This is a genomic window from Microbacterium sp. AK009, from assembly GCF_013410955.1.
Lineage (GTDB): Bacteria > Actinomycetota > Actinomycetes > Actinomycetales > Microbacteriaceae > Microbacterium.
Genome location: NZ_JACCCG010000005.1, coordinates 1 through 112527 on the forward strand (window position 1 = coordinate 1; position 112527 = coordinate 112527).

General features: G+C 70.1%; 112 protein-coding genes and 4 tRNA genes (1 of these 116 only partly in view). 57 read left to right on the top strand and 59 right to left on the bottom strand.

Features of this window, described 5'->3' with window-relative positions:
• The 3 genes from HDC37_RS11450 to galU form a co-directional block, all read right to left on the bottom strand.
• The coding region (locus HDC37_RS11450) for a DUF222 domain-containing protein (RefSeq protein WP_179560549.1) at positions 1-484 on the bottom strand (484 nt) is incomplete at its 3' end.
• 230 nt (positions 485-714) lie between these two features.
• Complete coding sequence (locus tag HDC37_RS11455; RefSeq protein ID WP_179560550.1) at positions 715-1344, bottom strand: GNAT family N-acetyltransferase; 630 nt, start codon at positions 1342-1344, stop codon at positions 715-717.
• Positions 1345-1380: 36 nt separating this feature from the next.
• Entirely contained in the window at positions 1381-2268 is an 888-nt protein-coding gene (gene galU, locus HDC37_RS11460; protein ID WP_179560551.1) for a UTP--glucose-1-phosphate uridylyltransferase GalU, read from the bottom strand.
• Between the two features lie 91 nt (positions 2269-2359).
• Between galU and HDC37_RS11465 the strand changes: the two genes are divergently transcribed.
• Genes HDC37_RS11465 through mscL form a run of 3 tightly spaced genes read left to right on the top strand, consistent with a single transcriptional unit; the run spans position 2360 to position 3768 of the window.
• On the top strand, positions 2360-2956 hold the full coding sequence (locus HDC37_RS11465; protein ID WP_179560552.1) for a 5-formyltetrahydrofolate cyclo-ligase: 597 nt from the start codon (positions 2360-2362) through the stop codon (positions 2954-2956).
• Between the two features lie 30 nt (positions 2957-2986).
• On the top strand, positions 2987-3295 hold the full coding sequence (locus tag HDC37_RS11470; RefSeq protein WP_179560553.1) for an FmdB family zinc ribbon protein: 309 nt from the start codon (positions 2987-2989) through the stop codon (positions 3293-3295).
• 35 nt (positions 3296-3330) lie between these two features.
• Positions 3331-3768, top strand: coding sequence for a large conductance mechanosensitive channel protein MscL (mscL, locus tag HDC37_RS11475; protein ID WP_179560554.1), 438 nt, complete (start codon positions 3331-3333; stop codon positions 3766-3768).
• Here the strand turns inward: mscL and HDC37_RS11480 are convergent.
• Positions 3762-3956, bottom strand: a complete 195-nt coding sequence (locus tag HDC37_RS11480) for a hypothetical protein (RefSeq protein WP_179560555.1) — start codon at positions 3954-3956, stop codon at positions 3762-3764. The two genes, mscL and HDC37_RS11480, sit on opposite strands and share 7 nt — an antisense overlap.
• Before the next feature lie 4 nt (positions 3957-3960).
• Positions 3961-7659 (bottom strand): AAA family ATPase, encoded by a 3699-nt coding sequence (locus tag HDC37_RS11485; RefSeq protein ID WP_179560897.1) that lies wholly within the window; start codon positions 7657-7659, stop codon positions 3961-3963.
• Between the two features lie 199 nt (positions 7660-7858).
• Here HDC37_RS11485 and HDC37_RS11490 point away from each other — a divergent pair, with 199 nt between their 5' ends.
• Positions 7859-8380, top strand: a complete 522-nt coding sequence (locus HDC37_RS11490; RefSeq protein WP_179560556.1) for a methylated-DNA--[protein]-cysteine S-methyltransferase — start codon at positions 7859-7861, stop codon at positions 8378-8380.
• Positions 8381-8459: 79 nt separating this feature from the next.
• Here HDC37_RS11490 and HDC37_RS11495 read toward each other — a convergent pair whose 3' ends face one another.
• Together HDC37_RS11495 and HDC37_RS11500 are read right to left on the bottom strand one after the other, a co-directional pair.
• Positions 8460-10091, bottom strand: a complete 1632-nt coding sequence (locus HDC37_RS11495; protein WP_179560557.1) for a cation acetate symporter — start codon at positions 10089-10091, stop codon at positions 8460-8462.
• Positions 10088-10441: a DUF485 domain-containing protein gene (locus HDC37_RS11500; protein WP_179560558.1), complete on the bottom strand. Its 354-nt coding sequence runs from the start codon at positions 10439-10441 to the stop codon at positions 10088-10090. Before HDC37_RS11500 ends, HDC37_RS11495 begins: the two co-directional genes overlap by 4 nt.
• A gap of 171 nt (positions 10442-10612) precedes the next feature.
• On the opposite strand from HDC37_RS11500, the gene HDC37_RS17545 reads away from it, so the two are divergent.
• From HDC37_RS17545 to HDC37_RS11520, 4 genes are all read left to right on the top strand, one after another.
• The gene (locus HDC37_RS17545; protein ID WP_308472190.1) at positions 10613-11440 is read left to right on the top strand and encodes a LuxR C-terminal-related transcriptional regulator; all 828 of its coding nucleotides are present in this window, start codon (positions 10613-10615) and stop codon (positions 11438-11440) included.
• Between the two features lie 59 nt (positions 11441-11499).
• A complete protein-coding gene (locus HDC37_RS11510) occupies positions 11500-11847 on the top strand; it encodes an Lsr2 family protein (protein ID WP_179560560.1) in 348 nt (115 codons plus the stop codon).
• Positions 11848-11988: 141 nt separating this feature from the next.
• Positions 11989-12273, top strand: a complete 285-nt coding sequence (locus tag HDC37_RS11515; RefSeq protein WP_179560561.1) for a Fe-S cluster assembly protein HesB — start codon at positions 11989-11991, stop codon at positions 12271-12273.
• 76 nt (positions 12274-12349) lie between these two features.
• Positions 12350-12421: transfer RNA gene (locus HDC37_RS11520), tRNA-Arg, on the top strand.
• Between the two features lie 23 nt (positions 12422-12444).
• Here the strand turns inward: HDC37_RS11520 and HDC37_RS11525 are convergent.
• Positions 12445-12960 carry a general stress protein gene (locus HDC37_RS11525; RefSeq protein WP_308472191.1) on the bottom strand — a complete coding sequence of 172 codons (516 nt, stop codon included), beginning with the start codon at positions 12958-12960 and terminating at the stop codon, positions 12445-12447.
• Positions 12961-13137: 177 nt separating this feature from the next.
• Between HDC37_RS11525 and HDC37_RS11530 the strand changes: the two genes are divergently transcribed.
• The 7 genes from HDC37_RS11530 to HDC37_RS11560 all read left to right on the top strand — a co-directional run bounded on the left by HDC37_RS11530 (position 13138) and on the right by HDC37_RS11560 (position 18928).
• The gene (locus HDC37_RS11530; RefSeq protein WP_179560563.1) at positions 13138-14523 is read left to right on the top strand and encodes an LLM class flavin-dependent oxidoreductase; all 1386 of its coding nucleotides are present in this window, start codon (positions 13138-13140) and stop codon (positions 14521-14523) included.
• 132 nt (positions 14524-14655) lie between these two features.
• Positions 14656-16224, top strand: a complete 1569-nt coding sequence (locus HDC37_RS11535) for a sulfatase (protein ID WP_179560564.1) — start codon at positions 14656-14658, stop codon at positions 16222-16224.
• Between the two features lie 43 nt (positions 16225-16267).
• The gene (locus tag HDC37_RS11540) at positions 16268-17050 is read left to right on the top strand and encodes an isocitrate lyase/phosphoenolpyruvate mutase family protein (RefSeq protein WP_179560565.1); all 783 of its coding nucleotides are present in this window, start codon (positions 16268-16270) and stop codon (positions 17048-17050) included.
• Between the two features lie 13 nt (positions 17051-17063).
• On the top strand, positions 17064-17495 hold the full coding sequence (locus HDC37_RS11545) for an SRPBCC family protein (RefSeq protein WP_179560566.1): 432 nt from the start codon (positions 17064-17066) through the stop codon (positions 17493-17495).
• A 76-nt stretch (positions 17496-17571) separates the two neighbouring features.
• Positions 17572-17742 carry a hypothetical protein gene (locus HDC37_RS11550; protein ID WP_179560567.1) on the top strand — a complete coding sequence of 57 codons (171 nt, stop codon included), beginning with the start codon at positions 17572-17574 and terminating at the stop codon, positions 17740-17742.
• Between the two features lie 46 nt (positions 17743-17788).
• Positions 17789-18514, top strand: a complete 726-nt coding sequence (locus tag HDC37_RS11555; RefSeq protein WP_179560568.1) for a VIT family protein — start codon at positions 17789-17791, stop codon at positions 18512-18514.
• A gap of 105 nt (positions 18515-18619) precedes the next feature.
• A complete protein-coding gene (locus HDC37_RS11560; protein ID WP_179560569.1) occupies positions 18620-18928 on the top strand; it encodes a hypothetical protein in 309 nt (102 codons plus the stop codon).
• A gap of 36 nt (positions 18929-18964) precedes the next feature.
• On the opposite strand, the gene HDC37_RS11565 is transcribed toward HDC37_RS11560, so the two are convergent.
• The 7 genes from HDC37_RS11565 to HDC37_RS11595 all read right to left on the bottom strand — a co-directional run bounded on the left by HDC37_RS11565 (position 18965) and on the right by HDC37_RS11595 (position 28788).
• The gene (locus tag HDC37_RS11565) at positions 18965-22375 is read right to left on the bottom strand and encodes an error-prone DNA polymerase (RefSeq protein ID WP_179560898.1); all 3411 of its coding nucleotides are present in this window, start codon (positions 22373-22375) and stop codon (positions 18965-18967) included.
• A gap of 21 nt (positions 22376-22396) precedes the next feature.
• Positions 22397-23965, bottom strand: a complete 1569-nt coding sequence (locus tag HDC37_RS11570) for a DNA polymerase Y family protein (RefSeq protein ID WP_179560570.1) — start codon at positions 23963-23965, stop codon at positions 22397-22399.
• The gene (locus HDC37_RS11575; protein WP_308472192.1) at positions 23965-24681 is read right to left on the bottom strand and encodes a hypothetical protein; all 717 of its coding nucleotides are present in this window, start codon (positions 24679-24681) and stop codon (positions 23965-23967) included. Before HDC37_RS11575 ends, HDC37_RS11570 begins: the two co-directional genes overlap by 1 nt.
• Positions 24682-24789: 108 nt before the next feature.
• Positions 24790-26052: an endo-1,4-beta-xylanase gene (locus tag HDC37_RS11580; protein ID WP_179560571.1), complete on the bottom strand. Its 1263-nt coding sequence runs from the start codon at positions 26050-26052 to the stop codon at positions 24790-24792.
• 75 nt (positions 26053-26127) lie between these two features.
• Positions 26128-26625 carry an HNH endonuclease gene (locus tag HDC37_RS11585; RefSeq protein ID WP_179560572.1) on the bottom strand — a complete coding sequence of 166 codons (498 nt, stop codon included), beginning with the start codon at positions 26623-26625 and terminating at the stop codon, positions 26128-26130.
• A 358-nt stretch (positions 26626-26983) separates the two neighbouring features.
• The gene (locus tag HDC37_RS11590; protein ID WP_179560573.1) at positions 26984-27898 is read right to left on the bottom strand and encodes a M23 family metallopeptidase; all 915 of its coding nucleotides are present in this window, start codon (positions 27896-27898) and stop codon (positions 26984-26986) included.
• 173 nt (positions 27899-28071) lie between these two features.
• A complete protein-coding gene (locus HDC37_RS11595; RefSeq protein WP_179560574.1) occupies positions 28072-28788 on the bottom strand; it encodes a metal-dependent transcriptional regulator in 717 nt (238 codons plus the stop codon).
• Positions 28789-28917: 129 nt separating this feature from the next.
• Between HDC37_RS11595 and serC the strand changes: the two genes are divergently transcribed.
• Positions 28918-30030 carry a phosphoserine transaminase gene (serC, locus tag HDC37_RS11600; RefSeq protein WP_179560575.1) on the top strand — a complete coding sequence of 371 codons (1113 nt, stop codon included), beginning with the start codon at positions 28918-28920 and terminating at the stop codon, positions 30028-30030.
• 24 nt (positions 30031-30054) lie between these two features.
• Here serC and HDC37_RS11605 read toward each other — a convergent pair whose 3' ends face one another.
• Entirely contained in the window at positions 30055-30633 is a 579-nt protein-coding gene (locus tag HDC37_RS11605; protein WP_179560576.1) for a DUF3027 domain-containing protein, read from the bottom strand.
• Positions 30617-31000 carry a cold-shock protein gene (locus tag HDC37_RS11610; protein ID WP_179560577.1) on the bottom strand — a complete coding sequence of 128 codons (384 nt, stop codon included), beginning with the start codon at positions 30998-31000 and terminating at the stop codon, positions 30617-30619. The genes HDC37_RS11605 and HDC37_RS11610 overlap by 17 nt, the downstream gene beginning before the upstream one ends.
• Before the next feature lie 153 nt (positions 31001-31153).
• Here HDC37_RS11610 and HDC37_RS11615 point away from each other — a divergent pair, with 153 nt between their 5' ends.
• The 9 genes from HDC37_RS11615 (at position 31154) to HDC37_RS11655 (ending at position 42378) form a co-directional block, all read left to right on the top strand.
• A complete protein-coding gene (locus tag HDC37_RS11615; protein WP_179560578.1) occupies positions 31154-31420 on the top strand; it encodes a multidrug ABC transporter ATPase in 267 nt (88 codons plus the stop codon).
• Positions 31420-33153: a helicase-associated domain-containing protein gene (locus tag HDC37_RS11620; protein ID WP_179560579.1), complete on the top strand. Its 1734-nt coding sequence runs from the start codon at positions 31420-31422 to the stop codon at positions 33151-33153. Before HDC37_RS11615 ends, HDC37_RS11620 begins: the two co-directional genes overlap by 1 nt.
• A 57-nt stretch (positions 33154-33210) precedes the next feature.
• Complete coding sequence (locus HDC37_RS11625) at positions 33211-34854, top strand: DNA repair helicase XPB (protein ID WP_179560580.1); 1644 nt, start codon at positions 33211-33213, stop codon at positions 34852-34854.
• Between the two features lie 21 nt (positions 34855-34875).
• Positions 34876-36090: a trans-acting enoyl reductase family protein gene (locus HDC37_RS11630; protein ID WP_179560581.1), complete on the top strand. Its 1215-nt coding sequence runs from the start codon at positions 34876-34878 to the stop codon at positions 36088-36090.
• A gap of 532 nt (positions 36091-36622) precedes the next feature.
• A complete protein-coding gene (locus tag HDC37_RS11635; protein ID WP_179560582.1) occupies positions 36623-37315 on the top strand; it encodes a response regulator transcription factor in 693 nt (230 codons plus the stop codon).
• Between the two features lie 122 nt (positions 37316-37437).
• Positions 37438-39129, top strand: coding sequence for a HAMP domain-containing sensor histidine kinase (locus HDC37_RS11640; RefSeq protein WP_308472193.1), 1692 nt, complete (start codon positions 37438-37440; stop codon positions 39127-39129).
• A gap of 126 nt (positions 39130-39255) precedes the next feature.
• The gene (locus HDC37_RS11645; RefSeq protein ID WP_179560583.1) at positions 39256-39543 is read left to right on the top strand and encodes a WXG100 family type VII secretion target; all 288 of its coding nucleotides are present in this window, start codon (positions 39256-39258) and stop codon (positions 39541-39543) included.
• 145 nt (positions 39544-39688) lie between these two features.
• Positions 39689-41416 (top strand): AMP-binding protein, encoded by a 1728-nt coding sequence (locus tag HDC37_RS11650; protein ID WP_179560584.1) that lies wholly within the window; start codon positions 39689-39691, stop codon positions 41414-41416.
• Positions 41413-42378 carry a bile acid:sodium symporter family protein gene (locus HDC37_RS11655; protein WP_179560585.1) on the top strand — a complete coding sequence of 322 codons (966 nt, stop codon included), beginning with the start codon at positions 41413-41415 and terminating at the stop codon, positions 42376-42378. The genes HDC37_RS11650 and HDC37_RS11655 overlap by 4 nt, the downstream gene beginning before the upstream one ends.
• Before the next feature lie 10 nt (positions 42379-42388).
• On the opposite strand, the gene HDC37_RS11660 is transcribed toward HDC37_RS11655, so the two are convergent.
• The 6 genes from HDC37_RS11660 to HDC37_RS11685 form a co-directional block, all read right to left on the bottom strand.
• Positions 42389-43057, bottom strand: coding sequence for a DUF2461 domain-containing protein (locus tag HDC37_RS11660; protein WP_179560586.1), 669 nt, complete (start codon positions 43055-43057; stop codon positions 42389-42391).
• A gap of 199 nt (positions 43058-43256) precedes the next feature.
• Entirely contained in the window at positions 43257-44876 is a 1620-nt protein-coding gene (gene groL / locus HDC37_RS11665; protein WP_179560587.1) for a chaperonin GroEL, read from the bottom strand.
• A 156-nt stretch (positions 44877-45032) separates the two neighbouring features.
• The gene (locus tag HDC37_RS11670) at positions 45033-45233 is read right to left on the bottom strand and encodes a cold-shock protein (RefSeq protein WP_124293776.1); all 201 of its coding nucleotides are present in this window, start codon (positions 45231-45233) and stop codon (positions 45033-45035) included.
• Between the two features lie 130 nt (positions 45234-45363).
• Positions 45364-45966 (bottom strand): LytR C-terminal domain-containing protein, encoded by a 603-nt coding sequence (locus HDC37_RS11675; RefSeq protein ID WP_179560588.1) that lies wholly within the window; start codon positions 45964-45966, stop codon positions 45364-45366.
• 80 nt (positions 45967-46046) lie between these two features.
• Complete coding sequence (locus HDC37_RS11680; protein WP_179560589.1) at positions 46047-46298, bottom strand: DUF3263 domain-containing protein; 252 nt, start codon at positions 46296-46298, stop codon at positions 46047-46049.
• A 9-nt stretch (positions 46299-46307) separates the two neighbouring features.
• The gene (locus HDC37_RS11685; protein WP_308472194.1) at positions 46308-47333 is read right to left on the bottom strand and encodes a DUF2332 domain-containing protein; all 1026 of its coding nucleotides are present in this window, start codon (positions 47331-47333) and stop codon (positions 46308-46310) included.
• Between the two features lie 122 nt (positions 47334-47455).
• Here HDC37_RS11685 and msrB point away from each other — a divergent pair, with 122 nt between their 5' ends.
• Complete coding sequence (gene msrB / locus HDC37_RS11690; RefSeq protein ID WP_179560591.1) at positions 47456-47863, top strand: peptide-methionine (R)-S-oxide reductase MsrB; 408 nt, start codon at positions 47456-47458, stop codon at positions 47861-47863.
• A complete protein-coding gene (locus HDC37_RS11695) occupies positions 47860-48429 on the top strand; it encodes a nitroreductase family protein (RefSeq protein ID WP_179560592.1) in 570 nt (189 codons plus the stop codon). The genes msrB and HDC37_RS11695 overlap by 4 nt, the downstream gene beginning before the upstream one ends.
• A gap of 19 nt (positions 48430-48448) precedes the next feature.
• Here the strand turns inward: HDC37_RS11695 and HDC37_RS11700 are convergent, their stop codons facing one another.
• Positions 48449-49396 (bottom strand): DMT family transporter, encoded by a 948-nt coding sequence (locus tag HDC37_RS11700; RefSeq protein ID WP_179560593.1) that lies wholly within the window; start codon positions 49394-49396, stop codon positions 48449-48451.
• A gap of 74 nt (positions 49397-49470) precedes the next feature.
• Between HDC37_RS11700 and HDC37_RS11705 the strand changes: the two genes are divergently transcribed.
• Entirely contained in the window at positions 49471-50133 is a 663-nt protein-coding gene (locus HDC37_RS11705; protein WP_179560594.1) for a hypothetical protein, read from the top strand.
• 39 nt (positions 50134-50172) lie between these two features.
• On the opposite strand, the gene HDC37_RS11710 is transcribed toward HDC37_RS11705, so the two are convergent.
• The 3 genes from HDC37_RS11710 to HDC37_RS11720 all read right to left on the bottom strand — a co-directional run bounded on the left by HDC37_RS11710 (position 50173) and on the right by HDC37_RS11720 (position 52210).
• Positions 50173-50248: transfer RNA gene (locus HDC37_RS11710), tRNA-Thr, on the bottom strand.
• A 76-nt stretch (positions 50249-50324) separates the two neighbouring features.
• Positions 50325-51413 (bottom strand): site-specific integrase, encoded by a 1089-nt coding sequence (locus HDC37_RS11715; RefSeq protein ID WP_179560595.1) that lies wholly within the window; start codon positions 51411-51413, stop codon positions 50325-50327.
• Positions 51413-52210, bottom strand: a complete 798-nt coding sequence (locus HDC37_RS11720; RefSeq protein ID WP_179560596.1) for a helix-turn-helix domain-containing protein — start codon at positions 52208-52210, stop codon at positions 51413-51415. The genes HDC37_RS11715 and HDC37_RS11720 overlap by 1 nt, the downstream gene beginning before the upstream one ends.
• A 118-nt stretch (positions 52211-52328) precedes the next feature.
• Between HDC37_RS11720 and HDC37_RS11725 the strand changes: the two genes are divergently transcribed.
• The 4 genes from HDC37_RS11725 (at position 52329) to HDC37_RS11735 (ending at position 53446) form a co-directional block, all read left to right on the top strand.
• Positions 52329-52532 (top strand): AlpA family transcriptional regulator, encoded by a 204-nt coding sequence (locus HDC37_RS11725; RefSeq protein WP_257021472.1) that lies wholly within the window; start codon positions 52329-52331, stop codon positions 52530-52532.
• Positions 52532-52825 carry a hypothetical protein gene (locus HDC37_RS11730; protein WP_179560597.1) on the top strand — a complete coding sequence of 98 codons (294 nt, stop codon included), beginning with the start codon at positions 52532-52534 and terminating at the stop codon, positions 52823-52825. Before HDC37_RS11725 ends, HDC37_RS11730 begins: the two co-directional genes overlap by 1 nt.
• Entirely contained in the window at positions 52822-52956 is a 135-nt protein-coding gene (locus HDC37_RS17240) for a hypothetical protein (RefSeq protein WP_257021473.1), read from the top strand. The genes HDC37_RS11730 and HDC37_RS17240 overlap by 4 nt, the downstream gene beginning before the upstream one ends.
• Before the next feature lie 91 nt (positions 52957-53047).
• A complete protein-coding gene (locus HDC37_RS11735; RefSeq protein WP_179560598.1) occupies positions 53048-53446 on the top strand; it encodes a hypothetical protein in 399 nt (132 codons plus the stop codon).
• Positions 53447-53669: 223 nt separating this feature from the next.
• Here the strand turns inward: HDC37_RS11735 and HDC37_RS11740 are convergent, their stop codons facing one another.
• Positions 53670-54632: a thioredoxin domain-containing protein gene (locus HDC37_RS11740; RefSeq protein WP_179560599.1), complete on the bottom strand. Its 963-nt coding sequence runs from the start codon at positions 54630-54632 to the stop codon at positions 53670-53672.
• Positions 54633-54879: 247 nt separating this feature from the next.
• On the opposite strand from HDC37_RS11740, the gene HDC37_RS11745 reads away from it, so the two are divergent.
• Positions 54880-55986: an ABC transporter ATP-binding protein gene (locus HDC37_RS11745; RefSeq protein ID WP_179560600.1), complete on the top strand. Its 1107-nt coding sequence runs from the start codon at positions 54880-54882 to the stop codon at positions 55984-55986.
• A gap of 68 nt (positions 55987-56054) precedes the next feature.
• Positions 56055-57362 (top strand): DUF4032 domain-containing protein, encoded by a 1308-nt coding sequence (locus HDC37_RS11750; protein WP_179560601.1) that lies wholly within the window; start codon positions 56055-56057, stop codon positions 57360-57362.
• Between the two features lie 14 nt (positions 57363-57376).
• Here the strand turns inward: HDC37_RS11750 and HDC37_RS11755 are convergent, their stop codons facing one another.
• Genes HDC37_RS11755 through HDC37_RS11765 form a run of 3 tightly spaced genes read right to left on the bottom strand, consistent with a single transcriptional unit; the run spans position 57377 to position 61640 of the window.
• A complete protein-coding gene (locus HDC37_RS11755; protein WP_179560602.1) occupies positions 57377-58018 on the bottom strand; it encodes an NAD(P)-dependent oxidoreductase in 642 nt (213 codons plus the stop codon).
• A 59-nt stretch (positions 58019-58077) separates the two neighbouring features.
• Complete coding sequence (locus HDC37_RS11760) at positions 58078-59451, bottom strand: dihydrolipoamide acetyltransferase family protein (RefSeq protein WP_179560603.1); 1374 nt, start codon at positions 59449-59451, stop codon at positions 58078-58080.
• Positions 59451-61640 carry a thiamine pyrophosphate-dependent enzyme gene (locus HDC37_RS11765; protein WP_179560604.1) on the bottom strand — a complete coding sequence of 730 codons (2190 nt, stop codon included), beginning with the start codon at positions 61638-61640 and terminating at the stop codon, positions 59451-59453. Before HDC37_RS11765 ends, HDC37_RS11760 begins: the two co-directional genes overlap by 1 nt.
• A 146-nt stretch (positions 61641-61786) precedes the next feature.
• On the opposite strand from HDC37_RS11765, the gene HDC37_RS11770 reads away from it, so the two are divergent.
• Both HDC37_RS11770 and HDC37_RS11775 read left to right on the top strand, forming a co-directional pair.
• Positions 61787-62317 (top strand): VOC family protein, encoded by a 531-nt coding sequence (locus tag HDC37_RS11770; protein WP_257021474.1) that lies wholly within the window; start codon positions 61787-61789, stop codon positions 62315-62317.
• On the top strand, positions 62314-62997 hold the full coding sequence (locus HDC37_RS11775; RefSeq protein ID WP_179560605.1) for a GntR family transcriptional regulator: 684 nt from the start codon (positions 62314-62316) through the stop codon (positions 62995-62997). Before HDC37_RS11770 ends, HDC37_RS11775 begins: the two co-directional genes overlap by 4 nt.
• On the opposite strand, the gene HDC37_RS11780 is transcribed toward HDC37_RS11775, so the two are convergent.
• Positions 62990-64015 carry a ketopantoate reductase family protein gene (locus HDC37_RS11780; RefSeq protein ID WP_179560606.1) on the bottom strand — a complete coding sequence of 342 codons (1026 nt, stop codon included), beginning with the start codon at positions 64013-64015 and terminating at the stop codon, positions 62990-62992. The genes HDC37_RS11775 and HDC37_RS11780 overlap by 8 nt on opposite strands.
• A 125-nt stretch (positions 64016-64140) precedes the next feature.
• On the opposite strand from HDC37_RS11780, the gene HDC37_RS11785 reads away from it, so the two are divergent.
• Positions 64141-64497, top strand: coding sequence for a Dabb family protein (locus HDC37_RS11785; RefSeq protein WP_218869725.1), 357 nt, complete (start codon positions 64141-64143; stop codon positions 64495-64497).
• A 5-nt stretch (positions 64498-64502) separates the two neighbouring features.
• Entirely contained in the window at positions 64503-65621 is a 1119-nt protein-coding gene (locus tag HDC37_RS11790) for a zinc-binding dehydrogenase (RefSeq protein WP_257021484.1), read from the top strand.
• Here the strand turns inward: HDC37_RS11790 and HDC37_RS11795 are convergent.
• Positions 65543-66253 (bottom strand): cupin domain-containing protein, encoded by a 711-nt coding sequence (locus tag HDC37_RS11795; RefSeq protein WP_179560608.1) that lies wholly within the window; start codon positions 66251-66253, stop codon positions 65543-65545. The genes HDC37_RS11790 and HDC37_RS11795 overlap by 79 nt on opposite strands.
• Before the next feature lie 17 nt (positions 66254-66270).
• A complete protein-coding gene (locus HDC37_RS11800) occupies positions 66271-66978 on the bottom strand; it encodes an SDR family NAD(P)-dependent oxidoreductase (RefSeq protein ID WP_179560609.1) in 708 nt (235 codons plus the stop codon).
• 148 nt (positions 66979-67126) lie between these two features.
• Here HDC37_RS11800 and HDC37_RS11805 point away from each other — a divergent pair, with 148 nt between their 5' ends.
• The 3 genes from HDC37_RS11805 (at position 67127) to HDC37_RS11815 (ending at position 70869) form a co-directional block, all read left to right on the top strand.
• Positions 67127-68509 carry a Xaa-Pro peptidase family protein gene (locus HDC37_RS11805; RefSeq protein WP_179560610.1) on the top strand — a complete coding sequence of 461 codons (1383 nt, stop codon included), beginning with the start codon at positions 67127-67129 and terminating at the stop codon, positions 68507-68509.
• Positions 68506-69375 (top strand): NAD(P)-dependent oxidoreductase, encoded by an 870-nt coding sequence (locus HDC37_RS11810; RefSeq protein WP_179560611.1) that lies wholly within the window; start codon positions 68506-68508, stop codon positions 69373-69375. The genes HDC37_RS11805 and HDC37_RS11810 overlap by 4 nt, the downstream gene beginning before the upstream one ends.
• A 66-nt stretch (positions 69376-69441) precedes the next feature.
• Positions 69442-70869: an amidohydrolase family protein gene (locus HDC37_RS11815; RefSeq protein ID WP_179560612.1), complete on the top strand. Its 1428-nt coding sequence runs from the start codon at positions 69442-69444 to the stop codon at positions 70867-70869.
• A gap of 63 nt (positions 70870-70932) precedes the next feature.
• On the opposite strand, the gene rlmB is transcribed toward HDC37_RS11815, so the two are convergent.
• Positions 70933-71931, bottom strand: coding sequence for a 23S rRNA (guanosine(2251)-2'-O)-methyltransferase RlmB (gene rlmB / locus HDC37_RS11820; RefSeq protein ID WP_179560613.1), 999 nt, complete (start codon positions 71929-71931; stop codon positions 70933-70935).
• On the bottom strand, positions 71924-73330 hold the full coding sequence (gene cysS / locus HDC37_RS11825) for a cysteine--tRNA ligase (protein ID WP_179560614.1): 1407 nt from the start codon (positions 73328-73330) through the stop codon (positions 71924-71926). The genes rlmB and cysS overlap by 8 nt, the downstream gene beginning before the upstream one ends.
• An 85-nt stretch (positions 73331-73415) precedes the next feature.
• On the opposite strand from cysS, the gene HDC37_RS17550 reads away from it, so the two are divergent.
• Complete coding sequence (locus HDC37_RS17550; RefSeq protein ID WP_308472195.1) at positions 73416-74345, top strand: EamA family transporter; 930 nt, start codon at positions 73416-73418, stop codon at positions 74343-74345.
• Positions 74345-74809 carry a GNAT family N-acetyltransferase gene (locus tag HDC37_RS11835; RefSeq protein WP_179560616.1) on the top strand — a complete coding sequence of 155 codons (465 nt, stop codon included), beginning with the start codon at positions 74345-74347 and terminating at the stop codon, positions 74807-74809. The genes HDC37_RS17550 and HDC37_RS11835 overlap by 1 nt, the downstream gene beginning before the upstream one ends.
• 43 nt (positions 74810-74852) lie before the next feature.
• Here HDC37_RS11835 and ispD read toward each other — a convergent pair whose 3' ends face one another.
• Both ispD and HDC37_RS11845 read right to left on the bottom strand, forming a co-directional pair.
• Entirely contained in the window at positions 74853-76055 is a 1203-nt protein-coding gene (gene ispD / locus HDC37_RS11840; RefSeq protein ID WP_179560617.1) for a 2-C-methyl-D-erythritol 4-phosphate cytidylyltransferase, read from the bottom strand.
• 16 nt (positions 76056-76071) lie between these two features.
• A complete protein-coding gene (locus HDC37_RS11845) occupies positions 76072-76554 on the bottom strand; it encodes a CarD family transcriptional regulator (RefSeq protein ID WP_124293803.1) in 483 nt (160 codons plus the stop codon).
• A 171-nt stretch (positions 76555-76725) separates the two neighbouring features.
• On the opposite strand from HDC37_RS11845, the gene HDC37_RS11850 reads away from it, so the two are divergent.
• Positions 76726-77241 carry a DNA modification methylase gene (locus HDC37_RS11850; RefSeq protein ID WP_257021475.1) on the top strand — a complete coding sequence of 172 codons (516 nt, stop codon included), beginning with the start codon at positions 76726-76728 and terminating at the stop codon, positions 77239-77241.
• A gap of 266 nt (positions 77242-77507) precedes the next feature.
• Here HDC37_RS11850 and HDC37_RS11855 read toward each other — a convergent pair whose 3' ends face one another.
• Complete coding sequence (locus HDC37_RS11855; RefSeq protein WP_179560618.1) at positions 77508-78191, bottom strand: response regulator transcription factor; 684 nt, start codon at positions 78189-78191, stop codon at positions 77508-77510.
• Positions 78188-79423, bottom strand: coding sequence for a cell wall metabolism sensor histidine kinase WalK (locus HDC37_RS11860; protein WP_179560619.1), 1236 nt, complete (start codon positions 79421-79423; stop codon positions 78188-78190). Before HDC37_RS11860 ends, HDC37_RS11855 begins: the two co-directional genes overlap by 4 nt.
• 174 nt (positions 79424-79597) lie before the next feature.
• Between HDC37_RS11860 and phoU the strand changes: the two genes are divergently transcribed.
• A complete protein-coding gene (gene phoU / locus HDC37_RS11865) occupies positions 79598-80281 on the top strand; it encodes a phosphate signaling complex protein PhoU (protein WP_179560620.1) in 684 nt (227 codons plus the stop codon).
• 64 nt (positions 80282-80345) lie between these two features.
• Here the strand turns inward: phoU and HDC37_RS11870 are convergent, their stop codons facing one another.
• Entirely contained in the window at positions 80346-81098 is a 753-nt protein-coding gene (locus HDC37_RS11870) for a phosphoglyceromutase (RefSeq protein WP_179560621.1), read from the bottom strand.
• A gap of 56 nt (positions 81099-81154) precedes the next feature.
• Here HDC37_RS11870 and HDC37_RS11875 point away from each other — a divergent pair, with 56 nt between their 5' ends.
• Positions 81155-81979 carry a class I SAM-dependent methyltransferase gene (locus tag HDC37_RS11875; protein ID WP_179560622.1) on the top strand — a complete coding sequence of 275 codons (825 nt, stop codon included), beginning with the start codon at positions 81155-81157 and terminating at the stop codon, positions 81977-81979.
• 27 nt (positions 81980-82006) lie between these two features.
• Here HDC37_RS11875 and HDC37_RS11880 read toward each other — a convergent pair whose 3' ends face one another.
• The 3 genes from HDC37_RS11880 to HDC37_RS11890 all read right to left on the bottom strand — a co-directional run bounded on the left by HDC37_RS11880 (position 82007) and on the right by HDC37_RS11890 (position 84168).
• The gene (locus HDC37_RS11880) at positions 82007-83113 is read right to left on the bottom strand and encodes a folate-binding protein YgfZ (RefSeq protein WP_179560623.1); all 1107 of its coding nucleotides are present in this window, start codon (positions 83111-83113) and stop codon (positions 82007-82009) included.
• 1 nt (position 83114) lies between these two features.
• On the bottom strand, positions 83115-83723 hold the full coding sequence (locus HDC37_RS11885; RefSeq protein ID WP_179560624.1) for an FABP family protein: 609 nt from the start codon (positions 83721-83723) through the stop codon (positions 83115-83117).
• A 154-nt stretch (positions 83724-83877) separates the two neighbouring features.
• The gene (locus tag HDC37_RS11890) at positions 83878-84168 is read right to left on the bottom strand and encodes a hypothetical protein (RefSeq protein WP_179560625.1); all 291 of its coding nucleotides are present in this window, start codon (positions 84166-84168) and stop codon (positions 83878-83880) included.
• 147 nt (positions 84169-84315) lie between these two features.
• On the opposite strand from HDC37_RS11890, the gene HDC37_RS11895 reads away from it, so the two are divergent.
• The 4 genes from HDC37_RS11895 to HDC37_RS11910 all read left to right on the top strand — a co-directional run bounded on the left by HDC37_RS11895 (position 84316) and on the right by HDC37_RS11910 (position 88822).
• Positions 84316-85032, top strand: a complete 717-nt coding sequence (locus HDC37_RS11895) for a winged helix-turn-helix domain-containing protein (protein WP_179560626.1) — start codon at positions 84316-84318, stop codon at positions 85030-85032.
• Positions 85033-85114: 82 nt separating this feature from the next.
• A complete protein-coding gene (locus HDC37_RS11900) occupies positions 85115-87280 on the top strand; it encodes an RNA degradosome polyphosphate kinase (RefSeq protein WP_179560627.1) in 2166 nt (721 codons plus the stop codon).
• Positions 87277-88212 carry an NUDIX domain-containing protein gene (locus HDC37_RS11905; RefSeq protein ID WP_179560628.1) on the top strand — a complete coding sequence of 312 codons (936 nt, stop codon included), beginning with the start codon at positions 87277-87279 and terminating at the stop codon, positions 88210-88212. The genes HDC37_RS11900 and HDC37_RS11905 overlap by 4 nt, the downstream gene beginning before the upstream one ends.
• Positions 88213-88228: 16 nt before the next feature.
• A complete protein-coding gene (locus HDC37_RS11910) occupies positions 88229-88822 on the top strand; it encodes a chemotaxis protein CheY (protein ID WP_308472196.1) in 594 nt (197 codons plus the stop codon).
• Here the strand turns inward: HDC37_RS11910 and HDC37_RS11915 are convergent.
• Both HDC37_RS11915 and HDC37_RS11920 read right to left on the bottom strand, forming a co-directional pair.
• Positions 88780-90066, bottom strand: a complete 1287-nt coding sequence (locus HDC37_RS11915) for a M1 family metallopeptidase (protein ID WP_179560629.1) — start codon at positions 90064-90066, stop codon at positions 88780-88782. The two genes, HDC37_RS11910 and HDC37_RS11915, sit on opposite strands and share 43 nt — an antisense overlap.
• A complete protein-coding gene (locus HDC37_RS11920; RefSeq protein ID WP_179560630.1) occupies positions 90063-94025 on the bottom strand; it encodes a Pls/PosA family non-ribosomal peptide synthetase in 3963 nt (1320 codons plus the stop codon). Before HDC37_RS11920 ends, HDC37_RS11915 begins: the two co-directional genes overlap by 4 nt.
• Positions 94026-94188: 163 nt before the next feature.
• Between HDC37_RS11920 and pstS the strand changes: the two genes are divergently transcribed.
• From pstS to pstB, 4 genes are all read left to right on the top strand, one after another.
• On the top strand, positions 94189-95295 hold the full coding sequence (pstS, locus tag HDC37_RS11925; RefSeq protein WP_179560631.1) for a phosphate ABC transporter substrate-binding protein PstS: 1107 nt from the start codon (positions 94189-94191) through the stop codon (positions 95293-95295).
• A gap of 90 nt (positions 95296-95385) precedes the next feature.
• Entirely contained in the window at positions 95386-96339 is a 954-nt protein-coding gene (pstC, locus tag HDC37_RS11930) for a phosphate ABC transporter permease subunit PstC (RefSeq protein WP_179560632.1), read from the top strand.
• Position 96340: 1 nt separating this feature from the next.
• The gene (pstA, locus tag HDC37_RS11935) at positions 96341-97450 is read left to right on the top strand and encodes a phosphate ABC transporter permease PstA (protein ID WP_179560633.1); all 1110 of its coding nucleotides are present in this window, start codon (positions 96341-96343) and stop codon (positions 97448-97450) included.
• Between the two features lie 29 nt (positions 97451-97479).
• Positions 97480-98259 carry a phosphate ABC transporter ATP-binding protein PstB gene (gene pstB, locus HDC37_RS11940; protein WP_179560634.1) on the top strand — a complete coding sequence of 260 codons (780 nt, stop codon included), beginning with the start codon at positions 97480-97482 and terminating at the stop codon, positions 98257-98259.
• A 128-nt stretch (positions 98260-98387) separates the two neighbouring features.
• Here the strand turns inward: pstB and HDC37_RS11945 are convergent, their stop codons facing one another.
• The 4 genes from HDC37_RS11945 to sigK all read right to left on the bottom strand — a co-directional run bounded on the left by HDC37_RS11945 (position 98388) and on the right by sigK (position 101557).
• Positions 98388-99272, bottom strand: coding sequence for an aminotransferase class IV (locus HDC37_RS11945; RefSeq protein WP_179560635.1), 885 nt, complete (start codon positions 99270-99272; stop codon positions 98388-98390).
• A 164-nt stretch (positions 99273-99436) separates the two neighbouring features.
• Complete coding sequence (locus tag HDC37_RS11950) at positions 99437-100075, bottom strand: DNA-directed RNA polymerase subunit beta (protein WP_179560636.1); 639 nt, start codon at positions 100073-100075, stop codon at positions 99437-99439.
• A 40-nt stretch (positions 100076-100115) separates the two neighbouring features.
• Positions 100116-100961: an anti-sigma factor gene (locus HDC37_RS11955; RefSeq protein ID WP_179560637.1), complete on the bottom strand. Its 846-nt coding sequence runs from the start codon at positions 100959-100961 to the stop codon at positions 100116-100118.
• Positions 100958-101557: an ECF RNA polymerase sigma factor SigK gene (sigK, locus tag HDC37_RS11960; RefSeq protein ID WP_179560638.1), complete on the bottom strand. Its 600-nt coding sequence runs from the start codon at positions 101555-101557 to the stop codon at positions 100958-100960. Before sigK ends, HDC37_RS11955 begins: the two co-directional genes overlap by 4 nt.
• A gap of 206 nt (positions 101558-101763) precedes the next feature.
• On the opposite strand from sigK, the gene HDC37_RS11965 reads away from it, so the two are divergent.
• From HDC37_RS11965 to HDC37_RS11975, 3 genes are all read left to right on the top strand, one after another.
• Positions 101764-102435 (top strand): fasciclin domain-containing protein, encoded by a 672-nt coding sequence (locus HDC37_RS11965; protein ID WP_179560639.1) that lies wholly within the window; start codon positions 101764-101766, stop codon positions 102433-102435.
• 141 nt (positions 102436-102576) lie between these two features.
• Positions 102577-102649 (top strand) — tRNA-Lys (locus HDC37_RS11970).
• 75 nt (positions 102650-102724) lie between these two features.
• Positions 102725-104314: a serine/threonine-protein kinase gene (locus tag HDC37_RS11975; protein ID WP_218869727.1), complete on the top strand. Its 1590-nt coding sequence runs from the start codon at positions 102725-102727 to the stop codon at positions 104312-104314.
• 1 nt (position 104315) lies between these two features.
• Here the strand turns inward: HDC37_RS11975 and HDC37_RS11980 are convergent, their stop codons facing one another.
• The 9 genes from HDC37_RS11980 to HDC37_RS12020 form a co-directional block, all read right to left on the bottom strand.
• Positions 104316-104894, bottom strand: a complete 579-nt coding sequence (locus HDC37_RS11980) for an isochorismatase family protein (protein WP_179560641.1) — start codon at positions 104892-104894, stop codon at positions 104316-104318.
• Between the two features lie 50 nt (positions 104895-104944).
• Entirely contained in the window at positions 104945-105355 is a 411-nt protein-coding gene (locus tag HDC37_RS11985) for a hypothetical protein (protein ID WP_179560642.1), read from the bottom strand.
• A 59-nt stretch (positions 105356-105414) separates the two neighbouring features.
• Positions 105415-105490: transfer RNA gene (locus tag HDC37_RS11990), tRNA-Thr, on the bottom strand.
• A gap of 71 nt (positions 105491-105561) precedes the next feature.
• Positions 105562-107121, bottom strand: coding sequence for an alpha/beta hydrolase (locus HDC37_RS11995; protein ID WP_179560643.1), 1560 nt, complete (start codon positions 107119-107121; stop codon positions 105562-105564).
• Complete coding sequence (locus HDC37_RS12000; protein WP_179560644.1) at positions 107118-108284, bottom strand: DNA polymerase III subunit delta'; 1167 nt, start codon at positions 108282-108284, stop codon at positions 107118-107120. The genes HDC37_RS11995 and HDC37_RS12000 overlap by 4 nt, the downstream gene beginning before the upstream one ends.
• A 47-nt stretch (positions 108285-108331) precedes the next feature.
• Positions 108332-108967 (bottom strand): dTMP kinase, encoded by a 636-nt coding sequence (gene tmk / locus HDC37_RS12005; protein ID WP_179560906.1) that lies wholly within the window; start codon positions 108965-108967, stop codon positions 108332-108334.
• A 143-nt stretch (positions 108968-109110) separates the two neighbouring features.
• Entirely contained in the window at positions 109111-111882 is a 2772-nt protein-coding gene (gene topA, locus HDC37_RS12010; protein WP_179560907.1) for a type I DNA topoisomerase, read from the bottom strand.
• A 102-nt stretch (positions 111883-111984) separates the two neighbouring features.
• Complete coding sequence (locus HDC37_RS12015) at positions 111985-112302, bottom strand: Rv3654c family TadE-like protein (protein ID WP_179560645.1); 318 nt, start codon at positions 112300-112302, stop codon at positions 111985-111987.
• Between the two features lie 4 nt (positions 112303-112306).
• Positions 112307-112527: the 3' portion of a TadE family type IV pilus minor pilin gene (locus HDC37_RS12020; protein WP_179560646.1), read on the bottom strand. 121 nt of this gene lie beyond the right edge of the window; 221 of the gene's 342 nt are visible here — the last part of the coding sequence; its start codon lies beyond the right edge, outside the window — the gene reads right to left on this strand; it ends in the stop codon at positions 112307-112309.

The following is a 112527-nucleotide window of genomic DNA, read 5'->3' on the forward strand; positions in this document are numbered from 1 at the left end:
TGCGCTCCGCAAGAATCTCCAACTCCGCCCGCGCACGACCCGGCGTCTCGTCCAGGCAGATCTCCGCCGCCAGCTGATCGAACTCCCCCTTCAGCTCCACGGGCAGCCGCCTAACGATGTCCTCCACCACTGCGACATGCGCCCGGGTGAGCAGCCCCTTCTCCAGACAGTGCACCGTCGCGGGATAGTCGTTCACCAGCGTGTACGCCGAATCGATCTGGCGCTGCACCGCACGGTCGGACACCCGCACCGCGGCCGCGATCTCGGCCGCGACACCGCGGAGTGCCATGTCCCGGTCCCGCACCACCGCGGAGGATCCCTCCGCCAGCCGCGCCGCGAACGCACCCGCTTTCGCCAGCGCGCGGGCCTGCGCCGCCTCCGCCTGAGCCAACACCTGCTGCGCTTGCTCGGCCTCCGCCACGATTCCCGTCAACTCCACACGGTCCTCGTCGCTGAGGAGAGTGAGTCGCGGGTTCGAACGCATGTATGAAGCATCCCACCACCCTCCGACATCCACACCCGAAACCCTCAACCACAACGTGAAGGCAATATCGCGGCAGGTTGGCAGCGGGCAGCCCGACCGCTCGGGGACGCAGGGTGTCCATCCCGAACCCGTCGCAACGCTGGGGCGGGCGCGGAGGCAGCTCACACCCCGAACTCCGGAACGCTCAGGCGTGCAGACGATCCACCCGGGAAAAACCAGGCGACCAACCCTTACGCGTGCAGCCGATCCGCGGGAGGGATCGTCGCAGCATCCTGCGGCACCCGCCCCTCGAGCCACCGGGCGAGCACTCCCCCGGGCACGTCCTCGCGCACCAGCGCGAAGCAGTAGTGGTCGCGCCAGTCACCGTCGATGTGGATGTACCGGCGCCGGAGCCCCTCGTAGCGGAACCCGAGCTTCTCCACGACCCGCAGACTCGCCCGATTCTCGGGCCGGATGCAGATCTCCATCCGGTGCAGCCGCGCCTCGGTGAAGCACACGTCGGTCGCGAGCGCGACGGAGGTGGGCGTGATCCCGCGACCCGCGAACCGTTCGCTCACCCAGTAGCCGATGGTGGCGGTCGCGAGAGACCCCCGCGCGATCCCCCACACATTGAGCTGACCGGCGATCTCGCCGTTGTACTCCATGACGAAGGGGATGCCGGCGCCGTCACGATACTGCTGCAGCAGACGCCGGATGCCCGCGCGCATGTCGAACGACACGGGCCCGTCGGGGCTGGTGGCCTCCCACGGGCGCAGCCACGACCGATTGCTCAACAGCTCGTTCTGCACGGTCCGGGCGTCCCGCTGGCGGATGAGCCTGATCGAGATCGGACCGTGCTGACGGGGGGATGACAGGTCCACACGCCCCCCTTGCTACGGCGGTGACGCCGTGTCAGGTCACAGCTTCGCCGCGAACTCCTTGAACCAGGGACGCAGCTCCGGGCCGAGGTCTTCTCGGTCGGCGGCGAGCTGCACGATGGCCTTGATGTAGTCCACTCTATCGCCGGTGTCGTAGCGACGGCCGCGGAACACCACGCCGTAGACCCCCGGTCCGTCGGGGTCGGCGGCCATCTCCTGGAGGGCGTCGGTCAGCTGGATCTCGCCGCCCTTGCCGGGCTCGGTGCGCTCGAGGATCTCGAACACCGACGGCGAGAGGACGTAGCGCCCGATGATCGCGAGGTTCGACGGCGCATCCTCCTTCGCGGGCTTCTCGACCAGGCCCGTGACCTTCACCACGCCATCGCTGTCGGTGGCTTCGACCGCGGCCGCGCCGTAGAGGTGGATGGAGTCGGGGTCGACCTCCATGAGGGCCACGATCGCCGCGCCGCGCTTCGTGTGCTCCTCGAGCATGGTCGTCAGCAGCGGGTCGCGCTCGTCGATGAGGTCGTCGCCCAGGAGCACGGCGAACGGGTGGTCGCCGACGTGGGCGCGGGCACGCAGCACCGCGTGACCGAGTCCCTTCGGCTCACCCTGGCGCACGAAGTGGATGTCGGCGAGGTCGCTGGAGTGCTGCACCTTCGCGAGCTTGGAGTGATCGCCCTTGCGCTCGAGCGTGGACTCCAGCTCGGGAACCGAGTCGAAGTGGTTCGACAGGTTGTTCTTGTTCCGCCCGATGATGATGAGCACGTCGTCGATGCCGGCCGCGGTGGCCTCCTCGACGACGTACTGGATCGCCGGCTTGTCGACGACGGGGAGCATCTCCTTCGGCATCGCCTTGGTGGCGGGGAGGAAACGCGTTCCGAGTCCGGCGGCGGGAATCACGGCTTTGAAAGAGCTACGAGGCACGCCCACGATTGTAGGGGGTGGATTCCTCGGGAAAGGACTTGCCGCCCCTGAGCACCGTGAGCGGCGCGAGCCGTCCGCCTAAGATCGACGCATGTCAGACGCGATCGCCGATGCCAAACGGGCGCTCCGCGCCGACCTGCGCGAGCGCCGCAACCTGATTTCGCCGGCAGCCCGCGAAACCGCGGAAGACGGCATCGCCGCGCAGCTGAACGCGCTGGTCGAACGCCTGGGCGTCCGCTCGATGTCGTGCTTCCTCTCCACGACGACAGAGCCCGGCACCCGGCGCTTCGTCACCGAGGCGGTGCGCCGCGGCATCCGGGTGCTTCTTCCGATCACCCGCACCGACGGCCTCCTCGACTGGTCGGTCGCCACGCCCGACCTCGACATCACCGAGGGGATGTTCGGCCTGCCCGAGCCGGTCGGCGAGGTGCTCGGGCCCATCGCGGTGAACGACGTCGATCTGCTCGTCATCCCCGCCGCCGCCGTCGGACAGGACGGAACGCGCCTCGGCTGGGGGCGAGGCTTCTTCGACAAGACGCTCGGGTCGATGGAGCGGTGCCCCCCGGTCTACGCCGTCATCTACGATACCGAGCTGCTCGACGCGGTGCCCCGCGACCTGCACGACCAGCCGGTGTCGGGCGTGGTCACCCCGACGCGTACGATCGATCTCGCGCCCGCCCGACGCTGACCCGGCGCACCCCCGACGAAAGACACCGCCATGCCCACCTACGCCTACGCCTGCAAGCAGTGCGGGCACCGTTTCGACGCCGTGCAGTCCTTCGCCGATCCGGCCCTGACGACCTGCCCCGAGTGCGAGGGTCCGCTGCGCAAGGAGTACGGCTCGATCGGTGTCACATTCAACGGCTCCGGCTTCTACCGCACCGACTCGCGTTCCGGTGGCGAGGGCTCCAAGGGCGAGAACAAGAAGAGTGAGAGCGCACCGGCGAGTTCCGGTGGCGAATCGTCCGGGTCTTCGACATCATCGAAGTCCGAGGCGAAGGCCTCCCCCGCGTCCAGCGGTTCGTAGCCCGGCGGCAGCCGGCGACGTCGGAAGGCACATCGATGATCAAGGGCTTCAAGGAGTTCATCCTCCGCGGGAATGTGATCGACCTGGCCGTCGCGGTCGTGATCGGCGCCGCGTTCACCGGCATCGTCAACATCCTGGTGTCGGCCTTCATCAATCCGCTCATCGGGCTGGTCTTCCAGACCGGTAATCTCAACGACGCGCTCGTTCTGCGGGTCCCGACGTTGTTCGGCGGCGAGTCGGTTTTCGCGTTCGGTTCGATCATCGCCGCGGTCATCAACTTCCTCGCCGTCGCGACGGTGGTCTACTTCGTCTTCGTCATGCCGATGAACCACTGGAAGAAGCGCCAGGAGGCCCGCGCCGGTGCGACGACCGAGCCGGCGGCCGACCCGGTGCCCACCGAGCAGGAGCTGCTCATGCAGATCCGCGACCTGCTTGCGACTCAGGGCCGCGCCGAGGGACAGCCGCGTCAGTAGTGGGGCGGTTTCTCGCGCCGCATCCGTTCATCATTCGGTCCGGAAAGACCATCGGATGCCGCCGGCGCGGCGTCTTCGCGGTCGTCGACGGCTGAGGGCTCGGCCACCGTGTCGGGCGCGGGGGTCAGCCGGGCACGCCGTGACCCCGGGACCCGTTCGACGCGCTGTCGGGGCTTGTCCTCGGGCATCGAACTACTCGATGAAGTCGACCGGCTGCGTGTCGGGGTCGGCGGTGATCGTCGGCGCCCCGAGCAGCTCGGCGATCCGCGCGGCGACGCCTGCCGGGTCGCTGTACAGGTCGAAGGAGTGCACGCGCACGTAGTGCCAGCCGAGGCGCCGGAGGATCTGCGGCCGAAGCCGCAGGGCTTCGCGCAGCGACTCGCCCCGGGTCTCGGGATCGGTCTCGGCGACGACGGCCTTGCCGTTGTACTGGGCGACCAGCGGCAGCAGCCCCCGATACTGCACGTCGACCGAGACGCCGAGGCGGCGAAGCTCGCGCGCGAGTGACCGGGTGAGCGGGTCGGCGAGGTCTTCCAGGCGGGCTTCGCGCGCGCGGGCGGCGATACCGCCGAGGATGCCCATGAGGGTCGCGGCACCGTGCTCGAGGCGTCCCTCGTCGAACGCCGACGGACGGATCGACGACACGATCACCATCGACCGGCGGGCACGGGTCATACCGACCGTCAGCAGACGCTCGCCGTCAGGGGTCGACAGGTCGCCGAAGTCGCTCAGCACCCGGCCGTGCTTGGTGAGGCCAAACCCGAGCGAGAAGATGACGCGGTCGCGGCTCTCGGCGACCGACTCCTCGAGGCTGAGGACGGCGAACGGCTCGGCGGTGTCGCGACCGACGAAGTCGGCCACGTCGGTCCGTCCGGCGAAGGCGGCGCCGACGGCGGCGCGGATGCGTTCGGCGTGCTTCCGCGACGCGGTGACGACCATCAGCGACTCCGATGCCCGGTTCACCGCGTGCTCGACCACCAGGGTGACCACGCGGGCCACCTCGGCGTCAGGGCTTTCGACGGCGCCGCTGATCGGGTCGGGCGCGCCCGTGCCGCCCTCGACGTAGTCGACGCTGAGGCTCCCGCGACCGAGGTACGACCCCGCCCAGGGGAGCGAGACGATCTCGCCGCCGTAGAAGGCGTCGTTGACGAGCGCGGCGAGGTCTTCTCCCCCGGCACGGTAGCTGCGGGTGAGGGTCTCGACGGGGAACAGCTCGGAGAGACGCACGAACACGCTCTCCTCGTCGAACGGCTCGTCCGGCGCGTCGGGGTCGTCGGTCGGGATGGCAGAGGCCACCCGGAACGGGGTGGGCTTCTGCGTCACCGGGTCACCGAACACGACGAGCTGACCGCCGCGCCGCAGAGCGGGTGCCGCCTCGGCGAGGCAGAGCGCCCCGGCATCCGCGATGATGACGACGTCGAAGCGCAGGGTGTCGGGAATGAGCGGCACGTCGTAGGGCGAGGCGAGCCACACCGGAGCGAGGGTGCGCGAGAGCGTGGGAGCTGCCTCGAGGAACTGCTCGGGGCTGATGTCGCCCGACTTCAGGGCGGTCCGCAGACCCGCGGCCTCATCGGCCTCATCGACGATGCCGATGCGCCACTGCGTGGCCAGCTGTGAGGCCAGCAGCGGGCCGGAGGCGCCGGTGTGCGCTTCGTCGACGAGGCGGAAGTCGCGTTCGAGACGGTCGACGACGGCGGTGTTGGCGCCGAGGAGCGCGCGGTCGGTGCGCAGCAGGTACTCCAGCGCCGACTGCCACCAGGCCCACTCAAGCTCGGCGCCCACCTGCTGCTCGGGGACGTGACGCACCGAGAGCTCGGTGAGGAGGGGTTCGAGGCCGAGCCCTGCCAGCTCGGAGCGCAGGGTCGCCCGCTCGACGAGGTTGTCGAAGACATCCGACTCCGCAGCGAGTTCGGCGAGCGTCCGCACCAGCTGCGACACCGGGATGGAGCCGAGCGCGTCGGCGCCCGAGCGCCCGAGGACCTCGTCGAGCTCGGCGAGGTCGGCGTCGACGCGCTGCCACGCGACCTGCACGTCGGCGAGACCGAACGGCACCTCGGGGATGACACCGGCCTCGACGTAGCGGTGCCATTCGGTGCGCTGCTGCTGCACCCGCAGGAGTGCCTCGTGCATGTCGACGATGTGCACGCCGGGGCGGATGTACTCGCGGGAGAGGCGCTTCAGCCGGCGCCGGTTCGACGCGTTCATCGACGGCGAGTCGCGACGCGGACCGTGCGCCTGGATGAGCTCGCCGAGCGGCCGCTCGAACACGGTCGGGCTGAACCGGTCGAGCGAATCGCGGATGCCCGAGAGCAGCCGCAGCTGCACGCCGAGCTCGGCGACGCTCTGGAACGGCCGCATGTGGGTCTGGCCCACCATCGCGTAGCCGCGCTCCAGCAGGGCGGGAACGTCGGCGCGGTGCAGGCGGGCGGCGAGGCCGTGCGCACGACGGGCGTCGGAGGTGGTGGCGAACGAGACGCCGAACCACGGCGAGTCGTGGGGGCCGAAGCGGAACTCCCCCAGCCGTGCCGCGGTCGCGAGCTTCGCCGCGGCCTCGCGCCGCTTGCCGGCGAGGCGGATGAGCGTGCTGACGTCGAACCGCGCGGCGGTCGTCGGGGCGGGATCGAGGGCCGACAGCTCGGCGAGGCGCCGCAGCACGTCGAGGGTGCAGACGCCGAGGTCGGAATGCTTCGTGGTGAGCGCGTGGCGGTAGTCGCGGAGCACGGTGCGCAGGCGCACGAGGGCGTCGTCGACTTCGGCGACGGCGGGCTTCTCGGCCTTCTCGTTGCGCCCGATCGCACGGATGAGATCACGGCGCACGTGCCGGGGCGAGACGGTGAGGCCCGGGAGACCCACTCCCGCGAGACGGTGGCGGACGCCTTCGAGTGTGGCACGGCGAGCGCTCACGACGAGGACCCGTCGCCCTTCGCGCACGAGCGAACCGACCGCGTTGATGACGGTCTGGGTGCCGCCGGTGCCGGGGAGCGTGTGCACGACGAGGGACTGGCCCGACGCGATCCGCGCGAGCACCCCCTCCTGCTCGGCGTCGGCGTCGAGCAGCAGCGCATCGGCGGCCGGGGGTCGCTCGTCGGCGGGGAGGATCGAGGGAATCTCCCGGCGGTGCATCACCCGTTCGCGATCGGCAGGATGCCCCGCCAGGGCGTTCAGCACAGGGTGGTCGAGGTGGGCCGCGTCGCGCGACATCACCGAGGCGACGTCGGCGAAGGTCGAGACCACCAGTCGCGGCTGCACCGCGACGTTCGGCAGCGACGCGGTGAGCGCCCGCAGGTGGTCGATCACCGGCTGCGGTTTGAACACGCCGCCGTCGTAGGCGAGAGCGGCGAGCGCCCGCGCGTCGACGGTGATGCCGAAGTGGGTTTTCAGCGCCCGGATGAGTTCGGGGTTGACCTGGAAGGTGCCGAGCAGCTTCAGCTCGAAGTCGGAGTGGTGCCGCCGGATCGCGAGCGGACGCAGGAGCACGGGCGCGGTGCAGGCGAGGCCGCCCAGGCGCCAGGAGGCGAGACCGACGGCGAGGTGGACGGCGTCTATCCCTCGCGCGGTGCGCAGCTCGACGTTCTTCGCGGTGATGCGCTCAGCGGCGAGGCGCGCGTTCCGCAGCGCCACTTCGTCGCGGAAGAGGCCCGACAGCAGCGTCGAGCGTCCGGTGATGAACTGCGGAAGGCTCCCCGGGTGGGCACCGGTGATCTCGATGCCCTCTTCGCGGGAGTCGCTGTAGTGCAGCAGCGTCGAGCGTCCGCCCAGTTGCGACGCCTGGCGTCGCAGGCGCTCCCGCGCGGGGTCGGCGATATGCGCAACCGTGACACCCGGTTCCGAAAGACCGAGGTCTCCGGGGTTCACGGCCGCACCGGGCACGGTATTTCCCCGGTTCACCATGACATCGGACTCGACTCGCCACACGTCAGCCACACTAAGCGCCCGCCTGGTCCCGCGCCGTTAGGCGGGGCGGGTTTTCGCGGTATTGGCGACACGCCGAGTGATCGGCCTTTCCTGCACAGGCTGCCCCGACGACCGATCACTCACAGATGCCGTGACAGCACCCGCGAGACAGCGGACGACGGGCGAGGATGTCGTCATGATCGCCGCCCTCGCTCCCCGGTTCCTCCTGCACCCCTCCCCCGTCGGCGAGGTGCTCATCGTTGCTTCGGATGAGGCCCTTCTCACCGTCCACCCGATCCACGGACCGGTCGAGCCGGAGCTCGAAGGACTCGCCCGCCGGTACGGCGATGTGGAGCCCGGTCCCGCGCACCCGCCCGCCCGCCGCGCCGCCGACCAGCTGGACGAGTACTTCGCCCGCGAGCGCCGCGCGTTCGACCTTCCGCTCGACCTCGGCGCGACGACCGGCTTCACCCGGCTCGCCCTGGAGGCGATCCGGCAGATCCCCTACGGCGAGACCGCCGGCTACGGCGAGGTGGCGATCGCCGCGGGCAGCCCCGGCGCGGCGCGCGCGGTCGGCACCGCCTGCGCGACCACCCCGTTCTCGATCGTCATCCCCGTGCACCGTGTGGTGCGCGCCGACGGGTCGCTCGGGGAGTACGGCGGCCACCCCGAGGTGAAGCGATTCCTTGTCGACCTCGAGCGCGCGGCGGGCGTGTAGGCCGCCCGTCACGCGCGGCCCCGCGGGAGTCTCCTCTCCGCGGGGCCGCCGATCCGTGGCATCCGGATCAGAGATGTGCCTAGTGGTTCGTCGCCTTCTCGGCACCGAAGCCGGTGAGCGAGCGCACCTCCATCTCCGCTGCCTTGGTGCGGCTCTCGCCGCCCCGGGAGGTGACCGATCCGAGCCAGCCGAGGAAGAACCCGACCGGGATCGAGACGATCCCCGGGTTGTTCAGCGGCCAGATCGCGGTGCCCACCTTGAACACGCTGGTCTCCGACCCCCAGAAGACGGGCGAGAGCACGATGAGGATGATCGCCGCGGCGAGTCCTCCGTACATGCTCCACACCGCCCCGCGGGTGGTGAAGTTCCGCCAGAAGAGCGAGTACAGGATGGTCGGGAGGTTGGCCGATGCCGCCACCGCGAACGCGAGCGCCACGAGGAACGCGACGTTCTGACCCTGCACCGCGATGCCGCCGAGGATGGCGAGGATGCCGATCACGATGACGGTGCGCCGGGCGACCTTCACCTCTCCGTCGGGCGGGACGTTGCCCTTCTTCACCACGTTGGCGTAGATGTCGTGCGCGAACGACGCCGCCGCCGTGATGGTCAGGCCCGCGACCACCGCGAGGATCGTCGCGAACGCCACCGCGCTGATGAATCCGAGCAGCAGCGGTCCGCCGAGCTCGAGCGCGAGGAGCGGCGCGGCGGAGTTGACCCCGCCGGGCGCCGAGGCGATCCGTTCCGGGCCGACGAGCGCCGCAGCGCCGTAGCCCAGCACGAGGGTCAGCAGGTAGAACAGGCCAATCAGCCAGATCGCCCACACCACCGAGCGACGTGCCTCCTTGGCGGTCGGCACCGTGTAGAAGCGCATCAGCACGTGCGGGAGGCCCGCGGTGCCGAGCACGAGCGCGATCGCGAGGGAGATGAAGTCCCACGGGTTGCCGCCGTACTGCAGGCCCGGGCCGAGGATCGCATCCGCCGGCTCGGTGACCGACGCCGCCACGGCGTTCTCGAGGAGCGTGTTCAGGCTGAAGCCGTTGATCGCCAGCACCCAGATGGTCATGACCAGCGCGCCGCCGATGAGCAGGAACGCCTTGACGATCTGCACCCAGGTGGTGCCCTTCATGCCGCCGACGAGGACGTAGACGATCATGATGACGCCGACGACGGCGACGACCACCGACTGCCCCACGGTCTCGGTGATGCCGAGGAGCAGCGCGACGAGTCCCCCGGCCCCCGCCATCTGCGCCAGCAGATAGAAGAAGCACACCGCGAGCGTGGTGATCGCCGCGGCCATGCGCACGGGGCGCTCCTTCAGGCGGAAGGAGAGCACGTCGGCCATTGTGAACTTGCCGGTGTTGCGCATCAGCTCTGCCACGAGCAGCAGGGCGACGAGCCACGCGACGAGGAACCCGATGGAGTAGAGGAAGCCGTCGTACCCGTTGATGGCGATCGCGCCGCAGATGCCGAGGAAGGACGCTGCGGAGAGATAGTCGCCCGAAATGGCGAACCCGTTCTGCGGCCCGGTGAAAGAGCGTCCGGCGGCGTAATAGTCCGCGGCGGTCTTGTTGTTCCTACTGGCACGGATGACGATGAACAGGGTCACCGCGACGAATGCGCCGAAGATCGAGATGTTCAGTATCGGATTGTTCTCGGCGGTGTCGACCGCGGCGCTGACCGCCGACCCGACGGAGGCGAAGAATTCGTTCATGCGCCGGCCGCCTCTCGCTGCTCGAGTTCCTCACGGATCTCTTCGGCGATCGGGTCGAGTTTCCGGTTCGCGAACCAGACATAGAGCATCGTGATGCCGAAGGTGGTGACGAATTGTCCGAGGCCGAACAGCAGGCCGACGGTGATGTCACCCCACACGCGCTGCGACATGAAGTCCACTGCGAAAGACGACAGCAGAACGTAGGCGAAGTACCAGACGAGGAACGCGATGGCGAAGGGGAAGATGAAACTGCGTTGCCGCCTCTTCAATTCACCGAAACGCGGCGATTCCTCCACCGCGATGTAGTCGATTCCGCCCGGCGGGGCGGACTCGGTACGTCGATCGGACATGTGGCCTCCTTGCACACAATCCCTGGGCGCTTTTCGCGCCGGTCCCGAACTGAAGACGCCCAACATCGACGGAGAGCGCCTGCTAGGGTCGACGCTACGAAAGGCGGCGACGCAGCCGTCACCCCCGGAAGTAGGTAGTTCGTGGTCGGTTCGCCGAACGCTCCGAGCGACGTGCAACTCGTTTCCCGTGCCGTGGGAGATCTCACCCGCCGCACCGGCTTCCCCGTCGCGTTCGGCGGCCTCTCCCGCGACGACGCGATCCACGTCTCCGCGATCTCCGGTGCCCGCACCCGGTACCTCGAGGGACTCGTCGTGCACCCGATGCGGGGTCTCGGCGGTCGCGCCTACGTCGAGAAGCGACCGCGGCTCGCGCTGGACTACCGCACCGCCCGCAGCATCACACACGACTACGACCGCGCCATCCTCGGCGAGGGCATCGCCACCCTCTTCGCGGTGCCGGTCCTGGTGTCGGGGAAGCCGCGCGGCGTCATCTATTGCGGATCGTGGGGCGAGCGCCGCGTCGGCGACGTCATCGCCCGCCCCGCCTTCCAGGTCGCCGAGGAGCTCGCGACCGAGCTCCGCGTCCGAGACGAGGTGGCCCGGCGGCTGGAGACCTTCACCCCGTCGCAGCTGCCCGCGGCCGCGATGCCCGCCGCCGCGCGCGAGGAGCTGCGGGAGAGCTACGCCGAACTGCGCAGCATCGCCGCGGGAGTGGATGACGACGGGCTCCGCCAACGCTTGGCGCGCGTCGAACAGCGGCTGGCCGCGCTCACCCACGACGAGGCGAACCCGGCCAACACCGACATCCACCTCTCCCCCAGAGAGATCGACGTCCTCGCCCGCGCGGCACTCGGTGAGACCAATAGCGAAATCGGCGAGACCCTCGGGCTTCGCGAAGCGACGGTGAAGTCGTATTTGAAATCGGCCATGGCGAAACTGGACGTCTCGACCCGCCATGCCGCGGTGATGCAAGCGCGTCGCGCGGGTCTTCTCCCCTGAATTGCGCCATTTCGATGTTGACGGTGCGATTTCGTTGTCGCACCCCATAATGTGTGACCATGGCCCGAAAAATTGTGCACCAGCTCGTCGATGATCTGGACGGAACCGTCCTCGAAGTCGGCGAAGGCGAAACAGTCCTCTTCTCTCTCGACGGCGTCGCATATGAGATCGACCTCACCGTCGACAATGCCACTGAATTCCGCGACACCTTGTCCCGATATGTAGACGCCGCCCGAACGGTGTCGACCGGCCGGGCGGCCGAATCCGCAGCATCCCGCAAGCGCCGCCGCACGGGACAGGCCGATTACACCGCCGTTCGCCAGTGGGCGAAAGAGCGCGGAATGTCCGTGTCGGAGCGAGGGCGCATTCCTGCCTCGGTGATGGAGGCGTACGAAGCCGCGCACTAGGCGCATCAGGTCGACGGGATTCGCGGCTCTTTCCGTGTTTCGTGGGTATCGGGTTGGAGAACGCTGGGTATCGGCGCCCTCGCTTGCAATGGCGCTCGATTCTCGGAAGCGTGGCTGACTCCACCACGGAAGGAGAAGCACATGCTCACTCTCACCGAGAACGCCGCCACCGCTGTCAAGGCTGTGGTTGCGGGCACCCCCGACGTCCAGGCCGCCGGAATCCGCATCCGCGGAGCCGAGGCACCCACCGCCGGCTTCGAACTGACCCTAGCTCCGCAGCCCGAGCCTGCGGACGCCGTTGTCGAAGCGGATGGCGCGCGCGTCTTCCTTGACAGCACCGCGCAGGCGGCGCTGGACGACCAGATCCTCGACGCGCAGATGAACGATGACGGCTCGGTGCGCTTCGCCCTCGCGGCGCAGGCGTAACGACTGAAGTAGTAAGACGGGCCTCGGTGCAGACGCACCGGGGCCTTCGTCGTCGGCGGATAGACTCGATTCGCCAGCCTCTGTAGCTCAATGGAAGAGCAGTTGCGTCCTAAGCAAACGGTTGGGGGTTCGAGTCCCTCTAGGGGCATAGGAGCACGAGAGGCTTGTGCTTCACGCTCGCGGGGCGGCGGTATCTCCCGAAGGCTGAGCCCCCGGCGCACCCTGCGCGGTGTTCGCCAAAAGGCTCTGAGCCCGGAGCAGCTCGTCGGACCTGACGGTCACGTCCCACCTCTCCGCAAGGAACTGCTTGACGGAGCTGAAGTCGCGGCGGCCCCGGGTGGCCAGGTGTCCGACGAAGCCGAACACCGCCCCCCAGAGCGCACCGAGGCCGAGGCCGAGGAGCAGCAGCAGGATCCACGCGGCGACGTTGTCGGCTAGTAGCCCGAAGAGCAGCCCGATGAGAAGGCCGAACCAGGCGCCAGAGGCCGCGCCGTAGCCGGCAGCCGTCCAGTTCGTCATCCGGCCGGTCACCTGCTCCTCGATCCGAACGTTGTAGCCGATAATCGCGACGTGCTCGACGGGGAACTGCTGATCAGACAGCCTGTCGACCGCCGCCTGCGCGTCGGCGTACTCGGTGAAGCTCGCCAGCACGGAGCGTGCCTGGCTAGAAGCTGCTGCGTCGGTCACGGTCACTCCCCCGATTTCCTGCGGTATCGACCCCTCGCCAGATCCCCCGGCTGGTCCTCCGCCCATGGTGCGACACGGCGCCGACGACGTCAACGGCCTCCGAAACACCCGGCCCGCTGTGTGACGCCCGATGACAACCCGTTCGACCTCCCTCCGCGGCATCCCGATGCTGGAGGCATGAGCAAGCAGATCCGGTTCAACGCCTTCGACATGAACTGCGTCGCGCACCAGTCATCCGGCATGTGGCGGCATCCCGATGACCAGTCCGCCCGGTACAATGACCTCTCCTACTGGACCGACCTCGCTCGCCTCCTCGAACAGGGCACCTTCGACGGCATCTTCATCGCCGACGTGCTCGGCACCTACGACGTGTACGGCAACTCCAACGAGGCCGCGATCCGCCACGGCGCCCAAGTGCCGGTCAACGACCCGATCCTGCTCGTGTCGGCGATGGCTGCCGTCACCGAGAACCTCGGGTTCGGGGTGACCGCGGGCACCGCGTACGAGCACCCCTACCCGTTCGCCCGGCGCATGTCGACGCTCGACCACCTCACCAAGGGGCGGGTCGGCTGGAACGTCGTCACCGGGTACCTGCCGAGCGCCGCGCGCAACATGGGGCACGACGACCAGCTCGAGCACGACCAGCGCTACGACGTCGCCGACGAGTACCTCGAGGTGCTCTACAAGCTGTGGGAGGGGTCTTGGGAGGATGACGCGGTCATCCGCGACCGCGAGAGCGGCGTCTTCACCGACCCGAGCAAGGTGCACGAGATCGGCCACTACGGCACGCACTACACCGTGCCCGGCATTCACCTGTGCGAGCCGTCGCCGCAGCGGACACCCGTGATCTACCAAGCGGGGGCCTCCCCGCGCGGCATCGCGTTCGCCGCCGGAAACGCCGAGGCGATCTTCGTCGCCGCGCCCACCAAGCACGTGCTGAAGGCGACGGTCGCGCGCATCCGCGACGCCCTCGAGGCGGCGGGGCGACCGCGCGATGCCGCGAAGATCTACACCCTGCTGACGATCATCACCGACGAGACCCCCGAGAAGGCGCGGGCAAAGCACGCCGACTTCCTCCAATACGCCAGCCCCGAGGGTGCGCTCGTGTTCATGTCGGGATGGATGGGCGTCGACCTGTCGGAGTACGACCTCGACGACCCGATCGGCAACGTGCAGAGCAACGCCATCCAGTCGACGGTGTCGAACTTCCAGGCCGCGAACGACGACGGCGAGGAATGGGTCGTGCGCGACATCGGCCGGCACAGCGCGATCGGCGGGCTCGGCCCCCTCATCGTGGGTGGACCCGAGGAGATCGCCGACGAGCTGCAGGCGTGGGTCGACGAGACGGATGTCGACGGCTTCAACCTCGCCTACGCGATCACCCCCGGCACGTTCGAAGACATCGTGAAATGGGTCATTCCCGAGCTGCGGCGCCGGGGCGTCTACCCCGAGGCGTACGAGCCCGGCACCCTGCGGCAGAAGCTGCACGGGCGGGGCGACCGCCTGCCGGAAGACCACCACGGATCGCGCTACACCGTCGGGCAGGCCCTCACCGTCGGGTAGCGTCGCGGTATCGGACTGGATGACACGGCGACCCCCGGGCGCCCGCAGAATCGTCACCTCGGTGGCGGCCTTGGGGTTGCGCCGCGGCCGCCGGCGAGCTGGCGGGCGACAATCGTCACGGCTCTCGCCTGGGTGGCGGTCTTCGGCGCCCCGCTCATCGCGGGAGCGCTCGATCCCGGCACGGGCCTGGCGCTGCGCCTGCCGGTGGAGACGATCCTCGTCCTGCTGATCGCCGTCGCCGTTCCCGACGGGGTGATCCGACGGGTCGTCGCCTACGCGTTCGGGGCCGTCACCGTCGCTGCGGCCCTCGTCGCACTGCTCGACCTGTCGTTCCGGGGAACGATCGACCGCGGTTTCGCCGCCACCGAAGACTGGCGCGCCGTCATCAACGCCTACAAGGTCGTCCAAGACGTGGTGGGGCCGATCACCGCCGCCCTCGCGGCCGTCGTCGTCATCGCGCTCGCGGTCGCTGCGGTGGCCGTTGTGGGTCGGTGCGTGCTGCGGTGCGCGCGGACGGTGTCGCGCGTCGGCGCACGGGGGCGGATGGCGGTCGCCGCCGCGGCGACCGCGTGGGTGATCCTGTCGGTCGTCGGGGCGCAGCATCCCTCGGGAACTTCTGTCGCCTCGGCGGATGTCACGACGACCCTGGTCGGTGAAGCCGTGCAGGCGGCGGAGAGCATTCCCGAGCAGGAGGCCTTCGAGCAGGCGCTCCAGGACGACACTCTTGCGGGCGCACCTTCGGGCGAGCTGCTCGCGGGGCTGCGCGGCAAGGATGTCGTCATCGCGTTCGTCGAGAGCTACGGGGAGGTCGCGGTGTCGGGCGCCGAGCCGATGGCGGGCATCACCCAGGTGATCGACGACAGCGCCGCGCGGCTGACGGCGGAGGCCTACCTCGCCCAGAGCGCGTTCCTCACCTCCCCCACCTTCGGCGGTGTCAGCTGGCTCGCCCACGGCACGCTGCAGAGCGGCGCGTGGGTGGACACGCAGCAGAAGTACGACGCGCTGATTTCGAGCGAGCGGATGACGCTGAGCCGCCTGTTCGGCGAGAGGGGCTGGCGCACGGTCACGGTCAACCCCGCCCACACCGAGCCGTGGCCGGAGGGTGAGGCGTTCTACGGTTTCGATCGGATGCTCGACGAGCAGCAACTGGCGTTCGATGGCCCCGCCTTCGGTTTCGCGCGCGTGCCCGATCAGTTCACCTGGCAGCGCTTCGTCGACGAGGAGCTGAGCCGCGACGACGCGGCGATCATGGCCGAGGTCTCTCTCGTGTCGTCGCACACGCCGTGGACGCCGACGCCCCGGCTCGTGCCGTGGTCTGACCTCGGCGACGGCAGCGTCTTCGCCGATCAGCTGGACGACGCCGCCGCGGCGAGCTTCTGGCCGGACGAGCAGCGCATCCGCGCCGACTACGCCGACGCCATGCAGTACTCCCTCGGCGCGACGCTGTCGTTCGTCGAGGCCTACGACCCCGCCGATCTCGTGCTCGTGCTGGTGGGCGACCACCAGCCCTCCCGCGTCGTCAGCGGGCCCGACGCCGACAACGACGTGCCCATCACGATCATGTCGAAAGACCCCGCCGTGTTCGAGCGGATCGAAGCGTGGGGGTGGGATGCCGGGTTCCGGCCGTCAGCCGACGCGCCGGCGTGGCGCATGGATGCCTTCCGCGATCGGTTCGTCGACGCGTTCAGCGGAGCGGGCTGAGCGCGGCAGCCGCCGGGCCCTCACCGTCGGGTAGCGTCGCGGTATGACCTCCGAGACCAGCACGCAGGACAAGGCACGCACGCTGCAGGCGCTTCATGAGGCGCCGGAGATTCTGCAGGTGGTGAACGTCTGGGACGCGATCAGCGCGAAGGTGATCGCCGACCTCCCCCAGACGCGAGCTCTTGCCACCGCCGGGCACTCGATCGCGGCGAGCCTCGGCTACCCCGACGGCGGGATGCCGCTCGACACCGCCCTGGACGCGGCGGGCCTCATCGCCCGGTCGGTCGACCTGCCCGTCAGCGCCGATCTCGACGACGGATACGACGACCCGGCGGAGACCGTGCGGCGCGCGATCGGCCTCGGCATCGTCGGCGCCAACATCGAAGACCGCATGCGCCCCTTCGACGAGGCGGTCGCGCGCGTCCACGCCGCGGTGCGTGCCGCGGAGGCCGAGGGTGTCACCTTCCAGCTGAACGCACGCACCGACGCCCTCATCCGCGGCGGCGACGCGCCCATCGAAGAGCGCATCGACGAGGCCATCCGACGCGGCCGGGCGTTCCTCGACGAAGGCGCGGCCCTGGTGTTCGTCCCCGGCGCGCTCCAGCGACCGCATGTCGAGCGCATCGTCGACGCGCTCGGGCCGCTGAAGCTGTCGGTCATCGGCCTGCCCGGAGCACTGCCGGCGACCGACTACGAGCAGCTCGGCGTCGCGCGCATCTCCTACGGTCCGCTCACCCAGCGCGTCGCGCTCCGGGCCCTCCGCGATCTCGGCGAAGAGCTGTACGCCGGTGGGGTCATCCCCGCAGACACTCCCGCGCTGAACTGACGCCGCTGACGCCATGTTCACCGTCACCGAGATCGTCCTGATCGCGCGTTCACGCGCCGACGTCTTCGCCTACCTCACCGACGCCGGCCGGCGCCCCGAGTGGGACGAGACCGTCATCTCCGAAAGGTTGACCTCGCCCCCGCCGGTCGGGGTGGGGAGCACGATCCACAGCCGGATGCGCGTCATGGGCCGCGAGGTCGATTTCCACTGGCAGGTCACCGAGTACCTGCCGCCCGGACGGATGGCCATCGTCAGCACGAAGGGCACGTTCCCGACATCCCTCCTGTTCGAGCTCGCCGACGAGGCCGCGGGAACCCGCGTGAGCGCCACCATCGACGGCGAGCCCTCGGGCATGCTGCGGCTGGTGGAGCCGATGATCGAAGACTCGATCCGCTCGACCCTGGCGACCGGACTCGGCCGGGTCGTCCGCATCCTGGAGGCGTGAGCAAGGCCGTCGCGATCAGGCCTGTCGTCGAGAGATCATTCCGCCCCGGATGGCGCGGATGCACCATCATGGAAGGGTGACCTCTCGCCTTCCCCTCCTGGTGTCCTTGGCCTCGCTCGGCATCCTGTTCCTGTCGATCATCTTCGTCTTCCTCCTGGTGATCGGCAGCTACTTCGGGATCGTCCCGTTCACCGAGAACCACGAGTCCACCGAGGCACTCGCGCACGCGCTCGCTCTCGTCGCCTGACCGGTCCGCTCTTCTCGCCGCCCCTCGGCGGCGGTAACGTCGGGCCGTGACCGAGGATCGCGTCTCGACAGGGCACCCCGGTGAGCCGCACCGGCCCGGGCTCGCCCAGCGGCTGAACGGACTGCGCGCCGGTGTGCTCGGTGCCAACGACGGCATCGTCTCCACCGCAGCAGTGGTCGTCGGTGTGGCGGGCGCGACGGCGGAGGTCGGTCCGGTTCTGCTCGCGGGCGCCGCGGCCCTCGTCGGCGGCGCGGTCTCCATGGCCCTCGGTGAGTACGTGTCGGTGTCGAGCCAGCGCGACAGCGAGCACGCGCTGATCGAGAAGGAGCGCCGCGAGCTCGCCACCGACCCCGAGGGCGAGTTCGCTGAACTCGTCGACCTCTACCGCGCACAGGGGCTCAGCGAGCAGACGGCGACCGCGGTGGCGAAGGAGCTGACCGAGAGCGACGCCCTCGCCGCGCACCTCTCCATCGAGCTGAACATCGATCAGAGCGATGTCGTCAGCCCCTGGTCGGCCGCCATCGCCTCGGCGGTCGCCTTCACGATCGGCGCCCTGCTCCCCCTCGCGACGATCCTCCTCGTCCCCCACCCCGCCCGCATCTGGCTCACCTTCGTGAGCGTCCTCATCGCCCTCGCCGTCACCGGATACGTCGCCGCGTGGATCGGCGGCGCCCGGCGCCTCCGCGCCGTCATCCGCACGGTCGTCGGCGGAGCACTCGCGCTCGGCGCGACCTACCTCATCGGCACGCTGCTCGGCACCGGAGTGGCCTGACCGCCGCGGAGGGATTCTGCCACACCAGCGCGAGAAGCGAAAGGGAGCAGTCAGCACGCTGGAAGTGGAGTTCACTGGTGTCCCAGGCAGAAGGACGAGGACGCCATGCTGACCGAGTCACCCCGCGCATCCAGGGAGCCGTTCGACAGGAAGCCGCTCGGCACCGAGCAGCTCAAGACGGGGCCGCTCCACACGGACCAGTTCGAACTCGTGCGGCTTGCGGCCGGGGGCTGGGTCATCACCGATCTCGCTCTGCCGCATGACGATCCGGCCTGTCTCCTCGCCTACGTGCAGGACGATGGATCGCGGTTCGAGGTCGTCTGGGTTCAGCCGCCGGTGCGGACCGGATGGTTCGACTCCCTCGACGAGATCCTCGATGAGGCTCGCGCGCGCCGGCACCGGCGCGCGGCCTGAGCGTCGCGTCACCGTCGGCTCGAGGCATCCACGCGGTCAGCGGAAGTCGCGCGAGCGGTGACCCACCCCCACCCGCAGGTCTTCGAACCGGTCGGCGACGAGGTTCGTCACCCCTTCCGCTGAGCGCTCCAGCATTCCCCGCACGATGAGGGCCGGCGAATCCCGAGCCACCCGTCGATAGCGGTTCCAGACCCCGACCGAGCAGATGACGTTGACGACGCCGTGCTCGTCTTCGAGGTTGAGGAAGGTGATGCCCGACGCTGTGGCGGGCCGCTGGCGGTGGGTGACGAGGCCCGCCACCTCGACGCGCCGGTCCGGGTCGTGCGTCCGCAGCTCTCGTGAGGTCAACACGCCCCGCGCATCCAGCCCCGAGCGGAAATGCGTCAGCGGGTGGTCGTCGGTGGAGATCCCGGTCGCCCACAGGTCTGCGGCGAGGATGTCGTAGCTGGACTGATCCGGGAAGAGCGGTGGCTGCACCGCGACCATCGATTCGGGGAGGAACTCCGCACGGTCCTGTGCGGCGGACCCGGCGATCCAGAGCGCCTCGCGCCGGGTGATCCCGAAGCACTCGAACGCTCCCGCCGTGGCGAGCGCCTCCAGCTGGGCCGCGGTGGCCCCGGTCCGGCGGACGAGATCCCGCATGTCGCGGTAGTCGCCCCGCTGCCGTCGCTCGGTCACGATTTTCGCGGCGAGCGCGTCGCCGATCCCCTTGATCGCCGCGAGCCCGAGCCGCACGGCGTGGTGACCGTCCCGCCGATGCGCGGCCGACTCATCGGGCGCTGCCGGGTCGAAGACCGGCACCGCAGGCTGGGTGCGATGCGCGCACTCGGGGCGGCCGGTGACACCGCGTTCGTCGCCCACGGGCTCGAGCGTCGCATGCACATCGGAGCGGAGCAGATCGGGGCGCTGCACCTCCACCCCGTGCCGGCGCGCATCGGCGACGAGGGTGGCGGGCGAGTAGAACCCCATCGGCTGCGCCCGGAGGAGCCCCGCGAGGAAGGCCGCGGGATAGTGCAGCTTGATCCAGGAGCTGGCGTAGACGAGGAGCCCGAACGACAGCGAGTGCGACTCGGCGAAGCCGAAGTTCGCAAAGGCCTGGATCTGACGGTAGATCGCGTCGGCGTCCTCTCCGACGAGGCCGTTGCGCGCCATCCCCTCGTACAGGCGCTCGCGGAGCGACTCGATCCGCTCGACTCCCCGCTTGGACCCCATCGCACGACGCAACAGGTCGGCATCCTCACCGGAGCAGTCGCCGATGGCCATCGCCATCTGCATGAGCTGCTCTTGGAACACCGGCACCCCCAGGGTGCGCTGCAGCACGGGCGCGAGCTTCGGGTGGGCATAGGTCACCGGCTCCTGACCGAGCTTCCTCCGTACGAACGGATGCACCGCCCCGCCCTGGATGGGACCGGGGCGGATGAGGGCGATCTCCACCACGAGGTCGTAGAACCGGCGCGGCTGCAACCGAGGGAGAAGGCCCATCTGGGCACGGGATTCGACCTGGAACACCCCGATCGAATCGGCCCGGCAGAGCATGTCGTACACCGCCTGCTCCTCCTTGGGGAGGGTCGCCAGCTCCCATCGCTCGCCGGTGGCGGTGTGGATCATGTCGAAGCAGTACTGCAGGGCCGCGAGCATCCCGAGGCCCAGCAGGTCGAACTTCACCAGCCCCATCCAGGCCGCGTCGTCTTTGTCCCACTGGATGACGGTGCGATCCTCCATGCGGGCGTGCTCGATGGGCACCACTTCGCCGACGGGCCTGTCGGTGAGCACCATCCCCCCGGAGTGGATCCCGAGGTGGCGGGGGGCCTTCAGCAGCTCGGAGGCGTACTCGACCACCTGGGCGGGGATGTCGTTGTCGGGAGCGGACTCCAGTGACGCCCCCCAGCGCTCGACCTGCTTGGACCACGCGTCCTGCTGGCCGGTGGAGTAGCCAAGAGCCTTGGCGACGTCGCGGACGGCGTTCTTGGGCCGGTACTGGATGACGTTCGCCACCTGGGCGGCGCGGTCACGGCCGTAGGTGGCGTAGACCCACTGGATGATCTCCTCGCGCCGGTCGGAGTCGAAGTCGACGTCGATATCGGGCTCTTCGTCCCGGAGGCTGGAGAGGAAGCGCTCGAAGGGCAGCTCGTAGGCGATGGCGTCGACCGCAGTGATGTCGAGCAGGTAGCAGACCGCGCTGTTGGCGGCCGACCCGCGCCCCTGACAGAGGATGCCGCGGCGCCGCGCCTCTTGCACGATGCCGTGCACGATGAGGAAGTAGCCGGGGAAGTCCTTGGTCTCGATGACCTGCAGCTCCCGCTCGATGCGCGCGCGGTTCTCGGCCGACAGGTCGGGATACTTGCGGGGAACGGCCTCCCACACCAGGTGACGCAGCCACGTCATCGGCGTGTGCCCCTCGGGAACCTTCTGGCGCGGCAGCGCCGGGCGCGCGCGCCGCAGTGGAAAGGCCAGCTCGTCGGCGAGCTGCACCGTGCGCGCCACCGCTCCGGGGTAGCGGGCGAAGCGCTCGGCCATTTCGGCCCCGGAGCGCAGGTGCGCGGCGGCGTGGGCGGGCAGCCATCCGTCGAGCTCGTCCAGCCCCCGGCGCGCGCGGATCGCGGCGACGGCGGCGGCGAGCCGCGCCCGCTCGGGGGCGGCGTAGTGGACGTTGTTGGAGGCCAGCAGCGGCAGCCCGCGCTCGCGGGCGAGGGCGGTGAGGATGTCGTTGTCGCGGGTGTCGGTCGGGTTGCCGTGATCGATGAGTTCGACGTTCACCGCCTCCGGGCCGAACAGCGCCACGAGGCGGTCGAGCTCGGCGGCGGCGCCCGTCGGTCCGTCGTCGGCGAGCGCGCGGCGAACGGCGCCCTTGCGGCATCCGGTGAGGATCGCCCAGTGCCCGTCCGCCCGCTCGGCCAGCTCATCGAGGTCGTAGACGGGACGCCCCTTCTCCGACCCCGCGAGCTGGGCACGGGTGAGGGCAGCGGCGAGCCGGTGGTAACCCTCCTCCCCCCGGGCGAGCACCAGCAGGTGCGACCCCTCCGGATCGGGATCACCCGCCCGCGACGGGGTGGGAGACCGGTCGTCGTACCCGAGCGACAGCTCCGCTCCGAACACGGTCTTCACCTGCAGGTTCTCGGCGGCCTCGGCGAACCGCACGATGCCGTAGAACCCGTCGTGGTCGGTGACGGCCAGGGCATGGAGGCCGAGACGCTCGGCCTCCTCTGCCAGCTCCTCCGGAGAAGACGCCCCGTCGAGGAACGAGAACGACGAGTGCGCGTGCAGTTCGGCATAGGGCACCGTCTCAGCGGGACGCTCGATGGCGGGCGGGACGTAGGGGCCGCGCTTGTGCGACCAGGCGGGGCTGTCACCCCCGTCGGCACCCGCGGGGATGTTGCGCGGTCGACGCCGGTCGCTGAGGACACGCTCGAGCTCCGACCAGGGGACGCCGGGATTGTTGAAGCCCATCAGCAGGCCCGTCCGCATCGATCAGTCATAGCGGCCCTCGGCGATCCACGAGCCGCCGGCGCAGACCAGCAGCCAGGCGGTGCGGTCGGCGTCGACCACCTGGAACCGGTGCGCACGACGGCTGCGGGCGGCATCCCAGCTGCGCTCGACGATGGGCCACGGGCCCGCCCACTCCATGATCGCGCGGGGACGCCCCGACTCCACCAGCACCGAGGGCGTCGCCGTCACGCGGTCGCGTTCGTCGACGGCGACCGGCCCGCCCTCGCCGGTGACGACCTGCACCGGCACCGGTTCGGGGAAGACGGTGCCCGGGAGGGGGTCGGGAAGGCTCCCTGGCCAGGGGCGGGTGCGCTCGGCGGTCACGACGGTGCGGTCTCCCCACGGCACGAGCACCAGACGCTCGGTGAGCCACCTCCCCCCTCCCACCTCGGCGGTCAGCACGCCGCGGTGACCCAGCATCGCCTGCACCCGGGAGAGCACGTGATGGACCCGCTCATCCGTCCCGGCGCCGAACATCGCCGGGGCGTGGTGCGAGGCGGCGTCGACGGCCTCAGGTGAGACGCGCACGAGCGCCACGCCGCTGGCCAGCACTCCCCCGTCCTCTCCTGACGCCTCTTCGGCCAGCTGCCACCGCACCCGGTCGACGACAGCCGCCGCGTCGAAGGAGTGGGGGTGAAGCCAGACACGTTCGCTCCGCTCCCCGCGGTCTCCGGTGAGCTCGACCCGCAGCTCGGTGCAGACGAGGTCGATCGCGCCGAGGCGCGAGATGAACTCGTCGGCGGCGATCCGCAGGGCGAACGCCACCTGCTCGGCGATCTCGAGGGGCGGCTCGAAGGCGACCTCGCGGTGCAGCTCAGGGGGAGGCACGCGCGGCTCGACGGGACGCGAATCCAGACCCGACGCCAGCCGGTGCAGCCGCATCCCCGGCTCCCCCAGCCGTTCCCGCACCCGCTCGGCGTCGAGGCGACTGAAGTCACCGAGCGTCTGCACCCCCAGGCGCGCCAGCAGCGCCACGACATCGGGATCGGCGAGGGCGGTGATCGGAAGCGGGGCGAGGAAACCCGCCGCACCCCCGGTGGGAACGACCGAGACCGGATCGGAGGGGCGGGTGTTGCGGGCGGCCTGTTCGGCGGTGAAGGGTCCGTCGGCGATGCCCGCGCGCACGTCGGCGACGCCGAGCGCGCGGACCGTGCCGAGGAGCACGCGGGCGGCGTCGGTCTCGCCCCCGTAGTACCGGGCGGGACCCCGGGCGCGCAGCGCGCACAGACCCGGGCGGATGATCTGCACCCCCGGCGCCCGCTCCTCCAGCGCCGCGACCAGCGGCGCGAACGCGCGGTGATCACGGGCGTCGTCGGCCTCGACCACGCGCAGTCCCGGGCATCGGGACTGCGCGTCTCGGCGACGCTGTCCGCGGCGGACCCCGTCCGCGCGGGCGGCGGCCGAGCAGGCGGTCACCATCCCCCCGGCGATGATGGCCACCGGGACGTCCTCGGCAGCCGGAGCCGAACTCGCAGCATCGCGCGCCAACGCCGCCACGGGCCAATCCGGGACCCACAGCACGAGGCTGCGCACGGGGGCGTCGGGGCGCATCAGCCGACCGCCTCGAGGCGGGGAAGGGCCGGGACCTCCGACGGCACCGAACGGACGGCGCCCACGCCACCGTCGGCTGCGGGGAGGGTCATCCGTGCCCGCCGGGGCATGGGCCACCGCCGGCTGCGCACATCGATCGTGACCTCGCGCGCCGCCAGGTACCCGTGCCCCCGCCCCACCCCCGACCACGCCGGCTCGGCGAGATCCAGCGAGGCCTCGGCCTGAGGCCAGGGACCCTGCACCAGCAGCACCGCACCGCGATCACGCAGGCGTGCCCCCAGCCGCGACACCTCGGCGTCCGCCGTGCGGGTCGTGGGGCGCACCGCCACCACGGGGATGACCTCGGCGAGAGTCGCGGCGACCGCCAGCCACCGCGGACCGGGGTCGGGGACGAGTACGAGGTGGGAGAGGTCGACCCCGGCGCTCTCGGCCGCTTCGATGCCGAAGTCGGGCATGCCCACCACCGCGCACCACGTGCCGTCTTGCGAGGGACCGGCCAGCAGCGCCGAGACCAGCGACGCGGAACGGGTGAGGGAGTACGCCGACCCGGCGCGGAGGCCGCCGCCGGGCAGGACATCGGCGAACGGTTCGAGAACCGGCAGCACCGGAGCATCCATCCGACGCCCCTGCACCCGCTCGAGCTGGGCACGCAGGCGATGGACCTCGCCGCGAACGTCGTCGCGGGTCGTCGTCTCGGTCTGCACGATCGCCCTCACCTCCACAGGCTAGAACATGCGTTCTATGAACTCAATGCCTGTGGCGAGCGTAGGAGGAGCCTCCGACATCCTCTGCGCCCGGAAACGCAGAGGATGTTCGAAAGACGATCAGTGCGGGGCGGTCCGCACCGTCTCGTGCAATCCTTCGCGCCCGATCGTCAGGGGCACCGCCGGCTGACCCGGAACGGCCACCTCGTAGTCGCCCCGGAACCCCGAGAGCCGCACGCGCCCCTCGGCATCGGTGCGCACGGTCGCCGGCGACACCCACCACTCGTCGGCGATCAGCCGGTGCAGCGCCTCGTATGCCGGCTTCGGCGAGCCGTCGGCCCGGACCAGCCCACCGGGCGCACCCAGCCACATGCCGCGGTCGCTGAACCCCCAGTAGGTGATCGCCTCGACGGCGGGATGCGAGACCAGCGAGCGATAGTGACGTTCGATCTCGTCGGCCTGCCGGGCCTCGCCTTCGGCGGTCGAGGGCCACGAGGTCACCTGGTAGTCGTTGAGGTCGTCGATCTCGGAGGGCATGAGATCTCCCGACAGCAGCGTCGTCTCGGTGAAGTGCAGGGGAAGACCGAAGCGCGCGAACCGGTCGGCGACGGCGAGGATCTCCTCCTCGCCGCGGTACCCCTGGTGCATGTGCGTCTGCAGCCCGATGGCGTCGGGACGGATGCCGGCCTCGAGCATCTCGTCGATGACCCGCTCGTACGCCGGCGACAGATCGAAGTCGTTCACGAGCAAGACCGCGTTCGGGTTGGTCTCGCGCGCCTCCTCGAACGCCAGCCGCAGCATCGCCAGGCGACCCCGGTCTTTCGCGAGCCGGGTGATGCCGTTGTCACCGTTGTCGAACACCGGCATGATCACGGTCTCGTTGATGGCATCCCAGGTGTCGACGAGCCCGGCGAAGTCGGCGACGTCGCGCCGGATGCGCTCGCGCTGCACGCGCTCGATCTCATCGAGCTCGAGGTCGAGCAGCCACGGCGCGGTCACCGTGTGCCAGACGAGCGGATGCCCCTTCAGCGCCACACCGTGCCGGCGCAGCCACTGCGCAGTGCGGCGCATCTCGTCGGTGCGCGGCGCCCCGCGCACGGGCTCGAACCGGCCCCAGTAGAACGGCAGCGTCGCGGCGTTGTGGATCTGCAGCCAGAGCTCTGCCTCCGCAGCGGTCAGCTGCCACTCCCCCGTCAGGTCGTCGCCGTCGCCGACGTCGAAGCCGGTGTTGCCGAAGGCGAACTCGTGGCGCGTCTGGGCGACGGTGACCTCGGCGTCTGCGACCGGCTGGTCGTCGACGTCGACGACGGTGAGGACGGCCTCACCGAGGCGGTGTGCGGGAGCGGCGCCGAGGGCGACGGCGGGTGGGGCGACAGTGTGCATCCGTCGATGCTACGAACCGGGCGGTCCGGCACCGGCATCCCGGCGCTCTTTTCGAAAGAGCGTGCGCCGGGACGCTCAGGCCGCGAGGGCCAGATACGGCTCCCACCGCGGGTCGGAGCGCTCGGTGCCGCGCACCGTCCACTGCCCGCCGCGCGGCGGCTGCGGGGTGATCCTCAGCTCCCACGCCATCTCCTGCGGTGTGCGATCGCCCTTGACGTTGTTGCAGCGCAGGCAGCACGCCACAAGGTTCTCCCACGAGTCCGCACCACCCCGCGAACGGGGCAGGATGTGATCGATCGTCGACGCAGCTTTGCCGCAGTAACCGCAGCGGTGCCCGTCGCGGCGGAGGACACCCCGCCGGGTGACCGGCACGCGCCGACTGCCCGGCACACGCACGTATCTCGTCAGCAGGATGACCGCGGGGCGATCGTACGCCCCCGTCGCCCCCCAGACCGGTTCGTCGTCGATGTGCTCGACGACCGTGGCCTTGTCGTTCATCACGAGCACGAGCGCCCGCTTGAACGACACGACAGCCAGGGGCTCGTAGCCCGCATTCAGCACCAGAGTGCGCATTCCTGTTTCCCCTCGAATGGCCGGAACGGCTTTCACGGTTATTCGACTCGTGACGATTCGAGGGGCGGAGGGCATGAAAAAAGGCGCTGTCTACAGACAGCGCCTCGGCGCCACGGTCATCCCGTGGCCTCCATCGACATGATGCCGAAGGACGAGCAGGCCCAACGCATCCATGGTTCGGATACGTGGCGCGCCGTCCATCGGGCTCCCTCCGCTTCTCTAGAGCGTCAGCTGACCTCAGGCTAATACACGCGACACGCCCGGGGGTTCAGCAGCGTGAACATCCTGTGACGTGTCGGAGAACGACGAGGGCGCCCGGGGATATCCCCCGGGCGCCCTCGTCGATTCAGACTGCGCGTCACCCTGCGTTGGCGAGCAGCCATTCGTAGGAGTCGACGACGGAGCCGTTGATGTAGGTCTCGAAGTGCAGGTGGCAGGCGGTCGAGCGCCCGGTGCTGCCCACGAGGCCGATGATCTGACCGGCCGACACCGTCTGGCCGGCCTGCACGGTACGGCTGCCGTACGTCATGTGACCGTAGAGGGTCGAGACGCGCTGGCCGTTGATGACGTGGTCGATGGTGACGGCGACGCCGTAGCCGCCGTAGCTCTCCTGCGAGACACGGACCACGCCGGCGGCGGCGGCGAACAGCGGCTCACCGCAGGGGGCGAGCATGTCGGTGCCCATGTGAGCGCCGCCGCGCGCGAATGTGCGGTCGCCGACGGTGAAGCCCGTGAGCGGCCAGCGCACCTCGCCGGTGCCCGGGGCGACCATCGTGAGGTCGACGTTCGCGCGAGCGCCGGACGACGACGATGAGGATGCTGCGGATGCCGCGAGCTCGGCCGCGATGCGCGCACGCTCGGCGGCGGCCTCCTCGGCCTTCTTCTTCTCGATCTCCTCCGCGGTGGTCGCCGAGTAGCTGCTGCGAGACAGCTCGGCCGCACCGGCGTCAGAGGCGACCACGAGCGACTGGGCGTCGTCGACGGCGACCTGCTGCAGCGTCATCGGGTCGGCGGTGGCACTCTCGACCGCGGCGTAGGCGGGGAGCGCGACCGTGGCGATGAGTCCGCCGACCATCGTGAGGATCACCAGGGTGCGCGCAGGCTTCCGGCCGTTTCGGGGCCGTCTGCTCCTGGGCGGGGCGGCGACCGCCGGGCGGGCGGTCTTCAGAGTGGTCGTGCGGGCCGAGGCCTTGCGTCGGGTGCGGTCTCGGCGTTCGAGCCCCGGTCCGTCGGTCGCCGACGGGGAATCGGGGGTGTTGTCTGGATCGGCCATTGTCCTCCGGCGCCTCCGCGCTGTTCAGCGCTGGCTCGTCGACACTCAGTGTGGGGGCACGATGTGCGGGGCGGGCCGCGTGAACGACGAGCCGATGAGGCAATTCACGCGGAGTCCGTCGGCGGGCTTCTCGCCTGTGGACCCTCAGAGGCTACCCGAAGGTAACGAATAAGTCACGTTGCGAGGAGCTGAACCTCGTCGTCGACGAGGAAGATGTGCGACGCCACCTCCACGGGAAGCTCGAGCGCCTCGTCGTTGTCATCCATCTCCACCAGCACGTACCCCTCGCTGTAGCGGTAGCTGCCGGTACCGCCCGGAACGACGCCGGCAGCCTTCAGCTGCTGCAGCAGTTCGGGGTCGACCTGGGCGGGCTCGGCCAGACGTCGCACCGTCCCTCGCAACGGCCCGCCGGCGGCGTTGAGCTTGGTCACCAGGCCGATGACGCCCTGCTCGAACGTCTTCGCGGGGAGGTCTCCCAGCTGGTCGAGCCCGGGGATGGGGTTGCCGTAGGGAGACTCCGTGGGGTGGCCGAGCAGCTCGACGAGACGGCGTTCGACCTGCTCGCTCATGACGTGCTCCCAGCGGCAGGCCTCCTCGTGGACGTAGGCCCAGTCCAGTCCGATGACGTCGGAGAGGAGCCGTTCGGCCAGACGGTGCTTGCGCATCACATCGACCGCCTTCTGACGGCCCGCGTCGGTCAGCTCGAGCCGACGGTCTTCGGACACCACGACGAGTCCGTCGCGCTCCATCCGCCCCACCGTCTGCGACACCGTCGGACCGGAGTGGCCGAGGCGCTCGGAGATGCGCGCACGCAGCGGCACGATCCGCTCCTCCTCGAGCTCGAGAATGGTCCGCAGGTACATCTCGGTGGTGTCGATGAGGTCGGTCATGTGGCAGGGTCCTCGCGGGTCTCAGGGGTGTTTCCAGCCTAGTCGCCGTCGCCGACGCCGAGCCCGGGGCCGGCCGGCGGCGGCACCCGGCGAAAACGGCGCGCACGCGACATCCCTAGAATCGCTCGCATGGCCCACGTCGCACTGCCCCACGACCTGCTGCCCACCGACGGCCGATTCGGCTGCGGTCCGTCGAAGGTCCGCGGCGCGCAGCTCGAGGCCCTCGTCACCCGCGGCGCGACGCTGCTGGGCACCTCGCACCGCCAGTCCGGCGTGAAGAACCTCGTGGGATCGGTGCGCGAGCGACTCGGCTCCCTCTTCTCGCTGCCGGACGGCTACGAGATCCTCCTCGGCAACGGCGGCTCGACCGCGTTCTGGGACGCCGCGGCGTTCGGACTGATCGAACGACGCAGTCAGAACCTCGTCTTCGGCGAGTTCGGCGGGAAGTTCGCCGCCGCTGCGCGCGCCCCCTGGCTCCAGGCGCCCGATGTGCGCACCGCCGACCCGGGCGGCCGCGCGCGCCCCGAGGCCGTCGAGGGGGTCGACCTCTACGCCTGGCCCCACAACGAGACCTCCACCGGCGTCGCCGCGCCCGTCGAGCGCGTCACTGGCGATGACGGCGCGCTGACGGTCATCGACGCGACCAGCGCCGCCGGCGGGATCGACCTGGACATGTCGCAGGCCGACGTGTACTACTTCGCCCCGCAGAAGAACCTCGGCTCCGACGGCGGGCTGTGGTTCGCCGCGGTGTCACCGGCCGCGATCGACCGGATCGAACGGATCGCCGCCTCCGACCGCTACATCCCCGAGTTCCTGAGCCTGAAGAACGCCCTGGACAACTCCCGTCTGCAGCAGACCCTCAACACACCCGCGGTGGCGACCCTCGTGCTGCTGGACGAGCAGCTCGGCTGGATCCTCCAGAACGGCGGGCTGTCGTGGGCCGACGCCCGCACCCGGGAGTCGTCGGGGGTCCTCTACGACTGGGCCGAGGCGTCCCCGGTCGCCACGCCCTTCGTCGCCGACCCCGCCGACCGGTCGCCGGTCGTGGTGACGATCGACTTCGATGATTCGGTGGATGCCGCGGCGGTCGCCGCCAGCCTTCGCTCGAACGGGATCGTCGACACCGAGCCGTACCGCAAGCTCGGCCGCAACCAGCTGCGCGTGGCCACGTTCGTCTCGATCGAACCCGATGACGTCCGCACCCTGACCCGCGCGATCGACTACACCCTCGAGCGACTCTGAGCTACGCCGGCCGGACGCGCGGATTCAGTCGTCGCCGTCCTCGTCGTCGCTGACGTCGTCGGCCTCGTCGTCGGCCTCGTCATCCGCGTCGTCGTCGGCCTCGTCCGTGTCGTCAGCGAGCTCGTCGATGTCCACGCCGTCGAGATCGCCGGCGTGGAGGATCGGCGAACCGTCCTCATCGAAGTCGGCGGCATCGAGGTCATCGATGTCGTCGTCGAAGTCGGCGTCGTCGTCCTCCTCGGCGTCGTCATCATCCTCGGCGTCGTCACCGTCGAGGGCGGCCGCCTGCGCGGCCTGATACTCCGCCAGGCGAACCGCCCAGGGAACCCACTCGGGAGCCAGCAGCGCCCCGTCACCGGGAAGCAGTTCCGCCTCCAGCACGGTCGGCTCGGCGTCCTCGACGCGGGCGAGACTGACGGTCCAGAACCACCCCGGGTAGCCGTGCAGCCGGTTCTCGAAGCGGAGCGAGACGACGCCGTCGTCTTCGACCCGCACATCGGCGGGCTCGCCGATCGTGTCGACCGGTGTGATCTCGCGAAGGGCCGCGAGGGCGAGGTCGTGAGCCTCGAGCAGCCGGGGGTCGGGCTCAGGCTTCGAAGTCATCGGCGACCTTGCGGAGGACGGCGGCGACCTTCTTCGAGTGCGACGAGCTGGGGTAGCGGCCACGGCGCAGATCGGCGCCGATGCCGTCGAGCAGCTTCACCAGGTCTTCGACGATGACGGCCATGTCGTCGGCGGGCTTGCGGGCCCGCTTGGCCAGGCTCACCGGAGCCTCCAGCACCCGCACCGACAGCGCCTGCAGACCGCGCCGGCCGTCGGCGACGCCGAACTCCACGCGCGCACCGGGTTTGGGCGCCGCCGAGCCCGCGGGGAGCGCGGTGGCGTGCAGGAACACGTCCTGGCCCTCATCGGTGGTGATGAAGCCGAAGCCCTTCTCCTCGTCGTAGAACCTGACCTTGCCGGTGGGCATGAGACCTCGCTGAAATCGGTGCCTGCGTGGCGCGGGCATGACGGACGGCGGGCAGAGTTGTGCCCTCCCCCAGCCTACGCGGGCGGGCGCGAGCTCGTCACCGCGGCGCATCCGAACTCCACTGCCGGAGCGCACCCGATAGGCTGAGCGACGATGAGCACGCCGACTTCGAACGCCGACCTTCCGGTGCGGCGGATCGACCGCATCCTGGCCTTCATGTCGCTGGGACTGATCCTGCTGTCGATCGTGTGCTTCCTGGCCATCATGATCGGTTCGGCCACCGGCGCCGAGATGTCGGGCGGCGTCTGGCCCACCATCGGTGTCGTCGTCTGGATCGCGCCGCCCCTGGCCTTCGTCCTGATGCTGACGGTCCTCATCATGAGCTTCGTGCGAAGGGCGCGGGCCAACCGGGCAGGGTGATGGCTTCCGACGAGCGCGCCCTCGCGACGTGGCTCGCCGGTCGCGACGACCGCGAGCTCGCCGACATCCTCATCGCCCGCGGCGTCTCGCCCTCGGCGCCCTGGAAGGACTTCTTCGACGCCGCCGACGCCCTGCTGGAGAAGACGTCGGTCGATCGCGCGATGATCCACCTCACGCGGGGTGAGCTGATCGCCCTGGCCGCGACCGTCGACGGCAGGCCCCTCCCCGCCTCGGCGCAGGCGCCGCCGGCGCGCCTGGCGCTCACCGGCGACGACGGCGCACCGTGGCATCCCGTCGCCGCCGCCCTCCGCCACCTCCGCGCGGAGCGGCCCGACGCGTTCGAGCCCGCGGAGGGTGAGATCGCCCCCGCACCGGCGTCGGAGGAGGAGACGCTGGCGGCGGCCGAGCGCGTGTTCGCGACCGTCGGATCGCTCGCCGATGTGCTCGTGGCCGCCGCGCATGCGCCGCTCGCGCGGATCACCTCGGGCGGCGTGAGCGCCGCAGACCGGCGGAAGCTCCTGGATGCCGGGGCGCTCGGCGAATCGGACGATCTCGACGACATCGTCGAAGCAGCCGCAGCGGCGGGCCTCCTCACCTCGGGTGGTCGCGACTGGGAGGTCTCGGCCACCGGAGACCGGTGGCTGGAGGGGTCGACACCCGAGCGGTGGCGGACCGTGGTGACCGGGTTCCGCGATGCCCTGCCGTCCGGGGTGCGCACCCCGGAGGGCGGCTATCTGCCGGTGACGGCGTGGACGGCACGCTATCCGCTCGACGGGGAGTGGGAGCGCCGGTCCGAAGGCCTCGCACGCATCGCGCTGCAGTGGGGTCTCATCACCCCCGACTCGCACGAACCCGCGTGGGCGAGGTCGCTCAGAGGCGGCGCCGACCCGCAGCTCGACGAATTGACGCGGCACCTCCCCGCCGAGATCGACCGCGTCTACCTGCAGGCCGACCTCACCGCGATCGCGCCGGGCCCGCTGGCCCCGCGGCTGGAGCTGCGTCTGCGCCGGCTCGCCGTGCGCGAATCGCGCGCGCAGGCCTCGACCTATCGGTTCACCGCCGAGTCGCTGACCGCGGGGCTCACCGAGGGTGAGACCGCCGACTCGATCCGCGAGTTCCTCACCGGCCTGTCACTCACCGGCCTTCCGCAGCCGCTCGGCTATCTGATCGACAGCACCGCGGCCCGCCACGGTCTGATCAGGGTCAGGACGGATGCCGCGACGCGGCGCACCATGGTCGAAAGCGGCGATCCCGCGCTCCTCAACGCCGTCGCGGTCGATCAGGGCCTGCGCGCCCTCGGCCTGGTGGCCGACGGCGCCGCCCTGACGACGGGGGTCTTGCAGGAGACGGTGGCCTGGGCGCTGAGCGACGCCCGGTACCCGGTGGTCTCCGTCGGCGACGACGGCCGCCCGGTGGTGCTGCGTCATCGGGTGCGGCAGAGCTCCGATCGCCCCGACCCGCCCGCCGAACCGCACGCGGCCCTCATCCGTGCCCTTCGCGGATCGCACGACGGCGACGCCGAGAACGCCTGGCTGGAGCGCGAGATCGTCCAAGCGGTGCGCAGCCGCGCCGTGATCGACGTCGTCGTCCGCATGCCGGACGGGGCCGAGCGCACCTTCACCCTGGAGGCGACCGGGTTCGGCGGTGGGCGCCTGCGCGGCCGCGATCAGTCGAGCGACGTCGAACGCACCCTTCCGCTCTCCCACGTGGTCACCGTCCGCAGCGGGGCGTGAGCCCCGAAGCCCGCCCCACGGGGACCGTCGCCTCCGGCACCGGTAGACTGGAACGCTATGGCTGACGGACCCCTCATCGTGCAGAGCGATCGGACGGTGCTGCTGGAAGTCGCCCATCCCGAGGCGGAATCGGCGCGGCACGAGTTGGCGATCTTCGCCGAACTCGAGCGCGCGCCCGAGCACATCCACACCTACCGAATCACCCGCCTGGGGCTGTGGAACGCCCGCGCCGCCGGCCACGCCGCCGACGACATGCTCGCCACCCTCGACCGCTGGTCGCGCTTCCCGGTTCCCCCGTCGGTGTCGCTCGACATCCGCGAAACCGTCGGGCGGTACGGGCGACTCGTCATCGAACGCGACGACGAGGGCACGCTCGTGCTGCGCTCCGGTGACGCCCCGGTGCTGGCGGAGGTGTCGCGGAACAAGCGCATCCAACCGCTCCTCATCGGTCACCCCTCACCCGACACCTACGTCGTGGACGCCTGGGCCCGCGGTCAGATCAAGCAGGAGCTGCTGAAGATCGGGTGGCCCGCGGAAGATCACGCCGGGTACACGCCCGGCACCCCGCATCCGATCGATCTGGCCGAGAACGGCTGGCACCTGCGGCCCTACCAGCAGAAGGCCGTCGAGACCTTCGCCGACGGCGGCTCGGGAGTCGTCGTCCTCCCCTGCGGCGCCGGGAAGACCCTCGTCGGGGCCGGAGCGATGGCCGAGACGAAGACGACCACCCTCATCCTCGTCACCAACACCGTCAGCGCCCGGCAGTGGCGCGACGAGCTGCTGCGACGCACGAGCCTCACCCCGGAGGAGATCGGCGAGTACTCGGGGCAGGCGAAGGAGGTCAAGCCCGTCACGATCGCGACGTACCAGATCCTCACCGCCAAGCGGAAGGGACAGTACGCCCACCTCGCGCTTCTGGACGCGCTCGACTGGGGCCTCATCGTCTACGACGAGGTGCACCTGCTCCCCGCCCCGGTGTTCAAGCTCACCGCCGACCTGCAGGCACGCCGGCGCCTCGGGCTCACCGCCACGCTCGTGCGCGAGGACGGTCGCGAGGGCGACGTCTTCAGCCTCATCGGCCCCAAGCGGTTCGACGCCCCGTGGAAGGAGATCGAGGCGCAGGGCTTCATCTCCCCCGCCGTCTGCTACGAGGTGCGCGTCGACCTGCCCGCCGACGAGCGTCTGGAGTACGCCGCCGCGGCCGACGAGGAGCGCTACCGCCTGGCCGCCACCGCGCCGGCGAAGATCGACGTCGTCCGCCAGCTCGTCGCGCGCCACCCCGGCGAGCGGATCCTCGTGATCGGGCAGTATCTCGATCAGATCGACGAGCTCGCCGACGCCCTCCGGGCGCCCAAGATCACCGGCGCGACCCCCGTGGACGAGCGCGAAGAGCTCTACGGCGCCTTCCGCGAGGGCGAGATCTCGCTCCTCGTGGTGTCGAAGGTGGCGAACTTCTCGGTCGATCTCCCCGAGGCATCCGTCGCCATCCAGGTCTCCGGATCGTTCGGTTCGCGTCAGGAGGAGGCGCAGCGCCTCGGACGGCTGCTGCGCCCGAAGGAGTCGGGCCGCACCGCGAGCTTCTACACCCTCATCGCCCGCGACACCGTCGATCAGGACTTCGCGCAGAACCGCCAGCGCTTCCTCGCCGAGCAGGGCTACAGCTACACGATCCTCGATGCCGACGAGGTGGTGGCGGCGTAGCCGGATCATGAACGAGGGATCATGAACGACCGGGAGCGGAAGTACGACATCGTCCTGCTGGGTGCCACCGGCTTCGTCGGACGCCTCACCGCCGCGCACCTTTCGCGGAGCGCCCCCGAGGGCGCGCGGATCGCCCTTGCGGGCCGCTCCCCCGAGCGCCTGGTAGCCCTCCGCCGGGAGCTGGATGTCGCGTGGGACACCCTCACGGTCGACGTCGACGACAGCGCGACGCTCGACGACGTCGCCGCGTCCACGCGCGTGATCGCCTCCACCGTCGGGCCGTACGCGCGGCACGGCCTTCCCCTGGTGCGGGCCTGTGCCCGCGCGGGCACGGCCTACGCCGATCTCACCGGCGAGAGCACCTTCGCCGCGCGGAGCGTGGCGGAGGTGCACGAGGCGGCCCGCGACAGCGGCGCGCGGATCGTCCACTCGTGCGGGTTCGATTCGATCCCCTCCGACCTCGGCGTCGGACTCGCCCACGCCGCAGCCGGCGGCGGGCCCCTCGCCGAGGCGATCGTGCAGGTGCGCGCGATCAAGGGCGGCGTCAGCGGCGGGACGATCGACTCCCTCCGCCAGCAGCTGCTGGACGCACGGACCGATGCCTCGGCCCGCCGCGTCGTGGGAGACCCGTACGCGCTCACCCCGGGTCCCTCGAGGCGCCTGCCCGCGAGCAGCCGGGAGCGCGGGCTGCGCCTGGACGAGACATCCGACGTCTGGCAGGCACCGTTCGTGATGGGCGCCTACAACCAGCAGGTCGTGCAGCGGACGAGCTTCCTCGGCGGCTGGTCGTACGGCGAGCTGATGCGCTACCGCGAGGTCGTCGACACCACGACCGGCGCGGCGGGACGCATCATCGCCGCCGCGGTGTCGGCGGCGACCGGAGCCCTCGTCGCCGGGCTGCTATTCCCTCCCACCCGCGCGCTCCTCGACCGCATCCTCCCCTCTCCCGGAGAGGGGCCGAGCGCGCGGACGAGGGAAGCAGGCCGTTTCACGGTCGAGGCCGACGTCTACCCCGTCGAGGGCACGCCGACACGCACGCGGATCTCGGCGCCGTACGACCCGGGCTACGACGGCACGGCGGTGATGCTCGGCGAGTCGGCGCTCTGCCTCGCGTTCGACGACCTGCCGCCTCGCGGCGGCGTCCTCACGCCGATGGCGGCGATGGGCGAAGCGCTCGCCGAGCGCCTCCGGCGTCACCGCTTCACGGTGGAGACGGGGCCTCTCCCCGGCGGCTGACCCAGGCGCCGAACCACCGCATTCGCGACGAGACACCCGGCCGCGAGCGGTGGCTCGCCCCGACCGCGGTGGTCCGGCGGAGGGGATGCCGCCTTCGACCCTCCCCTCGCGGGGAGGTCGGAGGCCCTCAGCCCTGCCATGGCGGGGCATGTCGCACTCGTTGCGGGTGACATCGCCGTTAGCGCGCCGTTCGTGGGACACGCCCCACCGCGTGTCTCAGATGCGGTGGTCTGTGCCACGCGAGAGTCGCGAGTTGTGAGACACCGGAGCTCGGAGGGCGTGTCCCAGAGCCGATCCGGACGGTTCGCAGCGACGCGCAGGGCCCGCACATCACGCCGCGCGGGCGAAGAACTCCCGCACGAGCTCGTGCTCCACCGCGTGACCGTAGACCCCGACGCCGCCATCCGACCCGTGATCGAGCGCGCCGTCCGGGCGAGCCTCGGCTGACACGGCGTGAGAGCGGAAAACCCCGCATCCCGCCTCTCCGCGCGATATCCAGACAGCGCGTAGCCCACCTCGACATAATGAGGGGATGACTGCACCTCGCATCCTCGTTGTGGACGATGAGCCGAACATCCGCGATCTGCTCATCACGAGCCTCCGATTCGCCGGTTTCCAGGTCAGGGCCGTCTCCAACGGTGCGCAGACGATCTCGGCCGTGCTCGAGGAGGAACCCGACCTCATCGTGCTCGACGTCATGCTCCCCGACATGAACGGGTTCAGCGTCACCAAGCGCCTGCGCGGTGCCGGGTACACCGCCCCCATCCTCTTCCTCACCGCCAAGGACGAGACCGAGGACAAGATCACGGGCCTCAACGTCGGCGGCGACGATTACGTCACCAAGCCCTTCAGCCTCGACGAGATCGTCGCCCGCATCCAGGCGATCCTGCGGCGCACGATGCAGGCCGACGAGGAGTCGGTCATCCGCGCCGGAGAGCTGACGATGGATCAGGACACCCATGACGTCCGGGTCGGCGACGTCTCGATCGACCTCTCCCCCACCGAGTTCAAGCTGCTGCGCTACCTGATGCTGAACCCGAACCGGGTGCTGTCGAAGGCGCAGATCCTCGATCACGTGTGGGAGTACGACTTCAACGGCGACGCCGGGATCGTCGAGAGCTACATCTCCTACCTCCGCCGCAAGATCGATCCGCACTCGTCCGAGGCGCTGATCCAGACCAAGCGCGGGTTCGGGTACATGCTGAAGGCCGGCAAGACCGCCTGACACCGCCTGACACCGGCCACACGGCGCACCGCAGCAGCGCCCGAGACGACGAGGAGCAGGCCCTGGGCCAACAGCCGGACGCGATCACGCGATGGTGGCGCGGCACGAGTCTGCGCACGAAGGTGACAGGTGTCACGGTCGCGCTGCTGGTCGTCGGGCTGTTCGCAGCCGGGATCGGCACCGCGATCTTCCTCCGCAACAGCCTCATCGCCAGCCTCGACACCCAGGTCGAAGCCCTCGCGACCACGGATTCGGCGGATCCGCTGATCGACATCGGGGTCGAAGACGGCGTCCTGACCGCGCGCGCGATCCAGGGCGCGCCCCTGGCGGACTACTTCGTGGCGGTGTACGACCGCAACGGCGAACTGCTGACGACGGCCGGCGGGCGAGGGGGGACACAGCCCCAGCCGGCCTTCCCCGCCACCTACCCCGTCGCCGATGCGCAGACCAATCAGCTGAACATCGTGACGCTGCTCTCGCGCAACGGCGAGGCGGAATTCCGGGCGACCGTCGCCGTCAGCGAGTACCCGGGCGGCGGCGGTGTGTACTCCGAGATGGTCGCGCTCCCCGTCTCGTCGGTGAACCGCACGATCGCCAACTACATCGCGATCTACGGCATCCTCGCCGTCATCATCATCGCCGTCGCGGCGGCCCTCACCCGCTTCCTCGTGACCCTGACCTTCCGCAGCCTCGGACAGGTGGAGACCACCGCCGACGCCATCGCCGCAGGCGATTTCAGCCAGCGGATGACCGACATCGAACCGAAGACCACCGAGGTCGGGCGCCTGAAGACCGCGATCAACGCGATGCTGTCGCGCGTGGACGCCGCGATCACGCAGCGCGATGCCACGGTGCGGCAGATGCGCCGATTCATCGGCGACGCCAGTCACGAGCTGCGCACTCCCCTGGTGACGGTGCGCGGCTACGCCGAGCTGTATCGGATGGGGGGGATCTCGGGAGACGAGGCGACCGGTCAGGCGATGGAGCGCATCGAGAAGGAGGCCGTCCGGATGGGCCTTCTCGTGGAGGACCTCCTGGCCCTCGCGCGCCTCGACGAGCGGAAGGACGTCGCGATCACCCCGGTCGACCTGGTGCCGATCGCCCGGGACGCGGGCCTGGACGCCCGGGCCGCCTCGCCGCAGCGGACGGTGACAGTGAGGGATGCCACCGTGCACGAGCTTCGTCCCGCCCTGACGGCGGAGGTCGACCCCGCCGTCACCGGGGGCGGACGCCGCGGTGGATCACCCGCCACCGCACCCATCCCCCGGCGCGGCGCCTCGCTGTCGCGCCTTCGGCGACGCCCGCGGAACACCCCGGACTCGCCCGCGGCCCCCGCAGAGAGCACGCCTCCGCCCCCGCCGACCGCCGCCCACGCCGCGGCGGCGTCCGCCGTCGTCGTCTGGGGCGACGAGAACCGCATCCGTCAGGTCGTCGCGAACCTCCTCGGAAACGCGCGCCGGTTCACCCCCGACGATTCGCCGATCGAGCTGCGGGTGGGAGTCGACCGGGATGCCAATCTCGGCTGGATCGAGGTCATCGACCACGGCGAAGGCGTTCCCGACCAGATCAAGGACAAGATCTTCCAGCGGTTCTGGCGAGCCGACACCTCACGTACGCGCGAGACCGGCGGCACCGGACTCGGCCTGTCGATCGTCGCGTCGATCGTCGACGCCCTGCACGGATCGGTCGATGTGTTCGACACCCCCGGCGGCGGCGCGACGTTCCGGGTCGGTTTCCCGCTGGCGGAGTCACGGGATGCCACGGAGCACCTCCTGCTCGAGACGCAGCCGCTGCCGCGTCCCCCTCGGGAGTGACGCACGACCGTCCTCTCCTGCACAACCCGCGCACCGCGCGCGGTTGTCCACCGATGCCGCCTTCGCCGGTGCGCGGTCCATGACGGTCTCTAGCGTGTGGGGTGTCCACTTCGAAAAGGAGCACCCATGGCCACCTACTCCGTCGACAGCGATTCCCTCCTCGCCGCGACATCCACCATCCGCGGCACCATCGACCGGATCCAGGCCGACACGCAGTCGATGCTGGCCCAGCTGACTCACCTGCAGGGCTCCTGGACCGGCAGCGCCGCCGTCGCGTTCCACTCCGTCGTCGACCAGTGGCGCGCTACCCAGCGTCAGGTCGAAGACAGCCTGAACGGCATCAACACCGCCCTCGCCTCCGCCGGCCGGCAGTACGCCGACGCGGAGCTCGCCACGGCGAGCCTCTTCCGCTGACCCCCCACGAAGCTGCAGCGGAAGACCGAGCGGTCCCTCTCTTCGAGGGGGACCGCTCACCTGTTCCGGTGTCGGCTACAGTCGAGGTGAATCACCAGCGTCGGTGTGTTCGCCGGCGTTACCCGCCCCCGGCAAAGGATCAACGATGACCCCACGGCCCTGGCTCGCCCACTACCCGCCCGACGTGTCCCCCGAGCTCGACGAGACCCCCTTCACCCACCTGCCCGCGATGCTCCGTCAGGACGCCGTCGACTACGCCGACACCATCGCCTTCACGCAGTGCATGCCGAACGGCATGAACGGCTCGCTCACCTACGCCGACGTCGACAGCCTCTCCGACGACTTCGCCGCCTACCTCCGGGAAGTGGTGGGACTGTCCCCCGGCGACCGCGTCGCCGTGCAGATGCCCAACTGCCTCAGCTACCCCGTCGTCGCGTTCGGCATCCTCAAGGCCGGTTGCGTCCTGGTCAACACCAATCCCCTGTACACCGCCTCCGAGATGGCACGGCAGTTCGCCGACTCGGGTGCCACCACCCTCGTCATCATCGACATGTTCGCCGACCGTTTGCCGGAGGTGCTGTCGTCGACCTCGATCGGCACGGTGGTGACGGTGCGCATCGGCGAGTTCTTCCCACCCGTCATCGCCGGCGTCATCCGCATGGTGCAGAAGTTCTGGAATCGCTCACTCCCGCCGATCAGCGTGGCGCACACCCCCTTCCAGGAGGCGCTCAAAGCCGGCCGTGCACGCAAGTCCGCCGAGGCCATGGCGGCCTACCTCGACGACGTCGACCTCGACTCCGTCGCGGCGCTGCAATACACCGGTGGCACCACCGGCATCGCCAAGGGCGCGATGCTCACGCACGGGAACCTCGTCGCCAACACCCTTCAGACGATCACGATGTGCAGCACGCACATGCGCCGTGGACGCGAGATCGTGCTGACCGCCCTGCCGATCTACCACATCTTCGCGTTCACGGTGAATCTCCTCGGCTTCCATCATCTCGGCGCCCGGAACATCCTCATTCCCACTCCGCGGCCCCCGAGCAACCTCAAACGCGCCTTCGAGAACTATCGCATCACGTGGCTCACCGGGGTGAACACCCTCTTCAACGCCCTGCTGAACGAACGGTGGTTCGTCGACAGCCCGCCCCGTCATCTGGTCGCCTCGGCCGCCGGAGGGATGGCCCTTCACGGGTCGGTCGCCGCCCGGTGGCGCGAGGTCACCGGCACTCCCATCGTCGAGGGCTACGGCCTCACCGAGTCCTCCCCCGTCCTGACGTTCAATCCCCTCGGGGGGCAGGGCAAGGACGGCAGCATCGGCATCCCCGTTCCCTCCACCGACGTGCGGTGCATCGATGCGGAGGGCCGGGAGACCGCCGTCGGCGAGGCCGGAGAGCTCGTCGCACGCGGGCCGCAGATCATGAAGGGGTACTGGCAGCGCCCCGACGAGACAACACTCGCGCTCGTGGACGGATGGCTGCGCACCGGCGACATCGCCACGATGGACGCCGAGGGCTACTTCACCATCGTCGACCGCAAGAAGGACATGGTGATCGTCAGCGGCTTCAACGTCTACCCCAACGAGATCGAGGAGCGGATCGCCGCCATGGCCGCCGTCGTCGAGGTGGGTGTCGTCGGGATCGACGACGACAGGACCGGTGAGGCGGTCCGGGCCTACGTCGTCGCCGGAACGCCGGCTCCCACGGAGGCCGAGGTGATCGCCCACTGCCGGGAGACCCTCGCGGCGTACAAGGTGCCGAAGTCGGTCGTGTTCGTCGAGGAGCTCCCCAAGAGCCCCATCGGGAAGATCCTCCGCCGCGAGCTGCGCGACAGCGCGCAGGCGGCGCCGACGCCCAGTGGTGAGCCCCGATGATCGAGGTGTTCCTGGCGACCGGTCAGGCCGTGGTGAACGAGCAGGACGTCGTCACCCCGTTCGAGCAGGTGCTGCTGGTGGGACTGGTGTTCGTCATCATGTTCGGACTGGGCGCAGGGCTCACGCCGCGCGACTTCAAGCTCGCCCTCCGTCGCCCCTACGGGCTCATCATCGGTCTGCTCACCCAGTTCGGGATCATGCCGCTGCTGTCGTACGTGCTCGTCGTCCTGGTGCTGTTCCAGCTTCCTCGGGAGTACGCCATCCCCGTGGCGATCGGTGCCCTGCTGATGGGGTGCGTCCCGGCCGGGACGACCTCGAACATCTTCACCTACTTCTCCAAGGGCAACCTCGCCCTGAGCGTGATCATGACGACCAACTCGACGCTCTGGGCTCTGATCCTCACCCCGCTGATGCTCGCCCTCTACGGGTCGTTCATCTTCACCCAGTCGACCGACCTGCAGATCCCGATCCTGAACATCGTCGTCACGCTCGCGACGCTTCTCATCCCGGTGATCGCGGGAATGCTGATCCGGCGGTTCAGCGCGAACGTCGGGGCGGTGATGGAGCTGCTCGGCGGGTTCTTCGGGCTGTTCTTCATCGTGTTCCTCATGGCGACCTGGGTGCCGCGCAACTGGGCGCTGCTGACCTCCACGCCGTGGCAGACCTACCTGGTCGCCATCGGCCTCGGTCTGTTCGGCATCGCCATCGCCTATGGGCTGGCCCGCGCCATCCGACTGCATCCGATGAACGCGCGCACGATCGGTCTGGAGACGGGAATCCAGAACGGTCCGCTCGCGATCGCGATCGTGCTGCTGAGCTTCTCGGGAAACCCCGACATCGGGCTGATCCTCATCGTCCCGGCGCTGTATTCGCTCTTCATCGTCATCGTGTCGACGTTCGTGACGCTGTGGTTCCGACGCGCGAACCTGGCAGAGGAGCAGAAGATCCCGAGTCTTCTCTGACAGGCGTCTGTCAGCGCCGACCGGGCCGCTCGCGGTCAGGGCGGATCAGGAGATCCCCGAGGTTCTCCGAGAGCCAGCCGTTCCACATCCCCACCCCGCGCCACGCATCGCTGACGATGTCGAACACCTCGGGGCCCCACATCCAGTCCGCGAGGGGCTCGGTGCGGCCGATCGCGAGGTGCGTGAGCCGCAGCAGGCCGATCCGGGGGTGGTCGATGGAGTATCCCCGCGGTGCGGTCCGCAACGCGTTCTCGCTCATCGGCACGAGGTCATCCTCCGCGAGCGCCGAGACGAGACCCTCCACCTCAGGACCGCGACGGTCATCGTCGACGAGCTCACGGAAACGGGCGAGCGCGGCCGGCGGGACATCGTACGAGCCGCCGCCGACGAGGAGACCGGTCGCCGAGAGCTGCAGGTAGTACGCGACCGGCGCGAGCGAGACCATGCCGATGTGGAGCTTGTAGGGCGACTTGTCGGCGCTGAAGCGCACGTCGCGGTTCGGCCGGAAGATCTTCAGCTGACCGAACTCCGGCTCGAGCTCGGCGGCGAGCGCCTCGAATGGAGCGCGCACCACCGCGTCATAACGGGCCTTGTTCGCCAGCCACCATTCGCGGGTGTTATCCGCCGCGAGCTCGTCGTAGAAGCGCGGGGCCGCCGGGTTCAATCCGTCGAAGCTCATGCGGCAGATGGTAGTTGGTGCGGTGGGAGGCGGGGCGATGAGGTGGGATGCTGCGGGAGGACGGCGAAGAGCCCCCTCCCGGAGGAGGGGGCTCTTCTTGGTTCGGACGGCTCAGGTCTCGATACGGCGCCTGCGGCGCCTACTCGACCTTGATACGCCCGGGACTCAACGCCGCCGCGCGGCATTGAGTCCCGTCGTATCAAAAGTCCATGCCACCCGTGGGGTCGGCGGGCGCCGCGGCAGCCTTCTCGGGCTTGTCGGCGACCACGGCCTCGGTGGTGAGGAACAGTCCGGCGATCGACGCGGCGTTCTGCAGCGCCGAACGCGTGACCTTGGCGGGGTCGATGATGCCCTGCGCGAACAGGTCACCGTACTCGCCGGTCGCGGCGTTCAGGCCGTGCCCGACCGGAAGGTCGGCGACCTTGTTGGCCACGACACCGGGCTCGAGACCGGCGTTGAGCGCGATCTGCTTCAGCGGGGCCTCGATGGCGACCTTGACGATGTTCGCACCGGTGGCCTCGTCACCCGAGACCTCCAGGGCCTCGAAGGCGATCTTGCCGGCCTGGATCAGCGCGACACCACCACCGGGGACGATGCCCTCCTCGACCGCGGCCTTCGCGTTGCGAACGGCGTCCTCGATGCGGTGCTTGCGCTCCTTCAGCTCGACCTCGGTGGCCGCACCCGCCTTGATGACGGCCACGCCGCCGGCGAGCTTGGCGAGGCGCTCCTGGAGCTTCTCGCGGTCGTAGTCGCTGTCGGTGTTGTCGATCTCGCGACGGATCTGGGTCACACGACCCTCGATCTGCGCAGCGTCACCGGCACCCTCGACGATGGTGGTCTCGTCCTTGGTGATGATGACCTTGCGCGCACGGCCGAGCAGGTCGAGGGTGGCGTTCTCGAGCTTGAGACCGACCTCCTCGGTGATGACCTGGCCGCCGGTGAGGATCGCGATGTCCTGCAGCTGCGCCTTGCGACGGTCGCCGAAGCCGGGGGCCTTGACGGCGGCCGACTTGAAGATGCCGCGTATCTTGTTCAGCACCAGGGTCGCCAGGGCCTCGCCCTCGACGTCCTCGGCGATGATGACGAGCTCCTTGCCGTCCTGGATCACCTTGTCGACGACGGGCAGAAGGTCCTTGATGTTGGAGATCTTCTGGTTGGCGATCAGGATGTAGGGGTCTTCGAAGACCGCTTCCTGGCGCTCGGGGTCGGTGACGAAGTAGGGGTTGATGAAGCCCTTGTCGAAGCGCATACCCTCGGTGAGCTCGAGCTCGGTGCCGAACGTCTGCGACTCCTCGACGGTGACTACGCCCTCCTTGCCGACCTTGTCGATCGCCTCGGCGATCAGGTCGCCGATGGTGGGGTCGGCGGCCGAGATCGACGCCGTGGCGGCGATCTGCTCCTTGGACTCGACCTCCTTGGCGTCGGCCAGCAGCTGGTCGGTCACAGCCTTGACGGCCTTCTCGATGCCGCGCTTGAGCGAGATCGGGTCGGCACCGGCGGCGACGTTGCGCAGGCCCTCGCGCACGAGCGCCTGAGCCAGAACGGTCGCGGTGGTCGTACCGTCACCGGCGACGTCGTCGGTCTTCTTCGCGACCTCCTTGACCAGCTCGGCGCCGATCTTCTCGTAGGGGTCGTCCAGCTCGATCTCCTTGGCGATCGAGACACCGTCGTTGGTGATCGTGGGGGCGCCCCACTTCTTCTCCAGCACGACGTTGCGACCGCGGGGACCCAGGGTCACCTTGACGGCGTCGGCCAGGATGTTCAGGCCGCGCTCGAGGCCGCGACGGGCCTCCTCATCGAAAGCGATGATCTTTGCCATGTGTGTGTCGTCCCTCCCGGACGTTGGCTTTCGGACTTAGCACTCAACAATCACGAGTGCTAATCCATTCTGGCACTCGGCATGGGTGAGTGCAAGCCGCACGACACACGGCGTGTGGCGGGGTCGCTGCGCAACGCCGACGGCGTCGTGCGGGTCTCAGACCACGCGGACCGATTCGGCCTGCGGGCCCTTCTGCCCCGACCCTACGGTGAACTCCACCGTCTGACCCTCTTCGAGCACCCGGAACCCGGTCATATCGATGTTCGAGTAGTGGACGAAGACATCCTGACCGTCACCGGCGGTGATGAAACCGTAACCCTTCTCGGCGTTGAACCACTTGACGGTGCCCTGTGTCATGACGAACTCTCCTGTACTGCGGCGGGACAGGGCCCATGCTAGGGAGCGCCGACAGGCCATATCCGGCTCCGAGGCGATTGTTGACCTGCCCGCTGTCAAACATTTACGCGGGCGAAACACTCACCCCGGTTCAGGGCGCGGGAGCCTCGTCGGCCGGCGCATCGGCCGTGCGATCCAGCCCGATGACGACGGTCAGCTGAAGCGCCTGACTCTCGTCCTCCGGGGTGTTCGGGTCATCGGCGAGCTGATAGACGTCGGTCTGCTCGATGCGCGCGCCGCCGAGCACGAGGTCGGCCAGACCCGCGGCGGCAGCCTGGTCGCCGGGGAAGGCGTAGTAGACCGTGGTCTCGGCGAAGTCGGTCGTGCCGGCGCCGCTGGCCGAGACGGCATCGGCGGACCAGCCGGCCGCGACGATCTCATCCTTCACCTGGGTCGCCAGCCCCTGCTCGGGCGTGGCGTTGAGCACCTGGACCGCATAGGACGTATCGATCACCGGCTCGACGGTGGGCTGCGGTGACGCCGTGGGCTCGGCATCGGGGGCGAGCTGGATGCGCCCCGACGTCAGCAGGGTGCCGAAGATGCCGACGACGATGAGCACGATGGTGGCGAGGCTCGCCCAGAGGAGCACCGCCCACGGACGCATCCGGGGGTTCTCCGCCCGGTGCGCACCGACGCGTCCGCCGTCCGCGGGGAGGTCATCGAAGCGATCCCGCGGATAGGTCCTTGTCGGCACCAGAAGATGCTACCGAAGCGGGCGGAGGCAACCTAAGCGGCAGCTGGACGAACGCGAGGAGGATGCCGGGACGGGGCCCCTCAGCGAGAAGTCGCCGCCGTGCGGATGACGCGTGCGCGCAGGCGCGCGTCGCGGATGCGGCGCAGCCGTTTGACGAGCATCGGGTCGTACTCCTGCGCCTCGGTCGTGTCGATCAGCCGCGTCAGCAGCTGGTAGTAGCGCCCGGGCGACATGCCGAGGCGAAGGCGAATGGCCTCCTCTTTGGCGCTGCCGTGCCGCGTCCACAGCGCCTCGAAGTCGAGGATCAGCCGGTCTCTGTCGCTCAGGGGCACCCGCCCACGCTAACCCCGGATCCCCGGCTCCTCCGGGCGCCACTCCACGAATGCGCCGAGCGGGTCGACCACAGCGCACCCGACCCCGTCGAGGGCGAGGACGAACCCCGACCATCGCCCCGGATCCAAGGGCGGATGCCACTGATCGGCCATGCCCGCGGGGGTGAGGCTGACCCACCGCGCCCCCGCCGTGGCGCGGAGGGTGTCGATCTCGGCGCGAAGGCGCACCCGGCCCTCGCGCGGGATATGCGGGAGGACGCCGGGCGTGGTGATCACGAGGGTGGCATCGGCCGGAGCCGAGGCGGCGGCCTGGGCCACGACGCCCGGTTCCGAGGCGTCGCCCCGCCACATCCGCGGCGGATCGGCCGCCGCGATGTCGAGCGCGGCGAGGAGGCGCTCGCGCCGCCCCGTCTCGCCCGGCCAGACCAGGGCGGCGAGGAACGCGCGATCGTCCGCGTCCGCGGCATCCAGGGGGGAGAGATCCACACCAGCCCGCCACACCACCTCCGGCACGGTCATCGTCTCGGCGACCGCCGCGGCCGCCGGCCCGCGCAGCGTGCTCTCGAGGACGACGGGCGAGACCCCGTCGACGGGGTCGAGCGCGGGCCCGCCGGCATAGCGGTAGGAGTACCGGTCGGGGTACAGACACAGGCCCGCACTCGCGCCGACCTCCAGCAGGGCGATCGGCCCGCTGATCGCGGACAGCGCGGGAAGGAGCGCGGCGCAGCGGAGCGGCTCGTTCGTCTGCAGCGACCGGCGCGTGCACGCCTCGACCACCGCCTGAGCGTGCCGCGTCGTCCACGCCGCCCACGCGGTGTAGTCCTCCTCCGGCGCCCCGAGGAGGCGCGTGACGGCGAACACGAGCGGCGGTTGACGGCGCGTCGGGGGGATCCTCGCCAGCAGCCGCTGCAGCGCCGGGTCGCCGGCCACTCCGGCGGCCCAGGCTTGGTAGAGCGCCGAGCGACCGGGCGCTTCGGTCTCGGCGAACCGCCGATACCGCTCGGCGACCTCACGGAGGGTATCGGCGTCGGACACTCCCCCATCGTGCCGCGGTCGGGGCCCCGTCGGCATCCCGGATGTGTCGCCGAGTGTCCGCGCAGAGCGCACCCGCGCGTCCCGGGTCGCGGGTCTGCGGTTGAATGGAGGCAGGAGGTTCCATGTCTTACACGGTGGACAAGTCCGACGAGCAGTGGCGGGCCGAGCTCAGCCCCGAGCAGTACGCGGTGCTGCGCGAGGCGGCGACGGAGCGCCCCTGGACCGGGGAGCTGCTCGACGAAGAACGCGCGGGTCTGTACACCTGCGCCGCCTGCGGGGCTGAATTGTTCAAGAGCGGCACGAAGTTCGACTCCCACTGCGGGTGGCCGAGCTTCTACGAGTCGATCCGACCCGAAGCCGTCGAGCTCATCGAGGACAACAGCCACGGGATGGTGCGCACCGAGGTGCGCTGCGCCGCCTGCGGATCGCACCTCGGCCACGTCTTCCCCGACGGCTTCGGCACTCCGACCGGCGATCGCTACTGCATGAACTCGCTCGCCCTGGACTTCACTCCCGAATCGCCCGCGTGAGCGCGACGAGCGAGGCGGTGTTCGACGCCGTCGCCGGTCGCCGCTCGTGGTCGCGGGTGACCGACGACGCGCCGACCCACGAGGAGCTGGTCCGACTCGTCGCTGCAGCCGGACGGGTGGCCGATCATTCGTCCCTGCGTCCCTGGCGACTGATCGAGGTGCGCGGCGACGACCGCCGGCGACTCGGCCGGGCGATCAACAAGGCCGAAGGGCACAAGGGCGCCTCGACGAAACCGCAGCGCGCGCCCCTGCTCATCGCCGTCGTCGCGAGCTACCGCAAGAGCGCCAAGGTGCCCCGCTGGGAGCAGGAGGCCGTCGCCTCCGGCGTCGCGCACATGCTGAGCCTGCTGCTCGACGATGCCGGCTGGGGAGTGATCTGGCGCACCGGCCACTACACGCGCAGCAAAGCGGTGGCCAAGGCCCACGGGCTGAAGAAGAACGAAGAGCTGCTGGGCTGGCTCTACGTCGGCGGGAAGCCGAGCGATGCCCGGCCGGGTCGGCGCACGCCGATCGAGGCCGACCGCTTCCTGTCGCGCATGCCGGCTGACACGCGCGACCCCCGCTGACGCGCCTCTAGACGACGTACTAGCGCCGCAGCATCCGCCGCCACGGCAGGCTCACGACGACGACCGACAACAGCGCGAGCGTGATCATCGCGATCGCCTGGAGCGTCCCGGGACTGCCGATCGCCGGCCAGAACGCGTCGATGAGGACGGATGTCGCCAGCTGTCCGACGACGGCGCCGAGCCCGAGCAGCAGCACACCGGTGGTCCCCACGAGCGCTGCCGACAGGATGATGTACGACACGCCGATGGCACCGCCGAGGTAGAGCAGCGGATTCGTCGGGAACTGCGCGGGCGGACCGGAGAGGGCGACGCTGATCGCCGCCCCCACCGCGAGGATCACCGTGCCGCCGATGAAGTTGACCAGGGTCGCGGTCAGGGGTGAGCCGACCCGCGCCCGAAGACGACCGTTGGTCGCCTGCTGCCAGGCGATGCCCGCACCGGTGAGGAGCGGCAGCACGAGCATCCACACCGGGACGGCGGCGAGCGTGTCACCGCTGAGCGCGAATGCGACGGCGGCGACAGCGAGCACGGCGCCCAGAAGCCGGGGAACGGTGACCGCGACCGCCCCGGCGGGTCCGTAGCCGGTGCGATCCAGGATCAGGCCCGACACCGCTTGACCGGCGACGACGCCCACGGTGAAGAGCGACACCCCGATGATCCCGACGGCCAGTCCCTGCGTCGCCACCGTCAGAGCGCCTGCGGCCCCGCCCAGCAGCATCCACCAGGGGATCGAGCGTTCCCGGAGGCCTCGTCGAAGCGCCGTGACGCCTCGCCGGCCGCCCGGCGTCACCGCCGAGAGAACGGCGACGAGGAGAAGACCCGAAGCGAACGAGATGACGGCGGCGACCACCCCGTCGCCGACACTCACACCCAGTTGACCGTTCACCCGCGCCTGCAGCGCGGTCAGCACGCCGACGAGGACGGCGCCCGAGACGGCGAGGCTCAGCGGAACACGCGGCGCGGGCATCCCTCCATGATGCAGTCAGGGCCGGGGTTGTACGGACGCGGGACGCGGAGCGGCCTCCCGACGTACGCTGAAGTGTGCCCGTCACCCGTCGAACCCGAACGCTGCTCAGCTGGCTGCCCGCGGCGCTTCTGGTGCTGATCATCGGCGCCATCGTCGTCGGGACGTTCACGGTGCAGGCGTCGTGGTGGGCCGAGGACGATCCGGAGGCCTCGGCCGACCAGAAGGCATCCGACGGCGGGAGCATGCTGACCGACGCCGGGTTCGACTACGTCAACGTCGAGGGCGTGCTGCGGGTCCGCGTCGGCGACGGCGCCCTGCCGGCATCCGACCTCGGGCTGCGTGCCAACGAGACCAAAGCGGCCGAGTTCCGCCGGCCGGTGCGTGCGCTCATCGCCGCCGGCGACGAGGTGCACGTCGTGGAGGACGTCGTCGCCGCCAGTGCGACGGCGGCGGATGACCGGCTTGCGACGCTCACCGTGGCGATCGACGGCGCGGGCTCGTGGCGCGGCGCGATCGACGGGCTGCAGGCGCGCGCGGCGGAGTTCGGCTGGGACGCCGCGCAGTTCGAGGGCCTGGACGAACGCCTGCTGGAGTTCAACTCGACCGGGTCTGGCGAGGTCTTCGAGGTCGAGATCGGGCCGGGATCGGATGCGGACACCGCCGTCACCGCAGAGGTGGCGTTCTCCCGTGAGGGCGGAGCGACGACGGTGGCGCTGCGCTTCGCTCCGCCGGAGTAGCGCGTGGCGGCGCGCGTGTGGACGACGGTCGACGCGATGTGGAGCCGGCTACGGGACTCGAACCCGTAACCCCCTAATTACAAGTTAGGTGCGCTACCAATTGCGCCAAGCCGGCCTGCCGCGGAATTCCGCGGATCTGAGGGACCTCCGTTGAGTTAGGTGCAGGCTGACCCCGCACAAACCCCGCACATTCAATTCCTCAGCACTGAGTCTAGAGCGTCCGCCGCGCGGGTCCCGCCGACCGTCTTCGACATGTAGACACCCATCGTCAGCGACGGGTCCGCGTGCCCCAGGTACTCGGCAATGTCCCGCGGCGTGAGGCCTGCCTGATCCAGCGCTGTCGCTACCGTCTTCCGGAACGAGTGGAAGGTGTACCCCGGCAGGTTGTGCCGCTTCCGGAAGTCCGCCCACTCGGCCGCAGCTCGGCGAGGATCGCGACGCTTCCCGAGCACGGTGGGGAACACGACCCCGTCGAGGTTCAGCCCGCCCTTCACGCGCCGCTCGGTGAGCATCCCCACGACACCGGCGGGCACGCGGATGCACCGCTCCCCCGCATCGGTCTTCGCGTCACCGATCGTCACGGTGCCCTTCTCGAGGTCCACGCCCGTCCAGACCAGGTTGCACGCCTCGCCGATGCGGACACCGGTGCCGGCGACGAACAGCACCAGGTCCGTCATATCGACCTCGGCGAGCCTCTCGTCGGCGCGCACCGTCTCCAGCAGCCCGGACAGTTCGTCCAGCGGGATTTGGATGGCGCCCTTCGCCTTCCCCTCGACCGCCGCGAGCTCACGCACCGGGTTCGTCCTGATCGCGTCTGAGCGGGCGGCGAGGCCCATCATGCCCGACAGCACCGCCCGCGCTGTCTTGGCCGCTCCTGGGCCGTTCTCGCGCGCCACGAGGTCGATGAAGCGCTGCAGCCTGTCCGTCGTCGCCTCCGACACCGCGAGGTCACCGATGCGGGGCACGATCACCCGGTCGATGGTGTGCCGGTACGCGTCCAGGGTGCGCGGCGCGCGACCGGCTTTCGCCTCCAGGAACCGACGTCCGAGGTCCCGGATGCGGGTCTCGCGCTTCACGTCGACGCCGGCGCCGAGCTGGATGTCGACCAGCGCCGCTTTCAGCTTCGTCTCGGCCTTCGCTCGAGAGGTGGCAAATCTCTCCACCTGACGCAGCCGGCCGTCGTCGAACCGGTAACGAGTACGCGCCCGCCACTTCCCCGGCTCCACCTCGACCAGCGAGACGGCGCCGTAGCTGGACAGCGGGGTGCGCGGCCTAGCCATCAGTCATCGACCAGTGGCTCGACGCTGGCGATACGCCCGGTTCGCGGGTTCAGCGGCGGTCGGTGAATGGACGTGCGCACGCCATCGCTGGCGCCGTAGTCGAGGTCGAAACGTTCGATGAGCGCGACGACTCTTCGTCTGATGTAGTCGACGCGCTCGCCGATCTCGCTGTCTTGCGGGATGCCTTTGCTCGGGAAGTCAGCCAGGCGTCGGAGACCCGAGAGCAAGCCCCGGTACATCTCGACGACTTCCTGCGCCTCTTCCGCGACCTCCTCCTCGGTACGGGGGATGTGAGAGATCGGATCACCTAGGCGGTCCTCGATGAGCCAGCTCTCCTCGACCGGAATCGACTCGATCTCGCCCGCCAACACCGACCCGGCGAAATCGATTCTTAGCAGCGACTTCTCGATGCTAGTGATGTGCTTGACGACAAACACCGTGATCGGCCAGTACGTATTGACGCCCATGAGCTGGACGTCGGACAGCCGCACCGCCATCTCCGCGTTGGTGAGCTTCCCGTCCAGCGGGTGGCCCTCCTGCCTGAACATCTCCCACGGCGTGACCACATCGACCAGCAACGCCAATGGCGATATGCGCAGGGCATTGGCGATTAGGAGCAGCTCCGTCGTCGTGAGATCGCGCTTCCGCCCGCTCTCAAGGTTGGCGATGATCGCACGCGTGATTGCCTTGGAGGGGATCGCGTCAGCGAGATCCTGCGCTGTCATCCCTCGCCACATCCGATAGTCGGCCACGCGGGCACCGATGGGGGCTGGCTCTCGCGAGGGGTTCGGTGTCATTCCTACACTCTATCCGGCCAATGAGTACTTGCGCTACACAATGCGGTGGGTTACGGTGTAGTGTAGTAACGACACTTCAGCCGGAGTGGATGTGCACTATCGAAGCAGAGGAGCGGATATGACGACGCCGACGACAGCGCCCGAGATGCCGGAGGTGATGACGCGCGCCGAGGTCGCAGAGTTCACCCGTATCTCGCTCGCGACGCTTGCCAGGTGGGCAGGCGAGCGCCGAGGACCCCGGTTCGTGAAGGCGGGCGGGAGAGTGCTTTACCGCAAGCACGACGTCCTCGCCTGGCTCGACAGCCTGTCGGAGGCGTCCTGATGGCAGACGGCGCAATGGCCGTGCTGTTCGACCTCAGCCGGCGGGTTGCCGATCTCGAGAAGCGGGTCGGTCCCACGTACGGCCCTCCGATTCGCCGAGAGCCCTCGACCCCCGCGCGACGCGTCTCGCGGGACACCCAGGCGCTCCTCGACTACTGGAGCACCCTGCAGCGCACCGACCCGGATGCCGTTGACGCGGACGCGATCCGCCAGTGGCTCAAGACCCCAACAAAGCGACATGCCCCGGGGGCAACCGAGGCATGTCCAGTCACCAAGAAAGGCAACTACTCATGAACGAGGCTACCATCCAGACCCTGCTCGCCGAGGGACCGACCCTCGAAACCTACGACGACGAGTCCACGCCGACCCTGCAGTACACGATCACCGCAGCGGGCGAGCGATGCTCGGTTCCGGGATGGCGATGACTGACGTCGCCCGCCGCCTCGGTGTCACGTACGGTGTCGTCGTCGGCCACGCCAAACGACGCCGCGCCGCTTGACGACTATTCTCGGCGGCATGATCATCGACCACCGCCTGACCGCGCGAGCAGAGTACAACGCGGCCGGCGGCGACCGTGAAGCCTTCGATGTGTACCTCGTGACTCGACTTCGCGAGGAAGCTCGCGCGCTTGGCGCGAATCCGGACAATCTCGACGTCGCCTGTTACGAGCTCGAACCAGACGCATTCGGGAGGGTCTTCGTGCTGGCTCGCTTCACCGCACCCGACGTCGCGGAGATCGTCGGCGGTCACCACGACGGGTCACGGCATCCGATCGCTTCAGGCACTGAGACGCTCCAGATCCACAAAGACAGAGGCTCCAAAGAACCGCTCACTGAAGGCAACTCATTGCACTACCGAAAGGTAGGCATCAGCGACCAGACCGGACTATGGGTATTCGAGCCGGCGACCAGTTGACCCCGCATTTACCCCGCACATTCACCGCGCAACAGTGATAGCGCCTGACGTACTGTGCTCTGTTGGCAGTAGGGCGGGCGGGGAATGTGAGACCCCGCAATAACCCCTGATATGGCCGCTAACTGACTTACAAGTTAGGTGCGCTACCAATTGCGCCAAGCCGGCAAGGCCTTCCATCCTATCGAGGGATGCGGGCTGTCGAGCGGCGGACCAGGGCGAGCTGTCAGGGAGTCGCCGTCGGCGACGGCGTCTCGGTCGGGCTCGGCGATGCGGTCTTGTAGTAGGCGTCGCTGCCGATGGTCAGCACGAACTGCGAGAACTCCTGCGGGTCGTCGAGGGCCCCGACGTACGGCACGCCGTTGACGAGCACCATCGGGGTTCCGGTCAGGGTGACCCCGTCGGTCTCGGGAATCCCGTTCAACGCCCGCTCGGTGGCATCCCGAGCCCAGCTGAGGAACGACTCCTCCTCGATGCAGGAGCGCACGAGCTTCGGCGACTCGGCACCGGCCGCCTGCGCCAGGTCGGCGAGCTCGCTGTCGGTGAAGCCGTCGGTGTCGACCTCGGGCTGCTCGCGCAGCAGGGCGTCGTTGAACGCGAAGAACTCCTCGGGCGAGTGGGTCGCCACGCAGGCGGCAGCGGCCGCCGCACGGAGCGAGTACTTCGTGCCGTTGGACTTGGCGGTGAGCATCGCCACCGGGTGGTAGGTCAGATCCGCCGCACCCTGCGAGACCCAGGTCTTCAGCTGCTGCACATTGGCGAGCTGGAACTCCCGCGACCCGGTCGACAGGTAGTCGACATAGACACGGATGTCGACGACCGCCGCCTCGGTGGGCGTCGGCGTGGGAGAGGGGGTGGCCTCGGGCGTCGCCTCGACCGTCGCGCTCGCGGCAGCGTCATCCGCAGCCGCCGCCACCTCGGGCGCTGCCACACCCGAGACCGACGTCACGGCGAACCCGTCGTCGGTGACGTTCTGGGGGCGCAGCTCCGGGCGGGACATCGACGACCCGACCGCCCACGTCACCATCACCGCAGCGACCGTCACGACGCCCACCGCGAGCAGCGTCAGTCCGCCGCGGCGCAACCAGCGCAGACGCGACTGACGCGCCTGCACCTGCTGCGCCTTCTCGCGCACCGCGTTCCGTCGTTCACGGGGGGCCGGAACGTTCGGTGACTGGTCGTGGGACATGAAACCTCTCGGACGAAGGGGGCTGCCGATGGGCAACAGGCGGGGCGCTGACGAGGCGGGCCGGGGACGATGCTAATCAGGCAGGCTGGGAAAAGCCCAGACGGACACCGGTCATCGCCGTCGTTTCCGCCCGCGCGCCCGCGTGACATACTGAAGGATGACGCCCGATGGTGGGCGTCTGCGGTCATACCGCTCCATTCACAACGGATCGTCCGGCACGTACCTGCCGGTGAAGGAGAAGAAAACCATGGCGTCCGTCACGTTCGACAACGCAACCCGTCTCTACCCGGGCGGCACCCGCCCCGCCGTCGACAAGCTCAACCTCGAAGTGGGCGACGGCGAATTCCTGGTCCTCGTCGGACCCTCCGGCTGCGGCAAGTCCACGTCGCTGCGCATGCTGGCCGGCCTCGAAGAGGTCAACTCCGGCCGCATCCTCATCGGCGACCGCGACGTCACCGATGTCCCGCCGAAGGACCGCGACATCGCGATGGTCTTTCAGAACTACGCGCTGTACCCGCACATGACCGTCGCCGAGAACATGGGCTTCGCCCTGAAGATCGCCGGTGTCGGCAAGGAAGAGCGCGCGCAGCGCGTTCTCGAGGCGGCGAAGCTCCTCGACCTCGAGCAGTACCTCACGCGCAAGCCGAAGGCGCTCTCGGGTGGTCAGCGTCAGCGTGTCGCGATGGGCCGCGCCATCGTCCGTCAGCCCCAGGTGTTCCTCATGGACGAGCCGCTGTCGAACCTCGACGCCAAGCTCCGCGTGCAGACCCGCACCCAGATCGCCTCGCTCCAGCGACGCCTGGGCGTCACCACGGTCTACGTCACCCACGACCAGACCGAGGCCCTCACGATGGGTGACCGCATCGCCGTCCTCAAGGACGGCCTGCTCCAGCAGGTCGGCTCGCCGCGCGATCTGTACGAGCGCCCGAACAACGTCTTCGTGGCCGGCTTCATCGGCTCGCCCGCGATGAACCTGTTCCCGTCCTCGCTCGCCGAGGGCGGCGTGCACTTCGGTTCGGAGATCGTGCCGCTCGACCGCGACACCGTCGGCCGCGCCCACGGCTCGGAGGTCACCGTCGGTGTCCGCCCCGAGGACATCGTCGTCGGCCCCGCCGACGGCAAGGGCCTGTCGGTCACGGTGGACCTCGTCGAAGAGCTCGGCGCGGACGGCTACCTGTACGGCCACACCGACATCAACGGCAAGCGGACCGACATCGTCGCCCGCGTCGACGGACGCCGCCACCCGATGGCCGGCGACACCGTCACCCTCGCCGCGACCGCGGGCCACGTGCACGCGTTCGACATGGAGACCGGCGAGCGCCTCAACGACGCCCCCGTCGTCTCCGGCTCCTGACACACCACGACGCGGCGCGGGCGGGTTCACTGAGCCCCCCGCGCCGCGGCATGTCCCGGGAGGAAAAGATGGTCGATTCCCTGAGCATCACCGCCAGCGCGGTGGACCCGGGACTGCTGACCCTCCCCTGGTCGACACCGCTGGCCGACTGGCCGTCGAATCACATCGTCTTCCTCCCCAAGGGCATCTCCCGCCACCTCGTGCGGTTCGCCACCCTCTCCGGCAGGGTGGTGGCGATCAAGGAGACCACCGAGGAGATGGCCCGCCGCGAGTACGACATGCTGGGGAACCTCCACCGCCTCGACGCCCCCTGCGTGGAGCGCGTCGCGGTGATCGCCGGCAGGACGGATGCCGCGGGCGAGCCGCTCCCCGCCGCACTCGTCACCTCGCACCTGCGCTTCTCGCTCCCCTACCGGGCCCTCTTCACGCAGGTCCTGCGTCCCGACACCGCCACCCGCCTGGTCGACGCCCTCGCGCTCCTGCTCGTGCGCCTCCACAACGTCGGCTTCTTCTGGGGTGACGTCTCCCTGTCCAACACCCTCTTCCGCCGCGACGCCGGCGCCTTCGCCGCCTACCTCGTCGACGCCGAGACCGGGGAACTGCATGAAAGCGGTCTGACGGCGGGTCAGCGCGCTCACGACCTCGACGTCGCCCGCACGAACATCGCCGGGGAGATCATGGACCTCGAGGCGGGCGGACGTCTCGAGGGAGGCGTCGACGCCATCGCGATCGCCGACGGCATCATGGAGTCGTACCGCTCCCTGTGGGGCGCCCTGACGGACACCGAGACATTCCAGTCCGACGAGATCTGGCACATCACCGAACGCGTGCACCGCCTCAACGACCTCGGCTTCGACATCGGCGAGATGTCGATCGACACCACGCGGGACGGCACCCGGGTCTCGATCCAACCGAAAGTCGTCGACGCCGGACACCACCAGCGTCGGCTGCTGCGCCTCACCGGCCTGGATGTCGAAGAGAATCAGGCGCGCCGGCTCCTCAACGACCTCGATGAGTACCGCGCGCGGGTGTCTCGACTGGGGGCGGACGAGGAGATGGTCGCCCACGAGTGGCTGACCCGGGTGTTCGAGCCCGTGGTGAAGGCCATCCCCTTCGAGTACCGGGCCAAGCTCGAACCCGCCGAGGTCTTCCACCAGGTGCTGGAGCACCGCTGGTACATGTCGCAGGAGCGCGGTCGCTCCGTGCCCCTGGCCGAGGTGCTGACGAGCTACATCGACGACGTGCTGCGCCATCGCCGGGACGAGGCGACGGTGATGGGCCCTCCCACCGAGACGACCGGGATTCCCGTCATCACCGGCGAACTCGCCCTCGCCGACGGCGAGGAGGAAGAGGTCGACTGGCGAGACCTGGTCTGAGAAGTCGGCGCCCGTCAGTACCCGACGGTGAACCGTTCGCGGTGATGCTTCGGCTGCTCGATCTCGTCGACGACGGCCACACCCAGGTCGGGGCCGGAGATAAAGGACTCGCCGTCGGCGCCGGTCACCAGGACGTCGCCGCCGTCGCGGTAGGTCCCGGTCCGCTCACCCGGGTTCCATGCCCCGAAGCCGCCCGCGGGGTGGACGTAGAACCAGTCGCGATCCCCCGAGCCCGTCTGCAGATCTTCGAGCACGCCGATCGCCTCGAGCGCCTCGGGCTTGTACTCCTCGGTGAAGCCCGGGGTGTCGACCACGCGGGGTCCCCCCGGCGACACCAGGCTCCCCCCGGCTCCCCCGATCACACCGACGCGCACCGACGCGGGCAGCTCGCGCACGAGCTCGGCGACGGCGGGCCGCACCTGGCCCGCCATGTCTGCGCGCGCAGGAACGCTGAGGACGACGACATCCACGCCTTCCAGTTCTGCGACCAGACCCGGCACATCCAAGAGCGTGCCCTCGATGTAGGTGACGTGGTCGAGCCGCTCGCTCGGCACCGAGCGGGCGACCGAGACCACCGTGTGGCCCCGCGAGGCGGCCTCTGCGGCGATGTGACCTCCGGCGTAGCCGGTTCCTCCGATGACGGCGATGCGAGCCATGTGGGATCCTTTCCTGCTCCTGGAATCATTCAAGCCGACGATCGCCCCACCGCCGGGCGTCACACGAGGATGCTGAGCGGATTCTCCATCTTCGCCACGAACGCTGCCAGCCACTGAGCGGCCAGCGCGCCGTCGAGCACCCGGTGATCGGCCGACAGTGTCACCGTCATCACCGTTCCGACCACGAGCTCGCCGTCGACCACGACCGGGGAGGGCTGCGCCGCCCCGACCGCGAGGATGCCGGAATGCGGCGGATTGATGATGGCGGCGAACTCCTCGGTGCCGTACATGCCGAGGTTCGACACCGAGAAGCTGCCGCCCTCGAGTTCCTCCTGCTTGAGCCGTCCCGCCCGCGCGCGCTCCACGTGATCGGCGATCGCGGCGCTCACCTCGCCCAGTGGCATCCGATCGACCCCGCGGATGACGGGGGTGACGAGACCCCCGGGAACGGAGACCGCCACGGCGATGTCGGCGTGCGAGAAGCGGTGCATGGCCTGCTCGGTCCAGATCGCGTTCGCCTCCGGCACGTCCAGGAGCGCCGCGGCGACAGCCTTGATCACGAAGTCGTTGACCGAGATGCGCGTCGTCCGCCCTTCGTTGATGCGGGCGCGGAGGGCGAGGAGTTCGTCGACCCGGATGCGGGCGCGCAGGAAGAAGTGCGGCACGGTCGACGTGCTCTCGGTCAGCCGGCGGGCGATCGCACGGCGCATCCCGGAGTGCGGGATCACCTCGACGTCGGCCGCGGGGGATTCCTGCGTGCGGGCCGCGATGGGGGGACCCGCGGGGGCACGCACATCAGGAGCGGCCGGCGTCGAGGGGGACTGCGCTGCGGGAGGGGGTTGCTCGTCGAGGTCTCGGCGGACGATCCGGCCGTTCGGACCGGTGCCGACCAGGGACGACAGGTCGAGGCCGCGCTCGGCGGCCAGGCGCCGCACGAGCGGCGAGGCGAAGAGGCGGCGCGTCGGCGCGGGATCCGACGGGGGCCCAGGGTTCGACGGGGGCCCAGGGCTCGACGGGGGCCCAGGATTCAACGGGGGCTCAGCGGCCGACGGGGTCTCAAGCTCCGTGACGGCGGCCGGCGGAAGGAGGGTGCCGTCCTCGGAGGACTCCGTTCCCGCGGTCGCGCCGGTCGTGGCGGCCGCGTCCCCGGGCTCGGCGGCGGATGCGCTCTCCCCGGCGACGGCGACGTCCTCGCCCTGTGCGGCGAGCACCGCAATGGGAGAGCCGACTTCGGCGGAGCCGCCCTCGTCGACGAGGATGCGGGCGAGGACCCCCGCTTCCTCGGCTTCGTATTCGACGACGGCCTTCTCGGTCTCGATCTCGACGATCGGCTGCCCCGCCGCCACCTCGTCGCCGACGGCGACGAGCCAGCTCTGGATCGCGGCTTCGGTGGCCCCGGCGGCGAGCGCCGGCATCCGCACGACGGCGGCCATCAGCGGCCTCCCCACTCGGTGCGGACGCGTTCCAGCCCCCGCACCACCTCTTCGGTGCGGGCGATCGCGGCGCGCTCGAGCACCCGGGAGATGCTGGGGCTCGCTTCTCCCCCCGTCACCCGCTGCACGGGCTGATCGAGCCAGTCGAAGAAGCGACGCTGGATCTCATCGGAGAGCCACGCCCCGTACGACGGCCCCTGGGACCCCTGCTCGACGATGAGGACGTTGTTGGTCTTGCGGATGCTCTCACCGACGGTGTCCCAGTCCAGCGACGCCCGGTCGAGCCAGCGCAGGTCGATGACCTCCGCGTCGATCCCCGTCTGGTCGACCGCTTCGAGAGTGTGACCGACCATCGAGAGGTAGGTGAGCACCGTCACCTCCTCGCCGACGCGCCTGATGGCGGCGCTCCGCGGCGGGATCACGTAATCGAGGTCACCGTCGGGAACGCGATCTGCGGTGCCGTAGAGGTCGACGTGCTCGATGACGAGCACGGGATCGTCCAGGGCGAGCGCGGCGTTCATGAGCCCGACGTAGTCGGCGGCCGTGGAGGCCGCCACGATCCGCCAGCCGACGCTGGTGGCGAAGATCCCCGCCGGGTCCATGAGGTGCTGCGAGCCGTACCCCGAGCCCATCGCGACCTTGGTGCGCAGCACCAGTGGAACGCGGTTGTTGTCGCCGAACATGTGACGCGCCTTGCCGACCTGGTTGAACACCTGGTCGGCGGCGACCCACATGAAATCGGGGTACATGAACTCCACGACCGGACGGAATCGGCCGTCCAGCGCCACGCCGCCGGCCAGACCGAAGAAGCCGTTCTCGCTGATGGGGGTGCCGATGACCCGGTCGGGTCCGAAGGCCTTGGCCAGGCCCTTCGTGGCGCCGTTCGTCCCGCCGTTCAGGCGATGGACGTCCTCGCCGAGCACGATGATGCGCGCGTCTTCCGACATCCGCCGGTTCATCGTCTCGGCGACGGCATCGACGAACTTCACCTCCCGCCACCCCCCGGTGTGCGCGGCGGGCTCTGCCACCCGAAGACCGGCGAGCTCGCTCTCGTCGCCGCGGATCCCGCGGTCGGCGTGGGCCGGGTCGGGCCAGAGGGCGGGACGGATGCGGGAGCGACCAGCACTGTCGGGATCGTCCTCGATCAGCGCGGAGACCACATCGGCCATCGCGGCGACGGCCTGTTCGCGCACCCCCTCGATCTCCTCCGGCGAGGCGATCCCCAGGGCGGCGAGCTCGCGAGCGGTCTTCTCCAGCGGGTCGCGCGCGCGCCACTGCGCCTCCTCCTGCTTCGTGCGGTAGCCGAAGGCGCTGCCGGGGTAAGGACCGTTCTGGTGGAAGAAGCGATAGACCTCCGCCTCGATCACGGCGGGGCCCTCTCCCGCGCGCATGCGCGCGAGGGCCTCCTGAGTGGCGAGGTGGACGGCCAGCGGATCCATGCCGTCCACGCGCCAGGCGGGGATGCTGAAGCCCTGGGCTCGGATCGAGAACCGCGGGTCCGCCGAGGCTTCGCTGGCGTGGGTCGACACCGCGTAGAGGTTGTTCTCGATGAAGTACATCACCGGCAGCCGCCAGGTGGCGGCGAGGTTCATCGACTCCAGCACCGAGCCGATCTGACTGGCCCCGTCGCCGAAGTAGTTGACGGTGACATCGGTGGTGCCCGCGTGCTTCTGCGCCCACGCGTTTCCCGCGGCGAGCGGCGCGCCGCCGCCGACGATCGCATTGGTGCCCAGCGCCCCGGCCTCCAGCCACTGCAGGTGCATGGACCCGCCACGACCACCCGAGAACCCCTCGGCGAGGCCGAGGATCTCGGCGAGCGTGCGCTGCAGGAGGGCCCGCAGGTCGGGCGTGACCAGGGCGTCCAGGCTCAGGCCGCCCCCCGACACGTGCGCGATCGCCTTGGCGAGGAACTGGTGGTGGCCCCGGTGCGACCCGTTGACCGCGTCGGATGAGCGCAGCGTCACGATGGATCCGACCGCCCCGCCCTCCTGGCCGATGCTGGAGTGCGCAGGGCCGTGGACCAGACCCTGCGCGGCGAGGTCGAGGACGGACTCCTCGAACGCGCGGATGAGATGCAGGTGACCGAGCATCGTCGTCAGCAGCGCAGGGTCGGCCGCCTTCCAGTCGGCGGCGGTGGTGCGCAGTTCCACCCACGGTGTTCCGGTGTCCAGCCGGCGACGTCGGGGCATCGCATCTCCTTCGATGAGGGGCGGCCGCATAAGGCGGGGATCCCCACGGTACGACTGATTGGATCCAATATCAAGAGGATCCCTGGGATTCTGTGGCGGATCGGCATCTTCAGTGGCATCCTGGATCCAAACGGAAGGTGAACGCGATGACGCGAGACTTGCCTGGGATGCGCGGGATGGACCACGTCGGCATCACCGTGCCCGATCTCGACGAGGCCGAGCACTTCTTCGTCGACGTCCTCGGTGCCGTCCCGGTCTACCGCCTCGGCCCCAAACGTGCCGACGACGACTGGATGACCGTCCAGCTCGGGGTCCACCCCCGCACCGAGATCCGCGAGATCCGCTTCTATCGACTCGGGCACGGGACCAACCTCGAGGTGTTCGCCTACGACGCCGCTGACGGGCAGGCGCCGCCGCCGCGCAACAGTGACATCGGCGGTCACCACCTCGCGATCTATGTCGACGACATGGATGCCGCGATCGCCCACCTGCGCGCGCACGACGTCGAGATCATGGGAGAGCCCGTCGCCAGTGCGGGAGCCAGCGCCGGACAGCAGTGGCTGTACTTCCGGGCGCCGTGGGGACTGCAGCTCGAACTGGTGAGCTTCCCCGGCGGCAAGGCGTACGAGAGCGGCGCCGACACGCTGCTGTGGCATCCGGCGAGACCGGCCGAATGAGCGGCACCGACGTGCGCAGCCGTGTCGGCGACGCCGGCGCCCGCATCGCCGAGCAGGTGCGCGAGGGAATCGTGCGGGGCACCTTTCCGCCGGGAACCCGCATCCGCCAGGAGGATCTCGCCGAGCAGTTCGGCGCCAGCCGCGTCCCGGTGCGGGAGGCGATCCGTCAGCTCGAATACGAGGGACTCATCACCGTCGTCCCCAACGCGGGGGCCTGGGTGGCGCGCCTCACCCTCGCCGAGTGCGAGGAGATCTACCGTATGCGCGAGCGCCTCGAGCCGCTGCTGCTCGGCTACAGCGCACCGCTGCTGACCGGCGACGCGATCGCCGAGCTCGACGCGCTCGCCACGCGGATCAGCGAGGTCGGCGCCGACACCGACGCGTTCCTCGAGCTCGACGCCGAATTCCACCTGCGCAGCTACCGCGCCGCCCGGACCACCCATCTCGGCGACCTGGTGGGCAGGCTCTGGAACGCGACGGCGCCCTACCGACGCGCGTACGTCTCCTCGTGGGCCGAGGAATCCCGTCGCATCGCCCATGAGGAGCACCATCTCATCGTGGCCGCCCTGCGGGACGGCGACACTGAAGAGGCCGAGCGCGTCCTCGCCGGTCACATCCGGCGTACGCGGCGTCAGCTGGCGCGCAGCCCCGAGATCTTCGCTCCCGATCCGCTCACCTGAGCGCGTCGAGGAGGAGGGGGAGGTGCGAGACCGCCGGCGCGATCTCCCCACGCTCGATCCGGTGGGCGATCTCGGTGATCCTCGCGTTGACCGGAGTGGCGATGCCGAGCTCCGCGCCCCGGCGCACCACTTCGCCGTTTAGATCGTCCACTTCGCTGTGCCGCCCCTTCCGCCAGTCCTGCAGCACGGTCGTCGTCGCACCGGGCACGACGAAACCGGCGAAGAGACGATCGGTCATGACCTCGACCACCCCTCTCGAGTCGTCGAGGTCGGCGGGTTCCAGCCCGAAGATCGGCAGGGTGCGGTGCCCCTGGGCTTCACCGACGGCCAGGGCTTCGTCGCCGGCCGCGATCATGACGTCGCGGAAGCCGGGCTGATGGAGCGCGTCGAGCATGGGGAGACCGAGGATCGCCGAGGTCACGAGAAGGGTGCAGTTGCTGACCAGCTTCATCCACTTGGCGCTGAGGATGTCATCGAAGCGCGCCACGGTACCCGAGAGCGCGAGGAGGTCGGCCACGGGCTCGATCCGCTCAGCCCCGCCGGGCAGCCGGCCGACAGCGAACCAGGAACGCTCCCGCGGGGTGTGCCGATGCACGACAGCCGGCTCGGTCATCGTCGCGGAGCACTCGATGACCGCTCCCACCGCGCGTGAGGCGCCCACCGCCTCGATGACGGTGTTCGCCGTCATCCCGTTCTGCACCGCCGCCATCACCCCGTCAGGTGCGAGATAGGGCGCGATCAGCCGGCTCGCCCAGCCGGCGTCGTAGGCCTTCATCACCAGCAGCACGACGTCGAAGCCCGCTCGCAGCTCGGCGACCTCGCAGAGGTGGATGATGCGGGGGCGGACGAGCAGTTCGTCATCGGCAGTGAGGATGCGCAGGCCCTCCGACCGGATCGTCTCGACGTGCACCGGCCACTGCTCGACGAGCGTCACATCGACGCCCGCCCGGTGCAGGTCCGCTCCGATCGAGGCGCCGTTGGCACCTGCTCCGACGACGGCGACGCGGGGACCGGCCATGGTTCCTCCCGGATTCGGCGACGGGCGTCGGTGCCCGTCGAGCCAGCGTGTCTATCAAGCCAGAGTGTACAGATCGGCTTGCCGCTCGGCACGCGGTCGGTCTAGCGTAGGGACGACGTCCGCTGATGCTGGACACCGATCCGGCTTTCGACGAAGAGAGCGAGAACACCATGATCCTGCACCTGGTCACCTTCCGATGGGTCGACGGTGTCACCGATGAGCGCGTCTCCGCTCTGACGGAGGCGCTCCTCCGGATGGCCGAGGGCATCGACGTGCTCCGGTCCTATGTCGCGGGCGCGAACCTCCACCTGCGCCCCGGCGGAGCCGATTACGCCGTCGCGGCGGTGGTCGACGATGCGGCCGCGCTCGAGGCCTACCTCGACCACCCGCTGCACGCAGCGGTGTACAGCGAACATCTGGGTCCGATGATCGCCGACCGCTCGGCCGTGCAGCTCCCCCTGACATCGGGCACCCTCACGTGACGACGATGCGCGCCGCCGTGCTCCACGCGATCGGCGATCTTCGTGTGGAGGACCGCCCCGTCCCCGCCCCCGCACCGGACGAGGTGCTCATCCGCATCGCCGTGTGCGGCGTGTGCGGGTCCGATGCCACGGAATTCGGGCGGTGGAAGGTCCTGGCCGAACCGCCCGTCGTCCTCGGCCACGAGTTCGTCGGCACCGTCGAGGCGGTCGGCTCGGAGGTCGCGGACCTCTCCCCCGGTGCCACGGTCGTCTGCGGCGCCGGGGTCTCCTGCGGTGACTGCGCGCCCTGCCGTGCCGGACGGACGAACCTCTGCCGCACCTACCGCACCCTCGGGTTCCACCGCGACGGCGGCCTGGCCGGCTACGTCGTCGCGCCGGCGGCGATCGTCTACGACGTCAGCGACGCAGGGCTCACGACGGACACGCTGGGGCTCGCCCAGCCGATGGCGATCGCGGTCCACGCCGTGCGCCGCAGCGGACTGACGGCCGGGCAGGATGCCGTGGTCGTCGGCGCCGGGGGCATCGGCGCATTCATCGCCTTCGCCGCCGCCAGCACCGGGGCGCGCGTCCTGGTCCTCGATCGCAACGACGACAGGCTCGACCTCGCCCTCCGCCTCGGAGCCTTCGCCGCGCGCAATGCCCGGACGACCGACCTCACCACGGCGATCGAGGATGCCGGGCTCGAACCGGAGGTGTTCTTCGAGGTGTCGGGGAGCTCCGAGGGACTCGCGCAGGTGCTCGGCGCTGCGCGCCCCGGGGCGACGCTCGTGCCGGTGGGGATACAGCGCGGCGAGCCGGCTCTGCCTCTGGGGTCGTTCACCCTGCGGGAATTCGCCATCGTGGGGACGGTCGCCCATGTCTTCCGCGATGACATCCCCGAAGCGGTGAGACTGCTCGGCACCCGCCCTGACTGGTCGGATGTCGCGGGGACCGTCGTGCCCCTGGAGGATGTCGAGGCGGCGGCGCTTCGTCCGCTCCTGGCCGGAGGATCACGTCAGATCAAGACGCTCGTGGACCCGTGGATCAGTTCCGCCCGCAGCGCCCGTCACCGCGCGGCGGGGTCTGCCAGCCCCTCCATCGCCCGCAGCACGTCCACCGCCGAGGCGGGCCCGCCGGCAGCGTGACCGACGGCGTCGGCATGATGGCCGCCGGGGGCGACGGGCATCTCCTGGTGGTGCTGGCGCCTCCCGACGACGAACCAGACCCCGCGCGCGGGCTCGTCGCCGCGGTTGGAGAACAGGTGGGGTCGGGTGGAGTCGAAATGCAGCGAATCCCCCGCGCGCAGCACGTGGGTGTCGAATTCGAGCTGCAGTGTCAGCGCCCCGTCCAGGAGGTAGGCGTACTCGACCCCCGCGTGCCGCATGAGCTTGCCCTCGATCGAGCTGCTGGCGCCCGGCTGATAGGTGACCAGCAGCGCATCGGCCGGCCCCCCCGGCTGTCCCGCGAGGCGCTCCCAGCGCACGCCGTTCTCCATCTCGATGGCGGGGTTGTCCGCACCGCGCTGGATCGCCGACGCCATCGCCTCGGCGGGGGCGCCGGCGGGAGCGGCGGCCGCGGCACCGCCGACCAGTTCGTCCAGAGACACCCCCAGGTGGTTGGCGATGGCGTAGAGGGTCGACACCGACGGCTGTGTCTTGCCGATCTCCACCTGCGACACCAGGCTCGCCGACACCCCCAGCGACTGGGCGACCGAGCGGAGGCTGAGTCCGCGGCTCACGCGCGCGGCGCGGATGCGGGCTCCGAGATTGTCAGCCATCCCCTGATTCTCGCCGGTCAGAGCAGCGCCGTGCCACGGTCGACCGGGAGATTGACCGCCGAGACGCCGCGATTGCGCAGCAGGAACTGCGTCGCATCCACGACATCGGCCATGGTGGCGAGCTCTCCACCGGGCGTGTGACGCTCGTACTGCTCGAGGACCCCGGCGGGCTTGGAGGCCCAGAACGGGCTGTCGCCGATGATCCCGGGATGCAGGGCGTTGACTCGGATGGGGGCCAGTTCGAGGGCGAGGGTGTTGATGAGACCGGTCACGCCGCCGTTGATCGTCGACACCGTTGTCGAGCCGGGGTAGGGCAGATCCTTCGCGCGGCCGCCGAAGAGCACGATGCCGGTATCGGCGGACACGGGCATGCGGTCCAGCAGCGCGCGGATGGTCGCGGCGTAGCCGACGAGTTTCAGGGTCGTCAGGCGAATGGCGCGATCGATGTCGTAGTCGCGGATGGTGTTCGCATCCCGCTCGATCGCGGCGAGCACGAGTCCGTCGACGGCCTCGACGGAGGAGAGGCTGTCGGCGACCGTATGGGGCTCGGAGATGTCGAGGGCCACGCCGCGCGCCGCCGATCCGAGCTCGGCGGCGACCGCCTCCGTGCGTGCCTGGTCACGACCGGTGATCACCACTCGGTCCCCGCGCCGGACGCAGTCGGCGGCGATCTCCCGTCCGATACCCGACGTTCCTCCGACCACGACGATGGTGCGTTCGCTCACATCTCCTCCTTGCGATGTCGCCGACACCCCGTCATCTCGATGTCGGAAGTGGTACTGGACATCGGTGTCCAGTAGCGCTTTACTGAGGAAGTCAACTCGACGCGAGCGGTGAAGTCAAGACACCCTCGCCGGCGAAGGAGATCACTCAATGAAGAGCACCGGAACGACGGGTCCCGCAGCGGTCGACTGGGAAGAGCGCGTCGACATGGAACGGCTGCGCGATTCGCGCCTGGCGCGGCTTCACGCCGAACTCGACCGCTCGCATCTGGGCGCCGTCCTGGCGTTCGACTTCTCCAACATCCGCTACATGAGCGGCACCCACATCGGCACCTGGGCGATGGACAAGCTCATCCGCTTCGCCTTGCTCACCCGCAAGACCGATCCCATCGTCTGGGATTTCGGCTCCGCGGCCAAGCACCACGCGCTGTACAACCCGTGGCTTGATGTCACCACCGCCGAGGCGGATGCGAATCCCCATGCCCCGCACGAGGGTGCGAAGCGTCCGCGGCTCGAGAGCGGCGCGCGGGCCGGGATATCGACGCTGCGCGGAGCCTTCCCGCCCGACGCGGATCTCGCCGGCGACGTCGCCCGGAAGATCAAGCGCGAGCTGGAGAAGTTCGGTCTCGCGAACGAACCGCTCGGCGTCGACGTGGTCGAGATGCCCGTGCTGCTGGCGCTCCAGCGCGAGGGGATCGAGGTCGTCGACGGACAGCAGGTGTTCATGGAGGCGAGGCGCATCAAGACGCACGACGAGATCCGCCTGCTCACCCAGGCCGCGTCGATGGTCGACGCCGCCTATGAGGAGCTCTACCGGTTCCTGCGGCCGGGCGTCCGCGAGAACGAAGCGGTGGGGCTCGTCGCCAAGACGCTGTACGACCTCGGATCCGAGTACGTCGAGGGGGTCAACGCGATCTCCGGCGAGCGCTGCTCACCCCACCCCCACGTCTTCTCCGACCGGCTGATCCGACCCGGCGACCCCGCCTTCTTCGACATCCTGCACAGCTACAACGGCTACCGCACCTGCTACTACCGGACCTTCGCCGTCGGGTCGGCGAGCCCCGCACAGAAGGACGCGTACACCCGGGCGCGCGAGTACATGGACCGCGCGATCGCCTTGGTCAAGCCCGGCGCTACGACGGCCGACATCGTCGCGGTGTGGCCGGAGGCGACCGAGTTCGGGTTCCCCGACGAGATGGCCGCATTCGCCCTGCAGTACGGGCACGGCGTGGGCCTGTCGATCTGGGAGAAGCCCATCTTCTCCCGGCTGACCTCCTTCGATCACCCCGAGACCCTCGAGGAGGGGATGGTGTTCGCCTTGGAGACGTACTGGCCGGCCGCCGACGGCTGGGGAGCGGCCCGCATCGAGGAGGAAGTGGTGGTCACCGCCGACGGCTGCGAAGTCATCACGAAATTCCCCGCGGAGGAGCTCATCGTCGCCGGGCGTCGCTACTACACCATCGATGGGCCGCTGAACCTCAACCGGGATGCGCAGTCGCACCTCAACACCGTCTGGGGGCGCGGCGAAGCGTGAGTACGATCGCGTTCCTCGGTCTCGGCTCGATGGGATCGGCCATGGCCGGCCGCCTCCTCGACGCCGGGCACGACGTCGTGCTGTGGAACCGGTCGCCGGACGCGGCCGCCCCGCTCCTCGCGCGCGGCGGCACGATGGCGGCGTCGGCGGCGGACGCCCTCGCCGCCGACGTGTCGTTCTCGATGCTCGCCGACGATGCGGCCATGACGGCCGTCTTCACCGACGAGGCCATCGACCGCGCGCGCGACGGCATCCACGTCGCCATGGGGTCTATCAGCCCGTCGCTGGCCGACGAGCTCGACACCCGGTTCGGGGCGGTGGGCGCCCGCTACATCGGCGCCCCGGTGCTCGGGCGCCCCGCTGTGGCCGCGGAGGGGAAGCTCAACATCCTCGCCGCGGGCCCCGCGGAGGCTGTCGACACCGTCGCTCCCCTGCTGGAGGTCTTGGGGGTGCGCACCTGGCGCCTCGGGACCCGCCCGGCCGTCGCCAACGCGGTCAAGGCGGCGGTGAACTACAACATCATCCACGCCATGCAGGCGATCGGCGAGACGGTGGCGATGACCGAACGCCTCGGCGTCGACCCCGGGCAGTTCACCCGGCTGCTCTCCGAGACGCTGTTCGGAGGGGTCGTGTACACCGGCTACGGCCGGATAATCGCCGAGCGCGCCTACGATCCGCCGGGGTTCCACATCGCCCTCGGCCGCAAGGACCTCGATCTCGCACAGCAGGTCGCAGCCTCCGTCGATGTCGACCCCGCCACCCTCCCCGCCCTCATCTCCGTGTTCGATCGCGCCCTCGCCGATCCCGAGCTGAAGGACCTGGACTGGTCCGCCATCGCGGAGGTGAGCAGACGCCGGACGAGCTGAGACACACACCCGAACCCGCTTCGCCCCACAACGCAACGAACCGCCCGTCAAGGAGGATGAGCGTCTATGCCTGAAACCCCGCGGCCGCAGAGCGGCCAGCCCATCGTGTTCCGTCACGGCATCGTCTTGACCATGGACGACGCCCACACGGTCCTTCCCGACGGCGATGTCCTCGTCATCGACGGGAAGATCGCCGAGGTCGGAACGAACCTCTCCGTCCCCGACAACACCTTCGAGATCGACGCCGCCGGCGGCATCCTCATGCCCGGCATGGTCGACACGCACCGGCACATGTGGCAGACCGCCATGCGCGCCTACGGCGCGGACTGGACGCTGACGCAGTACTTCGTCTGGTACTACCTGCAGCACGGCGCGAAATTCCGCCCCCAGGACTACGCCGCCGGGAACCTGATCTCGGCGCTGGACGCGGTCGAGTCCGGCGTCACGACGAGCGTCGACTGGTCGCACGGCCTGCGCACCCCCGAGCACGGGTGGGCCGCCTACGAGGCCCTGGCGAACTCGCCCGGTCGGTTCGTCTTCGCCTACGGCAACATCCACGTCTCCCCGTGGGAGTGGACCGCCGATCCCGAGGTGCAGAAGATCCTCACCGCCTCTCGGGACGACTCGCGCATGTTCGGCACCCAGATCGCCTTCGACGTGCCGAACCAGGACGAGAACTTTCCCGAGCTCGCCGCCTATCGCGTCGCGAAGGACCTCGGCCTTCGCGTCACCACCCACGCGGGTGTCTGGGGCGCCACCAACGACTGGGGGATCCGCAACGCCTACGCCGCCGGGGTGATGGAGGAGGGATTCACCTACGTCCACGCCGCGACGCTGTCGGCCGACTCGTACCAGAAGATCGCGGCGACCGGCGGCAACGTCTCCCTCGCCACCGAATCCGAGGACACGTGCGGTCAGGGCTATCCGCCCGTGCACCAGCTGCGCAAGTACGGCATCCCCACCTCCCTCTCGGTCGATACCAGCGTGTGGTTCAGCGCCGACCTGTTCTCGGCCATGCGGGCGACCGTCAACGCCGATCGGGCGCTCGAGCACTATCTCGCGCACCAGCTCGAGCCCGCCGAGACGGTGACGCACGTCAAGCTCCGCGCCGAGGACGTCGTGCACATGGCGACCCGCGGCGGTGCGCAGGCCCTCGGGAAGGACGGCGAGATCGGATCGCTGGAGAAGGGCAAGCTCGCCGACGTCGTGCTGCTGAAGAACGAGCACTCGGCCACCTGGGCACCGCTGGTGAACCCCTGGGGTCAGGTCGTCTACCAGGCCCAGCGCGGCGACGTGCACACGGTGCTCGTCGGCGGCGAGGTCGTCAAGGCCGAGGGACGCCTCGTGGCGGGCGACCTGCCGGGTGTGAAGGCCAAGCTCGACAACACGGTGTCCTACCTCGAGCGCGAGGTCGGAGACGAATGGGTCGCCGGCATGCACCCCGAGATCCCCGAGGTCGAGGTGCTCTACAACCCGTACCAGTACAAGAAGTAGCAGCCCGCTCTGCGGGTCACGGGCCCGGGGCGGCGTCTCGACGAAGCCGGACGCCGCCTCGGGTCATCCCGTCGGTTTCGCGGTGCGAAGCGTCGCGACCTGGTAGAGCGCGACGGATGCCGCGATGCCGGCGTTGAGCGATTCGGCGGCCGTGGAGATCGGGATCGAGACGATCTGGTCGCAGGTCTCCGTCACGAGGCGTGACAGGCCCTTCCCTTCAGAGCCCACGACGATCACGACGGGTCGATCGGCGAGCTGCAGGTCGGGGAGGGCGATGTCTCCTCCGCCGTCCAGGCCCAGGACGAAGACGCCCTGCTTCTTGAACTCCTTCAGGGTCGTGGTGAGGTTGGCTGCGAGCGCCACCGGCACGCGGGCCGCCGCCCCTGCGCTGGTCTTCCACGCCGCCGAGTTCACCCCGGCCGAGCGTCGCTGCGGCACGAGGATCCCCTGCCCCCCGAATGCCGCGGTCGAGCGGATGATCGCTCCGAGGTTGCGGGGGTCGGTGATGCCGTCGAGGGCCACGAGCAGCGGGGTCTGACCGCTGTCGATGATCTTCTCGAGCAGATCCTGCGGGTGGGCGTACTCGTAGGGCGGCACCTTCAGCGCCACGCCCTGATGCACGCCGTCGAATCCCGCCATCCGGTCGAGCTCGGGACGCGTGACCTCCAGGACCGGGATGTCGCGGTGCGTCGCGATCGCGAGCATCTCCTTCACCCGGTCGTCCATCTCCACCCGTTGGGCGATGTAGAGCGCGGTCGCCGGGATCTTCGCGCGGAGGGCTTCGAGCACGGAGTTGCGTCCGGTGACGTTCTCGGTGTCCTCGTCCTTCTTCGCCGCGCGGCGCGGTGCGGAGGCCGCCGACCCGCTCGGACGCCCCTTGCCGCCCGCGGCCGCGTAGCGCTCGGCAGCCGCCTTGCGCTTGCCTGCGGGGTGCCAGGCGCGATCCTCGGCCTTGGGAGTGGGGCCGCGACCCTCCAGCGAGCGGCGGTTCTTCCCTCCCGATCCCTTGGTGGCGCCCTTCTTCTTGCCGCGACCGGCGGCGGGGTTTCCTGGCTTAGCCATTCGTCAGACTCCAATGCGTTCCATCGGCGGTGTCCTCCAGGACCACGCCTGCTGCGGCGATCGCGTCGCGGATGCGGTCCGCGCTCGCCCAATCCTTCTCGGCGCGCGCCCGTGCGCGCTGCGCGATCATCTCGTGCACGAGCGCGTCCAGCGCCGCGGCCTGGGCCCCGCCTCCGGAGCGCCAGCGCGGGTCCTCCGGGTCGATGCCGAGGATGCCCACGCAGACGGCGACATCGGCCCACGCCGAGCGTGCGGCATCCTTCTCCCCGGCATCCAGCGCGGTATTGCCCTGCCGCACCCGCTCGTGGACGACGGCGAGGGCCTGCGGGACGTTGAGGTCGTCGTCCATCGCGGCGGCGAAGGCGCCCGGAACGGCCGCGGCCACCACCGTGTCGTCATCGGCCTCGGCGAGCGTCCGGGCGACGCGCTCGAGGAACGAGCGGATCCGCTCCACCGCCGCGGCCGCCTCGTCGAAGCTCGAGGGGGTGACATCCAGGCTCGAGCGATAGTGGGCGGCGGCGAGGGCGTACCGCACGACGAGCGGATCGTGCTCCCGGAGGACGTCGGCGGCGAGAAGGTAGTTCCCGAGCGACTTCGACATCTTCTGGTCGCCGACCGTCACGAGTCCGTTGTGCACCCAGTAGCGCGCGAAGCCGTCACCGGCGGCCGCGGACTGGGCGAGCTCGTTCTCGTGGTGGGGGAAGCGCAGGTCCAGACCGCCGCCGTGGATGTCGAACGCCGGGCCGAGGTAGCGCCGCGACATCGCCGAGCACTCGATGTGCCAGCCGGGTCTCCCCGGTCCCCAGGGCGACTCCCACGTCGCCGACTCGGGCTCGCCGGGTTTGGCGCCCTTCCACAGGGCGAAGTCGCGCGGGTCGCGCTTGCCGCGCGGGTCGGCGTCGGCGGCCGGCTCCATCGCGTCGAGACTCTGCCGGGTGAGCTCGCCGTAGGAGGGCCACGAGCGCACGTCGAAGTAGACGTCGCCTGCCGCGGCGTAGGCGTGCCCGCGCTGGATGAGCCGCTCGATGAGGGCGAGCATCTGCGGGATCGACCCGGTCGCCCGGGGTTCGTACGTGGGGGCGAGGATGCCGATCTCGGCGTAGGCACGAGCGAACTGCAGCTCCATGCGGTAGGCCAGCGCCCACCACGACTCGGTGTCCGTCGCGCCCGCCAGCACCTTGTCGTCGATGTCGGTGACGTTGCGGACGAACGTCACCCGGCCGTACCGGTGTCGCAGCCACCGCCGCAGGATGTCGAAGCTGAGCGCTCCGCGGAGGTGCCCGATGTGGGGGCCGGACTGGACGGTGGGTCCGCAGACGTACACGGTGACCTCGGCAGGATTGAGCGGCACGAAATCGCGCAGAGCCTGCGCCTTCGTGTCGTAGAGCCGGAGAGTCACCGACCCAGCCTACCGGCGCGCCTGTGCGCCACACGCGGTGCGGTCAAGGCGGGAAGGTCCCGGGCGGTACAACTGTAGGGTGCACGTGTTCGCCGTCCTCGCCGCCGCGGTGCTGTTCGGCACGACCGGCACATCGCAGGCCCTCGGCCCTGACGACACCACTCCCCTCTCCATCGGCGTGATGCGCATGGTCATCGGCGGTACCGGGCTCGCCCTGCTCGCGGGGATCCTCGCGCGACGCCATGCCCGGCGACGGCCCGCGGATGCACCCCCGGCACCGCGTCTCGGCGTCCGGCCGCTCCTGCTCATGACCGTCACCGGAATCTGCCTCGCGCTCTATCAGCCGCTGTTCTTCCTCGGCACCGAGCGCAACGGCGTGGCCGTCGGCACGGTCGTGGCGCTCGGCTCGGCACCGGTGATGGCGGGCCTGCTCGAATGGCTGCTGACGCGACGCCTCCCCACGGCCACCTGGGCGTTCGCGACCGGGGCTGCGACGATCGGCGTCGTCCTCCTCGGGATCGGCGGCGGCGCCGTCGGCGGCGGGGGCGGGACCGATCCGGCGGGCCTTCTGGGTTCCCTCGGCGCCGCGGCATCCTTCGCGGTCATCGCCAACGTGCAGCGGCGCCTGCTGGATGCCGGGTGGGATCCGTTCACCGTCGTCGGCGGGATGGGCGCGGGCGCGGCCCTCGTGGCCCTCCCCGCGCTGCCGTTCGTGGACGTGTCCTGGCTCGCCGACCCCGTCGGGCTCGCGATGGCGCTCTGGCTCGGTCTCGGCACGATCTCCCTCGCCTACGTCCTGTTCACCTGGGGGCTCGGCGGCCTCACGGCCGCGACCGCGGCGACCCTCACCCTGGGCGAACCGCTCACCGCGGCGATCCTCGGGCTCACGGTCCTGGGTGAACGTCTGTCCGCGCTCGCGGTGGTGGGGCTGGTCGTGCTGGGGGTGGGCCTCGCACTCCTCGCCCGCGGATCACGCGTGCCGCGGGATCCGCGCCCCTTCGCGGTGGAGGGCTGATGACCGGCTTGACCCTCCGCCCTGCCGCCGTCACCGACCCGGCGGTGCGCGGCCTCATCGAGGTGCACCTGCGCGACATGCACGGCCTGTCGCCCGCGGAGAGCGTGCACGCGCTCGGCGCCGAGGCGCTGGATGCCCAGTCGGTGGAACTGTGGGGAGCGTGGGACGACGCCGAGCTGGCAGGCGTCGGAGCCCTCGCCGCCCTCGACGAGGTTCGAGGAGAGCTGAAATCGATGCGGGTCGCCGACGAGTACCGCGGCCGCGGTGTCGGACGACTCATCCTGCGGCACCTCATCGAGCGCGCCCGGCGGCTCGGGATGACATCGCTCTGGTTGGAGACGGGGACGGCGCCGGCTTTCTCACCGGCGCGCGGGCTCTATCTCAGCGAGGGCTTCGTCTTCTGCGAGCCGTTCGGCGACTACGCCCCCGATCCTCACTCGGTCTTCCTGACCCGGAGCGTCTGATTTCCGGCCCCCAGCGACCTCGCTCAGCGGACAGGAGAGGGGCTCAGGCGGGCAGGACGAGGGCGACGGCGAAGGCGGCCACGCCGTCACCGCGACCGGTGAAGCCGAGGCCGTCCGTCGTCGTCGCCGACACCGACACCGGCGCTCCCCCCAGGGCGCGGGAGAGCACCGCCTCCGCCTCGACGCGTCGTGCGGCCAGTCGCGGGCGCCGTGCCTGGACCTGCACCGAGACGTTCCCGATCCGGAACCCGGCTTCGCCGAGGAGCGCGCGCGTGCGAGCGAGGAAGGCGTCGGCGTGCGCCCCGGCGAACTCCGGCCTGTCGGTGCCGAAGTGCGTGCCGATGTCGCCGAGACCCGCAGCTGCCAGGAGGGCGTCGACGATCGCGTGCGCCACCGCATCCCCGTCGGAATGCCCCGAGAGCGCCGGTTCGCTCGGCCATTCGAGTCCGGCGAGCCAGAGCGGACCGTCACCGCCGACGGCATGGACGTCGGTGCCGATCCCCACTCGGGGGGATGCGGGAACCCGCTGCAGGGACGACTCCGCGGTCGCCAGCGGCTGGGCCGAGACGAGCCGGCGAGCCCGGTCGAGGTCGGCCGGGGTGGTGATCTTGAACGCCCGCGCGTCGCCCTGCACCGCGAGCACCGTGTGCCCCGCCTCGCCGACGAGCGCCGCGTCGTCGGTGAACTCCGTTGTCGCCGAACGATAGGCCGTTTCGAGGATGTCGCGACGGAAACCCTGCGGCGTCTGCGCGGCAGACAGCTCGCTGCGGTCGACCACTCCGACGATGAGGTCATCCTGCACGCGCTTGATGGTGTCGACGACCGGGAGCACCGGCACCGCGCCCGCATGCCCCAGTTCGAGGGCGGCCATCACCCGATCGAACACATCGGACGGTGTCAGGCAGCGCGCGGCGTCGTGCACGAGGACGAAGTCGATGTCGGGCCAGAGCGCGTCGATACCCGCCGCCACAGACGACTGCCGCGAGGCGCCGCCCGTCACGACGCTGACGAGGTCGCGCCGGTCACCCGCCGTCTCCAGCGCTTCGGTGAAGGCGTCCCCCTCGCGACCGGCCGGCGCGACGATCACGACCTGCGCCGCTCCCGCATCGAAGACCCCCAGGAGGGCGTGACGCAGGATGGTGTGCTCGTCCAAGCCGACGAAGGCTTTCGGTCCGGCGCCCAGACGAGTGCCGGACCCGGCCGCGACGACGATGATTGCGACCCGGGGAACGGGGGTGATGCTCACACCCTCACGCTATCGACTACGAGGCCAGAACCTCGTCGAGAAGGACGCTCGCCTTTTCCTCGTCGGTCTTCTCCGCCAGCGCGAGCTCGGAGATGAGGATCTGCTTCGCCTTCGCGAGCATCCGCTTCTCACCGGCGGACAGACCGCGGTCCTGATCGCGGCGCCACAGGTCGCGGACGACCTCGCTCACCTTGATGACATCACCCGACGCGAGCTTCTCGAGGTTCGCCTTATAGCGGCGCGACCAGTTCGTGGGTTCTTCGGTGAAGGGAGCGCGGAGAACATCGAAGACGCGCTCGAGGCCTTCCTTGCCGATCACATCGCGGACCCCGACGAGGTCGACGTTGTCGGCGGGAACCTCGATGGTGAGGTCGCCCTGTGTGACGCGGAGCTTCAGATAGACCTTCTCTTCGCCTTTGATGATGCGGGTCTTCACTTCCGCGATCGTCGCTGCCCCGTGGTGGGGGTAGACGACCGTTTCGCCAACCTCAAAAAGCATGGAGTTATGTCCTTTCGGCAACGTCCAGGATACCACAGGCGACATACGCTAGAGTTCGCCGGTCCACCCCGCCGCCGCGCTCGTCGGACTCCCGCGTGGCCCGTCCCGAGCGGACGAACACCATAGAATGCAAGGGTTGCCGCCATCCGTCCGGGAGGATCCGTGATTTCGTTGAACCGCACTTTCGGCACGGGACGCTCCCGGACCGCCGCGCGCATGCTGGCCGCCGGCGCCCTCGGCGCTGCCGTCCTGCTCGGCGCGAGCGGATGCGCCCTGATCTCCACTCAGGCCACGACCATCCAGTACTCCCCGTCGGACGGCATCACCGTGTCGGCCGAGAGCGGACCGGTGCAGATCCGCAATGTGCTCATCGTGGCCAACGAGGACGGCTCGGCGGGCAACCTCCTGGGCGCCTTCATCAACTCCACCGACGAGAGCCACACCGTCAGCATGGAGTTCGGCGAGCCCGGCAGCGGCATCTCCGAGACCCTCCGCGTGCCCTCCAACACCGTCATCAGCCTCGGCGTCGACGGCGAGGACCCCATCCTCCTGGAGGGCATCGAGATGCTTCCGGGCAGCGACGTGCCGGCGAGCTTCCAGTCCGGCGACGGCGAGACGATCCTCACCGACGTGCCCGTCCTGGACGGTGAGCAGGAGTACCTCGAGCCGTTCGTCCCCGCGTCCTGACCGGGCCCCGGGCGCGCGTCGCACAAGGCGCGGCTCCACCACGCCCAGCCCGCATCTTCTGAGACACCCCTACGTGGCTGTCTCACCAGGTGCGGCTTCGCCGCACCCAGCCCGCAGCTTCTGAGACACCGCCACGTGGCGTTTCCCCAGGCGGGGCGTCTCACCGCGCGGGCGTCTCACAAGGTGCGACTCCGCCGCGAACAAGCAGCGACTTCTGAGACATCCCCGGGCGTCGGCGGCGTTCAGCCCGGCGTTCAGCCCGGCGTTCAGCCCTCGAAGCGGTACCCGAGCCCTCGGACGGTGACGAGCATCGTCGGGTCGGAGGGGTTCTCCTCGATCCGCGAACGGATCCGCTTGATGTGCACGTCCAGCGTCTTGGTGTCGCCGAAGTAGTCGCTCCCCCAGACACGATCGATCAGCTGACCGCGGGTGAGCACGCGGCCTGCGTTCCGCATCAGCACTTCGAGCAGCTCGAATTCCTTCAGGGGCATGTTGATCTGCTCGTCGTCGACGCTCACCGTGTGCCGATCGATGTCGAGCACGACCCGCCCGCCGACGAGCACGTGATCCTGCAGGTCCGACTCGGTGTGCTGCTGGCGGCGGAGCACGGCGCGCATCCGCGCCAGAAGCTCTCGCGCCGAGTAGGGCTTGGTGACGTAGTCGTCGGCACCGAGCTCGAGTCCGACGACGATGTCGACCTCCGAGTCCTTCGCGGTGAGCATGATGATCGGCACCGTCGAGGTCGTCCGGATCTGCCGACAGACCTCTGTTCCGGGCATGCTCGGGAGCATGAGATCCAGGAGCACGATGTCGGCTCCGCGCTCACGGAAGGCCGCGAGGGCCGCCGCCCCGTCCTCCGCGATCTCGACCTCGTACCCCTCGCGCGTGAGCAGGTACGCCAGCGGATCGGCGAGATCGGGTTCATCCTCGACGAGCAGGACGCGGGTCATTCGGGTTCTCCGTTCGGAACGGGGCGGGAGGGGACGGATGCCGCGGCGCGGCCTGCCCCGGAGGCGGGACGCTTGCGCCGGGGGCGGCGACCGGGGCTGTCATCCAAGGGCGGTTCGACCAGAGGCAGCCGGATGGTGAAGGTGGAGCCCCGGCCGGGCCGGGACCACAGGCGCACCTCGCCGCCATGGCGCTGCACGGCGTGCTTGACGATCGCGAGCCCCAGACCCGTCCCGCCGGTGCGACGCGATCGCGCCTGATCGGCTCGGTAGAAGCGCTCGAAGATGCGCTCCTGATCGGCCTCGGGGATGCCGATGCCGCGATCGGCGACCGCGATCTCGACGATGTCGTCGACCGCCTTCACCCCGACACCGACGCTCGAGCCCTTCGGGGAGTACGCGATCGCGTTGGCGATGAGGTTGCCGACGGCTTCGCTGAGGATCTGGCCGTCGCCGCGCACGTACAGGCCGCGGGTGCCGCCACGCGTGAGCGCGACCTCAGCGGATTCGGCCTGCAGGGTGTGCGCATCGACCGCGGAGGCGATGACCTCGTCGACCGACACGCTGCGCTCCTCGGAGAGCTCATCGGCCGACTGCAGCCGGGAGAGGTTCATGATGCGGGAGGTGAGGACAGCGAGCCGGTTCGCCTCGGCGGACAGGCGGGAGGAGAACACGCGCACCTGCTCGGGGTCGTCGGCGGCGGATTCGATCGCCTCGGCCAGCAGGCTCACCGCCCCCACCGGGGTCTTCAGCTCGTGGCTGGTGTTGGCCACGAAGTCGCGCCGCATCTGCTCGACCCGCTCCCGCTCGGTGATGTCGCGCAGGACCAGCAGCGTCAGGCGCGGCGAGATCCGCGTCGCGCGCACCGAGACCAGTCGCGGCTCGGCGGGCGGTGCACCCCGCTGCAGGCGCAGCGTGGACGACGCCGACGTGGCGTCATCCTTCATCTTGCGCACGAGCACGCGCAGATCGTCCCCGGGAAGGGCCGCGCCCTCCCTCAGGTGGAAAGGCGTCGCCGACGCGGATGCGGCGAGGACCGTGAAGGAGTTGTCGACCACGACGGCCGGGTCATCCATGCCGTGGAGCACTTCGCTCATGCCCTCGGGGAGCTCCCGCGAGTCCGCGGCGCGCAGGCGGTCGCGGGCGCGCAGGGAGAACAGGACGATGGCGCTCAGAAGTGCCCCGATGACCACCCCGGCGAGGAGGGCCAGCAGCGCGAGCTGCGTCGTGTCCATGGGTTCCAGCGTAGAGTGCCAGGCACCGGCGCTCCGGCGCAACGGGAGGCCGTGCGAGGGCGGGGTCGCTACTATTCACTGTTCGGGCACCGTCCGTTAACCTCCGCTGACGACAATCGCGGGGTTACGCGTGCCCACCCGACGCGGAAGTCCATCACGAGGAAAGGTGCTGCGATGCGCGAAGTGTTCCATCAGTCGCTGGAGGACGTGCAGTCGCGTCTGGTCGAGATCTCCGAACTCGTCACGGTGGCGATCGACAAAGCCACCCGAGCCTTCGGCTCGAGCGACGTCGCGCTGGCCGAGGAGGTCATCGACGCCGACCTCATCATCGATCAGAAGACGGTCGAGCTCGACGAGCTTGCGATCGAGATCCTCGCCCGCCAGCAGCCGGTCGCCCGCGACCTGCGGATCGTCGTCAGCGCCCTGCGCGTGAGCGCGTCGCTGGAGCGCATGGGCGACATCGCCGAGCACATCGCCCAGCTCACCCGCATGCGCTTCCCCGAGCGGGCGGTCCCGAAGGGGCTGAAGTCGACGTTCTCGAAGATGGGTCAGCTGGACGTGGAAGCCGCACGCCTGCTGACCGAGCTCCTGCGGACCATCGATCTCACGATCACCGACCGCATCCGCGACCTCGACGACAAGATCGACGACCTCCACGTCAGCGTCTTCGAGAAGGTGCTCTCCGACAGCTGGGAGGGCGAGGCCTCGGCGACGGTGGATGCGACCCTCGCGAGCCGCTATCACGAGCGTTTCGCCGACCACGCGGTGTCGATCGGGAAGAAGATGATCTACCTGGCCACCGGCGACTGGGCGAGCCACGGCGAGGCGTTCGAAGAGGCTCAGGCCGCGAACGCCTGACTCCCTCCTCACACGCAGAACGGGCCTGCGCAGCGCGCGGGCCCGTTCTGCGTCTGGCGAGAGGCTACTTCTTCGCCCCCTGTGCGGCGACGGCCGCGGCACCGGCGGCGGCGGCCTCGGGGTCGAGGTACTGGCCCGGACCCTCGGGAACGAGATCGCCGTCGAGCCGGTACACCAGCGGGATCCCGGTGGGGATGTTGACCTCGGCGATGTCGGCGTCGCTGATGCCCTCGAGGTGCTTGACCAGACCTCGCAGCGAGTTGCCGTGCGCGGTGACCAGGACCGTCTTGCCCGCCTCGAGGTCCGGGACGATGTCGCTGTTCCAGTACGGCAGCAGGCGCTCGATCACCAGCGCGAGCGACTCGGTGCGCGGCACCTCGCCGTCGATGCCTTCGTAGCGCGGGTCGCCGACCTGGCTGAACTCGTCGTCGTCGGCCAGCGGCGGCGGCGGCACGTCGAAGGAGCGGCGCCAGAGCATGAACTGCTCCTGCCCGAACTCCGCCAGGGTCTGCGCCTTGTCCTTCCCCTGCAGCGCGCCGTAGTGCCGCTCGTTCAGACGCCACGAGCGCTTCACCGGGATCCACAGCCGGTCGGCGGCGTCGAGGGCGAGATTCGCAGTCTGGATGGCGCGGCTGAGCACCGAGGTGTAGAGGATGTCGGGACCCAGGCCCGACTCGGCGAGAAGCTCGCCGCCACGGGTGGCCTCGGCCTTTCCCTGCTCGGTCAGGCGGACATCGACCCACCCGGTGAAGAGGTTCAGCTCGTTCCACTCACTCTGGCCGTGACGAAGGAGGATCAGCGTAGAGGGCTCGGTCATACCTTCATGCTACTGAGGGCATCGGCAGCACCCGAACCCGCTGGCATCATGGAGGGATGACCGGCGGACGCGCTCCTGTCGGGCGCGTCACGCGGGGGACGACCGGCACCAATCGCCTGCGCCGGGTGGATCGCTGGATCGCCCGGCACCCCGCCCTCCGCCGCTCGGACGACCCCCTCGTCGTCGACCTCGGCTACGGCGCCCGAGGGTGGACGACGCTGGAACTGTGGTCCCGGGTCTCGCGGGTCCACCCGACCGCAGAGGTGGTGGGGCTGGAGATCGATCCGGCGCGAGTGGACCGCGCCCGGGAAGAACTCGCGCGGGTTCGCGCCGGCGACACCGCATTCGCCCCCGACGCCCGCGTGCGCTTCGACCGCGGCGGCTTCGAGGTCCCCCTCCCGCCCGGACGCCGCCCCGCGGTCATCCGCGCCATGAACGTCCTCCGCCAGTACGACGAGACGGACGTCGTCGGCGCCTGGGAGCGAATGGCCGCCCGCCTCCAGCCCGGTGGCGTGCTCGTCGAGGGCACGTGCGACGAGCGAGGCCGGATCGCCAGCTGGGTCGCGGTCGACCACACCGCGCGCCCGCGCACCCTGACGATCTCGCTGCGCCTGGCAGATCTCCAGCGGCCGAGCATCGTCGCCGAGCGGCTCCCGAAGGCGCTCATCCATCGGAACGTGCCCGGGGAGCGGATCCACGACCTGCTCCGGGCTCTGGACGACGAGTGGGAGCGCGCCGCGAGCCTCGCCCCGTTCGGCCCGGTGCAGCGTTGGGAGGGTGCCCTGCGGGCGCTCCGGGCGCGAGAGGTCGACCTCCTCGACCGTCGGCGCGGACGCCTGGGCGAGATGACCGTCCCGTGGGAGACCGTCGCGCCCCGCTGACGGGGACCGATCGGGCCGACCTGCGGATCAGGCCCCCGCGACCTTGCGCCGCGACAGACGGGTGATGCGCGGAACCCCGGCGACCGCGCCCGCCTCCGGCGGCACGATGGCGACCTGGGCGGCCGCGACCGCTCCACCCTCGGTGTCGACGACGAGGTCGATGTCGATGGGGGTGTTCCGGCGTACCAGCGCCAGAGCGATGGGCCCTTCCTCGTAGTGCAACGCCGAGGAGGTGACCGTGCCCACCACGTCCTCCGCGCTGCGGACCGGAGACCCGTGCGGCGGAAGCGTGCTGTCGCTGCCGTCGAGGTGCAGGGCGACGAGGCGCCGCGGGGGGTGGCCGAGGTTGTGGACCTTCGCCACCGTCTCCTGCCCCCGGTAGCAGCCCTTGCTCAGGTGCACCGCGGTCCGCAGCCAATCGGCCTCGTGCGGGAGGGCGCGCTCGTCGGCTTCACTGCGCTGACGCGGACGCCACGCGGCGATGCGCAGGGCATCGGCGGCGAGCGCCCCGGCCAGGTCCCTCTCGCCGCGGCGCGCGTCTTCGATCAGCCGAGCGGCGTCGTCCGGGAGCACGAGAGCCTCGGTCCAGTCCCAGTCCGCGCCCGGATGGTCCTCGAGGGGTCCGTACGCATGACCCCCGACCTGAACGCGGGGCCACGGATCCTGCCAGGCGAGCCGGCGTCCCGCCGGCTCTGCCGCAGGGACGCCGCGCACCGCGGCATCCGTTCCCCCCACCACGACGACCTCGTCGGTGGCATCCCTGATCTCCACGCGCAGCCGGAACCGCATCCGCAGCAGCCACGACGCCAGCGGCGCGACGTCGTCGGCCTCGACGATCAACCAGGTCGTCTCACCGTCGTCGAGCACGGATGCCGCGTGCTCGACGTGGCCGTGCGGATCGAGCACGAGCAGCTCCGAGCTCTCCCCCGGGGACAGGTGCGCGACCGCCTGGGAGGTGAGCGAGTCCAGCCACGTCAACCGGTCGGGTCCGGCGACGGCGATGACACCGCGATCCCCGAGGAGAGCGACGGCGCGGCCCTGAGCCAACGCGCGCTGCTCGCCCAGCGGATTGCCGAGATGCTCGAGCACTCCGTCCTCGACGATCGCGCCGGGAAGGTCGATGAGGGGAAGCATGTCAGTCCGCCTTCGCCAATCGGGCCGACGCGTGCGCGCCCAGACGCGCGCCGACGGCGGCGATGTCCCAGGCCCACAGCAGGTGGCCGTCCACGAGTCCGTACATCCGTGTGGCGGCGGTGTAGGGCTTGGCGCCGGCGGTGCGGACGACGGCGTCGGTGGCGAGGTCGATACGAGGACCGCGGACGCGTCCGAGGTACAGCTCGCTCACGCCGTCGGAGTGCACGATCGCCGCTTCGACCTCGAAGTCGCCCTCGGGCGTCCGCAGGGCCTCGACGTCGTCGACCGTCCGCGCGCGAGCGGTCTCGATCGGCGGCAGGAGCCCGGGGCCCGCATCGGCGGCGGTTGCGGGACGCGACAGCCGCCAGAAGCCCGTCTCCGACACCAGCTCCTGCGGCCGCGGGTCGGGTGCGGGGCCGAGCAGCCACGCCCGGGCCGAGTAGTTGAGGTGGTCTCCCCCGTCGTGGCTGAAGCTCACCCGGTGGCGGAACTCTCCGACGTAGTGGTGCTCAGGGGTGTCGTAGTCGATGACGCCCGTGCCCTCCCATACGCCCAGGAGCCACGAGAGAGGAGCGAGATCGGCGGGGAGGTCGGTCGGCAGCTCGAGCACGAAAGGCTCGTCAGCGCTGTCCGCGGTAGAGGTTCTTGATCACGACAGCCGACACGAACGCGATGGCGACCGACGCGAGACCCAGCAACCCCAGGTAGAAGATTTCGAGCGCAAGGAGGTCCATGCACCCGAGTCTAGCGCCGCCCGCGGAGGCTTAGCCCGTCACGACGGCCGCGAGCGCGAAGCCCATGCTCAGCACTCCCAGCACCAGCAGGGCGCCGAGGACGCTGGCCGCCACCCGCTCCGTGAAGCCCTGGGAACGGCCGTACCAGAGCTGCACCGCGAACGCGAGGATCAGGCAGCCGCCGAGCGTCACCGTCAGCCACGCGGCCCGCCACTCCACCGGCACCAACACCCCGATCGATACTCCCGCCATCGCCGCGAGCACCCACACGGCGATGATCCCGCCGATGGTGCGGCGGGGTACGAGCTCGATCTCGGACATCCCTCTCATTGTGTCCTATCGGAGGGACGAGGACACCCTCATGCGCGCACCGCGTCGGGCCGGTTCCCGCCACGCCCTACACTGGGCTTCACGAACGTGAAGTCAAAGTGCACGACGCCGCAGAGCGTCGGGAGGACGGTCCAGCACGTGGCACAGCTTCTGGTGTTGAGCTCCACGCAGGGAGCAGGACCTGTCCTGCCTGCCCTGGAGCTGCTCAGTCACCGCGTGCGACTCATCCCCGCCGAACCGGCACAGCTGGTCAATGCCCCCGCCGCCGACGTCATCTTCGTCGACGCCCGCGTCGACCTCGTCGGAGCCAAGTCGCTCTGCAAGATCCTCAACACCACAGGCCTGGACGCGCCCCTCGTCCTCGTCGTCACCGAGGGCGGTCTGACCGCGGTGTCCACCGACTGGGGTGTCGACGACGTCATCCTGGTGACCGCGGGTCCTGCCGAGGTCGACGCCCGCGTCCGCCTGGCGATCGGCCGGGCCTCCAAGGAGCAGGTCTCCACGCGCATCCAGACCTCCGGGATCAGCATCGATGAGTCCTCGTACTCCGCCAAGGTGCACGGCAAACCGCTCGATCTGACCTACAAGGAGTTCCAGCTCCTGCACTTCTTCGCCACCCACCCCTCTCGGGTGTTCACGCGCGAGCAGCTCCTCAGCGAGGTGTGGGGCTACGACTACTTCGGTGGCACCCGCACCGTCGACGTTCATGTCCGGCGGCTGCGCGCGAAGCTCGGCGATCTGGAGCAGCTGATCGGCACGGTGCGCAACGTCGGCTACCGATTCAACGTCTACGAGGACGATCAGGTCCCCGCCCCTCGTGACCGCGCGTCGAGTCGGGAACGCACCGACGCCTGACCGCGCCGCAGCAGACACCGCCGGCCGAGCCCGTGACGCGCCGGTTCACGCGGGCGACACCTCACCCTGCAATGATGTGGGGATGATCGAACACGACGTGCTCGACGCCGGTCTCGGCGATGCGGATGACGACGACTTCGACGTTCCCGAGGCGTTCGACTCCGAGCTCCCCGACGATCGGTACCTCGATCGCGAGCTGAGCTGGCTCGCCTTCAACCAACGGGTCCTCGAGCTCGCCGAAGACCCCTCGCTGCCGACGCTCGAGCGGGCCAACTTCCTGGCGATCTTCGCCAGCAACCTGGACGAGTTCTTCATGGTGCGCGTCGCCGGGCTCAAGCGCCGCATCCTCACCGGCCTCGCCGTCCCCACCAACGTGGGCCGCGCCCCCCAGGAGGTGCTGGCCGACATCTCCTCCGCGGCGCATGCCCTTCAGCTCCGGCACGCCGACGCCTGGACGAGCGTGGTGCGTCCGCAGCTGGCCGAAAAGGGCATCGAGATCCTGTCGTACGACGATCTCACTCAGGACGAGCGTACCGGGCTGTACGACTTCTTCCAGGCGCAGGTCTTCCCCGTCCTCATGCCTCTCGCGGTCGACCCCGCCCATCCCTTCCCCTACATCTCCGGCCTGTCGCTGAACCTCGCCATCCGCATCCGCAACGCCCGCACCGGCCGGCAGGAGTTCGCGCGCCTGAAGGTGCCGCCGATGCTGCCGCGGTTCGTCGAGGTCGCCCGGGACGGCGAGCGCGTGCGGTACCTGCCGCTGGAGGACCTGATCGCCCACAATCTCGACGATCTCTTCCCCGGCATGGAGATCCTCGACCATCACGCCTTCCGCCTCACCCGCAACGAGGACATGACGATCGAGGAGGATGAGACGGAGAACCTCATCCAGGCCCTCGAGGCCGAGCTCCTGCGCCGCCGATTCGGCCCGCCCATCCGCCTCGAGGTCACTGAGGACATGGATGACCTGACGCTGGACCTTCTCCTCAGCGAGCTCGACATCACCGCTCAGGAGGTCTACCGCCTTCCCGGGCCGCTCGATCTGCGCGGCCTGTTCGACCTGTCGCGGATCGACCGACCCGAACTGCACTACAAGCCGCACCTGCCCACCACGGCGGTGGCCTTCCAGCCGGGCGACAACAACGAACGCGCCGACATCTTCGCCGCCATCCGCAAAGCCGACGTGCTGGTCCACCATCCGTACGAATCCTTCGCCACGAGCGTGCAGGCCTTCCTCGAGCAGGCGGCGAAGGACCCGCACGTGCTCGCCATCAAGCAGACGCTGTATCGCACCTCAGGGGACAGCCCGATCGTGCAGGCCCTCATCGACGCCGCCGAGGCCGGCAAGCAGGTGCTGGCGCTGGTCGAGGTCAAGGCGCGATTCGACGAGGCGGCCAATATCGTCTGGGCGCGCAAGCTCGAAAAGGCGGGCGTCCACGTCGTCTACGGCCTCGTCGGATTGAAGACCCACTGCAAGCTCGCCCACGTCATCCGCGAGGAGGACGGCGTGCTGCGCTCGTACAGCCATGTCGGCACGGGGAACTACAACCCCAAGACCAGCCGCATCTACGAGGATTTCGGCCTGTTCACCGCCAACGATCAGGTCGGGCGCGACCTCACGCGTCTGTTCAACGAGCTGTCGGGCTACGCCATCGAGAAGAAGTTCAAGCGGCTCCTGGTCGCTCCTCTGCACCTGCGGAAGGGCCTGCTGCGACTGATCGACCGTGAGCGCCGGAATGCACTGGCCGGAAAGCCCGCCCGCATCCGGATCAAGGTCAACTCCATGGTCGACGAGCAGATCATCGACGCCCTGTACCGGGCGAGCCAGGCCGGGGTGCCTGTGGAGATCTGGGTCCGCGGCATCTGCTCCCTCAAGCCCGGCGTCCCCGGTATGAGCGAGAACATCACCGTCCGCAGCATCCTGGGTCGGTATCTCGAGCACTCGCGGATCTTCTCGTTCGAGAACGACGGCGACCCTCAGGTCTTCATCGGCAGCGCCGACATGATGCACCGCAACCTCGACCGTCGCGTGGAGGCCCTCGTGCGGGTCACCGCCGAGCAGCATCTGAAGGAGCTCTCCGACCTGTTCGACCTCGCGATGAACGATGCGACGAGCTCGTGGTGGCTGGGCCCCGAGGGCGAGTGGACCCGTCACAGCCGGGACGAGGACGGCAAGGCGCTGATCGATCTGCAGGACAAGACGATGACGAACGTGCAGCGCCGCCGGCGCGCACGGGCGGTGCGATGACGACCGACACGGTCTGGGCCGCGGGCGGCGTCGTCTGGCGTCTGGTGGAGGGAAAGCTCCGGGTCCTGCTCATCCACCGCACGAAGTACCGCGACGTCACACTTCCCAAGGGCAAGGTCGACCCGGGCGAGACCCTCCCCGAGACGGCGGCGCGCGAGATCCACGAGGAGACCGGGATCAAGGTGAGCCTCGGCGCCCCCGTCGGCGTGTCCCGCTACCACCTGCCGAGCAAGCGGGAGAAGGTCGTGCACTACTGGGCGGCCGAGGCCACCGACACGGCCATCCGCACCTCCTCGTTCGTACCCAACCGTGAGATCGCGGCCCTGGAGTGGCGGTCGCCCAAGAAGGCGCTGAAGCTCCTCAGCTACCCCGTCGATGTCGACATCCTCGAGCGGTTCCTCGCGCTTCGCGAGGGCGATCCGCCTCGGACCTTCCCCGTCGTGGTCCTGCGGCACGGCAAGGCGCTCGCACGGGAGGACTGGGACGGGAAGGACACCGACCGGCCCCTGACTGTCCGCGGCAAGCGCCAGGCGTCGGCGCTCGTCGGTCAGCTTCAGGCCTTCGGTGTGCGTCAGGTGCTCTCCAGCCCCGCCGTCCGCTGCGTCAAGACGGTCGCGCCCTTCGCCGCCGCCGCCGGGCGGAAGGTCGAGCTCTGCCGGAACATCAGCGAGGACGCCTGGGACGAGGGGTCGGCAGACGTCCGCCGGGTGATCGGCGAGCGGGTCCGCAGCCGGAGGCCCGTCGTCCTCGTCAGTCACCGCCCGGTCCTGCCCACGCTCCTGAGCGAGGTCGTGCTGGCGACGGGCACTCTTCCGGGGATGCTGGCCAAGTCACCCCCGCTCGAGCCTGCGGGGTACTCGGTGCTCCACGTCTCCGCCGACGCCCCGGGCTCCGGTCTGCTCTCGATCGAGACCTTCACGCCCGCACTGTGAACGGTCGTCCGAAGCGGTGAGCACCCGGGCGCGGCGGCCGCATCCGCTCGGGTTCGCCGTCGACTGGGCGGAGGTGCCCGAGCGGATGCCACGGCGCGACGTCGCCTTCACCCTCCTCGCCGGGCTCGCGGGAAGCCCCGCCGGCCTTCGCATCCGAAACCCCTGCCCGCGGTGCGGCGGACCACATGGACCGGTCGTGCTGGAGGGAACTCGGTTCCGTGGTTCCGTGGCCTATGCCGGACGGATCGCGGTCGCCGCCGTCGTCTCGGGGGCCGACATCGTCGGATTCGGAATCGATGCCGAGCCGCGGGTCGATGCCGTGCGCGACGGCGCCGGCTGGGAGGGCGTGCCGGGGCCGGGGCGGCGCGGCACCGTGCGCGAATGGACCCGGGTCGAGGCCGTGCTGAAGGCCGATGGCCGGGGCCTGGGCGTCGACCCGGCAGACGTCGTCATCCGGGATGACGCACCCGGCACCTGGTGGGGCCTGCTCCCCCACGGCGCGCGGGCCGCCGAGGGGTGGGATGTCGACGCCCCCGCCGGCCTCGTCGTCAGCGCGGCGATCTTCCGTCAGCCGAGCGGCGGGAGTGCGGCACCGTCGAGCCAGCGGTGAAGAAGCGCCTCGGCAGCAGGCCCGAAGGACGCGGCGACCGCGAGGCGGAAGTCGTCGGTTCCGACGAGCTGGTGACGGTGCACGGTGGTCCAGTCGCGGAGGAAGCGGAAGAAGGCCACGTCGCCGACGGTGAGGCGCAGCGCGTGCAGGGCGAGCGCGCCGCGCTTGTAGACACGGTCGTCGAACATCGCCTTCGGGCCGGGGTCGGAGAGGATGAGGTCGGCCGGCTCGCCGGCCACCCGCTCCCAGTGCAAGGCGGCATGGGTCGCGGCGACCGCACCGCCCGAACGCTCCGACCACAGCCACTCGGCGTAGCAGGCGAACCCCTCGTTCAGCCAGATGTCCCGCCAGTCGCGGATCCCGACGCTATTGCCCACCCACTGGTGAGCGAGCTCGTGCGCGATGAGCCGCTCGAACGACGGTGCGAGGTGATTGACGCCGAAGAGCGCCATCCCCTGTGCCTCGAGCGGGATCTCCAGGACGTCGGGGGTGACGACCATCGTGCACCGTTCCTGCGGATACGGGCCGAAGACGTCCTCGAATACCGCGACCATCCGGGCCAGGGGCGCGAATGCCCTGGCGGTCTGCGCTGCCAGCTCGGGCGGATGGACGAGCTCGGCTTCGACGCCTGGAACAGCGACGGGGGTCGTGGCGAAGCGACCGACGTGAGCGGCGACGAGATACGTCGCGGTGGGAACACGGAGTTCGAATGTGCGCGCCTCGAGCCTCCCCCGACGGCGGGTCCCGACCAGGACGCCGGTCGCGATGGCCCGGTAGGGGGCGTCCGTCGCGAGCGTCACGCGGTAGGTCGCCCTGTCGTCGGGGCGATCGTTGCACGGGAACCAGGTCGGTGCCCCCACGGGCTGAGACGCCACGAGCGCGCCGTCGTCGAGTTCTTCCCACCCGAGCGTCCCCCACGGGCTCCTCCGGGGCCGCGGGGTGCCGGCATAGGTCACGTCGACGGAGAACCGCTCCCCCGGCTGGAGAGACGTCGGAAGAGCGATCCGGACTCCCCGCGCATCGTGCCGGAAGGTCACCGGATCGCCGTCCACCCGGATCGCGCCGGCACGCAGGCCGACGAGGTCCAGCCGGATGCGGTCGGTGGGGAGGGCCGCGACCGCGTGCAGCAGCGCGCGCCCCTCGAGACGGTTGGTGCGTACGCGGTACGTCAGGTCGAGGTCGTACGACTCGACGTCGAAGGCGGCGTCCCCGCTGCCGGGGGTGTAGGCCGAGACGGGAGTCACGAGGTCGACTGGTAGGCGCGCACCTTCACCGCACGCCACGGGCCGATCGGGTTGCCGCTCCAGCGTGACCCGACGGGCACCGATTCACCGCGCATCACTAGCGACGCCGGACCCACCGTCGCGTGCGAGCCGATGACCGCACCGGGGAGGATGACGCTGTGCGGCCCGAGCGTGGCTCCCGGTTCCAGAGTGACGGTGTCCATACTCATGATTCGATCATGGAACAGGTGGGTCTGCACGACGCACCCCCGGTTGACGGTGCTGCCGTCGCCGAGGGTGACGAGGTCGGGTTCGGGGAGCCAGTAGCTGTCGCACCACACTCCCCGGCCGATCCGGGCCCCGAGGGTGCGCAGCCACACGGCCAGAGCCGGGGTGCCGGCGGCCGCCCGGGCGAACCATGGTGCGGCGACCATCTCGGTGAAGGTGTCCGACACCTCGGTGCGCCAGACGAAGCTCGACCACAGCGGCGACTCCCCCGCGCGGATAGGCCCGACGATGAGCCACTTGGCCGTCGTGGTCACGAGCGCCGCCACAGCGCCGGCGGCGAGAAGCACGACGCCCGAGAGCAGCAGGGCGGCCATCGGGGTGGCCTCCCAGAGGAGCGCGAGCACGAACAGGACCGTCAACCCGACACCGCAGGTGACCACGACGGGCACGAAACGGCACAGCTCCCACAGTGTCCGCGCGACGCGGAGCCGGGTCGGCGGGTGGTAGGTGCGCGCGTCGTCCCCGTCGGCGGTGACACGTCGCAGGCGCACGGCCGGCGAACCGAGCCACGACGATCCCGCCTTCGCCTTCCGCGGCGCCGAAGACAGCACCGCGACGAGACCATCGCGGGGCACGCGGTGTCCGGGCGCGGCCATGCCGGAATTGCCGAGGAACGCACGCCTGCCGATGCGCACCGCGCCGATCCGCACCCAGCCGCGCCGCAGTTCGTAGGAGGCCACCATCGTGTCGTCGGCGAGGAAGGCTCCGTCCTCGATGCGGGTCATGGACGGCAGGAGCAGCACGGTCGACGCCTCGACGTCCCTTCCGACCTGTGCGCCCAGGAGCCGGAGCCACACCGGCGTGAACAGGCTCGAGTAGAGCGGGAAGAGGATCGTGCGAGCGGAGTCGAGCAGTCGCTCGATGGTCCAGGCGCGCCATCCGTTCGCACTCCGCACGGGGAAGGTCCCTTCGCGAAGGCCCCGGGACAGCAGGCGCACGGCGACGACCACGGCGGCGGCGAAGACGACACCGGCGACGAGGACTCCCGGAAAGAGCAGGGCGAGCGCACCCACGAAGGCGGTGCCGAGATCATCCGCCCCCCGGATCCCCGCGGCCACCACGAGTCCTCCGAGGGCGAAGGCGACGACCGGGAGGAGGGCGAGGAGAACGGATGACGCGGCATAGGCCCAGAGCCATCGATGCGGCGCCGGTGCGCGATCGGCCGGCCACCTCGACGCGACCTCGCCCACGCGTACCGCCGGCGACCCGGCCCACGATTGGTCGGCCTTGACCCGTCCGAACACCGCCGAGCCCGGTGCGATCTCCGCGCGTTGACCGATGCGTGTGCCGGGCGCGAGCGTCGAACGCGAACCCACCGTGGCGTCGGCCCCGATGCGCACACTCCCGATGCGCACGACGTCTCCGTCGATCCACGTCCCGCTGAGGTCCACTTCCGGCTCGATCGCCGCGCCGTCGCCGACGTCGAGCATGCCGGTGATGGGCGGGAGGGTGTGCAGATCGACGCCTCGGCCCACCTTGGCTCCGAGAGCCCGGGCGTAGTAGACCACCCAGGGCGCGCCGGCGAGTCCGACCGCGTCGACCTGGTCGGCGATCTGCTCGGCGAGCCAGAGACGCAGGTGAACGCCACCCCCGCGGGGATAGTCCCCGGGTTTCACGCCGGCAAGCAGAAGTCGGGCCGCCGCGGCGGCGATCGCCATGCGACCAAACGGCGTGGCGAAGATCAGCAGTCCCCCGACGAGCACCGGCCACGGCGCGGTCGGGAGCACCTCGAATCCCGGAACGAGCTGCAGGAGCGCCGCAGCGGTGAGGAGGTACAGCAGCCACCGGATGCCGCTGAGCACGAACAGCGGGGCCGCCAGGAGCGTCTGCGCCCACTGCGTGCGGCGCGGGGTCGGCACCGGGCGGTGGAAGTCGGTGCGGGCGTCCTCGGCCACGGCACTGACGGCCTTTGCCATCGCGCCGAGGCGCGGCACGTCGTAGATGTCGGCGACGGAGAACTCGGGCACCCGGGCTCGCAGACGCGACACCAGCTGAGCCGCAGCGAGCGAGCCGCCGCCCAGGTCGAAGAAGTCCGCCTCCCGGTCCGCTACCGGCATCCCCAGCACCGCCTGCCACTGCGCGGCCAGCCACACTTCGTCGGGCGAGAGGTCACTGACATCCAGCTCGACGCCCGGGAGCGGCCAGGGAAGGGCAGTGCGGTCGACCTTGCCCGACGTGCGCACCGGGAGGTCGTCGACGACGGCGAGGAGCGGCACCAGCGCCGCAGGAAGGCGCTCGGCGAGGAACGCGCGGGCCGCAGCGCGATCGAGGTCGGCGGGGGCGACGAGGTAGCCGACGAGGAGAGGGACGCCGGCGTCGCTCGTGCGCACGGCCGCCGCAGCCGCGGCGACGCCGGGGATGTCCTGCAGTGCCGCCTCGACCTCGCCGAGCTCGATCCGTCTGCCGCCCACCTTCACCTGGTCGTCGGCGCGGCCGATGAACACGAGCCCCTCGGGGTCGTACCGCACGAGGTCGCCCGACCGATAGGCGCGTTCCCAGCCCAGTTCCGCGAACGGCGCGTACTTCTCTGCGTCCTTCGCGGGGTCGAGATAGCGGGCGAGGCCGACACCCCCGATGATCAGCTCGCCGATCTCGCCGGGCGCGACCCGCACGCCCTCGCCATCCACGACCGCGAGCGCCCACCCGTCCAGAGGCAGTCCGATGCGCACGGGTCCCTCGCCGCCGAGCGGTGCCGCGCAGGCGACCACGGTCGCCTCGGTGGGGCCGTAGGTGTTCCACACCTCGCGCCCGTCGACCGATAGGCGCGCGGCGAGCTCGGGTGGACACGCCTCACCGCCGAAGATCAGCAGCCGCACGCTTTCCAGCGCATCCTGCGGCCACATCGCCGCGAGCGTGGGAACGGTCGAGACCACGGTGATCCCCTGGCGGATGAGCCACGGGGCGAGATCCTCACCCGACCGCACGAGCGCACGCGGGGCGGGAACCAGGCACGCGCCGTGCCGCCAGGCGAGCCACATCTCCTCGCAGGAGGCGTCGAAAGCCACCGACAATCCCGCCAGCACACGGTCGTCGGGGCCGAGCGGCGCATCGTGGAGGAACAGGCGCGCCTCGGCGTCGACGAAGGCCGCGGCCGACCGGTGTGTGACGGCAACGCCCTTCGGGACGCCGGTCGATCCGGAGGTGAAGATGATCCACGCGTCGTCGTCGGGGGTCGGGGGCGTGAGGGCGGCGAGGGCGGCGGTGTCGGTCGGCGCGGAAGGGGTGCGCGCATGGTCCGGAGAGGAGGCGGATGCGGCGGCACCACCCGCCACGAACAGGAGACCGTCGGTGAGGATCCCGGCGACCCGAGCCTCGCCGAAGACCAGGCGCGCCCGCTCGTCCGGATCGTCGGCGTCAACCGGCACGTACGCGGCACCGGCAGCGAGGATGCCGAGGATCGCCAGATACAGATCCTTCGAACCCGAGGCGATCCGGACCCCGATGCGGTCACCGCGCGTCACCCCTGCCTCCTGCAGTCGCAGCGCGAGCCGGCCGGCCGCGCGCACCGTCTCCCGGTAGCTGAGAGCGGTCGAGCCGTCGTCCAGCGCCGAGGCCTCCGGGTGCCGTGCGGCGGTCTCGCGGACGATGTCCCAGAGGGTCCGCGGTGACGCGGCGGCGCCGGCGCGGTCGAGCTCGGACTGGAGGTGATCATCCCCCGGGAGGGGGATCGGGACCGGTTCCGGCTCGGGCATGTCTCGGATCGTAGCGAGAGAAGGTGACGCGACCGACCGCCGCGGGACGGGGGTCGTTCACCTGCCGTTCACCGTGTCAGCGCACTCTCTTAAGAGTCGATGCTTAGCGTGCCCTCCGGACCCTGCACCGGGCATCCATTCCCCAACCCGAAGGATTCACACAGTGAAGATCTCCCGCATTGCTCAGCTGGGCGCCGTCGCGGCCGTCGCGGCGCTGACGCTCACCGCCTGCGCCGCCAACGAGACCGCCCCCGCCGGCGACTCCTCCGACGCTCCCGCCGAGTCGTCCCTTTCGGGTGAGCTCGTCGGGTCGGGCGCCTCCTCGCAGGAGGTCGCGGTCCAGGCCTGGTCCGCCGGTTTCCAGGGCGCGAACCCCGACGTGACCGTCTCGTACGACCCGTCGGGTTCGGGTGCGGGTCGCGACTCGTTCCAGGCCGGCGCCGTCGCCTTCGCCGGCTCCGACCGCGCCTTCACCGCCGACGAGATCGCCGAGGGCCCCTTCGACGGCTGCGTCGAGGGCTCGGGCATCATCGAACTGCCCTCCTACATCTCCCCCATCGCGGTCATCTTCAACCTCGAGGGCGTCGACGAGCTGAACATGGATGCCGCGACCATCGCGGGCATCTTCGCCGGAACCATCACCAACTGGAACGACCCGGCGATCGCTGCGCTGAACGAGGGCGTGGAGCTCCCCGATCAGCAGATCACCCCGGTTCACCGCGCCGACGACTCGGGCACCACTGAGAACTTCACCGACTACCTCTTCCAGGCTGCTCCCGACGTGTGGACCTACGAGCCCGACGGCGTGTGGCCGCTCAGCTCGGGTGAGGCCGCGCAGGGCACCTCGGGTGTCGTCGCCGCCGTCGAGGGTGGCGTCGGCACGATCGGCTACGCCGACGCGTCGCGCGCCGAGGGCTTCGGTCAGGTCTCCGTCCAGGTCGGCGAAGAGTTCGTCGCCTTCTCGCCGGAGGCCGCTGCCGCCGTCGTCGACGCGTCGCCTCGCGAAGAGGGCCGCACCGACGGCGACCTCGCGATCGCCCTGGACCGCACGCCCGACGAGGCGGCCTACCCGATCGTCCTGGTCAGCTACATGATCGCGTGCGAAGAGTACGCCGACGCTGCGCAGGCGCCGCTGGTCAAGGGCTTCCTCGAGTACGTCATCAGCCCCGAGGGCCAGGACGCCGCAGCAGAGGCCGCGGGTTCCGCGCCGGTCTCGGACACGCAGCGCGAGAGCATGCAGGCGGCGATCGACCTGATCGTCACTGAGTGACACCATGGTGTCCGACCCGCTTCGGCGGGTCGGACACCATTCCTCTCCCTCCGGGGAGAACATCCGCACCCCTCCCGAGAACAGGATGAGATGACCACTCTGGCTCCTCCGGCGGCCGAGCCCCGCACGAAGCCGAAACAGCGGCCCGGCGACCGCTGGTTCTCGGGAACCGCGCTGTTCGCCGGCTCGATGATCCTCGTGACCCTCGCTGCGGTCGCGATCTTCCTCATCGTCCAGTCGATCCCGGGCCTCACCGCCACCAGTGAGAACGCCTCGGTCCTCACCTCCACCTTCTGGAATTACGTCTGGCCCCTCGCCTTCGGCACGCTCTGGGCCTCGATCCTCGCTCTCGTGATGGCCGTGCCGCTCTCCGTTGCCGTCGCCCTCTTCATCTCCCACTACGCCCCGCGCCGTCTGGCGCAGACCCTCGGCTACATCGTCGACCTGCTGGCCGCGGTCCCGTCGGTCGTCTTCGGCCTCTGGGGCATTCTCGTCCTGGCCCCGGCGGTGCAGCCGGTCTACACCTGGCTCGTCGACAACGCCGGATGGTTCCCCCTCTTCGCCGGGCCCGTGTCGGGTACCGGCCGCACGATCTTCACCGCCGCGATGGTGCTGGCGGTCATGGTCACCCCGATCATCACCGCCATCTGCCGCGAGATCTTCCTGCAGACCCCGGTCCTCCACGAAGAGGCGGCCCTCGCCCTCGGCGCGACGCGCTGGGAGATGGTGCGCATGGCCGTCTTCCCCTTCGGGCGCTCCGGCATCGTCTCGGCCTCGATGCTCGGCCTCGGCCGCGCCCTCGGTGAGACGATGGCCGTCGCCATGGTGCTCTCGGCCACGGGCGTCGTGACCTTCCGGCTGTTCACCTCCGAGAACCCCAGCACGATCCCCGCCAACATCGCCCTCACCTTCCCCGAGGCCTACGGCGTCAACGTCAACGTTCTGATCGCGACCGGCCTCATCCTCTTCATCGTCACTTTCGCCGTCAACGCGCTCGCCCGCTGGATCGTCAGCCGGCGCAAGGAATTCTCGGGAGCGAACTGACATGGCCCTCACCTCCGCTCCCCCGACCGAGACCCCCTCGGCGCCTCAGCTCACCGTCGACCAGCGGATCACCACAGGACGCCTCCCGACCTGGGCGCCCTGGGGCATCCTCGGTGCCAGCGTCCTGCTGAGCCTCATGTTCTTCGGCGTGCTCGCCCTCACCCCCGAGGGAAGCTTCAACATCGCCGGCTTCGCCGTCGTCGCGGCGCTTGCGTACCTCGTCCTGATCACCGTCGTGTCAAGCGTGGTCGAGGGACGCCGCAAGGCTGTGGACCGCCTCGTGACGGGGGTGGTGACGACGGCGTTCGCCATCGCCATGGTTCCGCTGGTCTCCCTCGCCTTCACCGCGATCACCAACGGCATCGCAGGCATCTCGGCGGAGTTCTTCACCAACTCGATGCGCAACGTCGTCGGCGAAGGCGGCGGTGCGCTCCACGCCATCGTGGGCACGCTCCTCATCACCGGCGCAGCCGCGATCATCTCCATCCCCATCGGTCTGTTCACGGCCATCTACCTCGTCGAGTACGGCGAGGGCAAGCGCCTCGCGCGGGGCATCACCTTCCTCGTCGACGTCATGACCGGCATCCCCTCGATCGTCGCGGGCCTGTTCGCCTACGCCCTCTTCGCCATCTTCTTCGGGCAGGGCATCCGGCTCGGCATCATGGGCGCAATCGCCCTCTCGGTGCTGATGATCCCCGTGGTCGTCCGCTCCTGTGAGGAGATGTTGCGGCTCGTGCCCAACGAGCTGCGCGAGGCATCGCTCGCCCTCGGCGTCCCGAAGTGGCTGACCATCGCGAAGGTGGTCCTCCCCACCGCAATCGGTGGGATCGTCACCGGCATCATGCTCTCCATCGCCCGCGTCATCGGCGAGACGGCTCCGCTGCTGATCACAGCGGGCTTCACCACGAGCATGAACTACAACCTGTTCGAGGGACGCATGATGACCCTCCCGGTGTTCACCTACACCCAGTTCATGAACCAGGGCATCCCGGCCGAGGCGTACATCAATCGCGCCTGGGCTGCGGCGCTCGTGCTCATCCTGATCGTCATGGCGCTGAACATCATCGCCCGCGTGATCGCCAGCTTCTACGCGCCCTCCAAGGGCCGCTGACCCCCTTCTCCACCCGAATCAGAGGAACCGTGTCCAAGAGCATCGAAGTCAACGACCTGAACGTCTACTACGGCGACTTCCTCGCCGTCGAAGGCGTCTCGCTCAACATCGAGCCGCGCAGCGTCACCGCGTTCATCGGACCGTCGGGCTGCGGCAAGTCGACGTTCCTGCGTACCCTCAACCGCATGCACGAGGTCATCCCCGGGGCTCGCGTGGAGGGCGATGTGCTGCTCGACGGAGACAATCTGTACGGCTCCAACGTCGACCCGGTGCTGGTGCGCCGTCAGATCGGCATGGTCTTCCAGCGCCCGAACCCCTTCCCCACGATGTCGATCCGCGACAACGTGCTGGCCGGCGTGAAGCTGAACAACAAGCGGATGTCGAAGTCCGACGCCGACGGCCTGGTCGAGAAGTCGCTGAAGGGCGCCAACCTCTGGAACGAGGTCAAGGACCGCCTCGACCGTCCCGGTTCGAGCCTGTCGGGTGGTCAGCAGCAGCGTCTGTGCATCGCGCGGGCCATCGCCGTCTCTCCCCAGGTTCTGCTGATGGACGAGCCCTGCTCCGCGCTCGACCCGATCTCGACCTACGCCATCGAGGAGCTCATCGCCGAGCTGAAGAACGAGTACACCGTCGTCATCGTCACCCACAACATGCAGCAGGCGTCGCGGGTGTCGGACAAGACGGCGTTCTTCAACATCGCCGGCACCGGCAAGCCCGGCAAGCTCATCGAGTACGACGACACCACCACGATCTTCACGACGCCCTCCGTGCAGGCCACCGAGGACTACGTCTCGGGCCGCTTCGGCTGAGCCCCCGACCTCCGCCGCGCGGCGCGCCCAGCTGGGGGGCTCGGCCCGTCGCGCGGCGAGAGTGCTGCGCGCGGCGAGAGTGCTGCGCGCGGCGAGAGTGCTGCGCGCGGCGAGGGCTCTGCAGGGCGTCAGTCGCGCGGCGACAGCAGGTACTCGTTCAGGGATGTCGTCAGGGCGGCGTCCAGGGGGATGTCTCGGTCGTCCACGGCGCTGATCGGTGCCGCGAGCCGCACGCTGGAGACCAGCCATCCGCCCTCGGCACGTCGGAGCCGCTCGACCGGGATGCGCTCGTAGCCCACCTCGAACCCCCGCGAGGCCAGGTGGGCGAAGAGGCTCAGCTGCGTCGTTCCGTGCAGGATCCCCGCCGCGGGCTCGGGCGTGACGACGCGGTCGCCGAATCGGAGGATGACCGATGCGGTCGGCGCCTCGAGGACGATGCCGTCGGACGACACGAAGACGGCGTCATCCGCTCCCCGGCGGTTCGCTTCGCGGATCGCCGCCATGTTCACCGCGTACGACAGGGTCTTCGCACCCAGGAGCAGCCAGGGCGCGCGGGCGGACGCGCCGCTGTCGACACCCCGATCGAGGGTCACCACGCGCACGCCCTCGCGGCGGACCCGGGAGAAGTCCGGTGCGGGCGACGCCGTGACCCAGGCCGTGGGAGCGGGGCCATGGTCTGCTCCGCGGCTCAGGATGAGCTTGATGACGTACTCACCGGTCGGGCACAGCGCCGCGATCTCGGCCACCGCTGCGCGCCACTGACCGAGGTGCGGGGCCGGGAGGTCGCACAGCCGCGCCGACTGCTCCAGGCGCTCCAGGTGCGCGGTGACCTCCTGCGGGTGGCCGTCGATGACGCCGATGGACTCGAAAACACCGTCGCCGCGCTGCGCGCTCAGCTCGCCGAGACTCAGGACCGGGCCGGACGGATCGACGGCCGAGAAGGTGTCGGCGACGTCGGTGCGGTCGTCATCGGATGCGACGGGGTCGATCAACAGGGCGTGGCGCCGGGTCATCACTCGAGCCTAGGTCAGGGACTGGAGGTGGCGGGAATAGCGCTCGCGTGAGGTCGGTTAGACTGTTCCAGCCGGGCCGCAGTAACCCCGGGCTCCATCTTCTGCCGCTGCGAGCGGCCATGCGCCGAGAGGCGTTCTGCGGCCCGGCACTGTTCATCTCCCGCTCAGGTGAGCGCGTCGCGGCGCCACAGGCCCGCGCAGGCTGACAGATCGGCCGCGTAGTCGGTGAGTCGGAGGGCCCGGGTCGTCAGCGCAGCGGCCCGATCGGGTTCGGTCTTGTCGTAGTCGTCCGCCAGGTGGCTGGCTCCTGACGCCTGCACCCGGCAGAAGGCCGCGGCCCGTTCGAGCGCGACGGCGAAATCACCTTGGAAGAGTCCGCGCAGCAGTGTGTCGACCAGCTGGACGAGCTCGTCCGGTCCGGCAGGTGCCGGCGCCCCCGCGATGACCTCGTCGGCGGAGGCGAGTTCGGCACGTCCCCGCTCGTAGAGAAGTGCAGCGGTGCGCGGATCGTCGTGGATCATCAGCTGCAGAAGATACAGACGCCAGAGTGCTCCCGGCAGACTCTTCGCGGGCGCGTGCGACCACAGCTCGGCGATGTCGTCGATCCCGTGATGATCGGTGAAGGCGACGAGGCGGTCCACGATCTCGGCCGTGGGTTCCGAGCGCACCCGGGTCAAAAGCGCCTGCGCGGTGGAGTGGGCCACGCGGGAGACCTCGGCGGGATCGCGCGAGGCGAACACCCGATCGAACAACTCCGCGGGGCGGCGCACCGGCTTGTGGAATTCCCTCGATCCGTCACTCACCCGAACCACGCTACCCCCGTCTCCGGTCGGGCGGCGGGTCTCAGGCGTCGGTGGCGATCGCGACCAGGGGGTCGGAGGTGGGAAGGCCCGTCGGCGAACCGCCCGCCGGCTCGACCGACATCGCGATGGTGTCGCCGTCCTCGAAGCTCGCCTCCAGCAGCGTCACGGCCTCCCCGCCCGGTGCCGGCAAGAAGGTTCCCGCAGAGGTCACCTCGTCGCCCCGGAGGACCCAGAGCTCGAAGACCTGGTCGTCGGTGAGTTGCTGCAGACCGTCGGTGACGACGACGGCCTGCTCGAGCGAGGCCGACCAGCGGGCCGTCACGACACCGCCGTCGGCGGCCTCAGCGGTCACCGATGCGGCGTCGGGGGCGGCCTCGATGGCGGCGAGCGCGACCTGCGCGGGCGTGCGGTTGAGGTACTCGTTCACCGACGCGGCGCCGAACCCGAGCGCGACCAGGAGGACGCAGCTCGCCGCCAGGGCGAGCAGGCCCCGCGTCCATCGGCGTCGGACGACCGCGATCGCTCCGGTCGTGGCGGGGTGGGCGTCGTCGTCGCCGGTGCGCGGCGCGGCGGACTCGACATCATCCGTGGTCGTGGGATCTGTGGTGTCCTGCACCGCAGCCAAGAGGCCGGTGGCCGAGGAGATCTCCGTCTCCCTCTCGGCCCCGCCGGTGATCCGCGCCATGAGCATGTCGCGCACGGCGGGCGGCGGGGCGGCGGCAGGTGCCATGTCGGCGAGGAGGGCGGCGGACTCCAGGGCGTCATCGACGTGGTGAGCCCACTCGGGATGAGCGTTCCGCGCCTGCTCGAACGCACGCGCATCGTCGACGGACAGCGCGTCGAGAGCGAAGCCGGCCGCAAGCTCGGCGAATTCCTCTTCGTTCACGTCGTCACCCCCATCTCCACGCGCAGTCGCGAGAGACCGTCCCGCATCCTGGTCTTGATCGTTCCGAGCGGCGCTCCCACGAGCGCCGCGATTTCGCTCTGACTGTAACCACCGAAGTACGCGAGGGTCAGTGCCTCCCGCTGCGCATCCGGCAGGGTCTCGAGCGCCCGATTGACTTTTTCTGCTTCCAGGCGGAGCTCCACGTGCTCGGAAACCGTGTCGTGGGCGACCCCGAGGTCGCGATAGCCCACGCGGATGTCGCGATCGGAACTCGACTGCGACGACCGGACCCGGTCGACCGCGCGGCGATGTGCGATCGTGAGCACCCACGTTCTGCCCTGACCCTTGTTCGGGGCGAAGCGGGAAGCGGATTGCCAGACTTCGAGGAAGACCTCTTGGAGCACCTCTTCGCTCTGGGACCGGTCGACGAGCACGCGCAGGATCAGGCCGAACACCCGCGGCGAGAGCATGTCGTAGAGCCGTGTGAACGCGTCGGCGTCGCCCTGAGCAACCTGCTGGAGAAGATCTCCGACGTGGTCCGCGTGCGGTTCGCCCTCGCGCACGTCCGCTCCGTCGATCACCACATCCAACAGCATGCCGTACTCCCTCCGGAATCCCGATTCCGCCGCTCGGTCGACACCTGTTCGTTGCGATCCCTCCACCGGTTCGTCAGAACACGACATCCGTCGCATCCCATCCGATCCGCGAGGGGTTCCGAACGACCCGTTGTACCCGCTGAACCCAGTGGGGTCCCTGCACCGGGGACGCGGCCCGTGCCGCTTCGACTATCAGGAGGAACGCAATGTCACGCAAGACTCGTCTCACCGCCGGTCTTTCCCTCGCCTTCGCTGCGACGCTCGCGCTGAGCGCCTGTTCGTCCGGCGCCGGCACCGCGGAAGACACCATGGAGCCCTCGATGGAGCCGTCGACGGAGGCCTCGTCGCCCGCCATGGAAGAGGACATGGCCATGGACCCGGCCGCCAACCTCGTCGGCCCCGGTTGCGAGGCCTACGCCGAGCAGGTGCCCGACGGCGCCGGTTCGATCGAGGGCATGTCGACCGAGCCCGTCGCGGTGGCCGCATCCAACAACCCGCTGCTGAGCACTCTCGTGCAGGCTGTCAGCGGCCAGCTCAACCCCGAGGTCGACCTCGTCGACACGCTGAACGGCGACGAGTTCACCGTCTTCGCTCCGGTCAACGACGCGTTCGCCGCGCTCGACCCGGCGACCCTCGAGTCCTTGAAGACCGACACCGCGGGCCTCACCTCGATCCTCACGTACCACGTGGTGCCCGGTCAGCTGTCGCCCGACGAGGTCGTCGGCACGCAGACCACGGTCCAGGGCGCTGACCTCGAGGTCACCGGCTCGGGTGACGAGCTCATGGTCAACGAGGCCAGCGTGATCTGCGGTGGCGTCGTCACCGCCAACGCCACGGTCTACCTGATCGACTCGGTCCTGACGCCGCCGGCTCAGTGACCTGATGCTCCCGGCCGTATCTGGGGTACGACCGGGTGAATGGGGCGGCGCGACCGCCGGTGCCTGGCGAGGTGGGCACCGGCGGTCGCGCTGTTTCCGCGTGAGCGGCCATCCCGCGCGACACCAGTAGGCTGGAACCGCGGGCCTCTAGCTCAGTCGGTAGAGCATCGGACTTTTAATCCGCGGGTCGTGGGTTCGAGCCCCACGGGGCCCACCGCTTCCCCTGCACGGTCGGCGCAATTCGTCAAGGACCCCGGTTCGGGTCCTCTCCCCCCGTACCGTTTCAGGTATGTCGCCGGCCGATCCTCCCTTGCTGTCCGGGCGCTATCGCGTCGGGGAGTGCATCGGCGAAGGCGGGATGGCACGGGTCTACCGTGCGGAGGACGTCGCCCTCGGGCGCACCGTCGCCATCAAACGGATGCGGGAATCCATCGACGACGATCAGCCGCGCGTGCGGTCGGAGATGCGGCTTCTCGCCGGGCTCAGCCATCCCTCGCTCGTGACGCTCCTGGACGCGCATCTCGGCGACGAGACCCCCGGCGGCGAGGGGGATTTCCTGGTGATGGAGTACGTCGAGGGCCCCACCCTGGCCGAGTGTCTGAGCAACGGGCCGCTGCCCCCCGCCACGGCTGCAGCACTCGCGATGGATCTCGCGGATGCGCTACACACGGTGCATGAGGCGGGAATCGTGCACCGCGACATCAAGCCGTCCAACATCCTGCTTTCGCCGTCGCCGCTGCCCATGCGGCAGTTCCGGGCCAAGCTCGCCGACTTCGGCATCGCCTACCTCCACGACAGCGCGCGGATCACCTCTCCCGGCCTCGTCCTGGGCACCGCCGCCTACCTCGCTCCCGAGCAGGTCAGGGGCGACACGCCCACCCCGGCAGTGGATGTGTTCTCGCTGGGCCTTGTCATCATCGAGGCGCTCACCGGCCTTCGCGCCTATCGAAGCGGCACGGGAGCCGAAGCTCTTGTGGCGCGGCTCGCTTCCGCACCGGCGATCCCCGCCGACCTCGACGATGGATGGCGCGAGCTCCTCGTCGCCATGACCTCGCTCGACCCGCGGGACCGCCCGACCGCGCTCGATGTCGCCGTCGCCGCATCCGCACTCACCACCACCGGTGTGATGATCGCCATGCCGCCGGCCGCGCCGGCGCCGGCGCCCGCGCCGTCAGCGGACCTCGTCCTGGAGCCGGCGATGTCGGGGCGGGACCTGGACATCTTCGATCTTCCCGCCACGATGCCGACCGCGCTGCCCATGGCTGCGACGACGGACGAGGCGCCCATCCCGATGGAGGACGCCCCGAGTCGTCGCGCGACGCGCACCGAGCGCACCCGACGCTCCCGCCGCGTGACTGCCCTGTGGAGCGCCGCCGCCGTGGCCGCGGTCCTGATCGTCGGGGTCGTCGGCGCCTTCTCGGGCGCGTTCGGCACCGCCGGATCGTTGACCCCTGTGGTGTCGGAGCCCACGCCCGCACGGATCCTGCCGGCGCCCGACCCCACGGAGGAGTCCGCGGAGGATGCGGGCACGGCTCCAGCGCCGGTTCTGGACTCGGTGCCGGCATCGGACACCGAGCTCCGCACGGATGACGCACCGGTCACGGATCCGCAGACGCCGCCCCCTCCCGCGGTGAGTCCGCGTCCGACGGAGTCGCCCGCGACGGCGCGTCCGAGCCCTACCCCCACGGGTGGCGATGTCGACGAGGAGGGCGAGACGGAACCGTCTCCCACGCCCTCGGCACCCAGCCCCGAGCCGACGCAGACGGTACCGGAGGAGAACGAGTCACCGGGCACCGGCGCCGGCGACGGTCCCGGCACCGGGATCCCCGATCCGCTCGCCCCTCCCCCCATCGAGGGCGAGTCGGGTTCGCCCAGCTGACTCAGCGCTGCGAAAGAACGAGCTCGGCGCCGGCGCGCTGGATCTCGTCGAGCGCTCGGGCGCTCGAATCCGGGTGCACGCCCGCGATGAGGTCGGTCAGCACCCGGACCCGTCGCCCAGCGGCGAGTGCGTCCAGGGCGGAAGCCCGCACGCAGTAGTCCGTCGCGATCCCCGCGACGTCGATGTCGATGATGCCGTGGGCGTCGAGCAGCTGGGCAGCGGTGGCGCCGTCATCCGCGTGCCCTTCGAACAGTGAATAGGCGGGCAGGCCCTGCCCCTTCTTCAGGTGGTGGGTCACCGCCGACGTGTCGAACAGCTCGTCGTACTCCGCGCCGTACGTGCCGGCGACGCAGTGCGGCGGCCAGGTGTCGACGAAATCCGGGGTGGCGGAGAAGTGCCCGCCGTTGTCGTTGTCGGGGTCGTGCCAGTCGCGCGACGCCACGATCATCGCGTAGTCCTCGGCGTGCTGGGAGAGGAACTGCGATACCCGCAATGCGACCTCATCTCCCCCGGCCACACCGAGCGCACCGCGCTCCGTGAAGTCGTTCTGCAGATCGACGATGAACAGCGCACGGGTCATGCGTCGAGCCTACGACCGCGCGTGATGACCCGGGCACGGTGACACCTGCATCATCCGGCCGTGAACAGCAGGATCCAGGAGACCACGAGGGAGAGGAAACCCAGCCCGGTCAGGCCCACCCCGAACCAGGCGACGAAGCGCACCACCGGCCACCCCCGAGTCAGCCGCATCCGTCCGGAATAGCCACGCCGGGCGAACGCCGAGGCGGAGTCCTGCCCCTCGAGCGCCGTGAGCTGCTCGGGGGTGAGATGCGCCTGGCCGATCTCTCCGTCCGATCCGAACCACCGGGCGATCCGGCCGCCCTCCTCGTCGTCGTCGATCATGACGGTGACCGGCTCCCACGTGCCGTCGGCGAGGGCGAGGATCACCCCGACCAGCAGCACGACGCCGCCGAGACCGAGTCCCACCCAGCTGAAGATCTCCAGCACCGCGTTCACCGCGGTGTCGGCAGAGGTGGTCACACCGTGAGTTTATTCGGCGCGCCGGGCCTGACGAACCGGAGCGGACCCGATGGGGATCGTGGAGCCACCTAAGGGAATCGAACCCTTGACCTATTCATTACGAGTGAATCGCTCTGCCGACTGAGCTAAGGTGGCGCGCGTCGCTCGCGCGATGCACGATCACCGATCTTACAGCCTCGCCGGTCACGGAGCGAACCGTGCCGCGGCTACTCGCAGCGCAGCCCGTCCTCGGGAATCACACCGTCGACGAGGTACGACTCCACGGCGGAGTCGACGCACGCGTTGCCCTTGTTGTACCCGGTGTGTCCCTCCCCGACGCGCGTCACGAGAACCCCGGACGCCAGCTGATCGGCCAGTGCCACAGACCACTCGTACGGGGTTGCCGGATCATTGGTCGTGCCGACCACGACGATGGGGGCAGCGCCCTCGGCAGTGATCGCCTCACGCACACCCGTCGGCGGGTAGGGCCACACCTCGCACGGGTCGGGCCCCGCCCAGTAGGGCGCGATCGTCGGGGCCTCGGCCTCGAGTTGGGCCTGAGCCGCCTCCTCGTCCGCTTCGAAGGTCTCGTCGGCGGGGTAGTCCATGCAGTTGTACGCCCGGAACGCCTCGGTGGAGTTGTCGAGGTACTGGCCCTCCTGGCGGTTGTAGTAGAAGTCGGCGAGCACGAACGCGAATTCCGGGTCGCCCTGCAGCACGTCGCTGAGGGCATTGGTGAGGAACGTCCAGTTGTCGCGGGAGTACAGCGCCGCCACGATGGTCGTGGTGAGCGCATCGGCGTTGAGCTCACGCCCGTCGGCGGCGATGAGAGGGGACGCGTCAGCGCTGGCCAGGAGTGCGCCGAGGTCGGCCATCGCCTCGTCCACCGACCCCCGGAACGGACAGTCGTCACTGGTCAGACAGTCGGTCATGTAGGCGCGCAGCGCCGATTCGAAGCCGATCGCCTGCGTGGTGCTGACATCGAAGCCCGATGCCGCGGGGTCGATCGCCCCGTCGAGCACCAAGCGGCCCACCCGCTCGGGGTAGAGCTTGGCATAGGTGGCGCCCAGGAAGGTGCCGTAGGAGTACCCGAGGTAGTTCAGCTGCTCATCGCCGAGCACGGCACGCAGAAGGTCCATATCGCGGGCCGCGTTCTCGGTGGTGATGTGCGGAAGGATGCCGCCGCTGTTCGCCTCGCAGGCCTGCGCGAACCCCTCGTGACGGTCGAGCGCCTCCTGGGTCCATGCGTCGCTGCCGCGCGGCGCGGAGACGTCGGGGAAGAGGTAGGCATCCATCTGCGCGGCGTCGTAGCACCGCACGGCGGTGGACTCCCCCACCCCGCGCGGGTCGAATCCGATGACATCGAAGCGCTGCTGGAGCGGCTGCCCGACCGCGAAAGCCAGGGAGTCGCGGATGAGCGAGACGCCGCTCGCACCCGGCCCGCCGGGGTTGGTCAGCAGCGAGCCGATCGCCTCGCCGCCGGTCGCCCGGTGGCGGACGACGGAGAGCTGGATGTCGCCGACCGACGGGTCGCTCCAGTCCAGGGGCGCCCGCACCGTGGTGCATTCGAAGCCGTCGCCGCAGTCACCCCACAGCAGCGTCTGCTCGTAGAACGGCAGGAGCTCCTCATCGACCCCGTCCGTATCGGGTGTGGGGCTCGCCGTGGAGGCGGGCCGGGTCTCGGGGATCAGAGAGTACACGCACCCTGACAGCACCAGCGTCACGGCGACGACGGTGGCGAGCGCTGCGGCGACGCGGCCGCGGAGGCGAGGGGCTGGGCGGGTCACGGGGTCCTTCCGGTGGCGACGGTGATCAACATGCTCTCGATGGCCAGGGTCGGGGCGACGTTCTGCTCGAGATTGCGCCGGGTCTCGGAAATCTGATCGAGCACGACGAGGGTACGCGACGGCTGCCACTGGTCGGCCAGAGCGCGGATGTCGTCAGAGAATTCGCGATTGATCATGTCGTCCTCCCGGCCGAACTGCCGCATGAGGACGTCGCGGAACAGCGACTGGAGATCGGTGAGGACACGATCGATCCCGTCTCGCAGGCTCCTGGTCGCCCGACGCTTCTGGTCGTCCTCCAGCGCGGACAGCTGGCTGCGGACGGCGGGTGGCACGGGCGCACCCTCGGCGATGCCGAGGGTGCGCCGCAGCTGCAGTCGCTCGGCCTCGTCGCGCTCGGCGCTGAGCGCCTTGGCATCGTCGGTCGCCGCCGCGACGATACGCGCGGCCACCTCGACGGCTCCCCCGACGCCGCGGACGGAGAGGACGCCGGCGAGGGTCTCGGCGCGCCGCCGGCGCGCGGCGTCGTCGCTTGCCAGACGCTGGGCCATGCCGATGTGCCGCTGAGCGTGCCGGGCCGACTGTTCGGCGATCTCCGGCGTCGCCCCGGTGCGGGCCGCGATGAGAGCGGCGACATCGGCGACGTCGGGCTCGCGGAGTCGCACGGTGCGCACCCGCGACCGGATGGTGGGCAGCAGGTCGGCGTCGCTCGGGGCGCACAGCACCCACACCGTACGCTCGGGCGGCTCCTCCAGTGCCTTCAGCAGGACGTTGGAGGTGCGCTCCGCCATCCGGTCGGCGTCTTCTACGACGATGACCCGGTACCGCCCGATCGAGGGCGCGAAGTAGGCTCGCTCGACCAGCCGCCGGGCCTCGTCGATGCGGATGATGACCTGCTCGGTGCGCAGCGCCGTCAGGTCGGGATGGGTGCCGGCGAGCACTTGGGAGACGGCGGCGTCATCGCCGGGCTCGGCGATCAGCGCGGCGGCGAACGCGTACGCCAGGGTCGACCGCCCCGATCCGGGCGGCCCGATGAGCAGCCATGCGTGGGTCATCGAAGCGGGGTCCGACGCGGCGGCCTGGAGCGCCGCCACGGCGTCCGGCTGCCCCCACACGCCGCGCCACGGATCGGTCGCGGTGCCGATCGCGGTCGCGCTGGCCTCCATGGGGTTCAGCCTAATCTTCGCGCCCGACACCCCGGCTGGGGGGTTGCTCACGATGTGCGGGCATCCAGCAGCGCGGCGACGCGCGTGCGCACCGCGGCCGCGATCTCCTCCGCCGGCGCGGTGGCGTCGAGCACGAGGAAGCGTTCGGGCTCGGCGGCGGCGAGCGAGAGGAACTCGCCCCGCACCCGCGCGTGGAAGTCGTCCTGCTCGGCTTCGAGCCGGTCGAACGGCTTGTCGTCGGCATCGCGTCGCGCGCGCGCCGCCGCGGGGTCGAGGTCGAGCAGCACCGTGAGATCGGGCAGCAGGCCTTCGGTGGCCCAGAGCGACAGATCGCGCACTTCGCCGGGACCGAGGACCCGGCCCGCGCCCTGATACGCGACGGACGAGTCGAGGTAGCGGTCCTGGATCACGACGTCGCCGCGGTGAAGCGCCGGACGCACCACCGTCGCGACGTGATGGGCGCGGTCGGCGGCGTACAGCAGAGCCTCGGCCCGCGCGGAGACGTCACCGCGGTGGTGGAGCACGATGTCGCGGATGAGCACCCCGACGTCCGTACCGCCCGGTTCCCGGGTGCGGACCACCCGCCGACCCTGCCCCGTCGCCCACTCCTCGAGCAGCGCGGCCTGCGTGGTCTTCCCCGCACCATCGCCACCCTCGAGAGTGACGAACAGTCCGGGCGCCACGGCGAGTCCCGACACCACGGGCAGTTCGGGAACCACGGGCAGTTCGGGAACCACGGGCAGTTCGGGAACCACGGGCAGTTCGGGAACCACCGGGCGTCCGGATGCCGCGGGCTCGCCCTCCGACGCCGCGGCGGCGCCGGAACTCACTTCTTCTTCGCCGCGGGCTTGCGGGTGGTGGTGGTCCGACGCGTCGTGCGCTTGGGAGCCGGACCCTTGGCCCGCTTGTCGGCGATCAGCTGCACGGCGCGCTCGTAGGTGACATCCATCGCGTTCTCGCCCCGCGGGATGGTCGCGTTCGTCTCGCCGTCGGTGACGTACGGGCCGAAGCGGCCGTCGCGCAGCTTGATGGGCTTGCCGCTCACGGGGTCGTTGTCGAACTCCTTCAGGGCACTCGACGCCTTCCGGGCGCCGTACTTCGGCTGCGCGTACAGCGCCAGTGCCTGTTCGAGCGTCACGTCGAAGATCTGCTGCTCCGACTCCAGCGAACGCGAGTCGGTGCCCTTCTTCAGGTAGGGACCGAACCGGCCGTTCTGTGCGGTGATCGGCTCGCCCGACTCGGGATCCTCCCCGACCACGCGCGGCAGGTCGAGAAGGCGCAGCGCGGTCTCGAGGTCGATCGTGTCGGGGGTCATCGACGCGAAGAGCGACGCGGTGCGGGGCTTGGGCGCCGCCTTCGCGGCATCCTTCTTCCCCTTCTTCGGAGCCTCCTCGATCACCTCGCCCGTGGCCTCGTCGACCTCGGCAGGCTCTTCGGGGTCGGCCTCCTCGATGTAGGGGCCGAAGCGGCCGTCCTTGACGACGACCAGCTTCCCGTTCGCCGGGTTGGTGCCGAGCACCCGGTTGCCCGCGACCGGCGCGTCGCGCAGCTCCTGCACCTTCTCGGGCGTGAGCTCGTCGGGCGCGAGGTCATCGGGGATGTTCACCCGGCGGGGCTCTGCCTCGGGCTGCTCGGGATCGGTGATCTCGAGGTAGGGCCCGAACTTGCCGAATCGGAGGGTGGCGGTGTCGGTGATGCGGGTGGAGTTCAGCTCGCGGGCGTCGATCTCGCCGAGGTTCTCGACGATGTTGCGCAGACCCGGGTGCTCCTCGTTGCCGAAGTAGAAGGCCCGGAGCCAATCGGTGCGGCGCTGCTCGCCCCGTGCGATGCGGTCGAGGTCGTCCTCGAGCGCGGCGGTGAAGTCGTAGTCGACCAGGTCCGCGAAGTGCTGTTCGAGCAGTCGGACCACGCTGAAGGCGAGCCAGCTGGGAACAAGGGCCTGCCCGCGCTTGCGCACGTAGCCGCGGTCGAGGATGACGTCGATGATGCTCGCGAACGTGGAGGGGCGTCCGATCCCCTTCTCCTCCAGCGCCTTGACGAGGCTCGCCTCGGTGTAGCGGGGCTTGGGCGAGGTCGCGTGGCCCTTGGCTTCGATGTCGCGCAGGCGCACCAGGTCGCCGACGCTCAGGACGGGGAGGGACTGGTCGTCGCTGCGGTGGGCGTCGCCCCGCTTCTCGTCGGTCCCCTCCTCGTATGCCTCGAGGAACCCCTTGAACGTGTACACGGTGCCCGATGCGGTGAACTCGGCGCGCTGGGCGGTGCCGTCGACGGAGACGTCGGCGGTGATGGTGACCGTGGTGGTCTCGTACTTGGCGTCGGACATCTGGCTGGCGATCGTGCGCTTCCAGATGAGGTCGTACATCCGCAGCTCATCGCGGTCGAGCTGATCCTTCACCGAGGACGGGGTGCGGAAGTCCTCTCCCGACGGGCGGATCGCCTCGTGCGCCTCCTGCGCGTTCTTGCTGTTGTTGCGGTACGCCCGGGGATTGGCGGGAACGGCCTTGTCGCCGTAGAGATTCACCGCCTGCGCACGCGCCGCCGTGACCGCCTGGGTCGACAGCGCGGTGGAGTCGGTGCGCATATAGGTGATGTAGCCCTTCTCGTACAGACGCTGCGCCACGCCCATGGCGTGCTTGGCGCTCATCGAGAGCTTGCGGCCCGCCTCCTGCTGGAGGGTCGAGGTGGTGAAGGGGGGCTTGGGGCTGCGGGTTCCAGGCTTCGATTCCAGACCCGTGACGGATGCTTCGCCGGCGGCCTCCAGCGCGGCGGCCAGCGCCCGCGCCCGGACCTCGTCGAGGACGACGACCGCCTTCTTCAGAGTCCCGGTGTCGTCGAAGTCGGTGCCGCGGGCGAGGGATGCGCCGTCGAGGCGGGCGAGTCGCGCCGTGAACGGCTGCGCGCCGTCGGCGAGGGAACCCTTGACCACGCCGGTCTCGACGTCCCAGTAGCTGGCCGTGACGAACGCCATCCGCTCGCGTTCGCGGTCGACGACCATGCGGGTCGCCGCCGACTGCACCCGGCCGGCGCTCAGCGCCGCGCCCTCGCGACCGCTGCCGACCTTGCGCCAGAGCACCGGCGACACGTCCCAGCCGTAGAGCCGGTCGAGGACCCGCCGGGTCTCCTGCGCGTCGACAAGAGCATGGTCGAGCTCGCGGGTGTTGTCGACGGCGGCGCGGATGGCGTCTTTGGTAATCTCGTGGAAGACCATGCGCTTGACGGGCACCTTGGGCTTGAGGACCTCGAGCAGGTGCCACGCGATCGCCTCGCCCTCGCGGTCTTCATCGGTGGCGAGGAGGACTTCGTCGGCCCCCTTCAACGCGCGTTTCAGTTCGGCGACGGTCTTGGTCTTGCGGTCGTTGACGACGTAGAGCGGATCGAAGTCGTTGTCGATGTCGATCGAGTACTTGCCGTACGCGGCCTTCTTGTCGGCCGGAATGTCCTTCTTGCTCGCCAGGTCGCGGATGTGCCCGACGGAGCTGAGCACCTCGTACCCGTCGCCGAGGTACCCCTGAATGGAGCGCATCTTCGTCGGGGACTCGACGATGACGAGCTTCTTGCCTGTGGATGCCACGGGGGTCCTTTCTTCGTTGCACACCATACACACCGCCACGGGGGGTGATCGCTGGGAGCGGGCACGGCATTCCCGGGAGCGTCACGGGAAAGCGGGCGGCCGGACGGCGCGCACGGGCGGGCCCGCCGCTCAGGGCGGCGGTCCCGCGCGCGCCGACGCCGACACTCCGAGCCCGGCGAAGCGACCCTCCACCGTGACGGTCGCGATGAGGCCGTCGAGCTCGCAGCGGCTCAGCTCGGCGCCGATCGTGGCCGCGAGCTGCCCAGCGCGGTCGCAGGGCGCCCCGGTGAGGGCGCCCGAGGCGGCATCGGCGGCGGCGAGCGCGGCCGCGTCGGCGACTCCCGCCACCCGCTGCGCCTGGACGGCTGCGCCTCCGACGGCGAGGAGGCCCACCGCGAGAACGGCCGTCACACCGACGACGCCGACGGTGAGCGACGTGCCCGCCACCGGCTCACCAGCCTCCGGCGAGGCCGCAGCTGCGGGCCGACAGGGTGAGGGGTACCGCGGGATGCGCGGCCGCGGTAGCCGACACGCAGACGAGGTCTCCCTCGCGCGACACGGTGCTCCGGGCCCCGTCGACCGCCGCGGTGACGGCGCCTTCGACACGGCCGGTGGGCTCACCGCGCGCCGCCAGTCGCGCGGCATCAGCGGCGGCGTCCTGCAGCCGCACCT

Bases quoted from the DNA above. Each gene is read 5' to 3' on its own strand.
- HDC37_RS11620 (WP_179560579.1), top strand. From the start codon at position 31,420: ATGGCTTCCGACGAGCGCGCCCTCGCGACGTGGCTCGCCGGTCGCGAC.
- HDC37_RS11975 (WP_218869727.1), top strand. From the start codon at position 102,725: ATGTCGCCGGCCGATCCTCCCTTGCTGTCCGGGCGCTATCGCGTCGGG.
- HDC37_RS11980 (WP_179560641.1), bottom strand. From the start codon at position 104,894: ATGACCCGTGCGCTGTTCATCGTCGATCTGCAGAACGACTTCACGGAG.
- HDC37_RS11875 (WP_179560622.1), top strand. From the start codon at position 81,155: ATGACCGGCGGACGCGCTCCTGTCGGGCGCGTCACGCGGGGGACGACC.
- HDC37_RS11870 (WP_179560621.1), bottom strand. From the start codon at position 81,098: ATGACCGAGCCCTCTACGCTGATCCTCCTTCGTCACGGCCAGAGTGAG.
- HDC37_RS11595 (WP_179560574.1), bottom strand. From the start codon at position 28,788: ATGACCGACCTCATCGACACCACCGAGATGTACCTGCGGACCATTCTC.
- HDC37_RS11720 (WP_179560596.1), bottom strand. From the start codon at position 52,210: ATGACACCGAACCCCTCGCGAGAGCCAGCCCCCATCGGTGCCCGCGTG.
- HDC37_RS11965 (WP_179560639.1), top strand. From the start codon at position 101,764: ATGTCACGCAAGACTCGTCTCACCGCCGGTCTTTCCCTCGCCTTCGCT.
- HDC37_RS11715 (WP_179560595.1), bottom strand. From the start codon at position 51,413: ATGGCTAGGCCGCGCACCCCGCTGTCCAGCTACGGCGCCGTCTCGCTG.
- HDC37_RS11735 (WP_179560598.1), top strand. From the start codon at position 53,048: ATGATCATCGACCACCGCCTGACCGCGCGAGCAGAGTACAACGCGGCC.
- HDC37_RS11545 (WP_179560566.1), top strand. From the start codon at position 17,064: ATGTTCACCGTCACCGAGATCGTCCTGATCGCGCGTTCACGCGCCGAC.
- HDC37_RS11755 (WP_179560602.1), bottom strand. From the start codon at position 58,018: ATGGCTCGCATCGCCGTCATCGGAGGAACCGGCTACGCCGGAGGTCAC.
- HDC37_RS11465 (WP_179560552.1), top strand. From the start codon at position 2,360: ATGTCAGACGCGATCGCCGATGCCAAACGGGCGCTCCGCGCCGACCTG.
- HDC37_RS11890 (WP_179560625.1), bottom strand. From the start codon at position 84,168: ATGTCCGAGATCGAGCTCGTACCCCGCCGCACCATCGGCGGGATCATC.
- HDC37_RS11670 (WP_124293776.1), bottom strand. From the start codon at position 45,233: ATGACACAGGGCACCGTCAAGTGGTTCAACGCCGAGAAGGGTTACGGT.
- HDC37_RS11805 (WP_179560610.1), top strand. From the start codon at position 67,127: ATGAAGAGCACCGGAACGACGGGTCCCGCAGCGGTCGACTGGGAAGAG.
- HDC37_RS17240 (WP_257021473.1), top strand. From the start codon at position 52,822: ATGAACGAGGCTACCATCCAGACCCTGCTCGCCGAGGGACCGACCCTC.
- HDC37_RS11790 (WP_257021484.1), top strand. From the start codon at position 64,503: ATGCGCGCCGCCGTGCTCCACGCGATCGGCGATCTTCGTGTGGAGGAC.
- topA (WP_179560907.1), bottom strand. From the start codon at position 111,882: ATGGTGTGCAACGAAGAAAGGACCCCCGTGGCATCCACAGGCAAGAAG.
- HDC37_RS11815 (WP_179560612.1), top strand. From the start codon at position 69,442: ATGCCTGAAACCCCGCGGCCGCAGAGCGGCCAGCCCATCGTGTTCCGT.
- HDC37_RS11745 (WP_179560600.1), top strand. From the start codon at position 54,880: ATGGCGTCCGTCACGTTCGACAACGCAACCCGTCTCTACCCGGGCGGC.
- HDC37_RS11845 (WP_124293803.1), bottom strand. From the start codon at position 76,554: ATGCTTTTTGAGGTTGGCGAAACGGTCGTCTACCCCCACCACGGGGCA.
- HDC37_RS11615 (WP_179560578.1), top strand. From the start codon at position 31,154: ATGAGCACGCCGACTTCGAACGCCGACCTTCCGGTGCGGCGGATCGAC.
- HDC37_RS11645 (WP_179560583.1), top strand. From the start codon at position 39,256: ATGGCCACCTACTCCGTCGACAGCGATTCCCTCCTCGCCGCGACATCC.
- HDC37_RS11500 (WP_179560558.1), bottom strand. From the start codon at position 10,441: ATGTCCGATCGACGTACCGAGTCCGCCCCGCCGGGCGGAATCGACTAC.
- HDC37_RS11585 (WP_179560572.1), bottom strand. From the start codon at position 26,625: ATGCGCACTCTGGTGCTGAATGCGGGCTACGAGCCCCTGGCTGTCGTG.
- HDC37_RS11630 (WP_179560581.1), top strand. From the start codon at position 34,876: ATGAACGACCGGGAGCGGAAGTACGACATCGTCCTGCTGGGTGCCACC.
- HDC37_RS11660 (WP_179560586.1), bottom strand. From the start codon at position 43,057: ATGAGCTTCGACGGATTGAACCCGGCGGCCCCGCGCTTCTACGACGAG.
- HDC37_RS11905 (WP_179560628.1), top strand. From the start codon at position 87,277: ATGACGACCGACACGGTCTGGGCCGCGGGCGGCGTCGTCTGGCGTCTG.
- HDC37_RS11880 (WP_179560623.1), bottom strand. From the start codon at position 83,113: ATGCTTCCCCTCATCGACCTTCCCGGCGCGATCGTCGAGGACGGAGTG.
- HDC37_RS11900 (WP_179560627.1), top strand. From the start codon at position 85,115: ATGATCGAACACGACGTGCTCGACGCCGGTCTCGGCGATGCGGATGAC.
- HDC37_RS11730 (WP_179560597.1), top strand. From the start codon at position 52,532: ATGGCAGACGGCGCAATGGCCGTGCTGTTCGACCTCAGCCGGCGGGTT.
- sigK (WP_179560638.1), bottom strand. From the start codon at position 101,557: ATGCTGTTGGATGTGGTGATCGACGGAGCGGACGTGCGCGAGGGCGAA.
- HDC37_RS11770 (WP_257021474.1), top strand. From the start codon at position 61,787: ATGACGCGAGACTTGCCTGGGATGCGCGGGATGGACCACGTCGGCATC.
- HDC37_RS11625 (WP_179560580.1), top strand. From the start codon at position 33,211: ATGGCTGACGGACCCCTCATCGTGCAGAGCGATCGGACGGTGCTGCTG.
- msrB (WP_179560591.1), top strand. From the start codon at position 47,456: ATGTCTTACACGGTGGACAAGTCCGACGAGCAGTGGCGGGCCGAGCTC.
- HDC37_RS11540 (WP_179560565.1), top strand. From the start codon at position 16,268: ATGACCTCCGAGACCAGCACGCAGGACAAGGCACGCACGCTGCAGGCG.
- HDC37_RS11570 (WP_179560570.1), bottom strand. From the start codon at position 23,965: ATGCGCCCCGACGCCCCCGTGCGCAGCCTCGTGCTGTGGGTCCCGGAT.
- pstA (WP_179560633.1), top strand. From the start codon at position 96,341: ATGGCCCTCACCTCCGCTCCCCCGACCGAGACCCCCTCGGCGCCTCAG.
- rlmB (WP_179560613.1), bottom strand. From the start codon at position 71,931: ATGGCTAAGCCAGGAAACCCCGCCGCCGGTCGCGGCAAGAAGAAGGGC.
- mscL (WP_179560554.1), top strand. From the start codon at position 3,331: ATGATCAAGGGCTTCAAGGAGTTCATCCTCCGCGGGAATGTGATCGAC.
- phoU (WP_179560620.1), top strand. From the start codon at position 79,598: ATGCGCGAAGTGTTCCATCAGTCGCTGGAGGACGTGCAGTCGCGTCTG.
- HDC37_RS11795 (WP_179560608.1), bottom strand. From the start codon at position 66,253: ATGGCTGACAATCTCGGAGCCCGCATCCGCGCCGCGCGCGTGAGCCGC.
- HDC37_RS11700 (WP_179560593.1), bottom strand. From the start codon at position 49,396: ATGCCCGCGCCGCGTGTTCCGCTGAGCCTCGCCGTCTCGGGCGCCGTC.
- HDC37_RS11490 (WP_179560556.1), top strand. From the start codon at position 7,859: ATGATCGCCGCCCTCGCTCCCCGGTTCCTCCTGCACCCCTCCCCCGTC.
- HDC37_RS12000 (WP_179560644.1), bottom strand. From the start codon at position 108,284: ATGGAGGCCAGCGCGACCGCGATCGGCACCGCGACCGATCCGTGGCGC.
- HDC37_RS11510 (WP_179560560.1), top strand. From the start codon at position 11,500: ATGGCCCGAAAAATTGTGCACCAGCTCGTCGATGATCTGGACGGAACC.
- HDC37_RS11760 (WP_179560603.1), bottom strand. From the start codon at position 59,451: ATGGCCGCCGTCGTGCGGATGCCGGCGCTCGCCGCCGGGGCCACCGAA.
- HDC37_RS11785 (WP_218869725.1), top strand. From the start codon at position 64,141: ATGCTGGACACCGATCCGGCTTTCGACGAAGAGAGCGAGAACACCATG.
- HDC37_RS11605 (WP_179560576.1), bottom strand. From the start codon at position 30,633: ATGACTTCGAAGCCTGAGCCCGACCCCCGGCTGCTCGAGGCTCACGAC.
- HDC37_RS11860 (WP_179560619.1), bottom strand. From the start codon at position 79,423: ATGGACACGACGCAGCTCGCGCTGCTGGCCCTCCTCGCCGGGGTGGTC.
- HDC37_RS11765 (WP_179560604.1), bottom strand. From the start codon at position 61,640: ATGCCCCGACGTCGCCGGCTGGACACCGGAACACCGTGGGTGGAACTG.
- HDC37_RS11775 (WP_179560605.1), top strand. From the start codon at position 62,314: ATGAGCGGCACCGACGTGCGCAGCCGTGTCGGCGACGCCGGCGCCCGC.
- HDC37_RS11945 (WP_179560635.1), bottom strand. From the start codon at position 99,272: ATGACCCGGCGCCACGCCCTGTTGATCGACCCCGTCGCATCCGATGAC.
- HDC37_RS11740 (WP_179560599.1), bottom strand. From the start codon at position 54,632: ATGTCCCACGACCAGTCACCGAACGTTCCGGCCCCCCGTGAACGACGG.
- HDC37_RS11655 (WP_179560585.1), top strand. From the start codon at position 41,413: ATGATCGAGGTGTTCCTGGCGACCGGTCAGGCCGTGGTGAACGAGCAG.
- serC (WP_179560575.1), top strand. From the start codon at position 28,918: ATGGCCCACGTCGCACTGCCCCACGACCTGCTGCCCACCGACGGCCGA.
- HDC37_RS11580 (WP_179560571.1), bottom strand. From the start codon at position 26,052: ATGCACACTGTCGCCCCACCCGCCGTCGCCCTCGGCGCCGCTCCCGCA.
- HDC37_RS11530 (WP_179560563.1), top strand. From the start codon at position 13,138: ATGAGCAAGCAGATCCGGTTCAACGCCTTCGACATGAACTGCGTCGCG.
- HDC37_RS11515 (WP_179560561.1), top strand. From the start codon at position 11,989: ATGCTCACTCTCACCGAGAACGCCGCCACCGCTGTCAAGGCTGTGGTT.
- HDC37_RS11565 (WP_179560898.1), bottom strand. From the start codon at position 22,375: ATGGGCTTCAACAATCCCGGCGTCCCCTGGTCGGAGCTCGAGCGTGTC.
- HDC37_RS11495 (WP_179560557.1), bottom strand. From the start codon at position 10,091: ATGAACGAATTCTTCGCCTCCGTCGGGTCGGCGGTCAGCGCCGCGGTC.
- HDC37_RS11835 (WP_179560616.1), top strand. From the start codon at position 74,345: ATGACCGGCTTGACCCTCCGCCCTGCCGCCGTCACCGACCCGGCGGTG.
- HDC37_RS11480 (WP_179560555.1), bottom strand. From the start codon at position 3,956: ATGCCCGAGGACAAGCCCCGACAGCGCGTCGAACGGGTCCCGGGGTCA.
- HDC37_RS11610 (WP_179560577.1), bottom strand. From the start codon at position 31,000: ATGCCCACCGGCAAGGTCAGGTTCTACGACGAGGAGAAGGGCTTCGGC.
- HDC37_RS11750 (WP_179560601.1), top strand. From the start codon at position 56,055: ATGGTCGATTCCCTGAGCATCACCGCCAGCGCGGTGGACCCGGGACTG.
- HDC37_RS11920 (WP_179560630.1), bottom strand. From the start codon at position 94,025: ATGCCCGAGCCGGAACCGGTCCCGATCCCCCTCCCGGGGGATGATCAC.
- HDC37_RS11650 (WP_179560584.1), top strand. From the start codon at position 39,689: ATGACCCCACGGCCCTGGCTCGCCCACTACCCGCCCGACGTGTCCCCC.
- HDC37_RS11470 (WP_179560553.1), top strand. From the start codon at position 2,987: ATGCCCACCTACGCCTACGCCTGCAAGCAGTGCGGGCACCGTTTCGAC.
- pstC (WP_179560632.1), top strand. From the start codon at position 95,386: ATGACCACTCTGGCTCCTCCGGCGGCCGAGCCCCGCACGAAGCCGAAA.
- HDC37_RS11855 (WP_179560618.1), bottom strand. From the start codon at position 78,191: ATGACCCGCGTCCTGCTCGTCGAGGATGAACCCGATCTCGCCGATCCG.
- HDC37_RS11635 (WP_179560582.1), top strand. From the start codon at position 36,623: ATGACTGCACCTCGCATCCTCGTTGTGGACGATGAGCCGAACATCCGC.
- HDC37_RS11485 (WP_179560897.1), bottom strand. From the start codon at position 7,659: ATGGTGAACCGGGGAAATACCGTGCCCGGTGCGGCCGTGAACCCCGGA.
- HDC37_RS11725 (WP_257021472.1), top strand. From the start codon at position 52,329: ATGACGACGCCGACGACAGCGCCCGAGATGCCGGAGGTGATGACGCGC.
- groL (WP_179560587.1), bottom strand. From the start codon at position 44,876: ATGGCAAAGATCATCGCTTTCGATGAGGAGGCCCGTCGCGGCCTCGAG.
- HDC37_RS11780 (WP_179560606.1), bottom strand. From the start codon at position 64,015: ATGGCCGGTCCCCGCGTCGCCGTCGTCGGAGCAGGTGCCAACGGCGCC.
- HDC37_RS11590 (WP_179560573.1), bottom strand. From the start codon at position 27,898: ATGGCCGATCCAGACAACACCCCCGATTCCCCGTCGGCGACCGACGGA.
- HDC37_RS11560 (WP_179560569.1), top strand. From the start codon at position 18,620: ATGCTGACCGAGTCACCCCGCGCATCCAGGGAGCCGTTCGACAGGAAG.